The organism is Ornithinicoccus sp. (assembly GCF_057176825.1).
Window position 1 is genome coordinate 2,984,641 of sequence record NZ_CM169976.1, and the last position, 111,280, is coordinate 3,095,920.

General features: G+C 71.5%; 108 protein-coding genes, 6 tRNA genes and 3 pseudogenes (2 of these 117 running past the window's edge). 51 read left to right on the forward strand and 66 right to left on the reverse strand.

What is annotated here, in order from left to right; translation table 11 throughout:
• The 4 genes from AC1QRC_RS14845 to ileS all read right to left on the reverse strand — a co-directional run.
• Positions 1–535 carry the 5' portion of an undecaprenyl-diphosphate phosphatase gene (locus tag AC1QRC_RS14845; protein ID WP_484204048.1) on the reverse strand. 299 nt of this gene lie to the left of the window's left edge, so only the first 535 of its 834 coding nucleotides appear in the window; its start codon is at positions 533–535; the stop codon falls past the left edge of the window.
• Positions 536–952 (reverse strand): DUF4233 domain-containing protein, encoded by a 417-nt coding sequence (locus AC1QRC_RS14850; protein ID WP_484204049.1) that lies wholly within the window; start codon positions 950–952, stop codon positions 536–538.
• Between the two features lie 168 nt (positions 953–1,120).
• Positions 1,121–2,449 carry a bifunctional folylpolyglutamate synthase/dihydrofolate synthase gene (locus AC1QRC_RS14855; RefSeq protein ID WP_484206657.1) on the reverse strand — a complete coding sequence of 443 codons (1,329 nt, stop codon included), beginning with the start codon at positions 2,447–2,449 and terminating at the stop codon, positions 1,121–1,123.
• 35 nt (positions 2,450–2,484) lie between these two features.
• Positions 2,485–5,775, reverse strand: a complete 3,291-nt coding sequence (gene ileS / locus AC1QRC_RS14860; protein ID WP_484206658.1) for an isoleucine--tRNA ligase — start codon at positions 5,773–5,775, stop codon at positions 2,485–2,487.
• Positions 5,776–6,029: 254 nt separating this feature from the next.
• On the opposite strand from ileS, the gene AC1QRC_RS14865 reads away from it, so the two are divergent.
• Positions 6,030–7,388, forward strand: coding sequence for an FAD-binding oxidoreductase (locus AC1QRC_RS14865; protein WP_484204050.1), 1,359 nt, complete (start codon positions 6,030–6,032; stop codon positions 7,386–7,388).
• Positions 7,389–7,481: 93 nt separating this feature from the next.
• Here the strand turns inward: AC1QRC_RS14865 and AC1QRC_RS14870 are convergent, their stop codons facing one another.
• The gene (locus AC1QRC_RS14870; RefSeq protein ID WP_484204051.1) at positions 7,482–9,080 is read right to left on the reverse strand and encodes an alanine/glycine:cation symporter family protein; all 1,599 of its coding nucleotides are present in this window, start codon (positions 9,078–9,080) and stop codon (positions 7,482–7,484) included.
• Positions 9,081–9,247: 167 nt separating this feature from the next.
• Here AC1QRC_RS14870 and valS point away from each other — a divergent pair, with 167 nt between their 5' ends.
• The 6 genes from valS to AC1QRC_RS14900 are packed head-to-tail and all read left to right on the forward strand — an operon-like array spanning position 9,248 to position 16,095.
• Positions 9,248–11,956: a valine--tRNA ligase gene (gene valS / locus AC1QRC_RS14875; protein ID WP_484204052.1), complete on the forward strand. Its 2,709-nt coding sequence runs from the start codon at positions 9,248–9,250 to the stop codon at positions 11,954–11,956.
• Between the two features lie 10 nt (positions 11,957–11,966).
• Positions 11,967–12,644: a DUF4129 domain-containing protein gene (locus tag AC1QRC_RS14880; protein WP_484204053.1), complete on the forward strand. Its 678-nt coding sequence runs from the start codon at positions 11,967–11,969 to the stop codon at positions 12,642–12,644.
• On the forward strand, positions 12,644–13,192 hold the full coding sequence (locus AC1QRC_RS14885) for a hypothetical protein (RefSeq protein ID WP_484204054.1): 549 nt from the start codon (positions 12,644–12,646) through the stop codon (positions 13,190–13,192). Before AC1QRC_RS14880 ends, AC1QRC_RS14885 begins: the two co-directional genes overlap by 1 nt.
• Complete coding sequence (locus tag AC1QRC_RS14890) at positions 13,189–14,193, forward strand: AAA family ATPase (RefSeq protein ID WP_484204055.1); 1,005 nt, start codon at positions 13,189–13,191, stop codon at positions 14,191–14,193. The genes AC1QRC_RS14885 and AC1QRC_RS14890 overlap by 4 nt, the downstream gene beginning before the upstream one ends.
• Positions 14,190–15,500, forward strand: coding sequence for a DUF58 domain-containing protein (locus AC1QRC_RS14895; protein ID WP_484204056.1), 1,311 nt, complete (start codon positions 14,190–14,192; stop codon positions 15,498–15,500). Before AC1QRC_RS14890 ends, AC1QRC_RS14895 begins: the two co-directional genes overlap by 4 nt.
• Positions 15,493–16,095, forward strand: a complete 603-nt coding sequence (locus tag AC1QRC_RS14900) for a hypothetical protein (RefSeq protein ID WP_484204057.1) — start codon at positions 15,493–15,495, stop codon at positions 16,093–16,095. Before AC1QRC_RS14895 ends, AC1QRC_RS14900 begins: the two co-directional genes overlap by 8 nt.
• Positions 16,096–16,253: 158 nt before the next feature.
• On the opposite strand, the gene clpX is transcribed toward AC1QRC_RS14900, so the two are convergent.
• Positions 16,254–17,549, reverse strand: a complete 1,296-nt coding sequence (gene clpX, locus AC1QRC_RS14905; RefSeq protein WP_484204058.1) for an ATP-dependent Clp protease ATP-binding subunit ClpX — start codon at positions 17,547–17,549, stop codon at positions 16,254–16,256.
• 181 nt (positions 17,550–17,730) lie between these two features.
• Positions 17,731–18,147, reverse strand: coding sequence for a hypothetical protein (locus tag AC1QRC_RS14910; protein WP_484204059.1), 417 nt, complete (start codon positions 18,145–18,147; stop codon positions 17,731–17,733).
• Positions 18,148–18,231: 84 nt separating this feature from the next.
• On the opposite strand from AC1QRC_RS14910, the gene AC1QRC_RS14915 reads away from it, so the two are divergent.
• Positions 18,232–18,849 carry a TetR/AcrR family transcriptional regulator gene (locus tag AC1QRC_RS14915; protein ID WP_484204060.1) on the forward strand — a complete coding sequence of 206 codons (618 nt, stop codon included), beginning with the start codon at positions 18,232–18,234 and terminating at the stop codon, positions 18,847–18,849.
• Between the two features lie 68 nt (positions 18,850–18,917).
• Here AC1QRC_RS14915 and AC1QRC_RS14920 read toward each other — a convergent pair whose 3' ends face one another.
• The 4 genes from AC1QRC_RS14920 to AC1QRC_RS14935 form a co-directional block, all read right to left on the reverse strand.
• Positions 18,918–19,574, reverse strand: a complete 657-nt coding sequence (locus AC1QRC_RS14920; protein ID WP_484204061.1) for an ATP-dependent Clp protease proteolytic subunit — start codon at positions 19,572–19,574, stop codon at positions 18,918–18,920.
• 31 nt (positions 19,575–19,605) lie between these two features.
• Positions 19,606–20,217 carry an ATP-dependent Clp protease proteolytic subunit gene (locus AC1QRC_RS14925; protein ID WP_484204062.1) on the reverse strand — a complete coding sequence of 204 codons (612 nt, stop codon included), beginning with the start codon at positions 20,215–20,217 and terminating at the stop codon, positions 19,606–19,608.
• 178 nt (positions 20,218–20,395) lie between these two features.
• Positions 20,396–21,820 carry a trigger factor gene (gene tig / locus AC1QRC_RS14930; RefSeq protein ID WP_484204063.1) on the reverse strand — a complete coding sequence of 475 codons (1,425 nt, stop codon included), beginning with the start codon at positions 21,818–21,820 and terminating at the stop codon, positions 20,396–20,398.
• 134 nt (positions 21,821–21,954) lie between these two features.
• A tRNA-Pro gene (locus AC1QRC_RS14935) sits at positions 21,955–22,028 on the reverse strand.
• Between the two features lie 91 nt (positions 22,029–22,119).
• On the opposite strand from AC1QRC_RS14935, the gene AC1QRC_RS14940 reads away from it, so the two are divergent.
• Positions 22,120–22,193 (forward strand) — tRNA-Gly (locus AC1QRC_RS14940).
• 6 nt (positions 22,194–22,199) lie between these two features.
• On the opposite strand, the gene AC1QRC_RS14945 is transcribed toward AC1QRC_RS14940, so the two are convergent.
• A complete protein-coding gene (locus tag AC1QRC_RS14945) occupies positions 22,200–22,733 on the reverse strand; it encodes a peptidase (RefSeq protein WP_484204064.1) in 534 nt (177 codons plus the stop codon).
• A 523-nt stretch (positions 22,734–23,256) separates the two neighbouring features.
• On the opposite strand from AC1QRC_RS14945, the gene AC1QRC_RS14950 reads away from it, so the two are divergent.
• From AC1QRC_RS14950 to AC1QRC_RS14960, 3 genes are all read left to right on the forward strand, one after another.
• The gene (locus tag AC1QRC_RS14950) at positions 23,257–23,874 is read left to right on the forward strand and encodes an SIMPL domain-containing protein (protein WP_484204065.1); all 618 of its coding nucleotides are present in this window, start codon (positions 23,257–23,259) and stop codon (positions 23,872–23,874) included.
• Between the two features lie 125 nt (positions 23,875–23,999).
• The gene (locus AC1QRC_RS14955; RefSeq protein WP_484204066.1) at positions 24,000–24,245 is read left to right on the forward strand and encodes an antitoxin; all 246 of its coding nucleotides are present in this window, start codon (positions 24,000–24,002) and stop codon (positions 24,243–24,245) included.
• A 165-nt stretch (positions 24,246–24,410) separates the two neighbouring features.
• Positions 24,411–24,704 carry an antitoxin gene (locus AC1QRC_RS14960; RefSeq protein WP_484204067.1) on the forward strand — a complete coding sequence of 98 codons (294 nt, stop codon included), beginning with the start codon at positions 24,411–24,413 and terminating at the stop codon, positions 24,702–24,704.
• Positions 24,705–24,790: 86 nt separating this feature from the next.
• Here the strand turns inward: AC1QRC_RS14960 and AC1QRC_RS14965 are convergent, their stop codons facing one another.
• Together AC1QRC_RS14965 and AC1QRC_RS14970 are read right to left on the reverse strand one after the other, a co-directional pair.
• Positions 24,791–25,258 carry a ribose-5-phosphate isomerase gene (locus AC1QRC_RS14965; RefSeq protein WP_484204068.1) on the reverse strand — a complete coding sequence of 156 codons (468 nt, stop codon included), beginning with the start codon at positions 25,256–25,258 and terminating at the stop codon, positions 24,791–24,793.
• A gap of 9 nt (positions 25,259–25,267) precedes the next feature.
• The gene (locus tag AC1QRC_RS14970) at positions 25,268–25,912 is read right to left on the reverse strand and encodes a mycothiol-dependent nitroreductase Rv2466c family protein (protein WP_484204069.1); all 645 of its coding nucleotides are present in this window, start codon (positions 25,910–25,912) and stop codon (positions 25,268–25,270) included.
• A gap of 52 nt (positions 25,913–25,964) precedes the next feature.
• Here AC1QRC_RS14970 and pepN point away from each other — a divergent pair, with 52 nt between their 5' ends.
• Positions 25,965–28,535, forward strand: a complete 2,571-nt coding sequence (gene pepN / locus AC1QRC_RS14975; protein WP_484204070.1) for an aminopeptidase N — start codon at positions 25,965–25,967, stop codon at positions 28,533–28,535.
• Positions 28,536–28,597: 62 nt separating this feature from the next.
• On the opposite strand, the gene malQ is transcribed toward pepN, so the two are convergent.
• A complete protein-coding gene (gene malQ / locus AC1QRC_RS14980) occupies positions 28,598–30,760 on the reverse strand; it encodes a 4-alpha-glucanotransferase (protein WP_484204071.1) in 2,163 nt (720 codons plus the stop codon).
• 30 nt (positions 30,761–30,790) lie between these two features.
• On the opposite strand from malQ, the gene AC1QRC_RS14985 reads away from it, so the two are divergent.
• Positions 30,791–31,702, forward strand: a complete 912-nt coding sequence (locus tag AC1QRC_RS14985; RefSeq protein ID WP_484204072.1) for a mechanosensitive ion channel family protein — start codon at positions 30,791–30,793, stop codon at positions 31,700–31,702.
• On the opposite strand, the gene AC1QRC_RS14990 is transcribed toward AC1QRC_RS14985, so the two are convergent.
• Together AC1QRC_RS14990 and AC1QRC_RS14995 are read right to left on the reverse strand one after the other, a co-directional pair.
• Positions 31,669–32,910 carry an MFS transporter gene (locus tag AC1QRC_RS14990; protein ID WP_484204073.1) on the reverse strand — a complete coding sequence of 414 codons (1,242 nt, stop codon included), beginning with the start codon at positions 32,908–32,910 and terminating at the stop codon, positions 31,669–31,671. The two genes, AC1QRC_RS14985 and AC1QRC_RS14990, sit on opposite strands and share 34 nt — an antisense overlap.
• Positions 32,903–33,541 (reverse strand): ArsR/SmtB family transcription factor, encoded by a 639-nt coding sequence (locus tag AC1QRC_RS14995; RefSeq protein WP_484204074.1) that lies wholly within the window; start codon positions 33,539–33,541, stop codon positions 32,903–32,905. The genes AC1QRC_RS14990 and AC1QRC_RS14995 overlap by 8 nt, the downstream gene beginning before the upstream one ends.
• A gap of 90 nt (positions 33,542–33,631) precedes the next feature.
• Here AC1QRC_RS14995 and AC1QRC_RS15000 point away from each other — a divergent pair, with 90 nt between their 5' ends.
• Positions 33,632–34,033, forward strand: coding sequence for a globin (locus AC1QRC_RS15000; RefSeq protein ID WP_484204075.1), 402 nt, complete (start codon positions 33,632–33,634; stop codon positions 34,031–34,033).
• A 25-nt stretch (positions 34,034–34,058) separates the two neighbouring features.
• Here AC1QRC_RS15000 and AC1QRC_RS15005 read toward each other — a convergent pair whose 3' ends face one another.
• The gene (locus tag AC1QRC_RS15005) at positions 34,059–34,832 is read right to left on the reverse strand and encodes a TetR/AcrR family transcriptional regulator (RefSeq protein WP_484204076.1); all 774 of its coding nucleotides are present in this window, start codon (positions 34,830–34,832) and stop codon (positions 34,059–34,061) included.
• A 67-nt stretch (positions 34,833–34,899) separates the two neighbouring features.
• Here AC1QRC_RS15005 and AC1QRC_RS15010 point away from each other — a divergent pair, with 67 nt between their 5' ends.
• From AC1QRC_RS15010 to AC1QRC_RS15020, 3 genes are read left to right on the forward strand one after another with little or no spacing between them, the layout of a single operon-like run.
• A complete protein-coding gene (locus AC1QRC_RS15010) occupies positions 34,900–35,847 on the forward strand; it encodes an ATP-binding cassette domain-containing protein (RefSeq protein WP_484204077.1) in 948 nt (315 codons plus the stop codon).
• Positions 35,844–36,662 carry an ABC transporter permease gene (locus tag AC1QRC_RS15015; protein ID WP_484204078.1) on the forward strand — a complete coding sequence of 273 codons (819 nt, stop codon included), beginning with the start codon at positions 35,844–35,846 and terminating at the stop codon, positions 36,660–36,662. The genes AC1QRC_RS15010 and AC1QRC_RS15015 overlap by 4 nt, the downstream gene beginning before the upstream one ends.
• A 59-nt stretch (positions 36,663–36,721) precedes the next feature.
• Positions 36,722–38,482 (forward strand): glycoside hydrolase family 13 protein, encoded by a 1,761-nt coding sequence (locus AC1QRC_RS15020; protein WP_484204079.1) that lies wholly within the window; start codon positions 36,722–36,724, stop codon positions 38,480–38,482.
• A 39-nt stretch (positions 38,483–38,521) separates the two neighbouring features.
• Here AC1QRC_RS15020 and AC1QRC_RS15025 read toward each other — a convergent pair whose 3' ends face one another.
• From AC1QRC_RS15025 to AC1QRC_RS15040, 4 genes are all read right to left on the reverse strand, one after another.
• Entirely contained in the window at positions 38,522–39,832 is a 1,311-nt protein-coding gene (locus AC1QRC_RS15025) for a hemolysin family protein (RefSeq protein WP_484204080.1), read from the reverse strand.
• Positions 39,833–39,872: 40 nt separating this feature from the next.
• A complete protein-coding gene (locus AC1QRC_RS15030) occupies positions 39,873–41,207 on the reverse strand; it encodes an MFS transporter (protein WP_484204081.1) in 1,335 nt (444 codons plus the stop codon).
• A 99-nt stretch (positions 41,208–41,306) separates the two neighbouring features.
• A complete protein-coding gene (locus AC1QRC_RS15035) occupies positions 41,307–42,020 on the reverse strand; it encodes a DUF8185 domain-containing protein (RefSeq protein WP_484204082.1) in 714 nt (237 codons plus the stop codon).
• Positions 42,017–42,472 (reverse strand): acyl-CoA thioesterase, encoded by a 456-nt coding sequence (locus tag AC1QRC_RS15040; protein ID WP_484204083.1) that lies wholly within the window; start codon positions 42,470–42,472, stop codon positions 42,017–42,019. The genes AC1QRC_RS15035 and AC1QRC_RS15040 overlap by 4 nt, the downstream gene beginning before the upstream one ends.
• Positions 42,473–42,537: 65 nt before the next feature.
• Between AC1QRC_RS15040 and AC1QRC_RS15045 the strand changes: the two genes are divergently transcribed.
• Both AC1QRC_RS15045 and AC1QRC_RS15050 read left to right on the forward strand, forming a co-directional pair.
• Positions 42,538–43,473 (forward strand): acyl-CoA thioesterase, encoded by a 936-nt coding sequence (locus AC1QRC_RS15045; RefSeq protein WP_484204084.1) that lies wholly within the window; start codon positions 42,538–42,540, stop codon positions 43,471–43,473.
• Entirely contained in the window at positions 43,470–44,255 is a 786-nt protein-coding gene (locus tag AC1QRC_RS15050) for a class I SAM-dependent methyltransferase (RefSeq protein ID WP_484204085.1), read from the forward strand. Before AC1QRC_RS15045 ends, AC1QRC_RS15050 begins: the two co-directional genes overlap by 4 nt.
• 44 nt (positions 44,256–44,299) lie before the next feature.
• On the opposite strand, the gene AC1QRC_RS15055 is transcribed toward AC1QRC_RS15050, so the two are convergent.
• The 12 genes from AC1QRC_RS15055 to AC1QRC_RS15110 all read right to left on the reverse strand — a co-directional run bounded on the left by AC1QRC_RS15055 (position 44,300) and on the right by AC1QRC_RS15110 (position 57,185).
• A complete protein-coding gene (locus AC1QRC_RS15055; protein ID WP_484204086.1) occupies positions 44,300–45,016 on the reverse strand; it encodes a VOC family protein in 717 nt (238 codons plus the stop codon).
• Between the two features lie 10 nt (positions 45,017–45,026).
• A complete protein-coding gene (locus AC1QRC_RS15060) occupies positions 45,027–45,857 on the reverse strand; it encodes an LLM class flavin-dependent oxidoreductase (protein ID WP_484204087.1) in 831 nt (276 codons plus the stop codon).
• 39 nt (positions 45,858–45,896) lie between these two features.
• Positions 45,897–46,760 (reverse strand): pseudouridine synthase, encoded by an 864-nt coding sequence (locus AC1QRC_RS15065; RefSeq protein WP_484204088.1) that lies wholly within the window; start codon positions 46,758–46,760, stop codon positions 45,897–45,899.
• Between the two features lie 64 nt (positions 46,761–46,824).
• The gene (gene ettA / locus AC1QRC_RS15070; protein WP_484204089.1) at positions 46,825–48,507 is read right to left on the reverse strand and encodes an energy-dependent translational throttle protein EttA; all 1,683 of its coding nucleotides are present in this window, start codon (positions 48,505–48,507) and stop codon (positions 46,825–46,827) included.
• Between the two features lie 69 nt (positions 48,508–48,576).
• On the reverse strand, positions 48,577–49,140 hold the full coding sequence (locus tag AC1QRC_RS15075; RefSeq protein ID WP_484204090.1) for a single-stranded DNA-binding protein: 564 nt from the start codon (positions 49,138–49,140) through the stop codon (positions 48,577–48,579).
• A 148-nt stretch (positions 49,141–49,288) separates the two neighbouring features.
• Positions 49,289–50,938, reverse strand: coding sequence for a GTPase (locus tag AC1QRC_RS15080; RefSeq protein ID WP_484204091.1), 1,650 nt, complete (start codon positions 50,936–50,938; stop codon positions 49,289–49,291).
• A complete protein-coding gene (locus AC1QRC_RS15085; protein ID WP_484204092.1) occupies positions 50,935–52,641 on the reverse strand; it encodes a dynamin family protein in 1,707 nt (568 codons plus the stop codon). The genes AC1QRC_RS15080 and AC1QRC_RS15085 overlap by 4 nt, the downstream gene beginning before the upstream one ends.
• Positions 52,642–52,688: 47 nt before the next feature.
• Entirely contained in the window at positions 52,689–53,357 is a 669-nt protein-coding gene (locus AC1QRC_RS15090) for a nucleoside/nucleotide kinase family protein (protein ID WP_484204093.1), read from the reverse strand.
• Positions 53,354–54,280, reverse strand: coding sequence for a PfkB family carbohydrate kinase (locus tag AC1QRC_RS15095; RefSeq protein WP_484204094.1), 927 nt, complete (start codon positions 54,278–54,280; stop codon positions 53,354–53,356). Before AC1QRC_RS15095 ends, AC1QRC_RS15090 begins: the two co-directional genes overlap by 4 nt.
• The gene (locus AC1QRC_RS15100; RefSeq protein ID WP_484204095.1) at positions 54,277–55,092 is read right to left on the reverse strand and encodes an ATP-binding cassette domain-containing protein; all 816 of its coding nucleotides are present in this window, start codon (positions 55,090–55,092) and stop codon (positions 54,277–54,279) included. The genes AC1QRC_RS15095 and AC1QRC_RS15100 overlap by 4 nt, the downstream gene beginning before the upstream one ends.
• On the reverse strand, positions 55,089–56,111 hold the full coding sequence (locus AC1QRC_RS15105; protein WP_484204096.1) for an ABC transporter permease: 1,023 nt from the start codon (positions 56,109–56,111) through the stop codon (positions 55,089–55,091). The genes AC1QRC_RS15100 and AC1QRC_RS15105 overlap by 4 nt, the downstream gene beginning before the upstream one ends.
• A gap of 15 nt (positions 56,112–56,126) precedes the next feature.
• On the reverse strand, positions 56,127–57,185 hold the full coding sequence (locus AC1QRC_RS15110) for a substrate-binding domain-containing protein (RefSeq protein WP_484204097.1): 1,059 nt from the start codon (positions 57,183–57,185) through the stop codon (positions 56,127–56,129).
• Between the two features lie 35 nt (positions 57,186–57,220).
• Between AC1QRC_RS15110 and AC1QRC_RS15115 the strand changes: the two genes are divergently transcribed.
• Positions 57,221–58,342: a LacI family DNA-binding transcriptional regulator gene (locus tag AC1QRC_RS15115; RefSeq protein ID WP_484204098.1), complete on the forward strand. Its 1,122-nt coding sequence runs from the start codon at positions 57,221–57,223 to the stop codon at positions 58,340–58,342.
• Between the two features lie 164 nt (positions 58,343–58,506).
• On the opposite strand, the pseudogene AC1QRC_RS15120 reads toward AC1QRC_RS15115, so the two are convergent.
• From AC1QRC_RS15120 to AC1QRC_RS15130, 3 genes and pseudogenes are all read right to left on the reverse strand, one after another.
• Positions 58,507–59,583, reverse strand: a pseudogene (locus AC1QRC_RS15120) (M1 family metallopeptidase); the annotation flags it as partial.
• Positions 59,504–60,031, reverse strand: coding sequence for an orotate phosphoribosyltransferase (locus AC1QRC_RS15125; RefSeq protein WP_484204099.1), 528 nt, complete (start codon positions 60,029–60,031; stop codon positions 59,504–59,506). The pseudogene AC1QRC_RS15120 and the gene AC1QRC_RS15125, both read right to left, overlap by 80 nt.
• Positions 60,032–60,179: 148 nt before the next feature.
• Positions 60,180–61,304, reverse strand: a complete 1,125-nt coding sequence (locus tag AC1QRC_RS15130; protein ID WP_484204100.1) for a methyltransferase domain-containing protein — start codon at positions 61,302–61,304, stop codon at positions 60,180–60,182.
• Between the two features lie 36 nt (positions 61,305–61,340).
• Here AC1QRC_RS15130 and AC1QRC_RS15135 point away from each other — a divergent pair, with 36 nt between their 5' ends.
• Positions 61,341–64,313 (forward strand): ATP-binding protein, encoded by a 2,973-nt coding sequence (locus AC1QRC_RS15135; RefSeq protein WP_484204101.1) that lies wholly within the window; start codon positions 61,341–61,343, stop codon positions 64,311–64,313.
• A gap of 51 nt (positions 64,314–64,364) precedes the next feature.
• On the opposite strand, the gene AC1QRC_RS15140 is transcribed toward AC1QRC_RS15135, so the two are convergent.
• The 5 genes from AC1QRC_RS15140 to AC1QRC_RS15160 all read right to left on the reverse strand — a co-directional run bounded on the left by AC1QRC_RS15140 (position 64,365) and on the right by AC1QRC_RS15160 (position 67,971).
• On the reverse strand, positions 64,365–64,796 hold the full coding sequence (locus AC1QRC_RS15140) for a type II toxin-antitoxin system VapC family toxin (protein ID WP_484204102.1): 432 nt from the start codon (positions 64,794–64,796) through the stop codon (positions 64,365–64,367).
• Between the two features lie 2 nt (positions 64,797–64,798).
• The gene (locus AC1QRC_RS15145; protein WP_484204103.1) at positions 64,799–65,062 is read right to left on the reverse strand and encodes a type II toxin-antitoxin system Phd/YefM family antitoxin; all 264 of its coding nucleotides are present in this window, start codon (positions 65,060–65,062) and stop codon (positions 64,799–64,801) included.
• Between the two features lie 24 nt (positions 65,063–65,086).
• A complete protein-coding gene (locus AC1QRC_RS15150; RefSeq protein WP_484204104.1) occupies positions 65,087–66,127 on the reverse strand; it encodes a FecCD family ABC transporter permease in 1,041 nt (346 codons plus the stop codon).
• Positions 66,124–67,143: a heme/hemin ABC transporter substrate-binding protein gene (locus AC1QRC_RS15155; RefSeq protein ID WP_484204105.1), complete on the reverse strand. Its 1,020-nt coding sequence runs from the start codon at positions 67,141–67,143 to the stop codon at positions 66,124–66,126. Before AC1QRC_RS15155 ends, AC1QRC_RS15150 begins: the two co-directional genes overlap by 4 nt.
• A 123-nt stretch (positions 67,144–67,266) precedes the next feature.
• Positions 67,267–67,971, reverse strand: a complete 705-nt coding sequence (locus AC1QRC_RS15160; protein ID WP_484204106.1) for a biliverdin-producing heme oxygenase — start codon at positions 67,969–67,971, stop codon at positions 67,267–67,269.
• A gap of 261 nt (positions 67,972–68,232) precedes the next feature.
• On the opposite strand from AC1QRC_RS15160, the gene AC1QRC_RS15165 reads away from it, so the two are divergent.
• The 4 genes and pseudogenes from AC1QRC_RS15165 (at position 68,233) to AC1QRC_RS15180 (ending at position 71,981) form a co-directional block, all read left to right on the forward strand.
• Positions 68,233–69,276, forward strand: coding sequence for an ABC transporter substrate-binding protein (locus AC1QRC_RS15165; RefSeq protein WP_484204107.1), 1,044 nt, complete (start codon positions 68,233–68,235; stop codon positions 69,274–69,276).
• Positions 69,277–69,530: 254 nt separating this feature from the next.
• Positions 69,531–69,887 (forward strand): annotated as a pseudogene (locus tag AC1QRC_RS15170) (ABC transporter permease subunit); the annotation flags it as partial.
• Positions 69,888–69,990: 103 nt separating this feature from the next.
• Complete coding sequence (locus AC1QRC_RS15175; RefSeq protein ID WP_484204108.1) at positions 69,991–70,917, forward strand: ABC transporter permease; 927 nt, start codon at positions 69,991–69,993, stop codon at positions 70,915–70,917.
• Complete coding sequence (locus AC1QRC_RS15180) at positions 70,914–71,981, forward strand: ABC transporter ATP-binding protein (protein ID WP_484206659.1); 1,068 nt, start codon at positions 70,914–70,916, stop codon at positions 71,979–71,981. The genes AC1QRC_RS15175 and AC1QRC_RS15180 overlap by 4 nt, the downstream gene beginning before the upstream one ends.
• A gap of 66 nt (positions 71,982–72,047) precedes the next feature.
• Here AC1QRC_RS15180 and AC1QRC_RS15185 read toward each other — a convergent pair.
• A pseudogene (locus AC1QRC_RS15185) lies at positions 72,048–72,582 on the reverse strand (MmyB family transcriptional regulator); the annotation flags it as partial.
• A gap of 134 nt (positions 72,583–72,716) precedes the next feature.
• A tRNA-Arg gene (locus AC1QRC_RS15190) sits at positions 72,717–72,789 on the reverse strand.
• A gap of 63 nt (positions 72,790–72,852) precedes the next feature.
• On the opposite strand from AC1QRC_RS15190, the gene tyrA reads away from it, so the two are divergent.
• Positions 72,853–73,980: a bifunctional chorismate mutase/prephenate dehydrogenase gene (gene tyrA, locus AC1QRC_RS15195; protein WP_484204109.1), complete on the forward strand. Its 1,128-nt coding sequence runs from the start codon at positions 72,853–72,855 to the stop codon at positions 73,978–73,980.
• A 99-nt stretch (positions 73,981–74,079) separates the two neighbouring features.
• On the opposite strand, the gene AC1QRC_RS15200 is transcribed toward tyrA, so the two are convergent.
• Positions 74,080–75,300: a PrsW family intramembrane metalloprotease gene (locus AC1QRC_RS15200; RefSeq protein WP_484204110.1), complete on the reverse strand. Its 1,221-nt coding sequence runs from the start codon at positions 75,298–75,300 to the stop codon at positions 74,080–74,082.
• Positions 75,301–75,400: 100 nt separating this feature from the next.
• Here AC1QRC_RS15200 and orn point away from each other — a divergent pair, with 100 nt between their 5' ends.
• On the forward strand, positions 75,401–75,997 hold the full coding sequence (orn, locus tag AC1QRC_RS15205) for an oligoribonuclease (protein WP_484206660.1): 597 nt from the start codon (positions 75,401–75,403) through the stop codon (positions 75,995–75,997).
• 94 nt (positions 75,998–76,091) lie between these two features.
• Here the strand turns inward: orn and AC1QRC_RS15210 are convergent, their stop codons facing one another.
• Positions 76,092–76,691 carry a YceI family protein gene (locus AC1QRC_RS15210; RefSeq protein WP_484204111.1) on the reverse strand — a complete coding sequence of 200 codons (600 nt, stop codon included), beginning with the start codon at positions 76,689–76,691 and terminating at the stop codon, positions 76,092–76,094.
• 247 nt (positions 76,692–76,938) lie between these two features.
• Between AC1QRC_RS15210 and AC1QRC_RS15215 the strand changes: the two genes are divergently transcribed.
• Complete coding sequence (locus tag AC1QRC_RS15215; protein ID WP_484204112.1) at positions 76,939–77,799, forward strand: L,D-transpeptidase family protein; 861 nt, start codon at positions 76,939–76,941, stop codon at positions 77,797–77,799.
• Positions 77,800–78,632: 833 nt separating this feature from the next.
• Here the strand turns inward: AC1QRC_RS15215 and AC1QRC_RS15220 are convergent.
• The gene (locus AC1QRC_RS15220) at positions 78,633–79,220 is read right to left on the reverse strand and encodes a TetR/AcrR family transcriptional regulator (protein WP_484204113.1); all 588 of its coding nucleotides are present in this window, start codon (positions 79,218–79,220) and stop codon (positions 78,633–78,635) included.
• A 94-nt stretch (positions 79,221–79,314) separates the two neighbouring features.
• Between AC1QRC_RS15220 and AC1QRC_RS15225 the strand changes: the two genes are divergently transcribed.
• The 5 genes from AC1QRC_RS15225 (at position 79,315) to AC1QRC_RS15245 (ending at position 82,284) form a co-directional block, all read left to right on the forward strand.
• Positions 79,315–79,917, forward strand: coding sequence for an NAD(P)H-dependent oxidoreductase (locus AC1QRC_RS15225; RefSeq protein ID WP_484204114.1), 603 nt, complete (start codon positions 79,315–79,317; stop codon positions 79,915–79,917).
• 89 nt (positions 79,918–80,006) lie between these two features.
• Complete coding sequence (locus tag AC1QRC_RS15230) at positions 80,007–80,342, forward strand: ArsR/SmtB family transcription factor (RefSeq protein ID WP_484204115.1); 336 nt, start codon at positions 80,007–80,009, stop codon at positions 80,340–80,342.
• Entirely contained in the window at positions 80,335–80,808 is a 474-nt protein-coding gene (locus AC1QRC_RS15235) for an SRPBCC family protein (RefSeq protein WP_484204116.1), read from the forward strand. Before AC1QRC_RS15230 ends, AC1QRC_RS15235 begins: the two co-directional genes overlap by 8 nt.
• Positions 80,805–81,149, forward strand: a complete 345-nt coding sequence (locus AC1QRC_RS15240) for a TfoX/Sxy family protein (RefSeq protein ID WP_484204117.1) — start codon at positions 80,805–80,807, stop codon at positions 81,147–81,149. The genes AC1QRC_RS15235 and AC1QRC_RS15240 overlap by 4 nt, the downstream gene beginning before the upstream one ends.
• 61 nt (positions 81,150–81,210) lie before the next feature.
• Entirely contained in the window at positions 81,211–82,284 is a 1,074-nt protein-coding gene (locus AC1QRC_RS15245; protein ID WP_484204118.1) for a fatty acid desaturase family protein, read from the forward strand.
• Between the two features lie 48 nt (positions 82,285–82,332).
• Here AC1QRC_RS15245 and AC1QRC_RS15250 read toward each other — a convergent pair.
• The 4 genes from AC1QRC_RS15250 to AC1QRC_RS15265 form a co-directional block, all read right to left on the reverse strand.
• Positions 82,333–82,408: transfer RNA gene (locus AC1QRC_RS15250), tRNA-His, on the reverse strand.
• Between the two features lie 114 nt (positions 82,409–82,522).
• Positions 82,523–83,614: a YihY/virulence factor BrkB family protein gene (locus AC1QRC_RS15255; protein WP_484204119.1), complete on the reverse strand. Its 1,092-nt coding sequence runs from the start codon at positions 83,612–83,614 to the stop codon at positions 82,523–82,525.
• 173 nt (positions 83,615–83,787) lie between these two features.
• Complete coding sequence (locus AC1QRC_RS15260; protein WP_484204120.1) at positions 83,788–83,910, reverse strand: hypothetical protein; 123 nt, start codon at positions 83,908–83,910, stop codon at positions 83,788–83,790.
• Positions 83,911–84,220: 310 nt separating this feature from the next.
• Positions 84,221–84,293 (reverse strand) — tRNA-Lys (locus tag AC1QRC_RS15265).
• Positions 84,294–84,361: 68 nt separating this feature from the next.
• Between AC1QRC_RS15265 and tdh the strand changes: the two genes are divergently transcribed.
• Positions 84,362–85,417: an L-threonine 3-dehydrogenase gene (gene tdh, locus AC1QRC_RS15270; protein ID WP_484204121.1), complete on the forward strand. Its 1,056-nt coding sequence runs from the start codon at positions 84,362–84,364 to the stop codon at positions 85,415–85,417.
• A gap of 10 nt (positions 85,418–85,427) precedes the next feature.
• A complete protein-coding gene (locus AC1QRC_RS15275; RefSeq protein ID WP_484204122.1) occupies positions 85,428–86,618 on the forward strand; it encodes a glycine C-acetyltransferase in 1,191 nt (396 codons plus the stop codon).
• Here the strand turns inward: AC1QRC_RS15275 and AC1QRC_RS15280 are convergent.
• Complete coding sequence (locus AC1QRC_RS15280) at positions 86,615–87,811, reverse strand: M20 metallopeptidase family protein (RefSeq protein WP_484204123.1); 1,197 nt, start codon at positions 87,809–87,811, stop codon at positions 86,615–86,617. The two genes, AC1QRC_RS15275 and AC1QRC_RS15280, sit on opposite strands and share 4 nt — an antisense overlap.
• 103 nt (positions 87,812–87,914) lie before the next feature.
• Between AC1QRC_RS15280 and AC1QRC_RS15285 the strand changes: the two genes are divergently transcribed.
• From AC1QRC_RS15285 to AC1QRC_RS15295, 3 genes are all read left to right on the forward strand, one after another.
• The gene (locus AC1QRC_RS15285; protein WP_484204124.1) at positions 87,915–89,342 is read left to right on the forward strand and encodes an APC family permease; all 1,428 of its coding nucleotides are present in this window, start codon (positions 87,915–87,917) and stop codon (positions 89,340–89,342) included.
• A gap of 67 nt (positions 89,343–89,409) precedes the next feature.
• Entirely contained in the window at positions 89,410–90,954 is a 1,545-nt protein-coding gene (locus tag AC1QRC_RS15290) for an amidohydrolase (RefSeq protein ID WP_484204125.1), read from the forward strand.
• Between the two features lie 118 nt (positions 90,955–91,072).
• The gene (locus AC1QRC_RS15295; protein ID WP_484204126.1) at positions 91,073–91,705 is read left to right on the forward strand and encodes a DUF998 domain-containing protein; all 633 of its coding nucleotides are present in this window, start codon (positions 91,073–91,075) and stop codon (positions 91,703–91,705) included.
• Between the two features lie 39 nt (positions 91,706–91,744).
• Here AC1QRC_RS15295 and AC1QRC_RS15300 read toward each other — a convergent pair whose 3' ends face one another.
• Positions 91,745–92,323, reverse strand: a complete 579-nt coding sequence (locus AC1QRC_RS15300) for a hypothetical protein (protein WP_484204127.1) — start codon at positions 92,321–92,323, stop codon at positions 91,745–91,747.
• A 112-nt stretch (positions 92,324–92,435) separates the two neighbouring features.
• Here AC1QRC_RS15300 and AC1QRC_RS15305 point away from each other — a divergent pair, with 112 nt between their 5' ends.
• Entirely contained in the window at positions 92,436–92,660 is a 225-nt protein-coding gene (locus tag AC1QRC_RS15305) for a hypothetical protein (RefSeq protein ID WP_484204128.1), read from the forward strand.
• A 112-nt stretch (positions 92,661–92,772) separates the two neighbouring features.
• On the opposite strand, the gene corA is transcribed toward AC1QRC_RS15305, so the two are convergent.
• Genes corA through AC1QRC_RS15320 form a run of 3 tightly spaced genes read right to left on the reverse strand, consistent with a single transcriptional unit; the run spans position 92,773 to position 94,379 of the window.
• Positions 92,773–93,750 (reverse strand): magnesium/cobalt transporter CorA, encoded by a 978-nt coding sequence (gene corA, locus AC1QRC_RS15310; protein ID WP_484204129.1) that lies wholly within the window; start codon positions 93,748–93,750, stop codon positions 92,773–92,775.
• Positions 93,751–93,765: 15 nt separating this feature from the next.
• A complete protein-coding gene (locus AC1QRC_RS15315) occupies positions 93,766–94,062 on the reverse strand; it encodes a GroES family chaperonin (RefSeq protein WP_484206661.1) in 297 nt (98 codons plus the stop codon).
• Between the two features lie 38 nt (positions 94,063–94,100).
• The gene (locus AC1QRC_RS15320) at positions 94,101–94,379 is read right to left on the reverse strand and encodes a DUF3618 domain-containing protein (RefSeq protein ID WP_484204130.1); all 279 of its coding nucleotides are present in this window, start codon (positions 94,377–94,379) and stop codon (positions 94,101–94,103) included.
• 93 nt (positions 94,380–94,472) lie between these two features.
• On the opposite strand from AC1QRC_RS15320, the gene bcp reads away from it, so the two are divergent.
• The 9 genes from bcp to AC1QRC_RS15365 all read left to right on the forward strand — a co-directional run bounded on the left by bcp (position 94,473) and on the right by AC1QRC_RS15365 (position 101,644).
• Positions 94,473–94,943 (forward strand): thioredoxin-dependent thiol peroxidase, encoded by a 471-nt coding sequence (bcp, locus tag AC1QRC_RS15325; protein ID WP_484204131.1) that lies wholly within the window; start codon positions 94,473–94,475, stop codon positions 94,941–94,943.
• On the forward strand, positions 94,943–95,956 hold the full coding sequence (locus AC1QRC_RS15330; protein WP_484204132.1) for an aldo/keto reductase: 1,014 nt from the start codon (positions 94,943–94,945) through the stop codon (positions 95,954–95,956). Before bcp ends, AC1QRC_RS15330 begins: the two co-directional genes overlap by 1 nt.
• Positions 95,957–96,021: 65 nt before the next feature.
• A tRNA-Leu gene (locus AC1QRC_RS15335) sits at positions 96,022–96,106 on the forward strand.
• A 115-nt stretch (positions 96,107–96,221) separates the two neighbouring features.
• Positions 96,222–96,935: a hypothetical protein gene (locus tag AC1QRC_RS15340; protein WP_484204133.1), complete on the forward strand. Its 714-nt coding sequence runs from the start codon at positions 96,222–96,224 to the stop codon at positions 96,933–96,935.
• A 20-nt stretch (positions 96,936–96,955) separates the two neighbouring features.
• Positions 96,956–99,028 (forward strand): histidine kinase, encoded by a 2,073-nt coding sequence (locus AC1QRC_RS15345; protein ID WP_484204134.1) that lies wholly within the window; start codon positions 96,956–96,958, stop codon positions 99,026–99,028.
• Positions 99,025–99,672 carry a response regulator gene (locus AC1QRC_RS15350; protein WP_484204135.1) on the forward strand — a complete coding sequence of 216 codons (648 nt, stop codon included), beginning with the start codon at positions 99,025–99,027 and terminating at the stop codon, positions 99,670–99,672. The genes AC1QRC_RS15345 and AC1QRC_RS15350 overlap by 4 nt, the downstream gene beginning before the upstream one ends.
• A gap of 146 nt (positions 99,673–99,818) precedes the next feature.
• Entirely contained in the window at positions 99,819–100,523 is a 705-nt protein-coding gene (locus AC1QRC_RS15355; RefSeq protein WP_484204136.1) for a PepSY domain-containing protein, read from the forward strand.
• Between the two features lie 62 nt (positions 100,524–100,585).
• Positions 100,586–100,945, forward strand: a complete 360-nt coding sequence (locus tag AC1QRC_RS15360; RefSeq protein ID WP_484204137.1) for a VOC family protein — start codon at positions 100,586–100,588, stop codon at positions 100,943–100,945.
• 111 nt (positions 100,946–101,056) lie between these two features.
• Positions 101,057–101,644, forward strand: a complete 588-nt coding sequence (locus AC1QRC_RS15365; RefSeq protein ID WP_484204138.1) for a hypothetical protein — start codon at positions 101,057–101,059, stop codon at positions 101,642–101,644.
• 7 nt (positions 101,645–101,651) lie between these two features.
• Here AC1QRC_RS15365 and AC1QRC_RS15370 read toward each other — a convergent pair whose 3' ends face one another.
• The 3 genes from AC1QRC_RS15370 to AC1QRC_RS15380 form a co-directional block, all read right to left on the reverse strand.
• Entirely contained in the window at positions 101,652–102,080 is a 429-nt protein-coding gene (locus AC1QRC_RS15370; protein ID WP_484204139.1) for a hypothetical protein, read from the reverse strand.
• Between the two features lie 107 nt (positions 102,081–102,187).
• Positions 102,188–102,412: a hypothetical protein gene (locus tag AC1QRC_RS15375; RefSeq protein ID WP_484204140.1), complete on the reverse strand. Its 225-nt coding sequence runs from the start codon at positions 102,410–102,412 to the stop codon at positions 102,188–102,190.
• A 382-nt stretch (positions 102,413–102,794) separates the two neighbouring features.
• Positions 102,795–103,460 (reverse strand): hypothetical protein, encoded by a 666-nt coding sequence (locus tag AC1QRC_RS15380; protein ID WP_484204141.1) that lies wholly within the window; start codon positions 103,458–103,460, stop codon positions 102,795–102,797.
• 266 nt (positions 103,461–103,726) lie between these two features.
• On the opposite strand from AC1QRC_RS15380, the gene AC1QRC_RS15385 reads away from it, so the two are divergent.
• The gene (locus AC1QRC_RS15385) at positions 103,727–104,428 is read left to right on the forward strand and encodes a DUF305 domain-containing protein (RefSeq protein ID WP_484204142.1); all 702 of its coding nucleotides are present in this window, start codon (positions 103,727–103,729) and stop codon (positions 104,426–104,428) included.
• The gene (locus tag AC1QRC_RS15390; RefSeq protein ID WP_484206662.1) at positions 104,428–104,880 is read left to right on the forward strand and encodes a nucleoside deaminase; all 453 of its coding nucleotides are present in this window, start codon (positions 104,428–104,430) and stop codon (positions 104,878–104,880) included. The genes AC1QRC_RS15385 and AC1QRC_RS15390 overlap by 1 nt, the downstream gene beginning before the upstream one ends.
• 13 nt (positions 104,881–104,893) lie before the next feature.
• On the opposite strand, the gene AC1QRC_RS15395 is transcribed toward AC1QRC_RS15390, so the two are convergent.
• From AC1QRC_RS15395 to AC1QRC_RS15425, 7 genes are all read right to left on the reverse strand, one after another.
• Positions 104,894–105,847 carry a homoserine kinase gene (locus tag AC1QRC_RS15395; RefSeq protein WP_484204143.1) on the reverse strand — a complete coding sequence of 318 codons (954 nt, stop codon included), beginning with the start codon at positions 105,845–105,847 and terminating at the stop codon, positions 104,894–104,896.
• The gene (gene thrC / locus AC1QRC_RS15400) at positions 105,844–106,929 is read right to left on the reverse strand and encodes a threonine synthase (RefSeq protein WP_484204144.1); all 1,086 of its coding nucleotides are present in this window, start codon (positions 106,927–106,929) and stop codon (positions 105,844–105,846) included. The genes AC1QRC_RS15395 and thrC overlap by 4 nt, the downstream gene beginning before the upstream one ends.
• A 97-nt stretch (positions 106,930–107,026) precedes the next feature.
• Positions 107,027–108,532 carry a tripartite tricarboxylate transporter permease gene (locus AC1QRC_RS15405; RefSeq protein ID WP_484204145.1) on the reverse strand — a complete coding sequence of 502 codons (1,506 nt, stop codon included), beginning with the start codon at positions 108,530–108,532 and terminating at the stop codon, positions 107,027–107,029.
• Between the two features lie 12 nt (positions 108,533–108,544).
• Positions 108,545–109,147 (reverse strand): tripartite tricarboxylate transporter TctB family protein, encoded by a 603-nt coding sequence (locus tag AC1QRC_RS15410; protein WP_484204146.1) that lies wholly within the window; start codon positions 109,145–109,147, stop codon positions 108,545–108,547.
• Between the two features lie 52 nt (positions 109,148–109,199).
• Entirely contained in the window at positions 109,200–110,174 is a 975-nt protein-coding gene (locus AC1QRC_RS15415; protein ID WP_484204147.1) for a 4-hydroxythreonine-4-phosphate dehydrogenase PdxA, read from the reverse strand.
• A 44-nt stretch (positions 110,175–110,218) separates the two neighbouring features.
• Positions 110,219–111,214 carry a tripartite tricarboxylate transporter substrate binding protein gene (locus tag AC1QRC_RS15420; RefSeq protein ID WP_484204148.1) on the reverse strand — a complete coding sequence of 332 codons (996 nt, stop codon included), beginning with the start codon at positions 111,212–111,214 and terminating at the stop codon, positions 110,219–110,221.
• 46 nt (positions 111,215–111,260) lie between these two features.
• Positions 111,261–111,280: the end of a GntR family transcriptional regulator gene (locus AC1QRC_RS15425; RefSeq protein ID WP_484204149.1), read on the reverse strand. 691 nt of this gene lie beyond the right edge of the window; 20 of the gene's 711 nt are visible here — the last part of the coding sequence; the start codon falls outside the window, past its right edge; its stop codon occupies positions 111,261–111,263.

Below are 111,280 nucleotides of genomic sequence, written 5' to 3' on the forward strand. Positions count from 1 at the left end.
CGGCCGCGATGGTGCCGCCGCTGCGGGACACCCCGGGGATCAGGGCCAGGGACTGCGCGAGCCCGTAGAGGATGCCGTCCCGCCAGGTCAGGTCACGCAGCTCCTTCGGCTGCTTGACCCGCGCGGCGAACCGGTCGGCCGCGAAGATGACCAGGGCGAAGACCAGCAGCATCGTGGCGGTGAGCCACAGGCTGCGCAGGTCGGTCTCGATGTAGTCCTGGAAGGTGAAGCCGAGGAATCCGATCGGGATCGAGCCGATGATCACCAGCCAGCCCATGCGGGCGTCCGGGTCGTCCCGGGGCACCCGGCCGACCAGCGACAGCGCCCAGTGCCTGATGATCCGCACGATGTCGCGCCAGAAGAAGACCAGGACCGCGGCCTCCGTGCCGAGCTGGCTGATCGCGGTGAACGCCGCCCCGGGGTCCTCGTTGCCGAAGATCTGCCCGACGATGGAGATGTGCGCGCTGGAGCTGATCGGCAGGAACTCGGTCAGTCCCTGGACCAGACCCAGCACGATCCCCTGCAGGTAGTCCATTCAGTCCTCGCTCGCGGTGTCGTCGGGGTTCCCCTGCTGCGCCGCCCACTGCCGGGACAGCTCCTCCATCTTGGCCCCTTGCACCAGCGAGACCACCCACAGCGCGCCGAAGATGGCGGCCACGACCAGCATGGCCGGCAGCACGATCGCACTGGCCAGGGTCAGCAGCTGCACCAGCCAGCCCAGGGTGATCCCGAAGGGGCGCCGAAGCAGCCCCGCCGCAGCAAAGGTCAGCAGCGCCAGGACGCTGCCGCCCACCAGGTAGGTGCGGGCCGCGTCGGCGTCGCCCTCGGTCAGCGCCAGCCCCCGGGCCACGAGCGCCCCAAAACCCACCGCCATCGCCTGGCCGATCAGGGTCATTCCGGCGAGCCGCCGGGTGAAGATTCCCGGAACATCGGTCAGGGGGAGTGCACGCACAACGAGAGATTCTCTCATCCCTCCCGCCCGCGACCGGACGCGCGGTCTGGCGGTCCTACCCGGCACCGGACGGGCCGTCTGGCGGTTCGCCAACGGTGAGGGCTGCCGACGATCGCCAGACCACCCGTCTGGACCCCCCTCAGGTCGCCAGACCACCCGTCTGGTCGATCAGGAGGTGCTGGTGACGCCCAGCAGCATCCGGACCTCGGCCGCGGTGACGACCGAGCCCGTCGCCAGGACCGCGCCCGCCATGCCGCCCTCGTCCGCGAGGCCGGCGGCGGTGTCGAGGGCGTTCGGGAGGTCGGGGACGACCGTGACGCGGTCCTCGCCGAAGATCTCCACCGCCAGCTCGCCGAGGCGGTCGGGACGGATGGAGCGGGGCGAGGTGTTGCGGCTGACGACGAGGTGGTCGAGGGCAGGTTCGAGCAGCTGCAGCATGGCCTCGGCGTCCTTGTCCTCCAGGACCGCGACGAGCCCGACGAGCCGGTGGAAGGCGAACGAGTCGTCCAGCGCCGCCACCAGGGCCGCGACGCCCGCCGGGTTGTGAGCCGCGTCGACGACGACGGTCGGGCTGCGCCGCACGATCTCCAGCCGCCCGGGCGAGGTCATCGCCTCGAAGGCCGCGGCGACGATCTCGCGCTCGATCGGCTGCTCCCCACCGCCGACGAAGGCCTCGACCGCGGCCAGCGCCAGCGCCGAGTTGTGCGCCTGGTGGGCGCCGAACAACGGGAGGAACAGGTCGGGGTAGTCGCCGGCCAGACCGCGCAGCGACAGTTGTTGGCCACCGACGGCCACCGTCCGCTCCAGCACGCCGAACCCGACGCCCTCGGCGTGCACGGCAGCGCCCACCTCGTCGGCCCGGTCCAGCAGCACCTGCATCGCCTCGGGCTCCTGACTGCCCAGCACCGCCAGCGCCCCGGGCTTGATGATCCCGGCCTTCTCCGTGGCGATCGCCTCCAGGGAGTCGCCGAGGTAGCGGGTGTGGTCGACGGCGACGGGGGTCACGACCGCGACCTGGCCGTCGGCGACGTTGGTCGCGTCCCAACTGCCCCCGAGCCCGACCTCGAGCACGGCGACGTCCACCGGGGCGTCGCCGAACGCGGCGAACGCCACGCAGGCCAGCACCTCGAAGAACGTCATCCGCGGCCCCCCGGCGGCCACCGACGCCTCGTCGGCCATCTGGACGAACGGCAGCACGTCGTCGTAGGCGGCCAGGAACCGTTCCTCGCTCACCGGCTCCCCCGCGATCGCGATGCGCTCCCGCAGGTCGTGCAGGTGCGGGCTGGTGAACCGCCCGGTCGTGAGCCCGAGCTCGCGCAGCAGTCGCTCGATCATCCGCGACGTCGAGGTCTTGCCGTTCGTGCCGGTCAGGTGGATGACCCCGAAGCTGCGCTGCGGCTGCCCCATCAGGTCCATCACCTGGGCGACCCGGTCCAGCGTCGGCTCGATGGCACTCTCGGGGGCCCGCCCCAGGATCTCCTCGGTGACCTGCGCCATCCGGGCCGTCACGGCGGGGTCCGGGGTCGGCGCGTTCACCGGGCGGCCCGGGTGATCAGCAGCTCGACCGTGCGTCCGCCGTCCAGCTCGCCCACCCCGCGGTATGCCGTGTCCGTCCCGTCGGTCGGGGGCTGGGGCAGGGGGGTGCCGGCGCCGGCGGCGCCGAACTGGACGGCGAGGGTCTCGGCCATGACCAGGCTCTGGTGCTCGACCGCGGCCTGCCAGGCGTCGTCGTCGCCGACGACGGTCAGGCTGATCCGGTCGGTGACCTCCAGGCCTGCCTCACGACGGGCCTGCTGCACGGCGCGGATCAGGTCCCGGGCCAGCCCCTCGCGGGCCAGGTCCTCGGTGACCGCGGTGTCGAGCACGACGAAGCCTCCCGAGGGCAGCATGCCGGTGGCGCTCGACCCGCCGGCGGCGTCGCCGGACACGACGGTCTCCAGGGTGTATTCGCCCTCGACGAGCTCCAGGCCGCCGGAGGTGACGGTGCCGTCTTCGGCCACCGACCACTCCCCGGACTTGCTGCCCCTGATCGCCTGCTGCACGTCCCGCCCGAGGCGGGGACCGGCGGCGCGCGCGTTGACGGTGAGCTTCTGCTGCACCCCGAAGTTCGCGGCGCCGGCGTCGGAGGTGGCCAGCACCCGGACCTCGCGGACGTTGACCTCGTCCTTCACGATGTCGACGAACGGCGCGAGCCCGTCGGGGTCCTCGGTGACGACCGTCACCGACGACAGCGGCAACCGCACCCGCAGGCCACCGGACTTGCGCAGCGCCAGGGTGGCCGAGCACACCGCCCGCGCCGTGTCCATCCCGGCGACCAGGGCGTCGTCCTCGGGCAGGTCTGTGGCGTCCGGCCAGTCGGTCAGGTGCACCGACTCGCCGCCGGTGAGGCCGCGCCAGATGTCCTCGGTGACCAGCGGCAGCAGGGGCGCCAGCGCCCGGCAGGTCACCTCGAGGGTGGTGTAGAGCGTGTCGAAGGCGGCCCGCACGTCCTCGGACGCCTGGCCGTCGGTCGCCCAGAACCGCTCCCGCGAGCGCCGGATGTACCAGTTGGTCAGCACGTCGATGAAGGCGCGTGCCGAGTCGGCGGCGCCCGCGATGTCGTAGACCTCCAACTGGGCACCGCTGTCCTCGACGAACCGGCGCAGCTTGGCCAGCAGGTAGCGGTCCAGCGGGTTCGTCGACGCCGTCGACCACTGCCCCGCATAGCCGTCGCCGACGGCGTTGGCGTAGAGCCCGAAGAAGTACCAGGCGTTCCACAACGGGATGAGCACCTGCCGGACCCCGTCCCGGATGCCCTGCTCGGTGACGATGAGGTTGCCGCCGCGAAGGATCGGGCTGGACATCAGGAACCAGCGCATCGCGTCAGCCCCGTCGCGGTCGAAGACCTCCCGCACATCGGGGTAGTTCTTCAGCGACTTGCTCATCTTCTGCCCGTCGCTGCCCAGCACGATCCCGTGGCTCACGCACGCCGAGAAGGCCGGGCGGTCGAACAGGGCGGCCGCCAGGATGTGCATGGTGTAGAACCAGCCCCGGGTCTGCCCGATGTACTCCACGATGAAGTCGGCCGGGAAGTGGTGCTCGAACCAGTCGGCGTTCTCGAACGGGTAGTGCACCTGGGCGAAGGTCATCGACCCGGAGTCGAACCACACGTCGAGGACGTCCTCGACGCGGCGCATCGTGGCGTTGCCGGTCGGGTCGTCCGGGTTGGGCCGGGTGAGCCGGTCGATGAAAGGCCGGTGCAGGTCCACCTCGCCGTCGTCGTTGCGGGGCAGCCGGCCGAAGTCGCGCTCGATCTCCTCCAGCGAGCCGTAGACGTCGACCCGCGGGTAGGTCGGGTCGTCCGAGCGCCACACCGGGATCGGGCTGCCCCAGAACCGGTTGCGGGAGATGGACCAGTCGCGGGCGTTCTCCAGCCACTTGCCGAACTGGCCGTGCTTGACGTGCTCGGGCACCCAGGTGACATCCTCGTTGGTGCGCAGCATCGTGTCCTTGAACTTCGTCACCTCCACAAACCAGGAGGACACGGCCATGTAGATCAGCGGCTGCCGGCACCGCCAGCAGTGCGGGTAGGAGTGGTCATAGGTCTCGCGCCGCAGCAGCACCGTGCCCGCGGTGGTGGAGCCGTGCTCGCCCTCCCCCCGGGTCCGGTTGCGCAGGTGGTCCCCGATCAGGGCGTTGGCCTCGAAGACGTGCATGCCGCGGTAGTCCAGGACCGGCGCGGTGAAGCGCCCGTCCAGCCCGACGGGCACGACCGGGGCGATGCCCTCCCGGTCGGTGACCATCTTGTCCTCCTCACCGAAGGCGCCGGCGCTGTGCACCAGCCCGGTGCCGTCGGTGGTGGTGACGAAGTCGGCCTCGACGACCCGGTGCGCGCGGGGGTGCCCCTCGTAGTAGGAGAACGGTGGGGTGTAGGAGCGGCCCAGCAGGTCGGCCCCGGTGAGGTGCTCGACCACCACGGGGTCCTCCCCCAGCTCCCGGGCGTATGCCGACAGCCTGGCCTGCGCCACGACATACCGCTCCGTGGTGCCGGTGAAGTCGGACTCGACCACGACGTAGTCAATCTCGGGGTCGACCATGATGGCCAGGTTGGCCGGCAGGGTCCACGGGGTTGTGGTCCAGACCAGCGCCAACTCCCCCGTCTCCAGCCGCAGACCCACGGTGACCGAGGGGTCCTGTCGCATCTGGTAGACGTCCTCGTCCATCCGCAGCTCGTGGTTGGACAGCGGCGTCTGGTCGTTCCAGCAGTAGGGCAGCACCCGGAAGCCCTCGTAGACCAGCCCCTTGTCCCAGAGCTGCTTGAACGCCCAGATCACCGACTCCATGTATTCGGGGTTGAGCGTCTTGTAGTCGTTGTCGAAGTCGACCCACCGGGCCTGCCGGGTGACGTAGTCGCGCCACTCGTCGGTGTACTTCAGCACCGAGGCGCGGCACTTGGCGTTGAACTCCTCGATGCCCAGCTCGAGGATCTCGTCCTTGGTCTTGATGCCGAGCTGGGCCATCGCCTCGAGCTCGGCGGGCAGCCCGTGGGTGTCCCACCCGAAGCGGCGCTCGACCCGGCGGCCCTGCATGGTGCGGAAGCGCGGGACGACGTCCTTGACGTAGCCGGTGAGCAGGTGCCCGTAGTGCGGCAGCCCGTTGGCGAACGGCGGGCCGTCGTAGAAGACGTACTCGTTGGCGCCGTCCTCCCCCGCCTCGCGGCGCTCGACGCTCTTGGCGAAGGTGTCCTGCTCGTCCCAGTAGGCCAGGACGGCCTGCTCGAGGCTGGGGAAGTCCGGGGCGGGGGTCAGGCCCTGCCCGGCGGTGTCGACCTGGGGGTAGGTCATCTGCGGCGTTCTCCTGCTCGTCATCAACTCGTCCACTTCCGTGCCGAGGACGACGACGCGCGCCGCGGTACCACCTCGCTTGCCGCCCGCCGTTGCCGGCTGACGACCACTCTGGTCCAGGCTGTGTCGGGCCCGCCCGTCCGGTTCTAGTGAGGCCCGTATGCCGTGGGGCCCGTTCTTCCGGAAGCTCGCCGCTGATGACGGCTCAGACGCCTGCCGTCCATGGTACCCCCTCCGTGGTGTGTAGTAGGGCCATGAGCTCCCTGCCCGCAAGCATCCAGGACCGGCTGGTCACCGACGCCGACGTGAGGGGCACCTACGCCGTCGACTCGAGCCCCGGCGCCGGGGCACCCGAACGCTTCGAGGTGGTCCGCGCCAGGTCCCGGGAGGACGTCATCGAGGTGCTCCGGTATGCCGACGCGCACCGCGTGCCGGTGGTCCCCCAGGGCGGTCGCACCTCGACGACCGGCTCCTCCTGTGCCCTGGAGGACGGCATCGTGCTCAACGTCGAGGCGCTGGACTCCGTCGAGGTCGACGCCGACGAGCGGATCGCCGTGGTCGGACCCGGCGTGGTCAACGCCGAGCTGAAGAAGACGCTCGCCGGGCACGGATTGGCCTATCCCCCGGACCCGGCGAGCTCGGCCTCCTGCACCATCGGCGGCAACATCGCCACCAACGCCGGCGGATTGTGCTGCGTCAAGTACGGCGTGACGGCCGACTACGTCCGCGGACTGGAGGTGGTGCTGCCCGGCGGCGAGCTGGTGCGCACCGGGCGACGCACGGCCAAGGGGGTGGCCGGCTACGACCTCACCGGCCTGTTCGTCGGCTCCGAGGGCACCCTGGGCGTGGTCACCGAGGCGGTGCTGCGCCTGGTCCCGGCGCCGGACCCCGCGCTGACGGTGCTCGCCGTCTTCGACACCCTGGACGCCACGATGGCCGGGGTCACCGCGCTGCGGGCCGACCGGCACACCCCCAGCCTGGTCGAGCTGCTCGACGGCCCGAGCCTGGCCTCGATCCAGGCGGTCGGCGACTACGGCTTCCCGGTGGACGCCGGAGGCGTGCTGCTGGTGCAGTCCGACCGGCCCGGGCACGCCCACGAGGACGTGCAGCGGTATGCCGAGCTGTTGGGGGCCGCGGGGGCCGTGGACGTGGCCGTGGCGGACGATGCGACGGAGGCCGACCTGCTGCTGGAGGGGCGCCGTGCCCTGCACACGGCGATGGAGGCCCGCGGGAACCGGCTGATCGAGGACGTCTGTGTGCCCGTCAGGCACCTGGGTGAGTTGGTGACCCGGGTGCACGCCATCGCCGGCCGGCACGGGCTGGAGGCGCTCTGCTCGGGCCACGCCGGTGACGGCAACCTGCACCCCTGCGTCTTCTTCGATGCCGAGGACCCGCAGAGCGTGGCCGCTGCCGACGCGGCCTTCGACGACATCGTCAGGGCCGCGTGGGACCTGGGCGGCACCCTGACCGGTGAGCACGGTGTCGGCGCCCTCAAGGCCCGGTGGCTGACCGGTGAGCTCGGCGAGGCCGAGATGGGCCGGCAGCGCGCCGTGAAGGCGCTGTTCGACCCCAGCGGGATCATGAACCCGGGGCGGGTCTACCCGCCCGTCTGATCTCGCGCGGCTGATCTCGAACTGCCGCCCGGCACCCGCAACGGCCGGCCCGACGTGATGTCGGGCCGGCCGTCGCTGCGTGGAGGTGAGCGATCAGCGCTGACCCATGGCCTCCGCGGCGTCGTGTCCCTCGCCACCGGCGCTGCCGGGGCGGACCTCGTCCATCGTGGCCAGCTCGCCGCTGCCGTACTGGGCGAGCTTGCCGCTCTTGCGGTCCTCGAGGAAGTCCTGCATCTCCTTCTTGATGACCGGGAGCAGGAAGTACAGGCCCAGGATGTTGACGAACCCGCAGACGAACAGGAAGGCATCCGCAAACTCCAGAACCTGGCTGAAGGACAGCACGCAGCCGGCCACGGTCAGGCTCAGGAAGACGATCCGGTAGATCAGGGTGGAGGCCTTGCTGCGGCCGAAGAAGAACGCCCAGGCCTGGTTGCCGTAGTAGGACCAAGTGATCAGGGTCGAGATGGCGAAGAGGGCGACCGCCAGGGCCAGGATGTAGGGGAACCAGCCGATCACCGACTCCATCGCGTCGGACGTGACCGTCACCCCGCCGCCGTAGTCGTGGTTCTCGTCCGCGGCGAGAGCCTCACGGGTGTCGTTGTAGAAAGTGGTGTCCGCGATCACGATCGTCAGCGCCGTCATGGTGCAGACGATGACCGTGTCGATGAACGGCTCGAACAGGGCGACGAAGCCCTCGGACACCGGACGACGGGTCTTCACCGCCGAGTGTGCGATCGGGGCCGAGCCCAGACCAGCCTCGTTGGAGAAGAACGCCCGCTGCATCCCGATGATCAGCACCCCGATGAAGCCACCGGTGAGGCTGTCCGGGCTGAACGCGCCGGTGACGATATCCGCGATCGCTCCCGGGACGTGGGTGACGTTGCCGAGGATCACGACCAGGCAGGCCAGCACGTACATGATGCCCATGAACGGCACCAGACGGCTGGTGACCGCCCCAATGGACTGGATGCCGCCGATGATGACCAGGCCGATGATGACGGCGAGGACGAGGCCGAAGATCACGCCGGCGCCGGGGTTGGCCAGGAAGCTGTCCGCACCACCGGTGACGTTGACCGCCTGCGCGTAGGTCTGGTTCGCCTGGAACATGTTGCCGCCACCGACCCCGAAGAACAGGATGGCGATCGCGAACAGACCGGTCAGGCCGACCGAAAGGGGCTTGGGGAACCTCCGGAACGCCACCGGCAGGTACTTGAACGGGCCACCGGCCACGGTCCCGTCGTCGAAGACGTCCCGGTACTTCACGCCCAGCGTGCACTCGGCGAACTTGGTGGCCATACCGAACAGCCCGGCCAGGATCATCCAGAACGTGGCGCCGGCCCCACCCAGGGTGACGGCCGCACCCACGCCGGCGATGTTACCCAGGCCGACGGTCCCGGACACCGCCGAGGTGAGCGCCTGGAAATGGGGGATCTCACCGGGATCGTCCGGCCGGGAGAACCTGCCGCGGATGGTGTCGAAGGCTGTCGGGATACCCCGGACCTGGATGAACCCCATGTAGATCGTGATGACGATCGCACCGACCACCATCCAGATGACGATCCAGGGCATCGGGAACCACTCGGGCGACCAGAAGATGATCTCGTTGGCCCATTTGTTGATGGGCTCGAACAGACTGTTGACCGACTCGTCGATGCGTTGCAGGACGCCCGGCTGGTCGACCGCCTCAGTCATGGGCAGCTGTATCCCTCGGAAAACCATGGGCGTTAACCAACTCCTCTCCGGGCTGCCTGGCAACCCCTTCCCCCGTACTTGACCAAATCGTGACCTGACCACGGGGCCGAGACCGTCCCGGGACCGGGGCGGTCCGAGCTGGTCCCCGACTCTGGGAGAATGCCCCCATGACGACTACCCCCACCTCATCCCTGCGTCCGGCCCGCTTGCCGGACAAGCCGACCGTCGACGGCCTCGAGGAGAAGTGGGCACAGGTATGGCGCGAGCAGGACACCTACGCGTTCGACCGGGAGGCCGCCCTGCAGGCTCCGCGTGACCAGATCTTCGCGGTGGACACCCCGCCGCCCACGGCCAGCGGCAGTCTCCACCTGGGCCATGTCTTCGGCTACACGCAGGCCGACTGCCTGGCCCGCTACCACCGGATGACCGGCAAGCACGTCTTCTACCCGATCGGGTGGGACGACAACGGGTTGCCGACCGAGCGCCGGGTGCAGAACTACTACGGCGTGCGCGGTGACGCCTCGCTGCCCCACGACCCCGACTTCGCCCCGCCGCAGCGCGGTGGCGACGCCAAGTCTTCCAAGGCCGCCAACCAGGTCCCGATCGGCCGGGCCAACTTCATCGAACTGTGCGAGGAACTCACCGTCCTGGACGAGCAGACCTTCGAGGACACCTTCCGCCGGCTCGGGCTGAGCCTGGACTGGAACGTGCAGTACCGCACCATCGACGACCGGTCCAGGGCCGTGGCGCAGCAGGCGTTCCTGCGCAACCTGGCCCGCGGCGAGGCCTACCAGGCGGAGGCCCCGGGGCTGTGGGACATCACCTTCCAGACCGCGGTCGCCCAGGCCGAGCTGGAGGCCCGGGACTACCCCGGTCACTACCACCGGGTCGCCTTCCACCGTGACGGCGCCGAGCCCGTGCTGATTGAGACGACCCGTCCCGAGCTGGTGCCCTCGGTGGTCGCGCTCATCGCCCATCCGGACGACGAGCGGTATGCCGACCTGTTCGGCAGCACCGTCCGCTCGCCCCTGTTCGGGGTCGAGATCCCGGTGCTCGCCCACCCGTTGGCGGAGATGGACAAGGGTGCCGGCATCGCGATGTGCTGCACCTTCGGTGACCTCACCGACGTGATGTGGTGGCGCGAGCTCTCGCTGCCGATCCGTTCGGTCATTGGCCGCAACGGCCGGCTCCAGGCCGAGACCCCCGAGTGGCTGGCAGGCGGTCCCGGCGAGCAGCTGTATGCCGAGGAGTTGGCCGGCAAGACGACGTTCAGCGCCCGCGCGGCCGTCGTGGAGGCGCTGCGCGCCTCCGGCGACCTGGAGGGCGAGCCGAAGGCGACGCAGCGCAAGGCGAACTTCTATGAGAAGGGCGACAAGCCGCTGGAGATCGTCACCAGCCGCCAGTGGTACATCCGCAACGGCGGCAAGGAGGACGACGTGCGCGCCGCCCTGGTGGGCCGCGGTGACCAGATCGACTTCCACCCCGCGTTCATGCGGTCCCGCTACCGCAACTGGGTGGAGGGACTCAACGGGGACTGGCTGATCAGCCGCCAGCGGTTCTTCGGGGTCCAGTTCCCGGTCTGGTATGCCGTGGGACCGGACGGCGAGGTGGACCACGAGGCGATCCTCACCCCGGCCGAGTCCCGGCTGCCGGTCGACCCGGTCACCGACGTGCCCGAGGGCTACACCGAGGAGCAGCGGGACCAGCCGGGGGGCTTCACCGCCGACACCGACATCATGGACACCTGGGCCACGTCGTCGCTGTCCCCCCAGATCGCGGCCGGTTGGCCGGTCGCCGACCACCCGGACGGGCAGCTCGGCAACGACCGGGACCTGTTCGCCAAGGTCTTCCCGTTCGACATGCGCCCCCAGGGACACGACATCATCCGCACCTGGCTGTTCGCCACGGTGGTCCGGGCCCACTACGAGCACGACTCCGTGCCGTGGACCGACGCCTACCTCAACGGCTGGATCCTGGACCCGGACCGCAAGAAGATGTCCAAGTCCAAGGGCAACGCCACCACCCCGCTGGGCCTGCTGCAGGAGCACGGCACCGACGCGGTCCGCTACTGGGCGGCCGCGGCGCGTCCCGGCGTGGACACGGTCGACGACCCGGCGCAGATCAAGGTGGGCCGCCGCCTGGCGATCAAGGTGCTCAACGCCAGCAAGTTCGCGCTCGGGATGGGGCTGCGGGACGGCTCGCGCGACGACGCAGCGGGCGAGGCGACCCTGCCGGTGCCCGAGGAGCTGCAGACCCTGGTGACCCGGGTGACGGAGCCGTTGGACCGGGCGATGATCACCGCCCTGGCCGAGGTCGTCGCCGCCAGCACCACGGCATACGAGGCGTTCGACTATTCCAAGGCACTGGACGTCACCGAGGGCTTCTTCTGGACGTTCTGCGACGACTATCTGGAGCTGGTGAAGGACCGGGCCTACGGCACCGACCCGACGCTGGACGCTGCGGCGGTGCAGTCGGCCCGCGCGGCGTTGCAGGTCGCGCTCGACGTGCTGCTCCGGCTGCTGGCCCCGGTCCTGTCCTTCGCCACCGAGGAGGTCTGGTCCTGGTGGCACGACGGATCCGTGCACACGGCGGCCTGGCCGACGGTCGGCGAGCTCGCTGCGGCCTCCGACGGCGACGCCGGGCTGCTGCCGGTCGTGGGCCAGGCGCTGGCCGGGATCCGCAAGGCCAAGTCCGAGGCCAAGGTCAGCATGCGCACCGAGGTGTCGGCCGCCACCGTGTCCGGGCCGGAGGTCGACGTCGAGCGGGTGCGGGCTGCGCTCGGTGACCTCCGGGCCGCGGGCAAGGTGACCGGCGACCTCGCCTTCGCCACCGCCGAATCCCTTGAGGTCCGGGGAGTGGAGCTGGTCACCGCATAGGCTGAGCCGCATGCAGCGGGGCGGCAGGGACCGGGCGATCGCGGCGGGTGCCGTGGTCGGTTTCGGCCTGCTGGTGCTGCTGTGGGGCACGGGTGACGGACGACTCCTGGTCCGCCCTCCCCAGGGTGAGGCGACTCCGCGCCCGCCGGCCAACCCGCGGCCGATCGACGCGGAGCAGCAGACCATTCCGGACTTCGAGTTCTCGGGCGAGCCCGGTCCCGACCCGATCAACTGGGCCCAGGTGATGCTCGCCGCGTCCCTGCTCCTGGTCCTCTTCCTGGTCGTGCGGTGGCTGCTCAACCGGTCCTGGGAGACGGACGTCGACGACCTGGTCCTGGAGCCGGGCGAGGATCTCTCCCTGCTCCTGGAGGCCACGTCCGAGGCCGCCCGCACGCGGGTGCTCGCCGAGGGCGACCCGCGCAACGCGGTGGTGGCCTGCTGGGTGGAACTGGAGGACGCCGCCGAGCGCGGGGGGATGCAGCGCGACCCGGCCGAGACCTCGGCGGAGTTCACCCGGCGGGTGCTCTCGATGTGGTCGGTGGACGAGGCAACCCTGGATGCGCTGGCCGACCTCTACCGGGAGGCCCGCTTCTCCCAGCACGAGATCACCGAGACCCACCGGGAGCGTGCCGTGGAGGCCCTGGCCTCGGTCCACGACCAACTGCGCAGCGCGGACAGGGCCCGCTGATGGTGGTGCCGTACCGGCCGGGCCGGGGCTCGGGGGCGCGCGCTGGCCGCCACTGGCCGGCACGGGTCGCCGTGGCCATGACCGGTGTCGCCGCGTTGGGCGCCCTGGCCTGGTACGTCGGGTCGCTGGGCCACCACCCGGTGCTCAATGTGTTGGTCATCCTGCTGGTCGCTGCCGTGGCCTTCCCGCTGATCTGGGCGGTGTCCGACCACGGCCAGCACGCGACCGTCGCCTCCTGGTACGCCACGCGACAGGTGGAGGCCGTTCCCCCGTCCACGCTGGACTACCGGCTGCTGTGGCTACGGAGGGACCTGCGGGACACCGTCGAGCGCAGCGACCGCCCGGACGCGATCCGGCCCCTGTTGGTCGACCTGCTGCGGGAGCGGTTGAGCTCCAAGCACGGCCTCGACCTGGACGACCAGCCCAAGGCCGCCCGGGCGGTGCTCCACCCCGACCTGATCGACTACCTGGACCAACCCCCGGACTCCCACCGCCGCCAGGAGCGGCGGCGGCTGGAGGCCATCGTCAACCGAATCGAGGAATTGTGACCGAGCCGGACGCCCGCACCCTGGAGATCGGTGAGGTCTCCGCCCTGGCCGCTGCCGTGCTGGACCGCGTCGAGGAGGCCGTGGTCGGCAAGCGTGAGCCGCTGACCATGGTGCTGGCCGCGGTCCTCGCGGGTGGCCACGTGCTGTTGGAGGACCTGCCCGGCCTGGGCAAGACCCTGGCGGCGCGGTCCTTCGCCCAGACCCTGGGGCTGGACTTCACCCGGGCCCAGTTCACCCCCGACCTGCTGCCGGCCGACCTCACCGGCGCCTTCGTGTTCGACCAGCGCACCAGCACCTTCGAGTTCCGCCACGGGCCGCTGTTCACCGGGCTGCTGCTGGCCGACGAGATCAACCGCACCCCGCCCAAGACCCAGTCGGCCCTGCTGGAGGCCATGCAGGAGCACCAGGTCACCGTCGAGGGCCAGACCTTCCCGCTGCCGCAGCCGTTCCACGTGCTCGCCACGGCGAACCCGGTCGAGTATGAGGGCACCTATCCCCTGCCGGAGGCCCAACTGGACCGGTTCCTGATGCGCGTCTCCTTCGGCTACCCCACCGTGGAGGAGGAGTGGGACGTGCTGACCCGCAGGCTGCACCGGCGCAGCGAGGACCAGAAGCTGGCTGCGGTCACCGACGCCACCGGTCTGCTGGGCATGCAGCGGGCCATCGAGACCCTGCCCGTGGAGGAGGACATCAGCCGCTACTGCGTCGCCCTGGCGACCGCCACCCGCAGCCACCGCGCGGTCCAGGTCGGGGCCTCCCCCCGCGGGTCCCTGGCCCTGATGCTCACCGCACGGGCCTACGCGGTCATCCAGGGCCGCGACTACCTGGTCCCGGAGGACGTCAAGACCGTCGCCCACCCGGTCCTGGACCACCGCATCTCGATCAAGCCGGAGCTCTGGATGACCGAGACCAGCGGTCACCACGTCGTCCAGACCGTGCTCTCCGAGACCCCCGTCCCCGCCGCCAGGGAGCCCCAGGCGGCCACGCCCGATCCCCGATGAGCAGTCACCCGCGCGCCGACCGGTGGGCCGTCACCCACGCCCACGTCCGTGTGCTGTTCGTCACCGGCCTCGGGCTCGGCGCTGCCGTCATCGGGCAGCGCTCCGACCTGCTGATCCTGGTGGCGCCCCTGCTCGGGGTGCTGGTGTGGTCCGCCCTCACCCGGCCCTCCCGGACCCCGGGCCGGCGGGTGTTCCTGCTGCGTGACGCGGTCCGCGAGGGAGAGTCCAGCGGTCTCGGGGTCCAACTGACACCCGTGCCGGACCTGGACCTGGTGTCGACCTCGGTCGCGGAGTCCCCCTTCCTGCGGCAGCGGCCGGAGCACGGCGCCCGGATCCACCTGGTGAGCGACGCGGACCGGGACCGGGGCGTGGCCCACACCGTCACCGGGGTGGAGCCCCAGCGGTGGGGCCGGCGCAGGGTGGGGCCGACGCTGCTGGGCGGGCTCAGCCCGTGGGGTGCGTTCCGCTGGGGGCCCATCACCCTCGAGGACCGCTACCTGCGGGTGTTGCCCGCACCGGAGGTCTTCGACACCTCCGCCGGGGCCCCGCACCCCCGGGGCCTGGTCGGCCAACACCGCTCCCGCCGCCCGGGCGAGGGCAGCGAGTTCGCCACGATCCGACCGTTCCAGTGGGGTGACCGGTTGCGCCGGATCCACTGGTCCCGCTCGCTGCGCAGCGGGCAACTGCACGTCACCTCCACCTACGCCGACCAGGACGTGCACTGCGCGATCATCGTCGACGCCCACTACGACCTGGGCCGCTCCGGGGGGATCCACGGCGCCGCGAGCACCCTGGACCACTCGGTCCGCTCCGCCGCGGCCATCGCCGAGCACTTCCTGCACCACGGCGACCGGGTCAGCCTCCAGGTGCTCTCCTCCCGCACCCCGGTGCGGGTGCCGGCCGGCACCGGCCTGCGGCACTACCGGCGGATCCTCGGGATGCTGGCGGTGGTGCAGCCCGGCCCCCAGGACCCGGAGGCGCTGCGCGGCCAGCGCAACCGGATGGGTGAGGGCACGCTGGTGGTGATGATCTCGGCCCTGGTCTCCCCCGACGCGCTGACCCACGCTGCGGCACTGTCCCGCAGCGGTGTGGACGTGCTGGTCATCGACGCGCTGGTCGACGACGTCGAGCCGCCGGGCGAGGCGGAGGCGCTGGCCGAGCTGGCCTGGCGGATCCGGCTCCTGGAAAGGGAACGCGAGCTACGCCGCATCCAGCAGGCCGGGGTCCCGGTCGTGCCGTGGCGCGGCCCCGGCAGCCTGGACCAGGTGCTTCGCGCCCTCGGTGCGAGGGGGCGGCGCAGTGCGTGACCTCTTGACCGACCTGGTCACGGCCAGCCGCCAGCAGGCGCTGCTGCGCGCCAGCATCGTCGCCGCGACCCTGGTCTTCGCCATGGCCGTCCTGCTCAGCGGGGACACCAGCACCTGGGCCATCGTGATCCTGCCGGTCATGGGCATCCTGTGCGCGATCAACCCGCACACCGGCTTCCCGACGGCCACGCTGCTCTACCTGCTGGGGGTCTGGGCCTCCGGCGTGGAGAGCCTGTGGACCCCGTGGAGCTTGCCCGCCGCGCTGTGCCTGCTCGTGGTGCACACCTCCTGCGCCCTCGCGGCCGGCACCCCCGCCCAGGCCCCGCTCCCACCGGGGCTGCTGCAGCTCTACGGCGTCCGCGTCGGCCTGCTCGCCGCGGCCACCACGTTGGTCTGGGCCCTGGCCGCGGCCAAGGAGGCGTTCCAGGTCCCCGGCGGCGTCGTCGCGGCCCTCGCCGCCCTCGCCGTGCTGTGCGCAGGCCTGGTGCTGCACTACCGGTTGGTCACCCGCCAGGAGGAGATGCGCGACCCCGTCGCGGAGTTCACCGACCGCCGCGACCCCGGCCGCTACGGTTTCCCCCAAGGCCCCCACTAACACCGACCGGACGCACGACCTGGCGGTCGCAGACCCCCACCGGACGTGTGGTCTGGCGGTCCCCGAGGGGCACCGGACGCCTGGTCTGGCGCTCTCACGAGGCACCGGACGTCTGGTCTGGCGATCTCAGTGGGCGCCAGACCCGGGAACGCGGTGGGTCAGGCGGATTCCTTGCGGGCGGCGCGCTTGCGGGCCGGTCGCTCGGTGGTGGTGTCGCGGCGGACGATGGTGGGGTTGACGTTGTCGAGGACGACTTCGCGGGTGATGACGACGCGGGCGATGTCGTCCTCGGAGGGCACGTCGAACATGACCGGGCCCAGGACTTCTTCCAGGATCGCGCGCAGCCCGCGGGCGCCGGTGGCCCGCAACAATGCCTGGTCAGCGATCGCGGCGACGGCCTCGTCGGTGAACTCCAACTCCACGTTGTCGATCGCGAACATCCGCTGGTACTGCTTGACCAACGCGTTGCGCGGCTCGGTCAGGATCGCGACCAACGCGTCCTGGTCCAACGGTGCGACCGTGGTGATCACCGGCAACCGGCCGATGAACTCCGGGATCAACCCGAACTTCATCAGGTCCTCGGGCAACACCTCACCCAACCGTTGCGCATCATCCTTGGCCTGGTGCAACGTCGCACCAAACCCCAACCCCTGCTTCCCCGCCCGCGCCTCGATGATCTTCTCCAACCCCGCGAACGCCCCACCCACGATAAACAACACGTTCGAGGTATCGATCTGGATGAACTCCTGATGCGGATGCTTACGCCCACCCTGCGGCGGCACCGAGGCCGTCGTCCCCTCCAGAATCTTCAACAACGCCTGCTGCACCCCCTCACCCGAGACATCCCGGGTGATCGAAGGGTTCTCACTCTTACGACTGATCTTGTCGATCTCATCGATATAGATGATCCCGGTCTCGGCCTTCTTCACATCGAAATCGGCCGCCTGGATCAACTTCAACAAGATGTTCTCCACGTCCTCCCCGACATACCCCGCCTCCGTCAACGCCGTCGCGTCCGCGATCGCGAACGGCACATTCAACATCCGCGCCAACGTCTGCGCCAGATACGTCTTCCCACACCCCGTGGGACCAATCAACAAAATATTCGACTTCGCGATCTCGACCGCGTCCTCCCCCTTACCCGGCCCACCCCCGACCCCGGCCTGGATCCGCTTGTAATGGTTATACACCGCCACCGCCAACGCCCGCTTCGCCGGATCCTGCCCCACCACATACTCACCCAAGAACCCAAAAATCTCCCGCGGCTTGGGCAACTCCCCCAACCCCAACTCCGAAGACTCCGCCAACTCCTCCTCAATAATCTCCGTGCAGAGGTCGATGCACTCGTCGCAGATGTACACCCCGGGACCGGCGATCAGCTTCTTGACCTGCTTCTGGCTCTTCCCGCAGAAGGAGCACTTCAGCAGGTCGCTGCTCTCTCCCATGCGTGCCACGAGCGCAGTCCCTTCGGTCGACGGCAGCGTTGCGGGGGCAACGCCTCTGGCCCGACGCTACCTCCCCCCGCACGCCGACGACAGCCTTTTGGTCCGTGTCCGCGTGTGCGGACGGGCCGTTTCGGCTGACAGCGCAAACCCTGGCCTCCCCGGATCGCGACGGCACCTACCCGGTATGCCGTCACACCGTCAAGAGTCCGACCCCCGCGGCGAGCAGGCCCACCACCAGGCACCCGGCACCGGCCCAGATGAGGACGATGAGCCGGCTGGGCGCGGCGGGATCCTTGCCGATGACGGAGAGGAAGAAGCCCGCCGGCATCAGTATCGCCGCCAGCAGGACCAACCCGGACAGGCTGCCGACCATCCCGGACACCCCGGCCAGGTCGGTGTACAGGGTGACCACGAGGCCGAGGATGACCAGCACTCCGGCGTGCGCGTGCCCGGCGCGGAAGAACGAGCGCTGCAGGTCGTTGGTCGGCACCCCGCCGCGGCTGACCTTGAGCAGGAACGTGCCGCCGTAGGCGATGGCGACCACGGTGAGCAGCACGAGGCCACCGGTGGTCGTGGCGGCTGAGCTGAGAACGGCGTCGGTGGCCATGGGTCGAACCTTCCCTGGGCGATGAACTAACCATTGACAAGATACTCCTTCGGCGCGGGACTTGCCACTGGTAAATTGCGGCGCATGGCCTACCACCACGGCGACCTGCGCGAGGCGATCCTGATCGCCGCGGCCACCGCCATCGAGCAGCACGGCATCTCCTCCCTCAGCCTGCGCGGCCTGGCCCGGGACGTCGGCGTCACGCACACGGCGCCGCGGCACCACTTCGGCGACAAGCGAGGGGTCGTCACCGCCCTCGCGGCCCAGGGCTACCGCTGGCTGGGCGCCCGCATCCGCGCCGCAGAGCACACGGAGCGCGGCTCGCTGCTCGACTCGGGCGTCGCCTACACCGAGTTCTCCCGCACGCACCCGGCCCACTTCTCGGTGATGTTCCGCCCCGACATGGTCGACCCGCAGGACCCGGACCTGCGGGCGGCCCAGGACGAGTTGTATGCCGCACTGGCGGCCGCGGTCCGCACGTTCACCGGCGGCGCGGGGTCGGCCTCCGACGGGGAGCAGCCCGCCACGGAGCAGCCCACCACGGAGCAGACCTCGACGGAGCGGTCCGTCGCCCTGGCCGCGTGGAGCATCGCGCACGGCTTCGCCACGCTGGCCCGCAGCGGCAACTTCACCCTCGAGCCGGGACAGTCCGAGGCCGACCTCGCCCGGGACACCCTGGCCCACCTGGCCGGCGGCCGCTGAGCCGGCCCACGGCATACGAAAGCGCCCCGCACAACACGTGCGGGGCGCCCTCGGCGACAGGGTTGCGCTCAGTCCTCCAGGGAGGCCTTGCGGGAGGTGAGCACCTCGTCGACCAGGCCGTACTCCTTGGCCTCGGCGGCCGTCAGGATCTTGTCGCGCTCGATGTCCTTGCGGACCTCCTCGACCGACTTGCCCGAGTGCTTGGCCCAGGTCTCCTCCAGCCAGGTGCGCATCCGCAGCACCTCGTTGGCCTGGATCTCGATGTCGGAGGCCTGGCCGTAGTCACCGCCGGCGAGGGCCGGCTGGTGGATCAGCACGCGGGCGTTGGGCAGCGCGAACCGCTTGCCCGGCGCCCCCGCGGCCAGCAGCACGGCCGCGGCGGAGGCCGCCTGGCCGACCACGAAGGTCTGCACGTCGGGGCGCACGAACTGCATGGTGTCGTAGATCGCGGCCAGGGCGGTGAACGAGCCGCCCGGGCTGTTGATGTACATCACGATGTCGCGGTCCGGGTCCTGGGACTCCAGCACGATCAGCTGGGCGATGATGTCGTCCGCCGACGCGTCGTCGACCTGCACCCCGAGGAAGATGATCCGGTCCTCGAAGAGCTTGGTGTAGGGGTCCTGGCGCCGGGTGCCGTAGGAGGTGCGCTCCTCGAACTGGGGCAGGATGTAGCGGCTCGCGGGCGCCTGGGGGGCCTGGCCGCCCACATACGGGAACTGAGTCATAGCGTGCTCTCTCTCGTCTCGTGTCCGGCGCTCAGGCCTTGGCCCCGGCGGCTGCGGAGCTCTCGTAGACGTGGTCCACGAAGCCGTACTCCTTGGCCTCCTGCGCGGTGAACCAGCGGTCCCGGTCGGAGTCCTGCTCGATCTGCTCGACCGACTGGCCGGTGTGCTCGGCGATCAGCCGGGCCATCTCCCGCTTGGTGTGCAGCATCTGCTCGGCCTGGATCTTGATGTCGCTGGCCGTGCCGCCGATCCCGCCGGAAGGCTGGTGCATCATTACCTTGGCGTGCGGCGTCGCGTAGCGCTTGCCGGGGGCGCCGGCCGACAGCAGGAACTGCCCCATCGAGGCGGCCAGGCCCATGGCCACGGTCGCGACGTCGTTGGGCACCCACTGCATGGTGTCGTAGATGGCCATGCCGGCGCTCACGGAGCCGCCCGGGGAGTTGATGTAGAGCCAGATGTCCTTCTCCGGGTCCTCGGCCGCCAGGAGCAGCAGCTGCGCGCAGATCGCGTTCGCGTTGTCGTCGCGCACGTCCGATCCCAGGAAGATGATCCGTTCCTTCAGGAGGCGGTTGTAGATCTGGTCGTCGAGCCCGCCGAGCGGACGCTCCCCGGCTGCGACGACACTGCGCTCGCTGTTGCTCACTGTTGCTCCATCTCCTCGCTGGTGGCCCGGTCGTGGGACCGCGGCCTTCGTCAGTGACCCTAACGTCCGCGCCACGCGCTCCACTCCCGCAGGGGGCGCCTGTTCGCCGTGAGCGCACAGACCGCCCGCTAGCACGGGGCTGACGGGCGGTCGGTATGCCGTGTGTCGGGGGCCGCGGTCACCCCTTCGCGGGCTCCTCGGTCGCCTCGGCGGACTCCGCCTCGGGCGCGTCCTCGACGTCTGCGGGGACGTCCTCGGAGTCCTCGGGGGCAGCCTCGGCGGCGGCCTCGGGGGCCTCGCCGTCGACCTCCGCACCCTCGATCTCGTCCTCGTCCTCGTCGCCATCGATCAGGTCGAGGTCGACCGCGTTGCCGTCGGTGTCGGTGACCGTGGCCAGCTCCAGGACGGAGGCCAGCGCCTTGCGGCGGCCCACCTCGCTGACCATCGACTCGACCTGGCCCTGCTGCTCCAGCGCCTGGGCGAACTGCTGCGGGTTCATGCCGTACTGCTGGGCGGCGGTCATCAGGTACTCGACCAGCTCCTGCTGGGAGACCTCGACCTCCTCCTTGGCGACCAGCGCGTCGAGGAGGAACTGGGTCTTCATCGCCTTCTGGGTGCTCTCGGTGACCTCGGCGCGGTGCTCGTCGTCCTCAAGGCGGCTCTCGTCCTCGAGGTGCTTGTGCACCTCGGCCTCGACGAGGTTCTCCGGCAGCGGGATCTCGGTGAGCTCCAGCATCGCCTCCAGCACCTTGTCGCGGGCAGCCAGGCCCTGCTCGAAGCGGGCGCCCTGCTCGGCCTGCTTGCGGACGTCAGCCTCCAGCTCCTCCATGGTGTCGAACTCGGAGGCGAGCTGGGCGAACTCGTCGTCCAGCTCGGGCAGCTGACGCTCCTTGAGCGACTGCAGGGTGACGGTGACGTCGGCGTCCTCACCGGCGTGGTCGCCCCCGGCCAGCGCCGCGACGAACTCGACGGTGTCGCCGGCCCGGTGGCCGACCAGGGCCTCGTCCAGGCCGGGCAGCATGGTGCCGGAGCCGATCTCGTAGGAGACGCCGGTGACCGAGTCGACCTCTTCGTCGCCGACCTTGGCCGACAGGTCGATGGAGGTGAAGTCGCCCTGCTGGGCCTCGCGGTCCACCCCGACGAGGGTGCCGAACCGGGCGCGGAGGGCGTCCATCCGGGTGGTCACGTCCTCCTCGGAGACCGTCAGCGGGTCGACCTCGACGGAGATGGTGGAGTAGTCCGGCAGCTCGAACTGCGGCACGACGTCCAGCTCGGCCTCGAACTTGAAGTCCTTGCCGTCCTCGACGGGCAGCTCGGTCATGTTGACCTCGGGCTGGCCGAGCGGGCGCAGCTCGTTCTCCTGGACCGCCTGGGTGTAGTACTCCGGCAGGGCGTCGTTGAGCGCCTCCTGCACGACGGCGCCGCGGCCGAACCGCTGGTCGATGATGCGGGCGGGCACCTTGCCCCGGCGGAACCCGGGGATGTTCACCTGCTGGGCGATCGTCTTGTAGGCCGCATCCATCCGGGGCTGCAGCTCGGCGGAGGGGACCTCCACGGTCAGCTTCACCCGGGTGGGGCTCAGGGTCTCAACGGCACTCTTCACTTGCAGGCACTCCAGAATCGGGTCGGGTCGGCTGGACGTCACAGGCGCCCGCCGCACGGCTTGGGGGCCGGCATGACCGGCCCGCGGACCGGCATGGGTCCGGCAGGCGCCCACAGATCAGTTCATGGTAACGGTCGGGGTAGCCGGATTCGAACCGGCGGCCTTCCGCTCCCAAAGCGGACGCGCTACCAAGCTGCGCCATACCCCGTCCCGCGGGCCCGTCCCCGGGGGGATTGGGCAAGTGCTGCGGACGGGCAGTACAGTAATGCCTCGCTGTGGCCACCAGCGTCAACGGCCCCGCGGGTGTAGCTCAATGGTAGAGCCCCAGTCTTCCAAACTGGCTACGCGAGTTCGATTCTCGTCACCCGCTCCACGCCTCTCAGGCGACCAGCAGCATCGACAGGGCTGCCGTGTCCACGTCGCCCTTGGGGTCCACCCCCGACCTGCTCGCCAACCGCGTGACGGTGCCCTCGCGATCCGCCTCGGCCCAGGCGGCCCGGTGGTCCAGACCGAGGGCCGGGACACCCGGCAGCAGGATGCACCCCGACGCCGTCTCGTACTCCGGCACGGAGCTCAGGGTGCTGCCGGGCGGGTGCAGCACCGCCAGGCCCGGCGGGGTGTGCTCGGCGAACTGCCCCGGGGCCAGCGGGTGCTCCCCCAGCAGTTGACCCTCGGCCAGCACCAGCCCGATCGCCTCAGCAGGCCCGTCCTCGGGCACCTCCTCCACCACCCGGAACACCGTGCTGCCCTGCGGCAGCATCCCGGGGACGGCGGCCATCTGCACGGCGAGGACCAGGAAGCGGGCCCACTCGACCGGGTCCTCCGGCCAGCGGCGCAACAGCAGGAATCCCGAGAGGCAGCCGTGCGTGTGCAACGGTGCCACCTCGACCGGTGGGAGCCGACGGTGCGTCATGACGACCTCCTGCCCGTGCCCGGAGGGCACCCTGTCCTTGTCAGGATGCCACGCCGGGCTTCGGCGATGGATGACATTCACACAACAATTTTCGTAGCGGTTCTGTCGTCCCCACACGTCTTTTCGTAGCGGTTCTGCTGCGGATCCCACGGTCTTTCCCTGGCGCTAACGCTCCCCCGCGGAGCCCCTGTCCCCAAGGTGTGGGGGCCGGGTGGGACCCGCCATGGGATCGTCGATGGCGTGACGCTCAGCCAGGGAGCCAGTCGCCTGGTGCCGGGGGCCGTGGCGCACCTGCGACCGGGTGGCCCGCTCGTGGTCGAGCTGTGAGTGCGGCGGTTGCGGCCCGGCGGCAGGTGACATCCCCGCTACTCCCGGCGTCGACAGCGGGCGCGGTACGGCTACGGCGCAGATCCACTACGAAAAGATGGGAACGCGCGACAAACCCGCTACGAAAATTGGTTGACCCGCTGCCCACGATCATCGCCCCTCAGTTCGGCGGCGCGGGACGGCATACGATCCCGTCATGACGGACACCATCGAGGTCACCGGCACCGGCCAGGCGACCGGCAGCCCCGACCTGGTCGTGCTGGACCTGCGCCTCCAGGCCGAGCGCGACACGGTCGCGGCGTCGCTGGCCGCGGTCGCCGAGGCGACCGCGGCGGTCCTGGAGCGTACGGCGGCCCACCGCTCCGGCACAGTCCCCCCACCTCGCACCCAGGGTCTGAACCTGCACACCCGCATGGACCGGGAGGGCCGGGAGGTGATCGGCTACACCGCGTCCCAGCAGCTGCGACTGACCCTGCCGGGCACCGACCTGGCCGGGGAGGTGATCACCGCGCTGTCCGAGGCAGCGGGCAACGCCCTGGGTATCGACAACCTCTCCCTCACGGTGGCGGACTCCAGCGCCCTCGTGGCACGCGCCCGGGAGTCGGCCTTCGCCGACGCGCTGGCGCGCGCCCAGCAGTATGCCGCACTCGCACAACGGGATCTGGGAACCGTCCGCGAGGTGCGCGATGTCCCGGACGCCGGCGGACCGGCCCCCAGGATGGCCCGGATGGCCCTCGACGGGGCCGCCATGCCGGTCCAGGGCGGTGAGCACACCGTGACGGCCACGGTGACGATCCGGTGGGAAATGGTCTGATCGGGGGCAAAAACCTGCCCTGACCGGCACGGTTCGACACCTCGCCCGTTGTGTGCAAGGTTGGAGATGTCAGGCCGACGTCACCGTCGGCGCGAACACACGAAGGGATACCTTTCATGGGGTTCATGGACAAGATCACCGGCGCAGCTGACGACCACAAGGACAAGGTCGGCGACGCCGTGGAGCAGCACAGCGACAAGATCGACCAGGGTGTCGAGCAGGGTTCCGACTTCGTCGACGACAAGACGGGCGGGAAGTACTCCGACCAGATCGACCAGGGCGGGGACAAGCTCCGTGAGGGCCTCGACGGCCTCGGGGGCGACGGCCAGGGCGGCGACGCCGGCCAGGGCGGGGCACCCCAGCAGGGCTGAGCCACACATCGCGACGGGCCCCGGTCACCACGACCGGGGCCCGTCGCCGTGTCCGGCCGGGGCTGCTCGACACGGGCGCCGGCTTCTCGACAAGTTACCGCTCGGTGTGCAAGGTTTGAGCGGTCAGGGCGGCGACGGACGTCGCCCGCGAACGCGGAGGAAACCATGGGGTTCATCGACAAGATCACCGGTGCCGCCGGGCAGCACAAGGACAAGCTCAGCGACGCGGTCGACCAGCACGCCGACAAGATCGACCAGGGGATCGAGAAGGCCAAGGACTTCATCGACGACAAGACCGGAGGCAAGTACTCCGACAAGCTCGACCAGGGCGGGGACAAGCTCCGGGAGGGCCTGGACAGCCTGGACGGCAAGTCCGACGACTTCGGCGCCGACGCGAAGCCCCAGACGGACGCCGCCAAGCCCCCGGCCGACACCACGAAGCCCGACACCCAGGGCTGAGCCGACACCACACCACGACAGCCCCCGGACCGTGTGGTCCGGGGGCTGTCTCGTGCGTGCGGTCGCGTGGGGTCAGGACACGCGGGTCAGGGCTGGGGCGGCAACGTCCCGTCGGCCTCGTAGGCGGCCATCATCGCGATCCGCCGCTGGTGCCGGTCGGCGCCGGAGAACTCGGTGGTCAGGAAGGTGGTGACCATCTCCCGCGCCTCCTCCACGCTGTTCATCCGCGCCCCGATGGACAACACCTGGGCGTCGTTGTGCTCCCGGGACAGCCGGGCCAGCTCGGCGTTGTGGGCCAGGGCGGCGCGCACCCCGGTGACCTTGTTGGCCGCGATCTGCTCACCGTTGCCGGAGCCGCCCAGCACGATCCCCCGTGAGCCGGGGTCGGCCGCGACGGCCTCCGCGGCCCGCAGGACGAAGACCGGGTAGTCGTCCAGCTCGTCGTAGTCGGTCGGTCCGTGGTCGACCACCTCGTGGCCCTGCGCCGAGAGCCAGGCCACCAGGTCCCGTTGCAGGTCGAAGGCCGCGTGGTCTCCGCCGATGTGAACGCGCATGCGGGCTCCTCAGCTGAAATCGGGGCTGGCGTCGCGGGTGCGCTTGAGCTCGTAGAAGCCCGGGGTGCCGGCGACCAGGACGCAGCCGTCCCAGAGCTTGCCCGCAGCCTCACCCTTGGGCGCCGGGGTGATCACCGGGCCGAAGAAGGAGACCCCGTTGACCGACACGACGGGCGTGCCCACGTCATCACCGACCAGGTCGATCGCCCGCTGGTGGCTGGCCCGCAGCTGCTCGTCGACCTCGTCGCTGTCGGCGTAGCGCGCCAGGTCGGCCGGCAGACCGGCCTCCTCAAGGGCCTCGGCCAGGATCGTCGGCAGGTCCTCGGTGCCGCGTCCCTCGTTGTGGATCCGGGTGCCGATGGCGTCGTAGAGGGCCTTGCGGGTGGTGTTCCCGCCGTCCTCGCCCGGGTGCTGCTCGGCGGCGGCGATGATCACCCGCACGGGGGCCCACGCCCGGACCATCAGGGCCGCGTAGTCCTCCGGCAGGTCCCGTCCCTCGTTGAGCACCGCGAGGCTCATCACCGACCAGGTGATGTCGAGGTCGCGCACCTGCGCGGCCTCCATCAGCCAGCGGGAGGTCATCCAGGCCCAGGGACAGGTCGGGTCGAACCACATCTCCGCGGTGGTCCCTGTCTGCGTCACGTCGGTCGTCATGACACCATCGTGGCATCCACCCGTCAGATCGTGTACGCCAGGAGGCGCCCACATGCCCGGAACGAACCTGACCCGCGACGAGGCTCGTCAGCGTTCGGAGCTCATCTCCGTCGAGTCGTATGCCGTGTCCCTGGACCTGACCTGTGGCCCGGAGACGTTCCGCAGCACGACGACGGTGCAGTTCTCGGCCACCGAGCAGGGGGTGGGTGCCGAGACGTTCATCGACCTGGTGGCCCCGTCCGTGGAGTCGATCGAGTTCAACGGGGAAGCGCTAGACCCGGCCGAGGTGTTCGCCGACTCCCGCCTCCGGCTGCCGGGGCTGCAGGAGCAGAACACCCTCACCGTGGACGCCACCTGCCGCTACATGAACACCGGTGAGGGACTGCACCGGTTCGTCGACCCGGCCGACGGGGAGGTCTACCTCTACACCCAGTTCGAGGTGCCGGACTCCCGTCGGGTGTTCGCGGTCTTCGAGCAGCCCGACCTGAAGGCGACGTTCCAGTTCACGGTGACCGCACCGGCCCACTGGCAGTTGATCTCCAACCAGCCCACGCCGGAGCCCACGGCAGCACCGGACGCGGCCAACGTCGACCAGGGGGCCGTCGCCCGCTGGGACTTCGAGGCCACACCCCGCATCTCGTCATACATCACCGCGCTGGTCGCCGGGCCCTACGACGTGGTCCGTGACTCGGTGCAGACGCGGGCCGGGGAGGTCCCGCTGGGCGTGTTCTGCCGCAAGTCGCTGCGACAGTACCTGGACGCGGACAACATCCTAGACTGCACCAAGCGGGGCTTCGCCTTCTTCGAGGAGGAGTTCGACCAGCCCTACCCGTTCGCCAAGTACGACCAGGTGTTCACGCCGGAGTACAACATGGGCGCGATGGAGAACGCCGGGTGCGTGACCATCGTGGAGAGCTACGTGTTCCGGGGCAAGGTCACCGAGGCGATCATCGAGCGGCGGGCGCTGACCATCCTGCACGAGTTGGCGCACATGTGGTTCGGCGACCTGGTGACCATGCAGTGGTGGGACGACCTGTGGCTGAACGAGTCGTTCGCCGAGTGGGCCTCGACCACCTGCCAGGCGGAGGCGACCCAGTGGCAGGAGGCGTGGACCACGTTCGCGACCTCGGAGAAGGCGTGGGCCTACCGGCAGGACCAGCTGTCCTCGACGCACCCGATCGCGGCCGACATGGTGGACCTGGCCGCCGTCGAGGTCAACTTCGACGGCATCACCTATGCCAAGGGCGCCTCGGTGCTCAAGCAGTTGGTGGCCTACGTCGGGAGGGAGCCGTTCCGGGACGGGCTGCGGGCCTACTTCGCCCGGCACGCCTGGGGCAACACCACCCTGGCCGACCTGCTCACCGAGCTGGAGGCCACCTCGGGCCGGGACCTGCACTCCTGGTCGCGACTGTGGCTGGAGACCGCCGGGGTCAACACGTTGCGGCCCGTGCTGGACGTCGAGGACGGGGAGATCCGGGCGGCGGCGATCGAGCAGAGCGCGCCGGCCGAGCACGCCGTGCTGCGCCCGCACCGGCTGGCCCTGGGGTGCTACGTGCTGCAGGGTGACAGCCTGGTCCGGACCAGCCGGATCGAGCTGGACATCGAGGGTCCCCGCACCGAGGTGCCGCAGCTGGTGGGCACCCGGATGCCGGACCTGCTGCTGGTCAACGACGACGACCTCGCCTACGCCAAGGTCCGCCTCGACGAGCAGTCGCTGGCCACCGCCCTGTCGCGGCCGCGGGCGCTGACCGAGTCGCTGCCCCGCGCGCTCGTGCTGGGCGCCGCGTGGGACATGACCCGCGACGGGGAACTGCCCGCCTCGGCCTATGTCCGCCTGATCGCCGGGGTGCTCCCGGTCGAGACCGACTCCAACCTGCTCAAGGTCGCGCTGCAGCAGGTCAGCACCGCCGCGCTGAGCTACACCTCCCCCGCGAACCGGGCCCACGTCGTGGCAGAGCTGACGGCCGCCCTCCGCGCCGCCGCCGAGGGGGCCGCCGGTGGGAGCGACGCCCAGTTGCAGCTGGTCACCGCGTGGGCCTCCTTCGCCTCCTCACCCGGGGACGTCGCCGCCGTGCGCGACCTGCTCGAGGGACGGCGCAGCCTCGACGGCCTGTCCGTCGACCAGGACATGCGCTGGACGCTGCTCACCTCGCTGGCCACCGCCGGTGCCGCCGACGAGGCGGAGATCGCCGCCGAGCAGGAGCGGGACTTCACCGCCACCGGCCGGGAGAACGCCGCCCGCGCCCGCGCCGCACGTCCCACCCCGGCGGCCAAGGCACAGGCCTGGGAGGAAGCGGTCGTCTCCGACGGCCTGCCCAACTCGGTCCTCGGGTCGACCGCCCTGGGCTTCGGCCGGGCCCACGACCCGGAGTTGTTGCGCCCCTACGTGCAGCGCTTCCACGACGAGATCGCCTCGGTCTGGGACACCCGCACCCACGCCATCGCCGAGTCGCTGGCCCGCGGCTTCTACCCCGCGGCCCTGGCCGACCCGGAGCTGCTCAGCGCGACCCAGTCCTGGCTGGACACCCACCCCGACGCCCCCTCCGGCCTGCGCCGCACGATCGCCGAGAACCGCGACGGCATCGCCCGCGCCGTCGCCGCCCAGGCTGCCGACGACGCCTGACGGGCGCCCGAAGCGGACCGGACCTGCCAGCCGTACGCCGTGTGCCGGCTCCGCGGCGACGGTCAGCTGCGGCGGCGGGAGACCGTGCCGGCCACGCGACGCGCCGACCGGCGGGTGACCAGCTCGTCGAGGAACTCCAGCTCGCCGTCGGGCCCGGCCAGGGGCACCCGCCAGTTGGGGTACTCCTCGTCGGTGCCGGGCTGGTTGATGGTGCGCCGGTCCTGGGCCAGGTCCGACACGGACACCCCGACCAGCAGCGCCGGGGTCCAGGTGAGGAACCGGTGCAGCGCCTCGATCTGCTCGGGCACCCCGGCCCCCTCCCGCAGCAGACCCCGGTCGCGCAGCAGCGCCAGGACCTCCTCGCGGGCGGCCTCGTCCTCGGCGGTCTCGACCGCCACGTCCCGGGTCAGCAGCCCCAGCGACTCCCGCACCCGGATGTGTTCCCCGGTCAGGTAGCCGGCCGTCGGGGGCAGGTCGTGCGTGGTGACGGTGGCCAGGCACAGTTCCCGATAGCGCTCGGGAGCCAGCGGACCGTCCTCGTCCCGCTCGAACCACAGGATCGAGGTGCCCAGCACCCCACGGTCCCGCAGGTAGTCCCGCACCCACGGCTCGACGGTGCCCAGGTCCTCGCCGATCACGACGGCGCCGACCCGGTGCGCCTCCAGCATCAGGATGCCGACCAGGGCGTCATGGTCGAACCGCACGTACGTCCCCTCGTGGGCCGCCAAGCCCTCCGGGATCCACCAGAGGCGGAACAGCCCGATGATGTGGTCCACCCGCAGCCCGCCGGCGTCCCGCAGCGCGGCCCGCACCATGTCGCGATACGGCGCGTAGCCCAGCTCGGCCAACCGGTCCGGACGCCACGGCGGTTGGCTCCAGTCCTGCCCGCGTTGGTTGTACTGATCCGGCGGCGCGCCCACGGTGACACCGCGGGCCAGGGCGTCACCGAGCGCCCAGGTGTCGGCACCGTCGGGGTGCACCCCCACGGCCAAGTCGTGCACCACGCCCAGCAGCATGCCGGTCTCCCGCAGGTCGCGCTGGACCGCGCCGAGCTGCTCGGCCAGCACCCACTGCAGCCAGCACTGGAACTCCACCTCGCCGGACAGCTCCTCCCGCGCGGCGGTCACCGCCTCGGAGCGGGGGTCCTGCAGCTCGGTCGGCCAGTCCCGCCAGACGGTCCCGTGCACCGTGACCAGGGCGGCCCAGGTCGCGAAGTCCACCAGGCCCTGCCCCTCCCGCTCACAGAAGGACCGGAAGGCGCGTTCCCGCCGGAGCGAGCGCCGCTGCCGGAAGACCAGACGCAGCGCCGCTTCCTTCAGCGCCCACACGGCGTCGCGCTCCAGGGAGTCGACCTCCAGGTAACGGCGCGCGTCGTCGCCGTGCCACTCGACCAGCTGTCGCTCCGCGGCGGACAGGTAGCCCACCTCGGGGACGTCCTCGACCCGGATGTAGAGCGGGTTGACGAAGCGGCGGGTGGTCGGCAGGTAGGGCGAGGGCTCCATGGGGGCCACCGGCTCGGCGGCGTGCAGCGGGTTCACCAGCACGAAGTCGGCGCCCTGCCCCGCGGCCCACGCCCCGGCGTCGGCGAGGTCGCCCAGGTCGCCGGTCCCCCACGAACGGCGCGACCGCATCGCGTACAGCTGCGTCATCAGACCCCACCGCTGCGCCTCCTCACCGGGCTCGGCGGCCGGGGGCCGCAGCCGGGCCGGCGTCAGCACGAGCGGCATCCGGTGCGTGCCGAAGGTCCCGTCGACGACCACCTCGTGCCACCCCAGGGGCACCTCGGCGGGGATCCGGAGCATGGCCTCCCCCACCGTCGTCCCGGCGACCTGGCGCGGCGGCACCAGGTGCTCGGCCAGCCCCAGGTCGAAGGTCTCCCCCGTCTCCAGGCGCAACCGCGCGGCATACCGTCCACCCTCCGGCACGTGCACCGGCACCCGATGGTCCCGCCCGGCCACGAGCACCATCACCGGCGGCAGCACCCTGGCCCATTCCTGCTCCCCCAGCGCAGCCAGCGAGGCCCGCACCTCCTCGTCGTCACCGGCCGGCACCCCCAGCGCGGCCAGCACGGTGCGGATCGTGTGCTCGCCCACCACGGTGTGGTTGCCCTGCCAGTCCCAGAACTCGGTGGCCACGCCGTGGGCATGGGCCAGCTCGGTCAGCTCGGCAGCGAGGTTCTCGGGCACGCGGGTCGCCTTCCGGGACAGGTGGGTGGTGCGGGGCACAGTCTGTCACCGACCGCGCACGCTGCGACAATGACCCGTATGCCGTTCCGCACCTGGGAAGAATTCGGCGCCTGGCTGCTGGGCCCGCCGCTGCGCATCGTCCTCATCCTGCTCATCGCCGTCGTCATCCGGTGGCTGATCTTCCGGGCGATCCGCACCGTCGAGCAGAACGCCCTGGAGCGGGTCGACGAGCACCGGGTCAGCAGGGTCGACCAGGTGTGGGCGGGGGTCACCGGCACCGACCTGGAGCGCCGGCGGCAACGCACCCTGACCCTGGGGTCGTTGCTGCGCAGCATCACCACGTTCATCATCTTCGGGATCGCACTGCTGACGATCCTGGCCGAGCTCGGGGTGCCGCTCGGCCCGATGCTGGCGTCCGCGGGCGTCGGCGGGGTCGCCCTGGGGTTCGGCGCCCAGTCGCTGGTCAAGGACTTCCTCTCGGGCATCTTCATGATCGTGGAGGACCAGTACGGCGTGGGCGACGTGATCGACACCGGCGAGGCGGTCGGCACCGTCGAGGAGGTCGGCCTGCGGGTCACCCGGCTGCGGGACGCCCAGGGCGTGGTGTGGTTCATCCGCAACGGCGAGGTGATCCGGGTCGGCAACCAGAGCCAGGGCTGGGCCGTGCTCGGCGTCGACGTCCCCGTCGCGGCGACCACCGACCCGGCCGTGGCCCTGCCGGTGCTGCGCCGGGTCAGTGAGGAGATGTATGCCGAGGAGGAGTGGGCGGAGCAGCTCATGGAACCGCCGTCGGTCGCCGGCGTGGAGTCCGTGGCGGCGGGGACCATGACGTTGCGGGTCTTCGTGAAGACCCGGCCCGGCCAGCAGTGGGCGACCTCCCGGGCGCTGCGGGAACGGGCCGTGGCGGCGCTGAAGGCGGAGGGGGTCCGGGAGCCGGGCTACGGCCTCTACGGACCGCCCGGCCCGCCCCCCACCTCCTGACCGCGGCGCGGCATCAGGAGCAGTGCGGCCAGCACCCCGAGGGCCGTGGCGAGCACCAGCAGCCGGTAGTCCAGCAGCGCCAGGACCGCGGCGCCCCCGAGGGTGAAGAGGGTCTGCGGCAGGTTCATCGCCAGGTTGGTCGCGGCGGCGGTGCGCCCTTGCAGCCGGGCCGGGGTCTGCCGCTGGCGCAGCGTCACGAAGGCCACGACGGCCCAGGTCACCGAGGCCCCCACGAGCGCCAGCCCAACCACGACGGCCGGCAGGCTGGTCCCGACCATGGGCGCCATCCCCACCGCGAGCCCGAGCATGCCCAGGCCCACGACCCGGGTCTCGCCCCACCGACCGATCGCCCAGGCCGCCGTGAGACCGGCCAGGACCGCACCGATCCCCTGGATGCTCACCAGCGGCCCCAGGGCCGAGGCCGGCAGTCCCAGCCCCTGCTCGATCACCGGGAAGGCGGCGACGTTGACCAGGCCGGTGGCGCCGAATCCGACGGCGATCACCAGGGTCAGCCGCCCCAGCGGCCAGCTGCCCGCCAGGTGGCGGAAGCCGGCCGTGAGCTCCTGCCAGTAGCTGCCGCGGTCCACCGCGGTCTCCACCGGCGACTCGACGACCCGCACCGCGAGGAGCAGCGCGGCCGCCACGGCGAAGCAGCCGGCCGTCAGCCCGACGACCGCCCAGGGGCCGACGGCGGCGTAGAGCGCCGCGCCCAGGAGCGGGGAGACCAGGCGCAGCGACTGGTCGATCGAGGACAGCAGCCCGTTGCCGGAGGCCAGGTGCTCGTCGGGCAGCAGGTCGCGCAGCAGCCCCGACTGGGCCGAGGCGGTCAGGTACCCGACCGTCGCGTAGGCCAGCACCACGGCATACACCAGCCACACCCAGGAGGCGGAGTCGACGAGGAAGAGCAGACAGACCAGGGCGGCGATGCCGACGTTGGCGGTGGCCATCAGCCGCCGCCGCGACACCCGGTCGACCAGCTGACCCAGGAACGGGGCGAGCAGCGAGGGCACGCCGAGCATCGCGAAGACCAGGGCGGCCTGGCTGTCGGAGCCGGTGAGCTCCTTGACCCAGACGGCGGCCATCAGGAACAGCGCGCTGTCGGCGAGGTTGGTGAACACCCAGGCGCCGGTGAGCATCCGGAAGCCCGGGTGCTGCCAGGCCAGCGGCATCCGGCGGCGGGCCGGCGGCGGGGCCACGGTCTCACTCATCGCCGTCTCCTCCGGTCTCATCGCCGTCGCCCACCGGCGCGGTGTCGCCCAGCGGGTCGGGGTTGACGACGCCGAAGACCCGCCCCTGCCGGGCGCCGGCCGGGCGCTGCGAGGGGTCCGCGGAGCGGCCGCCGAAGCGGGCGACCAGGTCGCGCAGGTCCTGACTGAACTGCGCCATCTCCTCCGCGGTGGCCCAGAACGAGGACGAGGTCACCGTCGAGGCCTGCACCCACGCGTCCTCCTCGCGCTCCAGCCCCGCCAGGTAACGCCGGATCCGCTCCCCCTCGCGCAGCACCTGCAGCGCCGCGACCTGCCCCACGGCGGTGTAGGACCCGGGTTGGTCCGGGGCCGGCCGCAGGTCGTAGCCCGCGCCGTAGACCAGCCGCCAGGGCTTCTCCCGGCCTCGCCGCTCGGCACGCTCGATGAAGCCGTACTTCTCCAGCATCCGCAGGTGGAAGGAACAGCTGGCGACCGACTCCCCGAGGTGTGCGGCGCACTCGGTCGCGGTGGCGGTGTCCGCGTCCCCGAGGTAGTCCAACAGGTCCAGGCGCACGGGGTGCGCGAGCGCGCGGATCCGCTCGGCGTCGCTGATCCGCAGGTCGTCCGGGCCCGGTGGGGGTTGCTGTGTCATGGCTCGAGAGTAGATCCTAAAGACTTCTTGCGCAAGTGTTCTTTAGTATGCCGTGCGCGTGCCCGTCGGGTCCTTTGAGACACTGGCCCGGTGACTGAGCAGAGCGTTCCCGAGGAGCCGACGTACTACGAGCGGGTCGGTGGCCACGAGACCTTCGTCAAGCTGGTCCGCGAGTTCTACAAGGGGGTGGCCGACGACCCACCGCTGCGCGCGCTCTACCCCGAGGAGGACCTGGGCCCGGCCGAGGACCGGCTGCGGATGTTCCTGGAGCAGTACTGGGGCGGGCCGAAGACCTACTCCGAGACGCGCGGGCACCCGCGCCTGCGGATGCGCCACTTCCCGTTCAAGGTCACCCCGACCCAGCGGGACCGCTGGTTGCACCACATGAGCGCCGCCATCGACACCCTCGACCTGGCGCCGATGGACGAGGAGTTGATGCGCGGCTACATGGCCCACGCCGCGCACTTCATGGTCAACGCCGAGGACGACTGACCGCGCCCGGGCCGGGGACCGCGCCCTAGTCGGCGTCCGGCGGGGTGGACTCCTGACGGGCCGCCACCCGGGCGGCCAGCCCGTCCAGCAGCAGGTCCAGCCCGAACTCGTACTCGAGGTCGACCCCGGCCTCCTCCTCCAGGACCGGGCCCCCGACGTAGGAGCCGGAGAGGAACAGGTCGGCCGCGTAGGGCAGCTTCTCCCTGGTGATGACCTCCCCCAGCTCGGCCATCGCCTCGGGGCCGAACTCCAGGTCCTCCTGACCGGCCAGGTCCCGCTCCAGCAGCGCGAACGAGGCGACGTAGGAGCTGACCACCAGGATCATCCCGATCCGCTCCTCGTCGGCGAGCGGCAGCTCCCGGACCGCCTCCAGGCCACGGTCCACGATCTCCATCGAGGCCGGCATCAGCACGGACGTCGGGCCGCGCGTGACATCGAGCACCCACGGGTGGTCGCGGTACATCTGCCGCAGCGAGCCGACCCATTCCCGCAGGCTCGTCCGCCAGTCCTCCCCCGCCGGCGGACGCGGCGGCAGCAGCCACTCGGCCCCAATCATCAGGAGCAGCAGCTCCTCCTTGTTGGCCACGTAGCGGTACAGCGACATCGTGGTGAAGCCGAGCGACTCGGCCAGACGCGCCATGGTGAGCGCCGCCAGACCCTGCTCGTCGGCGATCTCCACCGCCCGCTGCACGATCCTCTCGTGGGTCAGTCCCCGGCTGGGCCCCCGCTGCGGGGCCGCCTGCAGACCCCACCCGATCGCGACCGCGCGCGGCACCCCGGTGTCCGTTGTGTCAGCCATGGGCCCACTCTAGGGCGCGGGAACTAAAACTGTGTACCTCATCTACTGTGTATGTCATACTCTGTCTATGCGACACACAGAAGCCCCCGTGATCGAGATCGACTCGGTCTCCAAGCGGTACGGGTCGACCCCCGTGCTCACCGACCTCACCCTCACCCTGGGGCCCGGCATCCACGCGCTGCTGGGTCCCAACGGCGCCGGCAAGACCACCCTCGTCAACATCCTCACCACGCTCGTGCCCCAGGACTCCGGGACGGTCCGGATCCTGGGCCGTGACATCACCCGCGACGCGGCCCAGGTGCGCCGGCGGATCAGCGTCACCGGCCAGTTCGCCGCCGTCGACGAGGTGCTCACCGGCGCCGAGAACCTGGTGATGATGGGGCGACTGCTCGGCCTGCCCCGGCGGGCGGCCCGCGGACGGGCACGGACCCTGCTGGAGCGGTTCGACCTCACGGGGGCCGCCGACCGCAGGGTCGCCACCTATTCCGGCGGCATGCGGCGCCGTCTCGACCTCGCGGTGAGCCTCCTCTGGCCGCCGGAGGTGCTCTTCCTGGATGAGCCGACGACGGGTTTGGACACGCGCAGCCGGCTGGCCCTGTGGGACCAGATCCGGGAGCTGGCGGCCGAGGGGACGACGGTGTTCCTCACCACCCAGTACCTCGAGGAGGCCGACCAGCTGGCCCAGGAGATCGCCGTGCTGGACGGGGGCCGCATCGTGGCGCAGGGCAGCGCGGCCCACCTCAAGGGTCTGGTCGGCGGCCGGGTGGTCCGGGTCGTGGGCCCGGACGGCGCAGTGGACCGCGAGGTCCCGACGGACGGCACGGCGGCGGACCTGGCCCGGATCGGCGCGGAGGTGGCCGCCACCGGTCCCGAACTGCGGGTGGAGCTGCACCAGCCCACGCTGGACGACGCCTTCCTCAGGTTGACCGGGCACCGGGCGGACGGTTCCGCGGAACCGTCCGCCACGGGCACCGACCCTGCGGGAGCACTGACCGGGGCGGGGGCGGGCCGATGAGCACGACGACGCCCACCCTGCCCCGCGGCCTGACACCCCCGGGCGGACCAGCCCCCGGCTCGGGGGCGGTGACGGCCTCCCGGATCTTCATCGGCCGGGCCACCCGGCACAGCCTGCGCGACGTCGAGGCGCTGCTCATGGCGGTCATCCTGCCGGTGATGATGATGCTGATGTTCACCTACGTCTTCGGCGGCGCGATCGCCCCGACCGGGGACTACCTGGACTACGTCGTGCCGGGCATCGTGCTCACCTGCGCCGGGTTCGGTGCGTCGGCCACCGCGGTCGGCGTCAGCCACGACATGACCACCGGCACCATCAACCGGCTGCGGACCATGCCGCTGCCCAGCGCGACCGTGCTGGTCGGTCACACCGTCGCGAGCCTGGCCCGCAACCTGCTCGCCACCGCGGTGGTGCTGCTGGTCGCCGTCGCCATCGGCTTCCGGCCCGACGCCGGGGCGGTCCAGTGGCTCGCCGCGGTCGCGCTGCTGGCGTGCTACATCCTGGCCATCACCGCCGTGTTCGCGATGCTCGGGCTGGTGGCCCACTCCCCCGAGGCCGCCAACGGGTACGGCTTCATCCTGTTGTTCCTGCCCTACGTCTCCAGTGCCTTCGTGCCGGTCGAGACGATGCCGGGCTGGTTGCAGAGTTTCGCCGGGCACCAGCCGATCACCCCCGTCGTGGAGGCGACCCGCGCCCTCCTGGCAGGGGCTTCCCCGGGCGGCGACGCCCTCCTTGCGCTGGCCTGGTGCGCCGGGATCATCGCGCTCGCCGTCGCCCTCACGGCATACCTGTTTCCGCGTCGGGTGGCCCGCTGACCGGGCGGGCGCGGCGGCCGATTTCGGGTCGGCGCCGCGCTCGCCCACAATGGTCCACCGTGACCCTCTCGCCCTCCCCCGACAGCACCGTCCACGCCCCCGAGTCGCACCAGGCGCCCTGGTGGCGCCACGCGGTGATCTACCAGATCTATCCCCGGTCCTGGGCCGACTCCGACGGCGACGGGGTGGGCGACCTGCCGGGCATCACCGCCCGGCTGCCCTACCTGCGCGACCTCGGGGTCGACGCGGTCTGGCTCTCCCCGTTCTACGTCTCGCCGATGGCCGACGCCGGCTACGACGTCGCCGACTACCAGGACGTCGACCCGCTGTTCGGCACGCTGGGCGACGCCGATGCGCTCATCACCACCGCGCACGGGCTCGGCATCCGGGTGATCGTGGACCTGGTGCCCAACCACACCTCCGACGAGCACGAGTGGTTCCGGACCGCGCTGGCCGCGGAGCCGGGGAGCCCCGAGCGGGGCCGCTACCTCTTCCGGGACGGTCGCGGCGCCGACGGAGACCTGCCGCCGAACAACTGGCAGTCCGTCTTCGGCGGCCCGGCGTGGACCCGGGTGACAGAGCCGGACGGGACCCCCGGCCAGTGGTATCTGCACCTGTTCGACCCCAAGCAGCCGGACCTGGACTGGGGCAACCGGGAGGTGCACGACATGTTCCTGGACGTCCTCCGGTTCTGGCTGGACCGGGGCGTCGACGGCTTCCGGGTCGACGTCGCCCACGGGCTGGTCAAGGCCGAGGGGCTGCCGGACTGGACCGAGCGGACGGGCATGCTCGGCAGCACCGAGGCCTCGCTCGCCGAGGGTGGCGACGTGCCGGCCGCCGAGGCCACCGATCCGGCCGCCAGGGCCCCGATGTGGGACCAGGACGGCGTGCACGAGATCTACCGCGAGTGGCGCACGCTGCTCGACAGCTACAACCCCGAGGGATCGCCGCAGCGCGACCGGATCCTGTGTGCCGAGGCCTGGGTAGAGCCGGTCGAGCGGGCCGTCGCCTACACCCGACCCGACGAGATGCACCAGGCGTTCAACTTCGGCTTCCTGGAGAGCCCCTGGACCGCACCCGCGGTGCGCGCCGTCATCACCGACTCGCTGCAGGCCGCCGACCTGGTCGGGGCTCCGAGCACGTGGGTGCTGTCCAACCATGACGTCGTCCGGCACGCCAGCCGGCTCGGGATGCCGGTCGGCGAGCGCCGCCCCAACGGGATCGGTGCGGACGACCCGCAGCCCAACGCGGTGCTCGGGCTGCGGCGGGCCCGGGCCGCCACCGCGCTGATGCTGGGGCTGCCGGGCTCCGCCTACCTCTACCAGGGTGAGGAGCTCGGCCTGCCGGACCACACCGCGCTGCCCGACCACGTGCGCCAGGACCCCACGTGGGAGCGCTCCGGCCACACCGAGCGGGGCCGTGACGGCTGCCGGGTGCCGGTGCCCTGGGAAGGCGGCCACACGGCATACGGCTTTGGCGACTCCTGGGACACCTGGCTGCCGCAGCCGGAGATCTACGGTGCGCTCGCGGCGGACCGGCAGGCAGGCGTCTCCGGGTCCACGCTGGAGCTGTACCGCCGGATGCTCGGGCTGCGCCGCGAGTTCGACCTCGGGGTCGGCGGGCTGACCTGGCTGCCCGGCTACGGGGAGGACGTGGTGGCGTTCCGCAACGCCGACCAGGACGGCCGCGCGGTCACGGTGCTGGCCAACCTCGGCGCCGAGCCGGTGCCGCTGCCGGAGGGTGCGGAGGTGCTGGTGAGCAGCGCCCCACTGACCGGCGACGCGGTCCCGACCGACGTCACCGTCTGGTTGCGCTGCTGACCCGACGCGCCCTGCTGCCGCGGCGGCAGGGCGATGCGCTCAGTCGGCGTCGTCCTCCTCGTCCGGCAGCGCGGTGATCCGCAACCGGTCGATCCGCATCCCCTGGACCGCCAGCACCTCCAGTTGCAGCCCGGCGACCGTGACCGCGTCGCCGACCTCGGCCAGCCGGCCGAGCTGCTCGAGCACCAGGCCGCCGGCGGTGTCGTAGTTCTCGTTGTGCAGGTCGGCCCCGGTGAGCTCCTCGAGCTCCTCGATGTTGAGGGAGGCGTCCACCACCAGGCTCTGGCCGTGCCGGAGCGTGGCGTCCTCGGGGTCGGTGCCGGCGTCGTACTCGTCATAGATCTCACCGACCACCTCCTCGACGAGATCCTCCATGGTGACGATGCCGTCGGTGCCGCCGTGCTCGTCGACCACGAGCACGATCTGTTGCTTCTCCGCCCGCATCCGGGCCAGCGCGGGCAGCACGTGGATGCTGCCGGGCAGCGGCAGGATCTGCCGGGTCACGTCGCGCACCCGGGTGCCGTCCCGCTCCTCGAAGGGCACCGCCATCAGGTCGCGGATGTGCAGGAAGCCCAGCACGTCGTCGACGTTGCGGCCGGTCACCGGGAAGCGGGAGTGGCTGGAGTCGATGACCTGGTCGTAGGCCTCCGTCACCGACAGGTCCCCCTCCAGGAACTCCACGTCCGGGCGCGGCCGCATCACCCGGTTCAGCGCCCGGTCGCTGGCCCGGAAAACGTCGGTCAGGATCCGGCGGTGGTAGGGGCGCAGCCCCTGGTGACCCTCGATCAGGTCGCGCACCTCCTCCGGCGTCATCTCCTCCTCCCGCGCCGCGGGGTCGCCGCCGAGCAGCCGCACCACGAAGTTGGTGGACACCGACAGCAACCAGATGACCGGGCGCACCGCCCGCGAGAACAGGTTCAGCGGCGGGCCCAGCACCTTGGTGAACGCGATGTTGCGCTGCATCGCCAGCCGCTTGGGCACCAGCTCCCCGAGCACCAGGGACAGGTAGGCGATGAGCAACGTCATGACCACCAGGGCCAGGGTGTCGGCGATCCCGTCGGGGACGCCCCAGGACCGCAGGATCGGCACCAGGTCGGGGGCGATGGTCGACCCGCCGTATGCCGAGGAGAAGAATCCCGCGACCGTCACCCCGATCTGCACGGCCGAGAGGAACTGGTTCGGGTTGCGGACCAGCTTGCCGATCCGCTCGCCCCGCTCCCCACCGGCCTCGATCTTGCGCACCTGACCCTCGCGCAGGGTCACGATCGCCATCTCGGTCCCCGCGAAGATCCCGCCGATCAGCACGAAGAGCAGGACCAGGAGGAGGTTGACCACTGTGTCGGTGTCCACGAGGGGACGCTACCTGGTCCGGCCAGCGAGCCGGTGGGGGTCAGGCCGGGTCGGGCCGCTCGGTCTCCTCGTCGGCCGCCCCCTCGTCGGCTGGCTCAGTCGAGTCGGCCAGGGCATCCATCGGTCGGGGCAGGTCGCGCATCCCCGCGAGCGGGGAGAACAGCACCGGGAGGACCGACACGCCGCAGAGGCCGACGCCGATCCAGATCGCCGGCAGGATCCCCAGCCACTCCCCGAGGACGCCGCCGACGAACGCACCGACCGGGATCGGGCCCCAGACCAGGAATCGTATCGAGGCGTTCATCCGGCCCAGCAGGGGCTTGGGGCACAGTCGCTGCCGGAAGCTGACCTGGGTGATGTTGTAGACGACCACCGCCCAGGACGCGAGGAACCCGCCGGCGATCAGGACCGGCACCGGCGGCAACACGCTCGCGAGCGGGGTGCTCAGCGCCGCGAGGGCGAACAGGATCGCCGACACCGGGATGGCCCGGCCCTCCCCCACCAGCTGGGCGAACCGGGTGGTCGACACGGCGGCCAGCAGCCCACCCACGGCCGCCGCGGAGAACACCAGACCCAGGGTGGTCTCGCTGAGGGCGAGGGTGCGCAGCACGTAGAGCACGAACAGGGCGTCGACAGCCGCGTTGGCGAAGTTGGAGATGCCGGTGCACATGGTGATCCGGACCAGCAGCTGGTGGTGCCGCACGAAGTCCAGGCCCTCGGCGATCTCGCGCACCAGCGGTCGCCGGGAGGCCCGGTCGCGGCGGGGCTCCTCGTGCCGCACCCGGCTCACGAAGAGCGAGGACAGCCCCATACACACGGCGGTCACCGCCACGGTGACCGGCGAGCCCACCCAGCGGATCAGGCCGGCTGCCAGCGCCGGGCCGACCACGCTCGCGGTCTGCTGGCTGGCCTGCAGCTTGGCGTTGCCCTCAGAGATCTGGTCGCTGTCGACAATCTCGGGCAGGTAGGACTGGTTGGCGACGTCGAAGAACACCGTGATGCACCCGGTCGCGAACGCCACGACATACATCTGCCCCAGGGTGAGCACGTCCAGGAACCAGGCGGCCGTCAAGGTGAGCAGCAGCACCGCGCGCGTCAGGTCGCCCCAGATGATGATCCGCTTCTTGCGCCAGCGGTCCACCCACGCGCCGGCCGGCAACCCGATGAGCAGGAATGCCAGCATCTGCACCGTCCCCAGCAGGCCCATCTCGAAGGCGCTGGCCTCCAGCAGCTGCACCGCCATGACCGGGATGGCCAGGCCGACGAGCTGCATGCCGAAGACGGAGACCGTGTCACCCAGCCAGATCTGTCGGAAGTCGTGGTGCCTCCAGAGGCTGGGCCTGCGTGGTGCGCCGGACGTCGGGGAGGGCTCCACGCCGACCATCGTGGGCCACGGCCTGCGGCCGAGCAAGCGGTTTCCCGGGCGACACCTGTGCGGCGCCACACCATGGTCGGGTCAGCGTGGTGAGCCGGGTCAGCGGGTCAGGACGTGGCCATGGCGAGTGCTGACCCGGGCCCAGGGGCCGCTGCGCCACACGGTGGCGACCTCGCGGGGGCGTCCGAACCCGAGGGCGTAGGCGGCCAGGCCGACCCCGGCGGGCAGGTCCGGGCGGGTGGGGAGCGCGGCCGACCAGACCCGTTCGCGCAGCCGGGCGACGGCGTGACCGCCGGCGGCGTCGGGCGTCCCCTCCGCGATGTCGCGGATGCCGTCCTCGGCCACCGACAGCAGGGTGTCGACCGCGACCTGCCCGTCCTGGGTCCAACCGCTGCGCGGCGGGGTGAGCGCGGTCCAGGGCTCGTGCAGCGTGGTGGGCGGCACGGCGAGCCGGGTCCCCACGTCACCGGTGGCGGTGCGGCGGGCCAGGCGGTCGGTGACGCCGCCCAGCGGCACGGTGACGTCCAGGTCCTGCTCCGTCTCGCCCGCGAGCGGCATCACCCGCAGGCCCAGCACCACGCCCTGACCCAGCACGCCGCGGCCCTGCAGGATGCACACCCAGGCCGCCAGCACCGCGCCGCTGGCCTGCAACCGGACCGCCCCATCGGACTGCAGCGTCCGGGCCCGACCGACGTAGGTGCCCAGGTCGTGCAGGCTCTCCACGTCGGCGAAGTCCAGCACCCGGCCGGCAGCCACGTCAGCGGGACCGTCACCGGCCGGCGGGCCCCCGCCCACCGGCGGCTGCCCGCTCACCGGCGACGCTCCCGCTTGTGGCTGCGCAACGGCAACGGCTCCCCCAGGATCCCCTGCAGCGCGGTCCGCTCGTGCTCACCCAGCCGGCGCGGGCGCTGCGCGGCCAGGTCGTAGGTGACCAACGTGGACTCCGCGTGCGCGTAGGTGACGTCGGAGTCCTGCTGGCGCACGACATACGCGATGTCGAAGGAGGCGGCCTTCAACTCGCAGCACCACATCTCGATGGCGCAGGGCTGGTAGCTGAACGGCATCTGGGCCAGGTAGTCGATCTCCGTGCGCGCGACCAGCACGCCCTCCTCCAACAACGAGCGGTCCTGGCCGAACCACTCCTGGAAGGCATAGACCCGCGCCTCCTCCAGGTAGCGCAGGTACTGCACGTTGTTCACGTGCCCGTAGGCGTCCATGTCGGACCACCGGATGGGCACCTCGATGACGGTGGTGCGAACTGGCATGAGGACCATCCTGTCAGGGTCTCCCGGGGCCTGCCCGGCGGGCGGGGTGCACTACAGTCCTGCGGGTGAGCGCATCGTTGGAGGACCCGGTCGACGACCTGCTGGAGACGCTGGACCTGACCTATGAGGGCGCCACGACGGTCCGGGTCTCCTCGACCGCGGGGGTGGTCGAGGACCTGCGGGACTCCGAGGGCGAGGTGTTTGTCGGGCGCAGCCAGCCGATGCCCACGGGCCGGGTGTTCGGCGGTCAGGTGCTGGCCCAGTGCGTCGTCGCGGCGGGACGCACCGTCGCCGAGGTCGACGAGGACGGGCCGCGGCCGATCCACTCCCTGCACGGCTACTTCCTGCGCCCCGGGGACGCCAACAAGCCGATCCGCTTCCTGGTGGACCGGATGCGTGATGGCGGGTCGTTCTCGGCGCGCCGGGTTCACGCGGTGCAGGAGGGGCGGATCCTGTTGTCGATGATCGCCTCCTTCCAGGAGGTGGCCGACGGGCTGGAGCACCAGGTGCCGGCCCCGGACGTCCCGGGACCTGACGGCCTGCCCTCCGACGCCGAGCTGCTCTCCGGCATCGACCACCCGGCAGCCCAGCACGCCGCCCGGCGGGCGGTCGAGCTGCGGCACGTGGACACCCCGCTCTACCTGGGCCCGGACCCGGACCCCCGCGTCGGCCAGTCCGTGTGGCTGCGGGTGCCTCGTTCCATGCCCGACGACCCGCTGCTGCACAGTGCGGTCCTGGCCTACGCCTCCGACTACAGCCTGCTCGAGCCGGTGCTGCGCCGGCACGGCATCACCTGGGGCGACCCGCGGCTGCGGATCGCCAGCCTGGACCACGCCATGTGGTTCCACCGGCCCGGGCGCGCCGACGACTGGATCCTCTACACCCAGGAGACGCCGTCCGCCGAGGGCGGGCGCGGCATGGGGCAGGGGCACATGTTCGCCCAGGACGGCACACTGCTGGCGACCGTCGGCCAGGAGGGCATGGTCCGCCTCAAGCAGTGAGCACCCCGGAGGAATTGCTGGCCGCCTGGCGGGCCGAGGAGCGGGACCAACCCGAGGGATGGGACTTCGCCGGGCTCGCCGGCCGGCTCACCGAGCCGCCACTGCCCTGGGACTTCACCGCGCAGTGCCGGGAGCACCTGCGGGAAGCGACCGCGGTGCTCGACATGGGCACCGGCGGCGGGGAGCACCTGCTGCGCCTGCGCGACGCACTCCCGGCCGACACCACGGCGACCGAGGGCTGGGGACCCAACGTCCCGGTGGCGCGGGAGGCCCTGGCCCCCCTCGACATACCGGTCGTGGGGTTCGGGCAGCCCGACGACGACCCGCGGCCCGCCCCGATGCCCTTCCCGGACGGTCGGTTCGACCTGGTGCTGAACCGGCACGAGTCCTACCACCCGGACGAGGTGGCCCGGGTGCTGCGCCCCGGCGGACAGTTCCTGACCCAGCAGGTCGGCGGCGAGGAGTTCGGCGAGGTGCGGGACGCGCTGGCGCACCCGGCCCGCCTGCCGCACGTCCGGTTCGACGTGTTCCGGGATGCTCTCGCCGACGCCGGGCTGGAGGTGGTCGACGGTGCCGAGTCGGTCGACCACTACCGGTTCGCCGACGTCGCGGCCCTGGTCGCCTACCTGCAGCTCGTCCCGTGGGACGCCCCGGACGACTTCACCGTGGACCGGTATGCCGACGCGCTGCTCGGGCTGCACGCGGCGGGGCCGCAGCGTGGTGAGCCCCTCCTGGTCACCCGCACCCGGTTCTGGCTGCTGGCCCGCAGGCCGGCCACCTGACCGGGGCATGCGGGCCCGGCCCGGCCTCGATCAGGGCCGCGTGGTCACGCGTCGCCGAGCACGCAGAACTCGTTGCCGGAGGTGTCGTGCATGACGACCCACGGCTGGCCCTGCGCCCAGTCCTCACTCGACCGCCGGGCGCCCAGGGACAGCGCGATCTCCACGAGCTCGGCCTGGCCGGGGCCGCCCGCCTCGGGTCGCACGTCCAGGTGGGTGCGGTTCTGCCGCACCCTGGGCTCCGGCTCGGGGCACAACTCCAGCAGGGGCCCGGTCAGGCTGGGGTGCCGGAGGGTGACCGGGGCCAGCCCCTCGGCCTGCACCCACCCGGTGAGCGCGGCGTAGAGCCGGGCATCCCGCTCCGGGTCGGCGCTGTCCAGCGGCAGCGCCGCGATCGGCCCGGTGTCGCGGTAGGCCGCCCGCTCCTCCATGACGCAGAAGGCGTTGCCGTCGGGGTCGGCCAGGACCACCCAGGGCACGTCGCCCTGGCCGATGTCGACCCGGCTCGCCCCGAGGCCGATCAGCCGGTCCACGACCTCGAGCTGCGCCGGGCCGCCCAGCAGGTCCAGGTGCAGCCGCCACCCCGGCGGCGGGGGCTCGGCCACCCGCTCGATGCACACGTCGAGGAAGAACTCCCCCAGCTCCATCCGCCCCTCGTAGAGCTCATCCGTCGAGGAGCCCGTGTCCAGCCCGAGCGCCCCCGCCCAGAACTCGCCGGTCCGCTCCGGGTCGCGTGCCTGCATGACGATGTTCTCGAGGCGCATGACAGCCAGCCTAGGTGCGGGCGGCCCGCGCGAGCGTCTGAATAAACGCCGTCACCCGGTCCCCCGAGGCGGGCGGCCCGTCCACGCCCCCGGCGAGGACGGCCACCCGGTGCACCCCGGCGCTGGCCAGCGCGCCGATCTGCTCGGCGAGAGCCCCGGCGGAGACGTCGTCGGGGGTGGGCAGGAAGGCCACCACCTCGGGGCGGCCGTCCCGGCCCGCCTCCACCCGGGCAGCCGTCACCGCACCGATGGCCTCGGTCACCCGGGCCGGGTCGACGACGCCGCGCGGCGCCGCGTCGTCCAGGATCACGCCGTCACCCAGGGCCCCCGCCACGGCCAGGGTCCTCGGACCGCGACCTCCGACCAGCAGGGGCGGCACCACCACGGGCGGGAAGCGCAGCCGCACGGCGTCGAGCACGACATACCGCCCCCGCGTGGTGACCTCCTCACCGCGCAGCAACTCCCGGACGGCGCCGAGCTGCTCGCGGAGCAGGGTGACAGGTGAGGCGACCCGCCCACCGATCTGCGCCATCCAGTCCTGCACCCCGTGCCCCATGCCGGGCAGGAAGCGGCCCGGGAACATAGCCGCGAGCGTGGCGATCTCCATCGCCGTGAGCGAGGGCACCCGCAACGGTGTGGGGAGCAGTCCGATGCCCACCCGCAGCCTGTCGGTGGCGGCCAGGATCGCGGCGGCGGGGGCGATGCCGCTGGCGGCGAAACAGTCCTCCCAGAGCCAGATCTCCTCCAGGCCTGCGGCCTCGGCGGCACGGGCCGCATCGAGCATCAGGTCCGGTGGTTGCTCGGCGGGCTGGATCAGGGCGACGACGGGCTCGCGTGACATGCGCACAGCCCACCACCCGCCACCGACAGAGCCCCGGCCCTAGCCGGGACCAGGCAGGGTGCGGCCGGAGACGAAGCGCAGGTCCTCGCCCGTCACGGGGTCGGTCAGCGCCAGCTCGGCCGCCAACAGCCGCAAGGGCTCGCTGAAGTCGTCCGGCGCCACCTCACGGATCACCGGATAGAGCGGGTCGCCGATGATCGGCGCGCCCAGGCCGGCCAGGTGCACCCGGAGCTGGTGGGTCCGGCCAGTCTCGGGGCGCAACCGCACCCGGGCCCGGCCCGCCGCGCGCTCCCGCACCTCCAGGTGCGTCACCGCGTTCGGCTCGCCGGGCACCTCGATCGCCTGCAGCTGTCCGCGCGTCTTCTCGATGCGCGAGCGCACCACCGCGGGCAGGTCCGCGTCCGCCGGCAGGGCGATCTCGGCGAGATAGACCTTGTGCACCGCCCTGCTGGCGAACAGCTCCTGGTAGGCCCGCCGCAGTCCCTGCTCCTTGGTCAGCAACAGCACTCCCGACGTCAGCCGGTCGAGCCGGTGGGCCGGCTGCACCTGCTCCCACCCCCGACGCTGCCGCAGCCGGACCAGCACGCACTCCCGAATGTGCCGCCCGCGCGGCATCGTCGCCAGGAACGGCGGCTTGTCCACGACGAGGAGCCGGGCGTCCTCGTGCAGGACGGTGAGCTCGCCGGGCACCGGGGTTTCCTCCGGGAGGTCGCGGTGCAGGTAGACCCACTGCCCCGGTCGGTATGCCGTGTGCCGGGTGACCACGGTGCCGTCACCCAGGAGCACCTCGCCGGAGTCGAGCCGCCGGCCCACCTCCGGGGCTCCACCGGTCCTGTCGAGGAGGAACTCGGCGACGGTGGGCCACTCCCCCGCCACCGGCATGCTGAATCGGGCGGGCGGCACCCCGTCGCGAGGGGGCAGCGGCGAGGTCACTGACCGCCCCTGCTGCGTCCCACGCGGACCCAGGTCAGTCGCGGGTCAGCCTGCGGTAGGTCACGCGGTGCGGACGGGCCGCCTCGGCGCCGAGCCGCTCGATCTTGTTCTCCTCGTAGGCGCCGAAGTTGCCCTCGAACCAGTACCAGTTCGCCGGGTCCTCCTCGGTGCCCTCGTAGGCCAGGATGTGGGTCGCGACGCGGTCCAGGAACCACCGGTCGTGGCTGATCACGACGGCGCAGCCGGGGAAGTCGAGCAGCGCGTTCTCCAGGGAGCCCAGGGTCTCCACGTCGAGGTCGTTCGTCGGCTCGTCCAGCAGGAGCAGATTGCCACCCTGCTTGAGGGTCAGCGCCAGGTTGAGGCGGTTGCGCTCCCCACCGGAGAGCACCCCGGCCTTCTTCTGCTGGTCCGGCCCCTTGAACCCGAACTGGCTGACGTAGGCGCGCGAGGGGATCTCGACCTTGCCGACCTGGATGAAGTCCAGCCCGTCGGACACGACCTCCCAGAGCGACTTGTTCGGGTCGATCCCACCGCGGGCCTGGTCGACGTAGGAGATGTTGACGGTGTCGCCGACCTTGACGGTGCCTCCGTCCGGCTCCTCCAGCCCGACGATCGTCTTGAACAGGGTGGTCTTGCCGACGCCGTTGGGGCCGATGACCCCGACGATGCCGTTGCGCGGCAGGGTGAAGGACAGGTCCTCGATCAGCACCCGCTCGCCGAATCCCTTGCGCAGGGAGTCGACCTCGATGACCTGGGCGCCCAGCCGCGGACCGGGCGGGATCTGGATCTCCTCGAAGTCGAGCTTGCGCTGCTTGTCCGCTTCGGCGGCCATCTCCTCGTAGCGGGCCAAACGCGCCTTGTTCTTGGTCTGCTTGGCCTTGGCGTTGGAGCGCACCCACTCCAGTTCCTTCTCCAGGCGCTTGGCCAGCTTGGCGTCCTTCTTGCCCTGCACGGCCAACCGCTCGCGCTTCTTCTCCAGGTAGGTGGAGTAGTTGCCCTCGTAGGGGTAGAGGCGCCCGCGGTCGACCTCGGCGATCCACTGGGCCACGTTGTCCAGGAAGTACCGGTCGTGGGTGACGGCCAGGACGGCACCGGGGTAGTTGGCCAGGTGCTGCTCCAGCCACTGCACCGACTCGGCGTCCAGGTGGTTGGTGGGCTCGTCGAGCAGCAGCAGGTCCGGCTTGCTGAGGAGCAGCTTGCACAGCGCGACGCGGCGGCGCTCACCACCGGAGAGGACCGTGACATCGGCGTCGGGCGGCGGGCAGCGCAACGCATCCATCGCCTGCTCGAGCTGGGAGTCCAGGTCCCACGCGTCGGCGTGGTCGATCTCTTCCTGCAGCTGGCCCATCTCGGCCATCAACGCATCGAAGTCGGCATCCGGGTCGGCCATCTCCTCGGAGATGGCGTTGTAGCGGTCCAGCTTGGCCTTGATCTCACCGACCCCCTCCTCGACGTTGCCCAGGACGGTCTTCTCCTCGTTCAGCGGCGGCTCCTGCAGCAGGATGCCCACCGTGTAGCCCTCGCTCAGCCAGGCCTCGCCGTTGGACGGCTGGTCCATGCCGGCCATGATCTTCAGGATCGTGGACTTGCCGGCACCGTTGGGCCCGACCACGCCGATCTTGGCGCCTGGGTAGAAGGACATCGTGACGTCGTCGAGGATGAGCTTGTCACCGACCGCCTTGCGGGCACGCGTCATGGTGTAGATGTATTCGGCCATGGCCGTCAGGGTAGTCGGCCAGCCCGGTCGCCTCCGAATCGTCGCCCCCGGCCGACCGGGGTGCGGGGCTCAGCTCGCGGCTGGCTCGACATACTCCTCGTCGTCGGCCGGGTAGCCACCCTCGGGCGGGGCGTACTCCGCCTGCTCCGGGTACTCCTCCTGCCCCGGGCCGTGCTGGGACATCTCGGCCTCCTCCGGCGCGCCGTCCATCCCCTGCATCGCGCTGCGCACCGAGGGGTCGTCACTCGGGTCGATGCCGGGCACCGTGGGGCGCTTGACCCGCTCGAAGGTGCCCTGGCCGCAGTTGAAGTCCCACCCCACGGCCTGGGCGGTGATCTCGGTGTCGATGCCGGACTTCTCCCCCTTCGTCCACTCCCGGAGGCTGAGCCGGCCGTGGACCACCACGGGGTCGCCCTTGTGCATCGACTCCATGACGTTGAGCCCCAGGTTGCCGAAGGCGATGACCTTCAGGAAGTCGGTCCCGGTCTGCACCCACTGCCCGCTGTCCCGGTTGTAGGAGCCCCGGTTGTGGGCCAGTCGGAACGTCGTGAACGGCCGGCCGGACTGGTGGCCGAAGTGTTGCTCCGGCTCGGCCGTCAGGTTGCCCGCGACCGTCAGTTGCATGTCTCTCATGGGTCCACCCCTCGCGTTGGTGTGCGTCCCACCAGGTCGGTGGGTCCCGCCCACCGTGGCCGACCGGGCCTCCGGAGGGAACCGGCGCGCCCGCGCCTGTGGATGACCGACCCCATCGCCCCGCGCTGTGGACGACGCCCGGGAAGAGTCAGGACAGGAGGGCGTCCAGGTGGTCGCGGGTGCGCCCGTGCCGTTCCAGCACCGCCCCGACGGGGGCGCGCACGTGCTCCGTGGCGACCCCGCGGACCGCCTCGGTCAGGCGCCGGTCGACCAGGGCCCGTCGACGCCGCGAGCCGGTCCGGGCGAGCACCCTGGCCAGCACCGCCAGCAGCACGCCGAGCACCAGGCCGCCAGCCAGGAGCAGCAGCGGGATCGGGACGGCACCCCACATGGGCGCCTCCATCGGCACCTGCAGCCAGCCCAGCAGGGCCAGCAGGGCGAGCCACAGCAGGCCGGCGACCGCACAGGCCGCGAGCACCAGCTGGAGCACGCCGAGCACGGACCACCAGGCGGGGTTGCGCGCCCGCAGCGGGGTGGCCATCACCGCCTGGTCCAGGGCGTCGGCGAGGTTGCTGTCCGCCGGGGTGGCGGCGTCGGCGACGGCGGTGGCCCAGCGCGGGGGCAGTCCGGCACCGGCGGCCTCCCCCACCCGCCGGGTGGCCAGCTGCACCCCGGAGCGTGCCGCGGGGCTCGGCGGCGGCAGCGAGGAACGGCCCAGCACGGTCCGCACCTCCGAGGGACTGATCCCGGCGGAGCCGGCCCGGTCGTCGCCCAGGCGCAGCCGGCGCAACGGGTCGGGGCGCAGCGCGCCCAGCCACCGGGTGAACGGCCAGCCGGCGCGGCTCCGGGCCTGCCGCACGTAGTCGCGCCGCACCGCCTCGAGCACCACGGGCACCCCGGCGGCCTTCTTCAGGGCCTCCACCAGTTCGGCGTCGTCCCGGTCCCCCAGCGTCGGCTCGGAGTCGGCGACGCCGGCGCGCAACTCCCGGGCGGTGCCGCGCAGGTCCCCCACCAAACGCTGCTCGGCGGCGTTGCGGGCGGCGACCACCTCACCGACCGACGAGCGCAGCTCGGTGAGACCCGACTGCAGCCGCGCCGAGGTGCCGATCACCTCGAACTCCCCGGCGCCGTCGGCCGCCACGAGCCTCGCCAGGTCCGCCTTGATCTGGGCGACCGCCTCCTCCGAGGGCAACCGGTCCACCTGGTTGAGCACGACGAGCATCACCGACTCGTGGTCCTGCAGCGGCCGGAGGTACTCCTCGTGCAGCCGGGCGTCGGCATACTTCTGCGGGTCGGTCACCCAGACGAACACGTCGGCCCGCCCCAGCACCCGGTCCGCCTCCACCCGGTGGGAGACCTCGCGGGAGTCGAAGTCGGGCAGGTCGATCAGCACCAGGCCGTCGAGCGGGTCTCCGTCGCCGGTGGTCACCTGGTGGCGCCGCGGTATGCCGAGCCACTCCAGCAGGGCGTCGGCCGGCTCGCTGCCCCACACCGCGGCCGTGGCCGTGGCCGTCGTCGGCCGGCGGGCCCCGATCGTGGAGACGTCGTCGCCGGCGAGCGCGTTGAACAGGCTGGACTTGCCCGACCCGGTGGCACCGGCCAGGGCCACCACGGTGCGCCCGCCCTTGAGTGCCCACCGCTGCCGGACCTTCTCGGACAGGTCTCGCGCGTCGGCGACCGGGGCCGGGTCCAACTCGGCTCCCCCGGCCGTGAGCGCCTCCTCCAGTTGCTCGGCCCGCCAGGTCAGGGTCCGCTTCCCCGACTCCGCCCCGGCGCTGCGCCGCTGGGCCCGCTTCACCGGGCCTCCTGCACGGCGCGGGCCGCCTGCTCCAGGCGGGGACCGGCCTCCCGGTCGACCGCCACCTGCTCCAGGACGTGGTCGAAGCGGCTGCGCTCGTCGTCATAGAGCTGTTGCACCCGGGTCAACAGCCCCTTGCGCGCCTTCGCCGCCAGCTCCCGCACGGCCTGGTCACCGAACACGGCCTCGAGCAGTCGCTGGGCCAGCACGGCCGAGCCACCGGCGATGCCGACCTCGAGCCCGGTGAGACCGGCGGTGGAGGCGAAGACGATGAGCATCAGCAGCACCGCCAACCCGTTCACGCCGAAGGCCAGGTAGCGCGCCGTGGCCCGCTTCTGACCGGCCTCGGCCCGGACCAGCTCGAGCAGCTCGCCCTGCCAGGCCCGGATCAGCTGCTCGACCCGACCGGCCAGGTCGGGGGATCCGGAGGCGAGCTCGGGGTTGGCCAGCACCAGCGGCTCACCGCCGGGCGCGGTCCGCCAGGTGCGGGCCGCGGTGCTCGCGGCGACCTCGCCGTGCGAGGTGACCAGTGCGGCGGCCCCGGTCTGCAGTGCTTCCCCGAGCTGCTCGGTGCTCGCCGGGCGGCCGCGGATGAAGCCGGTGATCCGGTCCCGCAGCCGGCCGATGCCGACCTCGACCTGACGCAGGAACTCCCCGGTGCCGACCAGCTCCTGCCAGCGCGCCAGCACCTCCCCGCGCAGCAGGGTGCCGTCCTGCATGCCCTCCTCAACCCCCCGGAGGGCGTCCTGGTATGCCGTGGCGGCGGCCCGGTGCAGGGTGTCCCGGGCGGCGACCTGGGTGCCGGCCGCGACCCCGAGCTCGGTGGCCCGGCCGGTGAGGGAGTCCAGGGCACCGGAGAGGGTGCGGCGGATCACGGTGGCCCGCGCCCGGGCGTCGCCGGCGAGCGCGTGCAGCCAGCTGCGCAGCCGCTCGGTCTCCCGGGCGGGCAGCATCCCGTCCGCATCCAGACCCGTCTCCGGGACGGTGAAGATCGGGGACTGCTCGAGGCCCTGCTCCCGCAGCATCTGCGCCAGGTGGGTGCGGATCTCCTCCATCGCCTCCGGGGGGACCCGGTCCAGCACGATCGCCACCGAGGTGCCCCGCTCCGAGGCCTGCCGCAGCAGGTCCCAGGGGACGGCATCGGCATACCGGGCCGCCGTGGTGACGAAGAGCCACAGGTCGGCGGCGGACAACAGCTGCCGGGCCAGGTCACGGTTGGCCTGCACGACCGAGTCGATGTCGGGGGCGTCCAGCAGCGCCAGCCCGGCGGGCAGGGTCGCCGAGGGCACGAGCCGCACCGAGGTGGGGTCGTCGGTGTCGGTCGGCGCACCCGTCAGCCGGGACAGCCCGGGCAGCACCCGGTCCCCGGTGAACCAGGACTCGTCCGCCGGGTGGTGCACCAGCACCGACGCCCGGGTCGTCGGCCGCAGCACGCCGGTGCGCGACACCGGCTCGCCCACGACCGAGTTGACCAGGGTCGACTTGCCGGCACCGGTGGACCCGCCCACCACGCACAGCACCGGGGCGTCGAGCGCCCGTAGCCGGGGCAGCACATAGTCGTCGAGCTGTTGCACCAGTCCCTGCCGGGCGGTGCGCGCTGGGGCCACGTCGGGCAGGTCCAGCGGCAGGGCCACGTCGGCCGCGGCCGCCCGCAACTGCTCGACCGCCCCGAGCAGGGCCTCGCCGGTTTCCGTCTGGGTCACGGCCCCAAGACTGCCTCCCCCGGGGCCTTGCCACCAACCCGACGCGCTCAGGGGGTCGACGATCCCCGGGGTGCGCCGGCGTGGCGCACCACCAGGTCGGCGCGGTCCCGGGTGGCCCCGATCAGCGCCGCGTTGCGTTCGTCACTGCCCAGCGTCCGCTCCCGCGCCTCCTGCACCGTCCGGCCGTAGCGGACGTGCCGCGCCTGCAGCCGCGCGTGGCGCACCGGCTCCGGCAGGTCGAGGTACCAGCACTCGTCCACCAGGTCCCGCACCTGACCCCAGGGCCCCTGGTCGAGCAGCAGGTAGTTGCCCTCCACCACCACGAGGGCGGTCTCCCGGGGGATGTCGACCGCCCCGGCGATCGGCTCGTCCAGGGTGCGGTCGAACCGTGGCGCGTAGACCACGGGCTCCTCCTGGGAACGAATCCGTCGCAGCAGCGCGACGAAACCGGCGGGGTCGAAGGTGTCCGGGGCGCCCTTCCGGTCGTGCCGGCCGAGGCGGTGCAGCTGTGCGTCGGCGAGGTGAAAGCCGTCCATGGCGACCAGCCGCGCGGCCGGCCCCACCGCGGAGACCAGGGCCTCGGCGAGCGTCGACTTGCCGGAGCCGGGCGGGCCGGTGATCCCCAGGAGGGCCCGGTGTCCGGAGGTCGTCAGGGCGAGGGCACGTGCCAGCAGGGCCGGGTCCGGGAGGATCGGCTCCGGCACCTGCGTCGTCACGCTCCGCCCCCTGGTGCCGACCGTCGTGGGGATGCCTGCTGCGTGAATTCCCGGAGGGCGTCGTCCGCCAACCAGGACCGCGGGCCGGTCTGCGACACCCGGAGGGCCGCCACCCCCGCCGCGAGCTCCAGCGCCGGGACGGGCTCGGCGCCGGCGGCGACCGCATAGGCGTAGGCGCCGTGGAAGACGTCGCCGGCCCCGAGCGTGTCACGAGCCCGGACGGCAGGGACGTCGACGGCACCCTCCCCGTCCCGCGTCCACCACCGGACGGGGCCGGGGCCCGCCGTGACGGCCACCAGGTCGGGCCCCAGGTGGAGCAGGTAGCGGCCCGGCTCGGGGTGGTGCCCCGGGTCCGGCACCCGAAGGTCGGCCGAGCAGATCACCATCGTGGCCAGCGAGGACAGCTCCTCGGTGACCGGTTTCCAACTCCCCGCGTCCAGCACGACCGGGATCGTATGCCGTCGCGCGGCTCGAGCGGCAGCCACCGCCAGGGATGGGTGGTGCCCGTCGAGCAGCAGCACGTCCGCGGTGATCACCCGATCCTCCAGGTCGGACGGGACGGGGACCCGGAGACCCTCGGCGTTGCGCGACACCACCGACCGTTCCCCGGTGTCGTCCAACACGGTCACGGACGACACGGGGAGCGCCGACTCGACGTCGGGTGCCACGTCGTGGACCGTCACGCCATGCTGCTCCAGGTCGTGCCGGACCGCGCCAGCCAGGGGGCCGCTCCCCAGGGCCGTCACCAGGACCGCCTCCCCGCCCAGCCCGGCGAAGGTGACCGCGGCCCCCGTCGCCGGACCCCCCGCCGCCAGGTCGGCCCGCCGCGCCACGACCTTCTCGTCCGGCCCGGGGAACCGCGCGACACGGTGGATCACGTCCAGGGTGGCGAGGCCGACGAAGACGCCCCGCGGTGGGCTCACTCCCGGGTCCCCTCGGTGTGCGGGTTGGCCACGATGGCCCTGCCCTCGGCGTCCATCGCTCCGGTCATGATCGCCACGACCTCGGACATGGTCCGGTCCTCGGGGCGGACCACGGCGACGCGTCGCCCGAGCCGGTGCACGTGGATCCGGTCGGCAATCTCGAAGACCTGGGGCATGTTGTGACTGATCAGGACCACCGGCAGGCCCCGGTCCCTGATCCGGCGGATCAGGTCGAGCACCATCCCGCTCTCGCGCACCCCGAGTGCCGCGGTCGGCTCGTCCATGATCACCAGGCGGGTGCCGAAGGCTGCGGCCCGGGCCACCGCGACGCTCTGCCGCTGCCCGCCCGACAGACTCTCCACCGGTTGGCGGACGTCGGGGACCCGGACCCCCAGGGAGTCCAGCTGGCGCCGCGCCTCGGCCCGCATCCCGGCAGCGTCCACCATCCGGAACACCGACCCGAGGACGCCGGGCCGGCGCAGCTCGCGGCCGAGGAACAGGTTGGAGGCGATGTCCAGCGCCGGCGCCACGGCCAGGTCCTGGTAGACCGTCTCGATGCCGTGGGCCCGGGCCTCGATGGGTGAGCGGAACCGGATCGGCTGCCCCTCCAGCAGCACCTCGCCCGCGTCCGGGACGACCGCGCCCGAGAGCGCCTTGATCAGGGTGGACTTGCCCGCCCCGTTGTCCCCGATCACGGCCAGCACCTCACCCGGCAGCAGCTCGAAGTCGGCGTCGGACATGGCGGTGACGTGGCCGTAGCGCTTGGTCAGGCCCCGTGCCTGGAGCACCGGGACCGGCCCGGCGGCGCTCATCGGGCTGCCCTCCGCCGCGAGATCTGATCCAGCGAGACGGCGACGATGACCAGGATGCCGGTGGCCACGTCCTGGTAGAGGTTGTCGATCCCAGCCTGGGTCAGTCCCGACCGGAGCACCCCCACGATCAGCACCCCGATCAGGGTGCCCAGCACGCTGCCCCGCCCGCCGAACAGGCTAGTGCCCCCGATCACCACGGCGGTGATGCTGTCCAGGTTGGCCATCTGGTAGGCGTTCGGGTCGGCGTTGGGGATGCGCCCGAGTGCCTGCCACGCGGCCAGGCCGTACAACGCGCCGGCGACGACGTAGACCGACAGGACGACCTGGCGCACCTTGATCCCGGTGAGGCGTGCCGCCTCGGGCGCGTTGCCCACGGCATACACGTGTCGTCCCCACGCGGTCCTGGTGAGGGCGAACCACAGCAGCACATAGACGAGCAGCAGCAGCATGGTGCCCCAGGTGAGCCGCACCCCGCCGAGCGTGGCCCCCTGCCCCCAGATACGGAGCAGGTCGTCGGTCACCGAGTAGCTGCGCGACTCCGAGTACAGCCGCGCCACGGCATACACGACCGTCAGCATCCCCAGGGTGACGATGAACGGCGGCAGGTTCAGCCGGGTGACCAGGAGCCCGCTGATCGTGGCGAGCAGCAGCGTGATCACGAATCCCAGGGCGAGGGCCACCAGGGGATCACCACCCTCGAAGACGTGCTTGGCCATCACGATGGTGCCCAGGACGGCGATGGCGCCGTTGGACAGGTCGATCCCGGCGGTGAGGATGATCAGGGTCTGCCCGAGGGCCAGGGTCCCGACGACGATCGCCTGTTGCAGGATCAACGAGGCGTTGCTGACCGTCGCGAAGGTGTCGGTCGTGAGCGTGAAGAAGATGATCGCCACGACCAGGGCGGCGAGCGGGCCGAGGGTCGGCGTGCGCAGGGCCCGGCCCAGGCCCTCACGTCGCCGCGTCGACGGGTCGACGGGATGCTCCGGCGCGGGGTCGGCCGAGGACGTGGTCTGCGTCATGGTGCGGCAGGAGCCTCAGCCCCAGCAGTTCTCCAGACCCCAGGCGGTGTCCTCCGACTCCAGCCCCTCCACGGGGTTGTCGGTGATCAGCACGGCACCGGTGTCCACGAATCCGGAGGGCGCCTCGCCACCCTCGGCGGCCTGGACGACGGCCTCGATCCCCTGCTCGACCATGGAGCCGGGGAACTGCATGACCGTGGCGGCGTACTTGCCGTCGGCGACGTCCTGCACACCCTCGCACCCGCCGTCGATCGACCCGATCGTGATCTGGTCGGTCAGCCCCTGCGCCTCGATCGCCGCGTAGGCGCCGCGGGCGGCCGGCTCGTTGATGGTGTAGACGGCATTGGCACCGCTGTTGCGCTGCAGGAGGTTCTCCATCGCGGTCTGCGCGTTGTTCTGGTCGCCCTGGGTGTTCTCCATGCCGAGGATCTCGGGGTCGCCCTCGGCCAGCCCGAACCCCTCGAGGAACCCGTTGTGCCGGAACTCATCGACGGTGCCACCGGCGGTCCCGTCGAGCATGATCAACTGCGGCTCGGCGTCGCCGAGGGCCTCGCGCACGTAGGCGCCCTGCAGCCGCCCTGCCTCAAGGTTGTCGGTGGCGAACGTCGCGTCCACCGCGTCCTCCGGCTCGGTCGCGGTGTCCAGCGCGATGACGATGATGCCCTGCGACCGGGCCTGCTCGATGGCACCCAGCACCCCGGTGGAGTTGTTGGGCGTGATCAGGATCCCGTCGACGCCCTGGGCGATGAGGTTCTCGATCGCCTGGACCTGCCCCTCGTTGTCGCCGTCGAACTCGCCCGCGAGTGCCGTGAGGGAGATGCCGCGCTCCTCCGCGTCGGCCGCGGCCGCCTCACGCATCTTCACGAAGAACGGGTTGGTCTCCGTCTTGGTGACCAACCCGATGCTGATGTCGGATCCGCCGTCGGCGGTTCCCCCGCCGTCGCTGTCACCCTCGCCGCCGTTTCCGTTGCCCTCGTCCCCGTTGCCGCACGCCGCGAGAAGCAACCCGATTGCTCCCACGGCCACGCTGCGCCGCCACCAGTTGCCTGAGGTCCCGACCCGTCCACGCGCCATCTCCCGCTCCTTTGCTTGTGATCTGCGTCACTGAGATGTCTCCCAGCACTCAACCAGACCACGCGAGGTTGCGCAAGCGTTTGCGTGCAAGCGTTTGCGGGCCATGGCATGCTGACCGCGTGACCACCTTGCTGGACGTGGCGAGGCGGGCCGGTGTGTCGACCACGACGGTCTCCCACGTCGTCAACCGGACGCGCCCTGTCGCCGAGTCCACCCGGCGCACGGTGCTGAGCGCCATCGACGAGTTGGGCTATGTCCCCAACCAGCAGGCCAGGGCGTTGGTCCGGGCCAGGACCCAGCAGCTGGGAGTAGCCATCTCGGTGCTGCGCAACACCTACTTCGGGGAGCTCGTGCACGCCATCGAGAAGGCGGCCAGCGCCGCCGGGCACGTTCTGCTCCTCGGGGACACCCACGAGGATCCCCAGACCGAGGCCGACCTGGTCGCGACCCTACGGTCCCGGCGGGTCGAAGGACTCCTCATCGCCCCGTCGGCAGGGGCCGGGCCGTTGCTGGACCGACTGGCCGAGAGCCGGCTGCCGACGGTCCTGGTCGACCGCTCCCCCGACCCGCGCTTCGACAGCGTCAGCACCGAGAACAGCAGGCCCCTCGCGGACCTGGTCGGCCACCTGGCACAGGAGGGCCACCGCCGGATCGCCATGGTCTCCGGGCTCGCCGGACTGACGACCACCGACGAGCGGCTGGCCGGCTACCGCGCCGGACTGGCTCAGCACGGCATACCCCTCGATCCTGCCCTCGTGGCGGACGGCGGCTCGGACAGCGCCACCACCTCGACCGCGGTCGCCGCCCTCCTGCGGATCCCGGACCCGCCCACCGCGATCGTGGCGGCCAACAACGTCATGCTGCTCGCCAGCCTCCGCGCGCTCCAGGACGCCGGCCGCTCCATCCCGGACGACGTCGCGCTGGTGGGCTTCGACGACTTCGAGTGGGCCGATGTCTTCTCCCCCCGCCTCACCACCGTGGCCCAGGACTGTGCCCAGATCGGGACCCGGGCCGTCGAGCTGCTGTTGGACCGCGTGGCCGGCAGCACCGCCCCGCCGCAGCAGGTGCAGGTGCAGGTGCCGGCCACCATCCGGCACCGCGACTCCTGTGGCTGTGGCCGCCCGGGCACTGCCCTGGGGTCAGCTCCCCTCGGTTGAGGCTGGGCCCGCGGGCGCAGTCGCAGGCGCAGTCGCGGGCCCACCCCCGGAGCGGCGCGCCCGGCGCACAGCGGGCCGGGGTCGGCCACGACGAGGTCCCAGAACGGGTGGTCGGCGGGCAGAGCCATCAGGTCGTCAAAACTCTCCTGTGCCGTGCTGCCTCCCTGGTGCTCGCGCCACATCCAGGAGGAATAGGTCGCCCAGCCCTCGTTGAGCCAGATGTCGGCCCACGCACCGGGACTGACGTGGTTGCCCATCCACTGGTGAGCCAACTCGTGGGCGACGGTGCTCTCGCGGGCGTTGCGGCTGAAGAACGAGCGGGTCTGGGCCTCCAGGGCATAGCCGACCGAGTCGTCGTCGACGATCGCGCCATAGGAGTTGAACGGATAGGGGCCGAACTTGTCCTCAAAGAAGACGAGCATGTCGCTGGTCAGGGCCAGGTCCGCTGAGTTGGCCGGCGGGAGGGCCGGGTCGACGGCGTCGATGATCGGCGTGCCGTTGGCTGCGGTGTAGGTGTTGAGCTCAAAGTCACCGACGGTCGCCGTCGCGAGATAGGCCGCCATCGGGTCCGGCGCGTCCCACGTCCAGGTCGTCCAGCCATCGAGCGTCTCCGAGCCGACGAGCAGCCCGTTGGCGACGGCCACCGACCCCTCGGGCACGGTGATCGCGAAGTCATAGCTCGCCTTGTCGGTCGGGTGGTCGCTGACCGGGAACCAGGTCGCCGAGCCGTCCGGCTCGCTGACGACCATCGCGCCGTCTCGGGTGGTCACCCAGCCATAGAGCGCGCCCTCGATGTCGGTCGGGCGGGTCGTGGTGCCGCCGTAGGTGACCTCGACCGTGGCCACGTCCCCGGTCTTGAGCTTGGGTCGCGGGCTGATCTGCAGCTCGTTGTCGACCTGGTCAAAGCGCATCGACTTGCCGTTGACGACGACCTTGGTGGCGGTCAGCCCCCGGAGGTCCAGGTTGAACCGGTCGAGGTCCTGCGTCGCCCGCAACTCGATGGTGGCGACCCCGTTGAGCGCTCCCTCAAGGGGAGCAGGCTCCGCGTCGGGCAGCTGATAGGTCAGGTCGAGGTCATAGTGCAGGACGTCGATGCCGCCGTTGCCGGCCAGGGGGAAATAGGGATCGCCCGCGCCGTCCGCGCCCTCCTGATAGCGCGGTTCACCGGGTCGCTCCGGTGCGGCCCCGGCCAGCGCCGGGGTGAGCGTCAGCGCGGCTGCTGCGGCGCTGGCGAGGGCGATGCGAGCGGTCGATGGCGCAGACGACGGTGTGGACGGTCGCACCCAGGTCACGCAGGGCAAGCGCGGCGGCGCGGACGGCCCCACCGGTCGTGACGATGTCCTCGATCAGCGTGACGGTCCGGCCGGCGAACTCCCCGCCCTCGGCCAGTTGACACGTGCCGTAGGTCTTGGCCTCCTTGCGCACAAAGATTGCCGGCAGGCCGGTGAGGGAGCTGACCATCGTGGCGATCGGGACCCCGCCGAGCTCGAGGCCGCCGAGCACCTGCGTGTCGGCCGGCAGCAACGGCACGAGCTGCTCGGCGACCCGGCGGAGCAGCGCCGGGTCGCCCTCGAAGCGATACTTGTCGAAGTATTCGGTCGCCACCGCCCCGCTGCGCAGCGTGAACTCGCCGTGCAGCCGGCAGGTGGCGTCGATGTCGGCAGCGAGCTCCTGCAGGTCAGTGGGCATGGATCCATCCTGCAACAGACGTCTGTATGCCGTCCCGCATGTGACGCGTCGTCCCGCGACACACCCGACCTCCACCGGCTCAGACGCACCCGGGTACGGCTGAGCCGGTCGCGGCCGGCGTGGCGGCGGGATGGACTGTCGAACCCGACTATGGACGGGCCTCGATGACCATGTTGAAGTCGTCCTCGGTGGCCCGGCGCACGCTCGAATAGCCAGCAGCCGTCAGCACCTCGCGCAGCGCGGCCTCGCCGGCCAGGGCGCCGAGCGCCAGACCGACCGGCTGGGACAGCGAGTTTGCGGTGCAGAAGAAGGTCGACGCCGCAAAGCCGATAGCCGCCATCGGGGTGGTCGCCAGCGTGCCGGCCAGGTTTTCGCCGGCCCGAGGCTCCACCAGCACCAGGGTTCCGTCGGCGGCCAGGGCCTGGCGGGCGTGCGCCGCGGCACCGACCGGATCGCCCAGGTCATGGAAGGCGTCGAAGAAGGTGATCAGATCGACGTCCTGGTCGCCATAGCCGTGGCAGTGGTCCACCTCGAACCGCACCCGGTCGGCCACACCCGCCTCCGTGGCGCGCCGGTTGGCGGTCTCGACCGAGGGTGGGTGCGCGTCATAACCCACGAACTGGCTGTGCGGATAGGCCTCCGCCAGCAGCAGCAGCGGGGCTCCGTGGCCGGTGCCGACATCGATCACCCGCGCCCCGGCGGCCAACTTTTCGTGAACGCCGTCCAGGGCCGCGATCCACTGGGAGACCAGGTTGTTGCGATAGCCGACGCGGAAGAACCGTTCGGTCCCCTCAAAGATGGCGGGGTCCTGGTCGCCCCACGGGATGCCCGCCCCGGTGCGAAAGGCTTCGGCCAACTGATCGGTCCGGCGGTGCATGGCACTGATCTGCGGGGCGGCGCCGATCATCGAGGCCGGTGAGTCGTCGGTGGCCAGCACCATGGCGTGCTCCGGCGGCAGCGTGAAGGTCCCCTCCGCCGGGTCATAGGTCACAAACCCAACGGCCGCCTGCTGAGCCAGCCACTCGCGCACATAACGCTCGGCCGTCCTGCTCTCGGTGGCGAGTTGCGCGGGGGTGAGGGGCCCGCCTGCTGCCAGCGCGGCATACAGACCGGTCTTGTCGCCGACCACCATCATCGCGGCCGTCGCGCCGCCGGCCAGCATGGCGCCGACGTGCTGGGCGAAGGCCCCGACCTTGTCCAGGTCAAGTGTTGCGGTTGTCATGATCTCTCCTCTGTGAGTGGATGACGCCAGCGTGCGCCGGACGGGATTCACGGGAGTTTCACGCGGGAGTCGGGCACACTGGGGGCGATGCCTGACCTGCGATTCGGCGTGCTCGGCGCGCTCGAGGTCCACGTCGACGGCAGCCAGCGGGAGATCCCACCGGGCCGTCAACGGGCGGTGCTGACCTGCCTAATCGTGCATGCAGGGCACCCCGTCTCGGCTGACGCGCTGATCGAGGCGGCGTGGGGCGAGGATCAGCCGCAGGATCCGCCCAAGGCGCTGCGCACCGTCCTCTCCCGGCTCCGGTCGGTGCTCGGGCGTGACGCGATCGGCCTCGGACCGGCCGGTTATCAGCTCAGCGGCGCGAGCCTTGACTCGGCGGCGTTCGAGGACCTGATCGAATCGGCGAGATCGGTCGCGCCGGGCCGTGCCGGGGACCTGCTCGGCCGCGCCCTGGCGCTGTGGCGCGGGACGGCATACGGGGAGTATGCCGACGCGCCCTTTGCGCGGCCGTCCAGTGAGCACCTGGGTCGCCTGCGACTGGAGGCGATCGAGTCGCGTGCGTTCGCGCTCGTCCAGCGGGGGGAGCCGGAGTCGGCCATCCCGCCCCTGGAGGAGTTGCTGGCGGGGCAGCCGTTCCGGGAGCGGGCGGTGGAGGCGCTGGCGACGGCGCTCTATCACGCCGGCCGGCAGACCGAGGCGCTGGAGAGGCTGCGGGCCTATCGGGCGCTGCTGGGCTCCGAGCTGGGGCTGGATCCGTCGCCGGACCTGGCAGACCTGGAGGGGCGCATCCTCGGGCACGCCCTGACTCCGGTGCGAAGGGACGGCTTGCCGGTGCCGGAGTGGCTCGACACCTCGACCGCCTTCGTCGGGCGGGAGGATGAGCTCGCCGACCTGCAGGCCGCGGCCGAGCGCAACCGGGTCACCGTGGTCACTGGCCCCGGAGGCGTCGGCAAGTCCCGGCTCACGGCCGAGGCGCTCGCCGGCCTGCAGGAGCGACTCGGGCTGCCGGTCGCGGTCGTCGAGCTCGCGGGCATCGGGCCGGGGCGCGTTGCCCTGACGCTGGCGGGGGCACTCGGGCTGCGGCCAGCGGGGGCGTCTGGGCCGTCGGTGTCGGGGGCATCGGTGTCTGAGGCGTCGGGGGCGTCGGGGGCGTCGGGGACCGAAGCCGGGGCAGGAGCCGGGCCGGCGGTCGACTCCGTGATCGAGGATCTCGTGGAATACCTCAGCGCGGTGCCCCACCTGCTGGTGCTCGACAACTGCGAGCACCTCCTCGACGAGGTGACCCCACTGGTCTCCTCGATCACCCGCAGGTGCTCGAACGTCCGGGTGCTGGCCACGAGCCGGCGGAGACTCGGCCTGCCGGAGGAGCAGGTGCTGCCCCTGGGACCGCTCGGAGTGCCCGATCCGGGCCAGTCAGTTGGTGGTCAGGGGTCGAGCGCCTCCGTCCGGCTGTTTGGCGACCGGGTCCGGCGGCTGCGACCCACCTTTGCGGTGACCGCGGACAACACAGCGAGTGTCGCCGAGTTGTGCCGGCGCTGCGAGGGGCTGCCGCTCGCCCTCGAGCTCGCGGCGTCGCGCACCGCAGCGTCGGGCGTCGACGAGGTGCTCGCCCGGTTTCCCACCGACGTCGTGGGGGTGTCCGGGAAGTTGGGGGCAGTGGTGGACTGGTCCTATGGGCTGCTCAAGCCTGACGAACAGGCCCTGCTCGACGGCCTGTCGGTCTTCACCGGTGCGTTCACGGGTGAGGCGGTGGTGGGGCTGATGTCTCAGGTCTCGTCGTGGCACGGTGACCCGGCTCCGGCGCTCGCCGAATTGGTCGAGTCCTCCCTGGTCGTCCACCGGGACACCGGCAGCGGTCCGCGCTATCGATTGCTGGAGATGGTGCGGGCATTCGCGGCGCGCCGCCTGATCGAGTCGGGGCGTGCGGACGAGATCGGGGCCGCTCACGGCGCCTGGGTGCGCGACGTGGTGGCGGGCATCCGAGCGGACTGGTCGCGGCTCGACGGGGCGGTGGTGGCTGCCCGGCTGAGCGACTGCAGCAGTGAGGCGGTCACGGCCCTGACGCGGGCACTGGATGGCGGGCAGCTGCCCCTGGCCTCGGAGATCTCCCACTCGATCGGCCGTTGCCTTCACTGGACGCCCGGTCTGGACCTGCGGGACCTGATGATCGAGGTGGGGGAGCGCTGCGCCGAGCAGCCCGGGCCGGGCGTGGCTGCCGGAGTCGCCACGGCCGCCTTCGCCACGGCCGAACGGGGTGATCATGTGCGTGCACGCACGCTCGGTGTCTCGGCGTTGGAGATGTCGCAGGACCCCGACTCAACTGCCACCGCTCAGATGGCTCTCGCCGTGGCCGCGATGTATGCCGGGGATCTCGCCGACTCAGCCCGCTGGTTCCGGAGTCTGGCGGCCGATCCCGCGCTGGTCGGTGAAGCGAACACCTCGCTGGCGTTGATCGCCTGCTACTCCCAGGACCTTGTGCGGGCCAGGGAGCACGCCGAGATCGCCCTCGCGGCCGGCCCCTCCGGCAGCGACGCCTCGCACTCCTTCGCCCGCTATGGAGCCGGCGAGGTCGAGACGCTGGCGGACCCCTCCCGCGGCGCACAGTTGCTCAGAGAGGCGGCGGCGGAGGCGGATCGCGTGGCTGCCGAGCAGGTCGGCCGGGTGTCCAGGATCGCGCTGTTCGCCCTGCTGGTGCGTGGTGAGGAGCACGCCGAGGCGGTTTCCCTGGGGCATCACCTGTGCGGTGAGCTGCGCCGACTCGGGGCGTGGACGCAGATGTGGACCCTGCTGCGGATGCTGGCCGAGCTCCTGGCTGACGCCGGACGCTCGTCCGACGCGGCCTTTTTCCTTGGGGCGGCGCAGGGGGCGGCGGGGGCACCGCCGCCGGTTGGGCAGGACGTGGAGCGCTATGCGCAGTTGGAGGCGCAACTGTCCGCCCACCTGGGAGCCCATGTCGTGGAGCAGATCACTGCCCTGGCCAGGGCGACCCCGCGAGCCCAGGTGCTCAGCCGCGCCGAGCGAGTGCTGTCAGCCCTGGACGAGCCAGCGTCGGCATGAGGGAGCCCGGGTCCGCCTGAGCCAGCGACGAGGTTTGTGGCGAGGCGGGGCTCAGTCGGCCATGTGTGCAGGCGCGACCCGGAGGCCAGCGCTCACTGCACCGGCATGAAGTCGCCTGTCCCACACCGCGAGCACCGTCGCATCTCCCACGGCGAGCGCGCTGGCCAGGTGGATCGCGTCGGCTCCCCGCAGGGCGTGCCTGGCGGCGAGGGTGCCCGCGTAGACACCGACCTGCTCCGTCAACTCGACCACCCTGATGGAGTCCCAGAACTGCTCCCACAGCGTTGTCGCCTGCGCCTGCTCATCAGGCGCCAGGCGCTCAGACCGGCCGGCGGCGGCCAGTGCCGCGTGCACCTCCGGATAGGCCAGGCGGCTTGAGACGGCCGCGTCGCAGCCATCCCAGAGGCTCGCCGTCAGGTCACTGCCATCCTCGTCGACCAGCAGCTTGACCAGCGCGCTGCTGTCGAAATAGACGATGGCCATGCCTAGCGGCGCTGCTCACTGACAAGCTCAGACACGGATGCTGACGCCTGCACCCGCCTCGCCCGGCGGGCCGAAGGCCGCGCCTCATGCTTCGGCCGACTCAGCACGCCCTGCCGGGTGAGCTCGTCCAGCAGTGGTGCGCTGTCGACCGCCACAAGTCGGGCAACCGGCGTGCCTCGGTCGGTCACGACGACCTCCTCGCCCGAGCGGGCGCGCTCGATCCATTGGGCCAGCTCTGCCCGCAGCGCACTCACGGCGACGTCCATGACTCTAACTGTACATCTTTAGAGCTATTGGATGTACAGATGCCGCATCTCCTCGCGGTGGGCGTGGCCGGCAAGGATCGAGCTGGCCGAACTATCCCGCGTGCATTCTGGACGCCGATTTGTGATGCTGTCCTCCATGTCCACCGAGCACGCCAACGCCCCTCGGCGTGCCCTGGTGAGCACCGCGACCAGGACGATCACCTGGATCCGGAACCGCTCGACGTTGACGCCCAGGTGTCGAGCGGGACGCTCACCCAGGGCCAACAGGTCTAGCCTGCGGGTGTAGCGCAGCGCGACGAGTACCCCCAGGACGATGAGGGGGCCGGCGACGTAGACGCGCTGCCAGCGGGTGCCGTTCAGGCTGCCCAGCTGCCAGAAGACGATCTCCTCCCGGGCCGAGGTGTCGCCCAGGAAGGTGAGGAAGGCGATGACCGCACCGGCGACGGCGTTGACCGCGATCCCGGTGAGGACGAGCGTGACCACCTCGGTGCGGCCGCCCTGCCGTGCGGTCGCGTAGGCCAGCCCGGTGGTGGCGAGGCCGCCGAGGAAGGCCGCGGCCACCAGGGTCCAGTCCCCCAGGACGGAGATCCCGAAGACGATCACGGTGCAGGCGGCGGCCGCGGCACCGGCGGAGACACCGACGATGCCCGGCTCGGCGAGCGGGTTGCCGAACACCCCCTGCATGAGCACGCCACCGACCGCCAGCGCCGCCCCCACGACGAGCGCCAGTGCGATCCGGGGGAACCGGATCACCCACAGCGCCGAGTCGGCGTGCGGGTGGGCCGGCGACGGCCCCAGGTCCAGCCCGATGCGGTCCCCGACGGACCCCAGCACCTCGGCCGGGCTGACCCCCATCTGGCCCATCCCCGCCGACAGCAGCACGAGGGCGACGAGCGCCGCGGTGAGGCCGGTGACGACCGTGGCGACCAGGCCGGGGCGCCTCCACCGGCCCCCACGCTGCTGGTCAGGGTGGTCCGGGCCGGGTGCGCCGACGACGGACTGGTCGGGGACAGGAAGCAACTCCCGCAGGGGAGGCGGGCTGAGCACGACGGGGCTGGCGCTCACTCCAGGTCCCCTGCCGACTCCGGGGCGTAGATGGCCACGGCGAGGGCCTCCAGCACGGCGGCGGTCTGCGGGCCGAAGCTGAGGATCTCGGTGTCGTCCATGTCGACGATGCGCCGGTTCTCCCCCGCGGGGGTGAGGGCCAGGGCGGGCACCGCCTCGAGCAGTCCGTCCACCCCTCCGGTCGACTCCAGTCCCTTGGTCATCATCAGGACCAGGTCCGGCGCGGCCTCGACGAGCCCCTCGTCGGTCATCGGCTTCATGCCCTTCCAGCCGATCTCGGTCGCGACATCGTGACCGCCGAGCGCCTCGATGAGGGAGTCGGTGCCCGATCCGGTGCCGAACATGTAGTAGATGCCGGACTGTCCGCGGACATAGAGGAAGACGATCCGCAGGGCGTCCTCCCCCTCGGGCGCGATGCCGGCGATCTGGGAGACCATCTCCTCGATCCCGGCCGACGTCCGCTCCGCGAGCTCCGCGCCCTGCTCGGGCACCCCCAGCGACTCGGCGACGAGCATGATGATGTCGTCGACGTTGTCCATCGAGCGGTGGGAGTCCACGACCACGACCGGGATGCCGGCCTCCCGCATCTGCAGGATCACGTCCCACGGGCCCAGGCTGCTGTCGGTGATGATCACCGACGGAGCCAATTCCAGGATGGCCTCGCCGTTCAGCTCGTGACCGTTCTGGGTGACAAGCGGCCGGTCCAGGATCTCCGGGTAGGCCGACGAGGTGTCCCTCCCGACGATGTTGTCGCCCAGCCCGAGCTCGAAGACCACCCGGGAGGTGGTGCCGTAGAGGTCGATCGCCAGGATCCGGCTGGTGTCGTGGATCGTCACCTCGGTCCCCTGCGCGTCGGTGACCGTCACCGGCAGCGCCTGCGCCGGGTGGTCCTCGACCGGGTTGATCCCGGTCCGCGCCAGGCGGGCCGTCGACGGCCCCTGGTAGTCGCGGGGGTCCTCCAGGACCGTCGCCTCGTCCAACCGGGCGCCGGGATCGACGGTCCGCGTCCTCGCCACCGAGGGCCGTGCCGCATGCGCTCAGCAGGCAGAGCACCAGGACGACGAGTACGCCGACCGGCCCGTGACCCGCCCCACTGCTCCGACGCCCCCGGTGCCGGGACCCGCGGACCGCGCGCGTCGTCATACGGCCACCCCGGCGTCAGCGGGGAACCGGCGTGCCAGGGCGGAGAACACGGCCCCGTTGAGGCGGAACGCGGCGTGGGTCTCGGCGACGATCCGCGCCCTGTCCGTCTCGGTCCAGGGCGCCTCGTCCAGCGCGCGGCGGTAGTCGTCCTTGAACGGCTTCGGCTTGGGGATCTGCGGGAAGTGGTAGAAGAGCAGGCCGGGCTCGCCGGGGGTCAGCGGGTAGGTGCGGGCCAGGATCCGGCCCAGGGCCAGGCCGCCGGAGAGGTCCCCCAGGTAGCGGGTGTAGTGGTGGGCCACGAACCCTCCGGCCCACGTGGCGGCGTCCTCGATGCGGGCCGCGTAGACCCGGGCGGCGTCGCTGGGGGTGATGACCGTGCGGAAGTCCAGCCCCACCAGCGCGGCCAGATCGGCCTCCAGTGCCGGCAGTCGCTCCAGCGCGGGGTCGATGAACCGGGCCGCGACGGGGTCCGTGGCCAGCCGTGCGGCAACCGACTCCAGCGCGGTGTAGATCACCCAGTGCTCGGCGGCGAGTGCGCCGTAGCCCTCGATCCCGACGCGTCCGTCGAGCAGGCGCTGCATGAAATCGGAGGTCTCAGTCTCCTCGTGCACCGCCCTGGTCTGCCCCCGCAGCACGGTCGAGAACGGGGTCTCGTCGGGGGACGGCGTCCCCCCGGACAGCACGGAATTGATCGCAGGCACGGCTGAGAGCTCCTTGGAGCGGAGTGTGGGAGCCAGATCCGCGGACCCGGCAGAATCGGAACCAAGGTAACACTTACTAAGGCCAGGCTAACCTAAATCTGTGAGATATACATCACATTCACGTTGCGATATTTCCGGCGCGAACGAGGCTTCACCGGGCGTCCACCGGGCGTTCTCCGCGCGGTGGTCTGCGTGACCTTGACTCTTCCCGCCCCGTACAGTTCCCCCCGCGACAGGTTCCGCGGAAACGAAGGAGACCCCATGCAGGCGACCCGGCGCCCCGGCGTGCTCGTGACCACCCTCACCTCGGCGGCGTTGCTGCTGGCGGCGTGCAGCGAGCCGGCCGCGGACGAGGAGGGCGGCTCCGACGAGGGCCAGACCGGCGGCGGCAGCGGCAGCATCACGGTCTACACCTCCGAGCCGCAGGAGAAGATCGACGAGATCGTCGCCGCGTTCGAGGACGCGCACCCGGACGTGTCGGTCCAGGTGTTCCGGGCAGGCACGGGCGACCTGAACGCCCGGATCGCCAGCGAGTTGGAGACCGGGGACGTGGGCGCCGACGTGCTGCTCGCCGCGGACGCCCCGACCTTCGAGGGCTACAAGGACCAGGACCTACTGCTGGAGCACACCCCCGCCGACGCCGAGGCCCTGCTGGAGCAGGTCGTCGACCCCGAGGGGTACTACGTCGGGACCCGCCTGATCCCGACCGTCATTGCCTACAACACCGGGGCGGTGCAGGATCCGCCGACGTCCTGGCAGGAGCTGACCGACGACACCTACGCCGGCCAGCTGGTGATGCCCAACCCGGACGTGTCGGGGGCGGCCGCCTACAACGCCGCGGTGTGGCTGCTCACCGACGCGCTCGGGGAGGACTGGATCCGGGCCCTCGGCGAGAACGACGTCCTCGTGGCCGAGTCGAACGGCCCCGCCTCCCAGGCCGTGGCCGACGGGTCGCGCCCGGTCGGCGTGGTCGTGGACTACCTCGTCCGGGACCTCGCCGCCCAGGGGTCGCCGGTCGAGGTGTCCTACCCCAGCGAGGGCGTGCCCTACGTCGCGCAGCCGGCCGCGGTCTTCGCCTCCAGCGACAACCCCGAGGGCGCGACGGCATTCGTGGACTTCCTGGTCTCCAGCGAGGGGCAGACGATCGCCGTGGAGCAGAACTACCTTCCGGTGCGCTCGGACGTCGGGACCCCCGACGGTGCCCCGTCACTGGAGGAGCTGGCCCTGCTGGAGGTCCCCCTGGAGGAGGTCACCGCCGAGCAGTCCCGCGCGGTGGACCTCTTCAAGGAGGCGGTCCTGCCGTAGTGACCCCCCTGCTGCGGCTCTCGATCTGGGTGGCCCTCGCCGGGGTGGTGCTCACCCCGTTGGCGCTGGTGGTCTCCCTCGCCTTCGGCGCCAACCACCTGCCCATGCTGGTGGAGGCCGGTCTCCTGGAGGCCGCCCTCAACTCCGTGGTGTCCGCGCTGTGCTCGGCGCTGCTCGCGGTGGCCGGCGCCGCCCTGCTGGCCGTGCTCGTGGACCGGTCCGACCTGGCCGGCCGGGGCGGGGTGCGACTGCTGATGCTGACCCCGTTGCTGGTGCCGCCCTTCGTCGGCGCCATCGCCTGGACCGGGCTGCTCACCCGGGGCGGATTGGTGCACTCGGTCACCGGGTGGGCGCCGTGGCAGATGTATGGCGGCAGCGGGGTGGTCTTCCTCCTCACCGTGCACTCGCTGCCGGTCGCGTACCTGGTGGTGTCCGCGGCCCTGGCCCGGGTGCCGGCTGACCTGGAACTCGCCGCCCGGGTGTCCGGCGCCACCCCCCGCCGGGTGTTCGGCGACGTGACCCTGCCGCTGATCCGCCCGGCCCTGCTCGCCGCGTTCACCCTGGTCTTCGTGGGCAACCTGGGCGACTTCGGCATCCCGATCCTGGTCGGCTCGCCCGCCGGCTACGACACCCTGGCCACGATGATCTACCGCTTCCTGCAGTCCGGCACGGTGGAGGCGCCGCTGCAGGTGACTGCCCAGATCGGGGTGGTGCTTGCTGATCCTGGGCATTGCCGGGGTCATCGTCGACCGGATCGTGGCGCGGCGCTCGGTGGAGCTGGACGCGGCCGGGCAGGTGGGCACGGTGCTCCCCCTGGGGCGGCTGCGGGCTCCGGTCTCGGGGGCGGCCTGGCTGGTCGCGACGCTGCTGACGGTCGGCCCGCTGCTGGCCCTGGCCACCCGCGCCCTGCTGCCGGCTCCCGGCGTCCCGCTCACCTGGGAGACGATCACGCTCGACAACCTGCGACGGGCGCTCACCGCACCGAGTACGGTCTCCGGCGTGACGAACTCGGTGGTGCTGGCCGGAGGGGCGGCCCTGCTGTGCGCCGTCCTCGGCCTGGCCATCGGCGTCCTCACCACGCGCGCCGCCTCCCGCACCTCCGGCCCCATGCTCTTCACCGTGCTGCTCCCCCAGGCCGTGCCGGGCCTGATCATTGCGGTCGGCTGGCTGATCCTCGGTCGCTACACCGGGCTCTACAACACCGGGTGGGTCATCCTGGGCGCCTACGTCACCGCGTTCACCGCCCTCGTCGTGCAGTCGGTCCGCGGCCCGCTCGCCGGGATGGCCAGCTCCTGGGAGGAGGCGGCCCGGCTCTCCGGCGCGGGCCCGCTGCGCTCCCTCTGGGACACCAGCGTGCGGCTGGCGCTGCCCGCGACCGTCAGCGGGGCCGCACTGGTGGCGGTGACGGCCGTGCGCGAGCTGACCCTGTCGGTGCTGCTCGTCTCGCCCGGCACCCAGACGTTGGGCGTGGTGATCTTCAGCTACCAGCAGGCCGGCGACTACAACGCCTCCTCCGCCCTGTCCCTGGTCTTCATGCTGGTCGGGGTGGCGGCCGTGGCCATGGTTGTGCCGGGCAGCGGCGGGCGGCGCCGGCGCTGGCTGCGAGGCAGCTCCTCGATGGCCCAGGGGGTGCGAGCATGAGCCGGATCGAGATCGCGGGGCTCTCCGCCGCCTACGGCAGGGTGCCGGTGCTGCACGACATCGACCTGGAGGTGCCGGACGGGACGGTGCTGACCCTGCTCGGCCCATCCGGATCGGGCAAGACCAGCCTGCTGCGTACGGTCGCCGGGTTCCTGGACCCCGTGGCCGGGAGCGTGCGTGCCGGTGACCGGCTGCTCGTCGAGGCGGGCCAGCGCCCGGTGCCGCCGGAGCGGCGCAACCTGGCCATGGTGTTCCAGCACCACGCAGTGTGGCCGCACCTGACCGTCGAGCAGAACGTCGCCTACCCCCTGCGTCGCCGCCGGGTCAGCCGCGCCGAGCGGGAGGAGCGCATCGAGCACGCGCTGGACGCGGTCGGACTCACCGAGTTCGCCGACCGCCGTCCCGACACCCTGTCCGGTGGGCAGCGGCAACGGGTCGCCCTGGCCCGGGCGATCGTCGCCCGCCCCGAGGCACTGCTGCTCGACGAGGCGCTGTCCGCCCTCGACGAGCCGCTGCGCGCCGCCCTGCGCCTGACCCTGCGCCAACTGGTCGACACCGAGGGACTCACCGTGATCCAGGTGACCCACGACCGGGACGAGGCTCTCGCTCTGGCCGACAGCATCGCCGTGCTCGACCACGGCCGGGTGGCACAGGTCGGCTCGCCTGCCGAGTTGGTCGACGCCCCGGCCTCGGCGTCGGTGGCCCGCTTCCTGCACGACGCGACCGTCGTGGACGGCACGGTCGACGACGCGGGTGTGTTCCACGGGCCGGACGGCCACCCCACCGTCGACCCCGATCGGCTCGCCCGACCGGCCGGGCAGGTCCGCGGGCCGGCCACCCTGGCGCTGCTCCCCCAGGGCCTCCAGGTCTGCGCACCGGACGCCGGCGATGGGCCGCCGGCCGAGGTCGAGGCGGTGCTCTACGGGCGGTCCGGCAGCACGGTCGTCTGCCGTTGGCTGGGTCGCCAAGTCCGTGCCCTCACCGCCGGCGAGCCCGACGACACCCTGCACACGGGCCAGCGGGTGGGGCTGCGGGTCGGGCACGCGGCGGTCTATCCGGCCTGAGGCACGGGCGCCGGCACGGCGTGGTGCGCCACACTCAGCGCAGCGCCTGGTCCCTGATGACGGAGACTCCAGGAGACCGACCTCGGGCTGGACGAAGTGCTTCACCTCCTCCGGTCGGACCCCGATCTCGTGCTGGGTCCAACAATCCGCGGAACTCCTCGCTCTGTGCGAGCAGGAGGTCGGCCAGTTGCGCGGCGCGCGATGACGGACCTCGCACGGTGGTCACCTCGCGCAGGCCCGAGACGAACATCCGGCTCAGGAACGGGTGGTCCTCCGGGGCATACCGCGCCCGCGTCGCGGGGTCGGTGAACCAGCGGTAGCCGATGCTGCGGGCCGGCCCCCGGTATGCCGTGAGGTCACCTGTGAGGGCGACGCCGAGCGGGGTCTGTCGCAGCGTCTCCCCGAGCTCGGTCACGATCTTGGCGGGGGTGTCGTGCAGCCGGTCGAAGATGCGCAGCAGACCAGGGCTGATGAAGTCGGAGCCCGCGCCGCGCGCCGGCGGGTTGTGCCCGGCGAGATGGAACAGGTGGTCCCGCTCGTCCAGGGAGAGGTGGAGTCCCTGCGCGATGGGGGCGAGCATTTGCTCAAAGGGGCGGAGGCCGAGCGCGTCTGGACGGTCTCCGAGGCACTCACCCAGGTGGCGTTGCCGCGCCGGTGACCGGTGGTCCCCACGACTCTCCCCACCTGCCGCCGCACGGTCCGCCCGAGCCAGCTCACGGCATACGGGCCGGCGCGCGCCCCCGGCAGGACTCGAACCTGCAACCTACGGATTAGAAGGCCGTTGCTCTATCCATTGAGCTACGGGGGCCGTGACCGGGGCGGTGGACCCACCGCGGTCGGGCGCCATTCTAGGCGTGGCTACGATTCCGGGATGGACGCACCCGATGCCCCGCTGACGTCACTGCGCGCCCAGATTGACGAGGTCGACAGCGACATCCTCGACGCCCTGACCCGCCGGCTTGAGCTGGTCAGCCAGGTGGGCGAGGTCAAGGGCCGGTACGGGCTGCCGATCTATGCGCCGGACCGGGAGCGGGCCATGATCGCGCGGCGTCGCGAGGAAGCCGCGGCCCGCGGGCTGTCGCCCGACCTGATCGAGGACATCCTGCGCCGGTGCATGCGGGAGTCCTACACGCACGAGAAGAACATGGGCTTCACCCGGCGCGCCCCGGACCTGGGGCCGGTCGTCGTGGTCGGTGGCCGGGGTGCCATGGGTGCGCTGTTCGGGCGGATGCTCACGCTCTCCGGCTACCAGGTCGAGGTGCTGGACAAGGAGGACTGGGACCGCTCCGAGGAGCTCCTGGCGGGTGCCGGGATGGTGCTGGTCAGCGTCCCGATCCACGACACGCTCGACGTCATCGCGGCGCTGCCCCCGTTGCCCGAGGGGTGTCTGCTGGTCGACCTCACCTCCACCAAGGCCAAGCCGCTCGCCGCGATGCTCGCCGCCCACCCGGGGCCGGTCCTGGGGTTGCACCCGATGTTCGGGCCCGGCGTCGACAGCTTCGCCAAGCAGGTCGTCGCCTATGCCCCCGGCCGCGACCCGGAGGCCAGCGAGTGGTTGTTGGACCAGATGCGACTGTGGGGCGCCAGGGTCCATGAGGTCGAGGCGCACGACCACGACCACGCGATGGGCCTGATCCAGGCACTGCGCCACTTCTCCACCTTCGCCTACGGGCTGCACCTGGCCCACGAGGATCGGCCGCTGGACGAGTTGCTCGCGCTGTCCTCCCCCATCTACCGGCTCGAGCTCATCATGGTGGGCCGTCTCTTCGCCCAGGACCCCGAGCTGTACGCCGACATCATCATGGCCTCGTCCGACAACCTCGAGATCATCGAGCGCTACCACCAGCGGTTCGGGCAGGCCCTCGCCCTGATCGAGCAGCAGGATCGCGCGGGATTCATCGAGGTGTTCCGCGAGATCGGCGAGTGGTTCGGGCCGTATGCCGAGCGGTTCCTCTCCGAGAGCACCTCGCTGCTGGCGCACGCCGACGCCACCCGCTGAGGGGTGGCACCGCCAGACCACACGTCTGGTGCCCTCAGAAACCGCCAGACCACACGTCCTGTGGGGGTGTGGGACCGCCAGACCACACGTCCGGTGCCCTCAGAAACCGCCAGACCACCCGCCCGGTCGAGTGGGGGGCGGGGCCGCGGCGGGCGAAGGGGGATGCGTGGGGGCGAACGCGGCTCGCCCCTGCTGCACCATCGCGAGCAGCTCCTGCTCCCGGGGCAGCCACACCGCGGGTGAGTCACCGCGCTCCAGGTGCCGGCGGGCGACGGCGAGCTCGGTCGCGTCGTCCTGGAAGGCCTCCATCGCCCGTTGCGCGCGGCGGCCGCCGACGCCGCGGGCCCACCTGCGGGCCTGGCGGCGTTCCCGCGGCGAGGTCAGCATCGAGACCTCGCCCGGGGTGAACCACCCGTTGATGCCGTAGTGCGTCAACTGCTCGCGAAGCAGCCTGGTCTCCCGGCGGCGCGCCCAGACCAGGATCGTGACAAAGCCCAAGAACAACGGGACCTGCACCAACACGTACACCGTGAGGAACCCGCGCAGGTCGGAACTCACGGCGGCGTAGTTCCACAGCGCGTGCAGGAACACCGCGGCACCGAATCCCCCCAACGGGATCAAGGCCGCGGCCAGCGTGCGCCGGTAGGCGATGATCCCCAGTGCCAGGCCGAAGCACACCGTGAACATGGGGTGGATGAACGGGCTGACCAGGCAGCGCACGACGAATACGCCCACCAGCCCCTCGGCGCCGTGATCCTGGTAGTTGGTGCCCAGGTAGAGGATGTTCTCGACGAAGGCGAACCCCGCCCCGACCATGCCCGCGTAGACGATCCCGTCGACGATCCCGTTGAACTCACGACGGGCGAGCAGGAAGATCAGCAGCACGCCGAGGCACTTGAGGAACTCCTCCACGAGGGGTGCGACAAAGACCGGCCCGGCGATCTGGGTGTCCACCTGGAGCCCGCCGAAGAAGGCCACCCCGAGCTCGTTGAGGACCAGGGCGCCCAGCGTGGAGACCAGGGCTCCCCACAGGAAGGCGAACCACATCAGCCTGGCCGGCTCGGCCTCCATCCGGTCCACCCAGAGGAACACGGGGACGACGATGCCGATCGCGATGGAGGCCGTCAGCGCGCCCAGCAGCGCACCCTCGGCACCGGTGTTCTCGCTGATCACCGACACCAACACGAGTGCGCACAGCAGGAACAGCGTGACGGCCACCCCGGTCAGCAGGGCCCGCCGCACCCCGGGCATCCGGCTCGCGTTCTGCGGGGCCGGGGCCTGCGGGTGGTACACCGGCTGCTGCCATGCGGGAACGGACATGTGCGGCAATGTACCCGGCCGGCGAACTAGGGTGTGAGGCGTGACCGAAGCCGCCTCTGCCCGTGCCCTGACCGACCGGATCGTCTGGATCGACTGCGAGATGACGGGGCTGGACCCGACCCAGGACGCCCTGATCGAAGTCGCCACGCTCGTGACGGACTTCGAGCTGAACCTGCTCGGCGAGGGCGTCGACCTGGTGATCCGGCCGCCCGAGGAGGCCCTGGCACAGATGGGCGACTTCGTCCGCCAGATGCACATCGATAGCGGACTGCTCGACGTGCTCGCGGACGGGACGACGCTGCAGGACGCCCAGGAGCACGTGCTCGCCTACGTGCGCGAGTGGGTCCCGGAGGCCCGCAAGGCACCCCTGGGTGGCAACACCATCGCCACCGACCGCGCCTTCCTGGCCCGGGACATGCCCGAGCTGGAGTCGCACCTGCACTACCGGATGATCGACGTCTCCTCCATCAAGGAGCTGTCCCGCCGGTGGTTCCCCCGCGCCTACTTCGCCGCGCCGGAGAAGACCGGCGGGCACCGGGCGCTGGGCGACATCCAGGACAGCATCAACGAGTTGCGCTACTACCGCAGCGCCGTCTTCAAGGACCTCCCCGGCCCGGACAGCGCCTCGTTGAAGGAGCTGGCCCGCCAGATCACGGCACCCCCCGCCGACCCGGACGCCGGCACCACCGCCGGCTGACGACATACGGAGAGACGGCAATGGCCCCCGCCACCCTGTGGGGTGACCGGGGCCGTTGCCTGGGCCCTCGCACGGGCCCGCTGCGGGAGTGGGGTCAGCCGCGGATCGCGGAGATGTCGAACTCCAGGGTGACCTTCTCGGAGACGAGCACGCCACCGGTCTCCAGTGCGGCGTTCCAGTCCAGGCCCCAGTCCTTGCGGTTGACGACCAGGGAGCCCTCGAAGCCGGCGCGCAGGTTGCCGAACGGGTCGGTGGCCGAGCCGGTCGGCTCGAACGGGATGCTGACCGACTTGGTGACGTCCTTGATGGTCAGGTCGCCGGTGATGACGTACTCGCCGTCCTCGCCCAGGGCGACGTCGGTGGAGACGAAGGTGATGGTCGGGTAGGTGTCCACCTCGAAGAAGTCGCTGTTGCGCAGGTGCTCATCACGCTGGGCCTGCCCGGAGAAGACGCTGCCGGTCTGGATGGTGACCTTGGCCCAGGACTTGCTCACGTCGGTGGTGTCGATGTGCGCGGTGCCCTCGAACTCCTGGAAGTGGCCGCGGACCTTGGTGACCATGGCGTGGCGGGCGGTGAAGCCGAGGCGGGTGTGGGTGACGTCCAGGGTGTAGTCACCGGCCAGGTCGGCGACGGCGTTGCTGGTCGGCTCGTCGATGACGGCGGTGGCGGTCTTGTTCTTGGAGAAGAGGCCCATGGTGGGTTCCTTTCGGTCGTGGTCTGTGGTGGTGCGTGGTCTCGGGTTGTGCGCCGGTTGTGGCGCTCACTGGGTCAAACATAGTTGAACTATCAATCATTCCCAAGGGTTTGTGGCGCTTGTCACACTGAGGGAAGGTTGCGGCCGGGTCTCATTCGGGTGTGTCGCGGCCTCCCGGAGCAACATTCCGGGATCCTTATGGCGTCTCGTGTGTGACAGCACAACCGGGTCAGGAGGGTGGACGGGCATGGTGCTCAGGAAGGACTCCGCGGTCGCGAACGCGCTGCGCGAGGTCACGCTGCGACGTCGGGACCTGCTGCGCGGCGGGCTCGGACTCGCCGTGGGCGCGACCGTCGGCGGTGTCGTGGTCGACCCCGAGCGGTATGCCGCACCACCGCCTCCCCCGCCGGAGCCGGAAGAGCCTCCGGAGCCTGAGGAGCCGGAAGCTCCCCCAGAGACCGAGCCGGAGCCCGAGGAGCCGCCGGAGGAAGAGCCGGAGCCCGAGCCCGAGCTGACCTCGTTCCGCCGCGGCGACTCCGGCGATGCCGTGCTGGCGCTCCAGGAGAAGCTCGGCGCCGTGGGGTACTGGTGCGGCACGCCCGACGGCGGCTTCGGCCATCTCACCGAGCAGGCCGTCTTCGCCGCCCAGAAAGCCAACGGCCTGACCCGCGACGGGATCGCCGGGCCGCAGACGCTGGCGGCCGTCGAGTCCGGCTACCTGCCCAGCCCCGTCTCCAGCGGCGACCTCTTCGAGGTCAACCTCGCCAGCCAGCTCATCCTCGTCGTGCGTGGTGGCGCCACGACCATGGTGTTCAACACCTCGACCGGCAACGGCGAGCCCTACACCTTCGAGGGTCGCGACTACATCGCCGTCACGCCGACCGGCGACTTCGCCGTCTGGTACACCGACGGCAGCGGGTGGCGCGACGGGGAGCTCGGCGAGCTCTACCGGCCGATGTTCTACTCCGGCAACTACGCGGTGCACGGCTCGGACTCCATCCCGCCCTACCCCGCCTCGCACGGGTGCTGCCGGGTCTCGGTCGCCGCGATGGACATGGTCTGGTCCACCGGGCTATTGGCCATGGGCGGCCGCGTCCGCGTCGTCTGACCTGCGATGTCCTCGTATCGAGGACAGATCCGCACGGTGCGCCCCACGCGAGCGGCACCGCGAGGCCGCTCAATCTCGCGTGGAGCATCAAGGGGCCTATGACCCCCTTCATTTACCACGCGAGATCAGGCCCCACCGACGACAGCACTTCCCCGCCCACCGCACCAGCGTCCACCCCAGCGGCGTCCACCGCACCGGCGTCCACCGCCCAGGAGGCCCGGCCGGGCTCGCCCGAACTGGCACCCTGACCTGCGATGTCCTCGTATCGAGGACAGATCCGCACGGTGCGCCCCACGCGAGCGGCACCGCGAGGCCGCTCAATCTCGCGTGGAGCATCAAGGGGCCTATGACCCCCTTCATTTACCACGCGAGATCAGGCCCCACCGACGACAGCACTTCCCCGCCCACCGCACCAGCGTCCACCCCACCAGCGTCCACCGCACCAGCGTCCACCCCACCAGCGTCCACCGCACCGGCGTCCACCGCACCGGCGTCCACCGCCCAGGAGGCCAGGCCGGGCTCGCCCGAACTGGCACCCTGACCTGCGATGTCCTCGATACGAGGACACCCGGCCGGGCGAGGCACCCGCGAAGGACGGCGCGCACAGGGCACGGCGCGTGCAGAGCCGGCACCGCAAGCCAGCTCAATCTCGCGTGGAGGATAAACGGGCCTATGACCCCCTTCATTTACCACGCGAGATCAGGTCCGCCGACGACAGCGCCTCCCACACACCGCACGGGCACCCACCGCATACGCCCGGCCGAGCTCGCCCGGACTGGCGCCCTGACCTGCGATGTCCTCGATACGAGGACACATCGTCGACTGCTCCCGCCTCAGTCGGCGAGTTGCAGCCCCAGCAGCGAGTCCAGTCCCGGTCGGGCGACGGCGGCATCGAGGTGCCCGGCCGCGGCGAGGACGGCCAGCCCGTGCACCGCACCCCACAGAGCCGCGGACGTCGCCGCGACCGTGTCCTCGGCGACCCCCGCCGGCATGGCCTCGCGCACCGTCGTGGCGAGGAACTCGTCGTTGGCCTGGATCAGGGGCGCCGTCACCGGGCTGGGGTCCCGCGGGTCACACACCTCGGGGTCGAAGATGATCTGGAACACGGCCGGGTACCCCGTCGCGAAGTCGACGTAGGCGATCGCGACATCGAGCAGGCGGTCGCGGGGTGTGCTGGCCGCATCGCGGGCGGCGACCATCGCGTCCAGCAGGTCGCCCAGACCTCTTGCGGCTACCGCCTTGAGCAGTCCCTGCCGGTCTCCGAAGTGGTGGTACGGCGCGTTGTGGCTTACCCCCGCCCGGCGCGCCACCGCCCGCAGGCTCACCGAAGCTGATCCCTCCTCGGTGAGGAGGTCGACCGCTGCCTGCTCGAGGGCGGCCGCGAGATCCCCGTGGTGATAGGGAACTTTCGATCTTGACACGGTCAACATCCTAACCTAAGTTGACAGCGTCAACTTTGTTGACACTGTCTAGATTTCGCTCGATCCACGCGACCCCCACCCATCGGAGCCACCCATGTCCGCCATCCTCGTCATCGACGGCCACCCCAACCCTGACAGCCTGTGCGCCTCGATCGCGCGCACTTACACCGAGAACGCCACCGACGCCAGCCTGCTCGCCGTCCGCGAGCTCGAGTTCGACGTGCACATGCGCCACGGTTACACCCGACGGATGCCCATCGAGCCCGGTCTCGCGCACGCACGGCTGGCGATCCGCGAGGCGCGCCACCTCGTGGTCGTCACCCCGGTGTGGTGGCGCGCGACCCCGGCCATGCTCAAGGGCTTCCTCGACCGGGCACTCCTGCCCCAGGAGGACTACCGCTACACCGAGCGCGGGCTCCCCGTCGGCCTTCTGAAGGGTCGGAGCGCCCGGGTGATCATGACCTCAGACACGCCACTGTTCCTGCAGCCGGTACTGCCGGACACCCGGCTCCGGTCACTCACTCGCGGAACGCTGGCCTTCTGCGGCTACTCCCCCGTCCGGACCACGCGGTTCGCGCCGGTCAAGGGCTCGACCCCGCAGCGTCGCACCGAGTGGCTCGCCTCGGTCGCGCAGGTCGCCCGGACGGAGTCGGCCCGGGTGGCATCGTCCGAACTACTCGGAGCGTCGGCCGCCTGACCCCGCGACCCAACACCCCCCCCACCAACAACTGTGAGTACAAACGACTACTTGTGCTAACGTCGGTATGTCGACGTGGAGGTAGTCCCATGAGTGCCGATCCCGCACCGGATCTCGACCGATCACTCCGCGCCCTGGCAGACGGCAATCGACGGGCCATCCTGGCCGTCGTCCGCTCCCGCCCTCGCTCGGTGGGTGAGATCGCCGCTCAGCTCGGGCTCTCGCAGCAGACCACGTCGCACCACCTCGGGGTGCTGCGTGCTGCCGGACTCGCCAGCAGTACCCGGGAGGGCACCCGGCACCTGTTCTCCGTGCGCCCCGACGGCCTGGCAGCAGTCCGCTCCTACCTGGATGAGTTCTGGCCCACCAAGCTGGGCGCACTCAAGGCCGCTGTCGAGGCCAAGGAGGGGGCTGGCGATGGCTGAGTTCGCCACCTCGATCGACATCGACGCCGCACCGGAGGTCGTCTTCGACTACCTGGTGACCGACGACGGCATGACGGCGTGGATGGGCCAGCACGCGGACCTGGAGGCGCGGCCGGGTGGCCGCTTCGCGGTGGACATCGCCGGGCACGCGATCCGGGGCCAGTTCGTCGAGGTGGACCGACCCCGTCGCGTGGTCTTCTCCTGGGGCGTGGCCGGCAGCCCGGACCTCCCCCCGGGCACCTCCACCGTGGCGTTCACGCTGACTCCCACGGAGGCCGGCACCAGGGTCGAACTGCTCCACTTGGACCTGCCCGATGACGGCCTGCCCGGCCACGCCGACGGGTGGGCGCACTTCCTGCCCCGGCTAGACATCGCGGCACGCGTCGGCGACGCCGGGCCGGACGACTGGGTGCCGCTCCCCGACCGGACCACCGCCCACCCGCAACCTCCAGGGAGGACCCGATGAGCGCACCCCAGAACGAGCTGGCCGACCGCATACGTGTTGTCCTGGCAGACGAGCAGGAGATCCGCGAGGTCTCCATGTTCGGCGGATTGTCCTTCATGGTCCGCGACCGGATGGTAGTGGCCGCCCAGCGGGACGGCGGCCTCCTCGTGCGGATCGACCCCGCACGACACGGGGAGCTGACGGCACGCCCCGGCGCACGGCAGGCCGAGATGGGCAAGGGCCGTTCCATGGGGCCGGGCTGGATCACCGTGGACGGCGAGGCACTCGACACCAACGAGTCGCTCGCCTCGTGGATGGACGTCGCGATGCAGTTCCACCAGGCGTCCGTGCTACCGACGTAGGGGGTGCGGTTGGCCCTGCAGGGTGAGGACCGCAACGGCCCGGGGTTCCTAGCGTCGCAGCATGACCACGACGACCGGACCGACTCCCCCAGCGCCCCGCCACCACCCGGCCGCCCAGGACTTCCTCGAGCTCTCCCGCCGCGTCAAGGAGGCGGGCCTGATGGACCGCCGCCTCGGCTGGTATGTCGGACGGGCCGCGCTGCTGGCCGCGGGCCTGGCGCTGGCCACGACCCTGCTGCTCACCCTGGGCCGGACCGCCTGGCAACTCGGGGTCGCACTGCTCTTCGCCGTCCTGTTCACCCAGGCGGGCTTCCTCGGGCACGATGCCGCGCACCAGCAGGTCTTTGCCTCCAAGCGGCACAACGACCGGCTCGCCCAGGTGGTGAGCAACCTCGTGGTCGGGCTGAGCCACGGCTGGTGGGTGCGCAAGCACGGGAAGCACCACGCCCACCCCAACACGCTCGGCCGCGACGAGGACGTCGGGACGGGGGCGCTCGTCTTCGACCCTGCCGACGTCCCCCACCGCACCGGGATCCTCGGCTGGATCACCCGGCGTCAGGGGTGGCTGTTCTTCCCGATGCTGACCCTGGAGGGGATCAACCTGCACGTCAACGCGGTGCGCACCATCCTCCGGGGCCAGGACCTGAGACACCGCAGGCTCGAGGCAGCCCTCATCACCGTCCGGCTTCTCGGCTTCCCCGCAGTGGTCCTCACGGTGCTCGGGCCGGGCCTGGGGCTGGCCTTCCTGGCGGTCCAGCTGGCCGCCTTCGGCCTCTACCTGGGCGCCAGCTTTGCCCCCAACCACAAGGGTATGCCGTTGCTCGAGGCAGGCTCGACGCTCGACTTCCTGCGGCGACAGGTGCTGACCTCGCGCAACATCCGCGGCGGACGGGTGGTGACCTGGGCGATGGGCGGCCTGAACCACCAGGTCGAACACCACCTGTTCCCGCGGATGCCGAGCGTGAACCTGCACCGAGCCAGACCGATCGTCCGCGAGCTCTGCGCCGAGCGCGGCATCCCCTACACCGAGACCGGGCTGGTGACGTCCTACCGCATCGTCGTGCGCTACCTCAATCGCGTCGGGCTCGGGCACGCGGATCCGTTCGAGTGCCCGCTGGTCGCGCAGTACCGCTGACGGGGTGGGAAAAGAGAACTGGCCCCGGTGCGAACACCGGGGCCAGCGTGGGGTGAGTGACGGGACTTGAACCCGCGACATCCGCGACCACAACGCGGCGCTCTACCTGCTGAGCTACACCCACCATGCCGACCGGACGGACGACATACCCGATCCGGACAACGCGGACCATCGTACCCGCTGCGGGGGCATGCTCCGAACCGGACCGGCCGCGGCAGCCGACGACCGGTGGGGTCGGTCAGTCGGTGCGCTTGCGGCGCCCGGCCGACAGCCGGATCCGTCGGTTCTCGGCCAGCTGCTTGGACTGCTTCTCGGCCTTCTTCTCCGCGCCACTGGCGTCACGCAGCGGCAACTGGATCTCGTCCTCGGCCGGCACCCCGGACTGCAGCTGGCCCTCGCGCACCAGCTCGGAGTCGAAGACGGCCCCGAACAGCAGCGCGACGTTGGTCAGCCAGAGCCACAGCAGCATGATGATCACACCGGCCAGGGCGCCGTAGGTGGCGTTGTAGTTGCCGAAGTTGCCGACGTAGAAGCCGAACCCGGCGGTCGCCACGCCCCACACCACGATGGCCAGGACCGCCCCTCCGCTGAGCCAGCGGAACTTCGGGGGCCGCACGTTCGGGGTGCCCCAGTAGAGCAGCGCCACGATGAGCACGACGATGAGGAACATGACCGGCCACTTGGCCCAGTTCCAGACCTGGACGGCCGTGTCGCCCAGCCCGATGACCGAGCCGACGGACCGGGCCAGGTCGCCGGTGAAGACCAGCGACAGCGCCACCAGCACCACCAGCAGCAGCACGACCAGGGTGATCAGCAGCATCCAGGGGCGCAACTTCCAGAACGGCCGCCCCTCCTTGACGCCGTAGATCGTGTTCATCGCCCGGGAGAAGGCGTTGACGTAGTTGGAGGCCGCCCACAGGGCACCGGCGAGACCGATGAACAGGGCCAGGCCTGCGCCGGTCGTGCCCTGCATCTGGGTGATGTAGTCGCTGATCGGCTCAAGCTGCTCCTCGTTGGCCCCCATCTCCAGGAGCACGTCGAGCAGGGCGTCGGTGGTCCTCTGCCCCTGCCCGAGGACACCCAACAGCGAGATCAGCGCCAGCAGCGCCGGGAACATCGACATCACGCTGTAGTAGGTCAGCGCGGCGGCGAGGTCGGTCGCACCGGCGGCGGAGAACTTGCCGATGGTGCGCTTGAAGATCGACCCCCAACTGCGCTTGGGCAGGTCCGTCGGCCCGTCAGGGGTGTCGTCGGTGCGCAACCGAGCCTCGGCGGGGTCCGCCTTGTCGGGGATGTCGGTCGAGTCGGTGCTGCCTTCGGTGGTGCTCACCCTGCTGAGCCTCCTGAATTCGGGACGTGGCCGGGGCCAGTGTGTCAAACACCCCGGGGCCGCGCGATCCGGCGGGCGAGCGGCGCCGACACCGAGCACGTCCCACGACCGCAGAACGCCCCCACCGACAGCACGGTGGGGGCGTTCTGTGAAAGAGCGTGACCGGGGGGCGATTACTTGCCCTCCCAGAAGACGACGTCGGGCTTGTAGCCGGCGGCGTGGGCGGGGGCGGTGCTGACGGCCAGGCCGGCCAGCGCCAGGGTGGCAGCCAGGGCAGCGGTGAGGATGCGACGCATGTGGATTCACCTCCTTTCCAGAGGCATTCGCGGAGTGACCGTCATGGGCCGGCCCATCCTGGTGTTGAGACGTAGCAGAGATTACTGACCAGTTCTTTACGTTATGTAGAGAAACCTGCAGCCTCACCCAGCGATGATGTGGCACAGACTGATTCGCATCTCCACAACAAATGATGAGGCATCCACGGGATGTCTGTCTAGTTGGAAATCTCCATACTGTCGGCCGTTGTGTTGTGGGTTCTCACGGACGGCTTCCGGAAACACAGAAGCCCCCCAACCGGCCGGACCGGTTGAGGGGCTCCTGAGGGAGTGCGCCCACAGGGACTCGAACCCCGAACCCGCTGATTAAGAGTCAGCTGCTCTGCCAATTGAGCTATAGGCGCGCGACGCAGAACTTTAGCACCGGGAGGCCGCGCTGATGAAATCGGAGGCGGTGCGTCAGGATGGGCCCATGCGCGCACTGGTCAAGACCACCGCAGCCCCGGGACTGGAGCTGATCGACGTCCCCGAGCCGACCCCCGGACCCGGCGAGGTGAAGGTGCGGGTGCTCCGTGCCGGGCTGTGCGGCACCGACCTCCACATCGAGGCCTGGGACGACTGGTCCGCCTCCATGCTCAAGCCTCCCCTGGTAATCGGGCACGAGTTCTACGGTGAGATCGTCGAGCTCGGCGAGGGCGTCCCGCAGGGGGACGGCAAGTACGACCTGGCCGTCGGGATGCGGGTCTCCGCCGAGGGGCACGTCATCTGCGGGGTGTGCCGCAACTGCCGCGCCGGCCGCCAGCACATGTGCGTGCAGACCTCCAACCTCGGGGTCAACCGCGACGGTGCGTTCGCCGACTACGTGACCATTCCGCATACGAACGTCTGGGCCCAGCCCGAGGACATCGACCCCGAGCTGGGTGCCGTGTTCGACCCCCTCGGCAACGCGGTGCACACCGCGCTGAGCTTCCCGATGTCCGGGGACGACGTGCTGATCACCGGTGCGGGGCCGATCGGGGTGATGGCGACAGCGATCGCCCGGCACATCGGCGCCCGCTATGTGGTGGTGACCGACGTGTCCGACGAGCGGCTCGAGCTGGCCCTCGCCGCCGGTGCGGACCGGGTGGTCAACGTGGCGCGCGAGCGGGTGCGGCCCGTGCAGGACGACCTCGGGATGGCCGAGGGCTTCGACGTCGGGCTGGAGATGTCCGGCTTCCCGACCGCGCTGGCGGAGATGATCGACAACGCCACCCACGGCGCCAAGATCGCGATGCTCGGGCTGCCCAAGGAGCCGTTCGCGGTCGACTGGGGCCACGTCATCACGCACATGCTGACCATCAAGGGCATCTACGGCCGGGAGATGTACGACACCTGGTACCGGATGACCTTCATGCTGCAGACCTCCGAGGTGCTGCGCGAGCGGATCCGGTCGGTGATCACCCACCGGTTCCCGGCGGAGCAGTGGGAGGATGCGTTCGCGACCGCGCGGGCGGGGCAGTGCGGCAAAGTGATCATGGACTGGAGCTGAGGAGACACACATGTATGCCGTGAAGCAGGCTCTCGCGGATGAGCTGCGGGAGATCCGGGAGGCCGGGCTCTACAAGGTGGAGCGCGAGCTCACCTCGCCGCAGTCCGCCCACGTCACGACCGGGTCGGGCACCGCGCTGAACTTCTGCGCCAACAACTACCTGGGCCTGGCCGACCACCCCGACGTGCTGGAGGCCGCCCGCGGGGCGCTGGACGAGTGGGGCTTCGGGATGGCCTCGGTGCGGTTCATCTGCGGCACCCAGTCCCAGCACCGCGACCTGGAGAAGGCGATCGCGGACTTCAGCGGCACCGAGGACGCGATCCTCTTCCCGTCCTGCTTCGACGCCAACGGCGGCGTGTTCGAGGTGCTCTTCGGCGCCGAGGACGCGATCATCTCCGACGAGCTGAACCACGCCTCGATCATCGATGGGGTCCGGCTGAGCAAGGCCCGGCGCTTCCGGTTCCGCAACCGGGACATGGACGACCTGCGGGCCCAGCTCGAGGCGGCCAGGGACGGCGGCGCCCGGCGCACCGTGGTGGTGACCGACGGGGTCTTCTCGATGGACGGCTACTACGCGCCGCTGGAGGAGATCTGCGACCTCGCCGAGGAGTTCGACGCCCTCGTGATGGTCGATGACTCCCACGCCGTCGGCTTCGTCGGTGAGAAGGGCCGCGGCACGCACGAGCACTGCGGCGTGCTGGACCGTGTCGACATTGTGACCGGCACCCTCGGCAAGGCCCTCGGTGGTGGCAGCGGCGGCTATGTCGCCGCCCACGCCGAGATCGTCGAGCTGCTCAAGCAGCGCGCCCGGCCCTACCTGTTCTCCAACGCGGTCGCCCCGGCGATCGTCGCCGGCTCGCTGAAGGCCCTGGAGATCGCCCGCGACTCCGACGAGCCGCGCCAGGTGCTGCAGCGCAACACCGAGCTGTTCCGCTCCCTGATGACTGAGGCCGGCTTCGAGCTGCTCCCCGGCTCGCACCCGATCACGCCGGTGATGTTCCCCGGCGAGGACGGCGCCCGGAAGGCCGCCGAGATCGCCGACGCCATGCTGGCCCACGGCGTCTACGTCATCGCCTTCTCCTACCCGGTCGTGCCCAAGGGCAAGGCCCGGATCAGGGTGCAGCTGTCGGCCGCGCACTCCGAGGAGGACGTGCGGGCCTGCGTGGACGCCTTCGTCGCCGCTCGCGACCAGGTCGGTTAGCCAGCGCCCCCACCGGGCGCGAGGCGCCGCAGGGCCAGACGCGCCAGGGCAGCTGCCTGGTCGCCGAGGAAGGCGTCGTCGAAGAGCACCTCCGGGGAGTGGTTCATCGCGGCCGTGGCGGGATCGACCCCGGGCGGGCTGGTGTGGAGGAAGAAGAACGCACCCGGCACCTCCTCCAGGACGAAGGAGAAGTCCTCCGACCCCATCAGCGGGTCGGCCGCCTGGACCACCCGCTCCGCACCGAACTCCGCGCGCAACTCCTCCCCCACCCAGACAGCCTCGTCCGGGTCGCTGACTGTCACCGGGTACGCCACCCGGAACTCCACCTCCGCCGTGCAGCCGTGGGCGGCCGCGATGCCCTCGGCGAGCTCCCGCGTCGCCTCCCGCAGGGCGTCGACACTCGCGTGGGAGAGGGTGCGCACCGTGGCGCCCAGCGAGGCCGTCTCCGGTATGACGTTCACCGCCTCGCCCGCCGACAGTTGCGTGATGGTCAGCACGACCGGGTCGAAGACACTGAACCGCCGGGTCACCATCGTCTGCAGGTCGCCGGCGATGGAGATGAGGGCAGCCACGGGGTCGACCGCAGTGTGCGGCATCGACCCGTGGCCACCCCGGCCGGTGACGGTGATGTGCAGCACGTTGGATCCCGCGAGCGACGGGCCGGGCCGATACTCAAAGACCCCCGGCGGGCCGGGCAGGACGTGGACCGCGTAGGCCGCGACCGGCTTCTCACCGGAGGCCTCGAGAAGGCCCTCCTCGAGCATCACCTTCGCCCCCGCATACCCCTCCTCGCCGGGTTGGAACATGAAGACGACCGACCCCGCGAGCTCCTCCCGTTGGGCGCTCAGCAGCCGGGCGGCGCCGACCAGGCCCGCGGTGTGGAGGTCGTGGCCGCAGGCGTGCATGGTGCCGGTCGTCGCCGCGAAGTCGAGCCCCGTCGTCTCGGTCACCGGGAGGCCGTCCATGTCGCCTCGCAGCAGGACCGTCGGGCCGGGTCGGCCGCCGCGCAGCACCGCGACGACCGACGTCGTGGCGGTGCCCGTGGTGATCTCCAGCGGCAGCCCCTCAAGCGACTCCAGCACGATCGCCTGCGTCTGCGGCAGGTCCAGCCCCACCTCGGGGCACTGGTGGAGGCGGCGGCGCAGCGCCACCAGGTCGGGAAGCAGGTCGCGGGCCTGCGCGGAGAGCGTCATGCACCCGATGCTAGGACCCGCCACGATTCCCGGCCTGGGGGTGGCCTCGTTGCTATCGTCGACAGGTCGCCCACCCGCGCGACACGCTGAGGCAGGAGTCACCATGGCCGAGCACGGCACGCAGGACGTCTCGTTCGTCCGGACGCTGAGCAACGTGGACACCATCGCCATCGGGTTCGGAGCCATGATCGGCTTCGGCTGGGTGGTCCTCACCGGCGGGTGGCTGGAGTCGGCCGGCACCCTGGGGGCCTCGCTGGCCTTCGTGGTCGGCGGCTTCATCATGGTGCTCGTCGGCCTGACCTACTCCGAGCTGGTGTCCGCGATGCCGGTCGCCGGCGGCGAGCACAACTACGTGATGCGCGGCATGGGTGCCCGCTGGGCGTTCGTGTGCTCGTGGGCGATCACGGGGGGCTACATCACGATCGTGGCGTTTGAGGCGGTCGCGCTCCCCCGCACCGCGCTCTACCTCTTCCCCGACCTCAACCAGGTCCGGTTGTGGAGCGTCGCGGGCTCCGACGTCTACCTCACCTGGGCGCTCGTCGGCGTCGTCGCCGCGGTGGTGCTGACCTGGCTGAACATCCGCGGCATCAAGCCCGCCAGCGTGGCCCAGACCTTCACCGTGCTGTTCCTCCTCGCCGTCGGGGCGCTGCTGCTGCTCGGGTCGTTCGTCGGGGGCTCCGTGAGCAACATGGAGCCGCTGTTCGAGGGTGGGGTCAGCGGCTTCATCGCGGTGCTGGTGGTGGTCCCGTTCCTGTTCGTCGGATTCGACGTCATCCCGCAGTCCGCCGAGGAGGTGAACATCCCGTTCCGCAAGATCGGCCAGCTCGTCATCATCTCGGTGGCGATGGCGGCTCTCTGGTACATCCTGGTCGTCGTCACCGCCGACAGCGCCATGGACCGCTCCGACCTCGCCGCGGCCGACCTGGCCACGGCCGACGCGATGACCGCCCTGTGGGGCCACGACTTCTTCGGCACCGTCCTGGTCGCCGGCGGCATCGCCGGGATCCTCACCTCGTGGAACGCCTTCCTCATCGGGGCGTCCCGGCTGATGTACGCCATGGGCCAGTCCGGCATGCTCCCGCGGGCCTTCGGCCGATTGCACCCGCGCTACCGCACCCCCACCAACGCCCTGCTGTTCATCGGTGCGCTGTCGGTCCTGGCGCCCTGGTTCGGGGAGTCGATGCTGGTCTGGCTGGTGGACTCCGGCGCCCCCAGCATCGTGATCGCCTACTTCCTGGTCGCCGTCACCTTCCTCGTCCTGCGCCGCCGTGAGCCTGCCATGGAGCGCCCCTTCACGGTCGGCGGCCGGTCCGGGCTGGGACCTGTCGTAGGCGTCTGCGCGGCGGTGCTGACCCTCGGCCTGCTCTCGCTCTATATGCCTGGGATGCCCGCGGCCCTCACCACCCAGCCGTGGATCCTGTTCGGCCTGTGGTGGGTGCTCGGCCTCGTCTTCTGGTTGCGCGTCCCCCGCGGCATCGGACCGGGCGCCGACGCCGAGGAGCGTCTGCTGGAGGCACTGGCCCGGCGTTGAGCGACGCTCCGGCGTGTCCCGCCAGGGTGCGCGGCACGCGCGGCGGGACGAGTGAGACCGTGTCCCCATGAGCGCTGCCCCGATCCTGCTGCGCAACGCGCGGCTCGTGCCCGTCGGCCCGCAGACGACCTCGCCCCAGGGCGACGGCGGGCCCACCGACGTGCTCCTCGCCGGGGGCCGGGTCGCCGCGGTCGGGGGTGCCGCAACCGCCGACGGTATGCCGTCAGCCGCCGACGTCCTGGACCTGGCCGGCCGGTGGGTGGTCCCGGGGCTGTGGGACCAGCACGTGCACCTGTCGTCCTGGGCCCAGGCGCGGCAGCGCATCGACGTCAGCGGCAGCGTGCGACCGCAGGACGTGGTCGCCCGGATCGCCGCCCACGTCGACGCCCTGCCCGGGGACGAACGACCCTTTGCGGTCACCGGCTGGGGCTACCGGTCTGCCGGCTGGGACGAGCTGCCGTCGGTGGCCGAGCTGGACGCCGTGAGCCGCGGGCTTCCCGTCGTCATCTACTCCGGCGACGGCCACAGCGGGTGGCTGAACTCGGCCGCCCAGCAGTTGCTCGGGCTGGAGCGGACCGAGACCGCGCTGGACGAGGACGCGTGGTTTGCGGCGTTCACCCGGTTCACGGCGCTGCCGGAGGTCGCGGCCGAGGCGGAGCAGGGACTGGGCGTCGCCGTGCGCGACGCCGCCAGCCGCGGCATCGTGGGGCTGGTCGACCTGGAGTTCGACTCCTCCTTCGGGTTCTGGCCCGCCCGGGTGGCGCGCGGGGTCGACGAGCTCCAGGTGCGCACCGCCGTCTACCCCGACCGGCTCGAGGACCTGATCGCCCTGGGACGCCAGACCGGGGACTCCTTCGATGCCACCGGGGACCTGGTGCGCATGGGCCCGTTGAAGGTGATCACCGACGGCTCGCTGGGCACCCGCACCGCACACTGCTGCGACCCGTACCCGGCCACGCTGCAGGGCGACTCCCCCCACGGCAAGCAGAACGTGCCCGGCCCCGAGCTGGAGGACTTGCTCCGCACGGCCACCGGGCACCTCCTGGACGTCGCCGTCCACGCCATCGGCGACGCCGCGATCGAGATCGCCCTGGACGCCTTCCAGGCCACCGGCGCCCGGGGCTCGATCGAGCACGCCCAGCTCACCACTCCGGCGCAGATCACCCGGATGGCGGCACTCGGCATACGGGCCAGCGTGCAGCCCGCGCACCTGCTCGACGACCGCGACCTCATCGCCCGGTGCTGGCCCGGGCGGGAGGAACGGTGCTTCGCGTTCCGCTCGATGCTCGACGCGGGCATCCGGCTGGTGCTCGGCTCGGACGCCCCGGTCGCGCCGCTGGACCCGTGGCTCGCGATGGCTGCCGCGGTGCACCGGTCGGCCGACGAACGCGAGCCGTGGGTGCCCGAGCAGGCGATTAGCGTCGCCGAGGCGTTGGCGGCCAGCACCGACGGGGTGGGCACCGTGTCGGCGGGGCAGCGGGCCGACCTGGCGGTGCTGGACCACGACCCGCTCGAGGTGGCCGACGACACTGCCGAGGCGGGGCGTCGGCTGCGGGCGATGACGGTGGCCCTGACCGTGAACGGGGGGCGGGTCACCCACACGGCGCTCTGATGCCCGCCCCGCGTGGGCGCATCGGGCTGGCGCGTCGGGCGGGCGCGTCGGGTGGCGCGTCGGGCACGTCGGGCTGGCGGGTCTGGTCCGCGGGGCACGTCACTGGCTACCGTGGGTCATGACCACGGACCCGGAGCCCCGCCGCAGTGCCCTCGTCGGCCCGGCCGCCGTGGTCGCCATCGCCGCCTCGGTCACGGACCTAGCGATCCTTGCCGCCTTCCACCTCCTGCAGCCGGACGTCGACCCACTCACCTCCCCCACCAGCTCCTACGTCCACGGGACCGCCGGGTTCGCCTCCCACGTCGGGACACTCGCCGCGGGCGTGGGGGCGCTGGCCCTGGCCGTGGCGCTCGGCCCGTTCCGGAGCAGCCGGCGTGATCTCGCCGGGCTCGGGCTGCTCGTGATCTTCGGGCTGGCCAAGGTGGCGCAGGCCTTCTTCCCGATCGACCCGGAGGGAGTGACGACCGGCGCCGGCACGGCCCACAACCTGCTGGGCAACCTGGCGTTCTTCACACTGCCGGTCGCCGCGGTGCTCCTCGGGCGTCTGGTCTCCCGGGTCTCCCGGCGCAGCGCCGCGGGACCGCTGGGGTGGATCCTCGTCGTCACGACCGTCGGGGTGTTGCTGGGCGATGCCGCCGGCGTCTTCGGGCTCGCCCAGCGGGTCTATCTGGTCACGGCCGCGGTGTGGGTCGCCGCGGTGGCGCTGGTGGTGGCCGTCAGGGTTGCTCCCGCCGCGAGGGGTCGCGGCTGAGGTCGCGCCGATGCCCGCGGGCGTCGGGCGTCCGCGGTGTCATCCGCGACGACGACGGGCGCCGCGCTCCCACCAACCGGTCGGAGCCTCCTCGCGCAGCCGCGCTGCGGTGTTCTCGACATTCCCCAGATTGCAGAACTTCCACAACTCCTTGGCTGCGCGCCTGTACTGGAACACGACCTCGTCGACCTCGAAGGCATCCAGCTCACCGGCGCGGTGCCGGTCGATGGCCTCACCGACGTGGGCGACGAGGACGTCCAGTTGCGCCTCGTGGTAGGCGGCGACCTCCTGCCGAGCTGCTCGCCGTGCGGCCTTGTCCGACATGACGGCGAATGTATCGCGACACCGGGTCATCGGCACGCGTAGAATGGAGAAGCACCCTCGGCCCGCGCCGAGGGTTTTTTCATGCACGCACCTGTTCTCGGCCAGCTCTTCCACCGACCCGCCACGAGCGTCCGCGGCGGCACGATCCTCCCGCTGAACCTTCTGGCGCAGCAGTACCCCGACCTCTACGCCCAACACCGGTCCCGACACCCGGTCGACCCGGCGCTGTCGGAGCAGCCGGTCGAGCCCCTCGGCTGCCGCTGGGGTGACGTCGTCTTCTTCTCCCCGGTGCATCCGGCGCCGCTGTTCGCCGCACTCCGCCGCTCGGGCCGGACGGTGCCCGATAGCCCGCCCCTGGGTGCTACCCGCGGCCCGGCTCGACCCACGCCGCACCGTGATCCGCCTGATGCGCGCCGGCCCCGAGGGACACGCGCCGCATCCGGCAGGCCCGGACGACTACCTGCCCTTCACCACCGCCTCCCTCCGCGCGGTGGACCGGGTGACCGTCGACGCCGTCCAGAGGCTGGAGGCCCTGGGACCAGACGATCCGTGGCTCCCGTGGGTGGACGTCCCTCACGTGCTCCACCGCGGCAGTGTGCCCGTCCGCTGGTTCAGCGAACGTCCCCGGTGAGACCGCCAGACGACGCGTCCGGTGCCCCGAAAAGCCGCCAGACGACACGTCCGGTGCCCCAGGAGACCGCCAGACGAGGCGTCCGGTCGAGAGGGGGGCAGGGGCCGGGGGGTTAGAGCCAGCCGGAGCGGCGGAAGGCGCGGTAGAGCAGCACGCACACCAGCACCATGAAGCCGATGACGAGGGGGTAGCCGAAGGTCCAGTGCAACTCGGGCATGACATCGAAGTTCATGCCGTAGATGCCGGCCACCATGGTGGGAACGGCGGCCATCGCCACCCAGGCGGAGATCTTGCGCATGTCGGCGTTCTGCTGGACCGAGACCTGGGCCAGGTGGGCGTTGAGGACGTCGGTGAGCAGCCGGTCGTAGGAGTCGATGTGGTCGGTGACGCGGATCAGGTGGTCTGCGACGTCACGGAAGCGCAACTTGAGCTCCGGGGAGTCCAGCGGGCCGGTCTCCTCGTGCAGCCAGGTGACGGGGCGCACCAGCGGCTGGGCGGCCCGGCGGAACTCCAACACCTCCCGCTTGAGCCGGTAGATGGTGGCAGAGTCGGTGTTGCCCGCCCCGGCGAACACCGCCTCCTCGATCTCGTCCAGGTCGCGCTGCACCTCCTCGTCGACCGCGAGGTAGGTGTCGACGACGGTGTCCAGGATGGCGTGGAAGACGCCCCACGCGCCGAACTCGGCCATCGGGGCCGGGTCGGCCTCGAGCCGGCGGCGGACCCCGACCAGCTCGGCGGCCTCCCCGCGCCGCACCGTCACCACGAACCGATGACCGACGAAGATCATCAGCTCGCCGGTCTCGATGTCGGAGGTCTCGTCGAGGTAGCGGATGGTGCGCAACGCCGCAAACATCGTGTCGCCGTAGCGTTCCATCTTGACCCGCTGCGCCCCGTTCACCGCGTCCTCCACGGCGAGGGGGTGCAGCTCCAGCGCCTCACGGACCTGACCGAACTCCTCGTCGGTGGGGTCCTTCAGGCCGATCCAGATGAAGTCCTGCCCCGCCTCGCCCCGCACCCGGGCGAGCTCGGCGGACAGGTCGGTGCACGGCAGCCGCCGGCCCTCGGCATACACCGCCTGGTCGACGATCACGGCGTGGTCACCGGCTCACAGGTAGAGGCCGGTCCGGCCGTCCTGCACACGTTCGGCAGCCACGGCGTGCAGGTCCTTCTCCCGGAGCAGGATGTACTCCTTGGTGCCCAGCTCGACCTGGGCCGGGTCCTGCGGGTCGAACAGCACCCGGTCCCCCACCTCGACCTGTCGCACGTTCTGGCCGGTGGCCACCACCCGCGCCCACTCCAGGCGCCGGCCCACGCTCGCCGTCGCGGGGATGACGATGCCGCCCCCGGAGCGACGCTCGCCCTGCTGCCCCTCGAGCGAGACGAGCACCCGGTCGTGCAGCATCCGGATGGGCAGCTTGCCGGGATCGCCCACGGCGCCGGTCAGTTCTTGTAGAAGGCGCGGCGTGCCGCCCCCAGCACGATCGCCAGGCCGGCGACGCTGCCCAGCACTAGGGCGATGCGGTCGTATCTGGGCTCGCCCCCGGGGGTGAACACTGCGTCGTTCGCCTTGGCCTTCAGCGCGACCACCTGGCGGCGCTTGAGCTCGGCCGGGCTCACCCGGAACACGAGCTCGTCGACGGTGCGGGCGAGCCGGTCGCGGTTCGCGGCCAGCTCGGCCTCGATCTCCTTCATGGAGCGAGTCGACTTCTTGTCGGCCATGTGGCTCCCTTTCCAACGGTCGGTGACACAGGTCCTTACGCTGCCTGAGACGATAACGCAGAACACCCGCCGATCACCCAACGGAGGACACCCATGACCCGTCTCGAACAAGGCACCCCGGCCCCGACCTGGACGCTGCCGGATGCCGACGGCAACAAGGTCTCGCTCACCGACTTCGCGGGACGCAAGCTCATCATCTTCTGCTACCCCGCGGCGATGACCCCCGGGTGCACCACGGAGGCCTGCGACTTCCGGGACAACCTGGGCGTGCTGCAGGACGCCGGGTATGCCGTGGTGGGCCTCTCCCCCGACTCGCCGGACAAACTGGCGGCGTTCCGCGACAAGGAGTCGCTGACCTACCCGCTGCTCTCGGACGAGGACAAGTCGGTGCTGACCTCCTACGGCGCGTACGGCGAGAAGAAGCTCTACGGCAAGACCGTCACCGGTGTCATCCGGTCGACCTTCGTGGTCGACGAGCAGGGCGCCATCGAGCTGGCGCGCTACAACGTCAAGGCCACCGGGCACGTCGCCTCGCTGGCCAAGGCGCTCGGGGTCGCCGCCTGATGCGTCAGGCCACCCTCGGGGACGGCCTGCAGGTCAGCGCGATCGGCTTCGGCGGGATGGCGCTGAGCCACGTCTACGGCGGGATCGCGCCGGAGGAGGCGCTGGCGACCCTCCACGAGGCCGTCGACTCCGGCCTGACCTTCCTCGACACCGCCGACGTCTACGGGGAGGCCCCGCAGGGGGCGTCCGGCCCGGCCGGCACCAATGAGGAGCTGATCGGTCGCCTGTTGCGGGACCGGCGCGAGGAGGTCCAGCTGGCGACCAAGTTCGGCATCGTGAACTCCGCCGAGCGGCAGACCCGGGGCGACGCGGAGTACGTCCGCTCCGCCTGCGAGGCGAGCCTGCGCCGGCTCAAGGTCGACACCATCGACCTGTACTACATGCATCGGCGCGAGCTGACCCGCCCGATCGAGGAGACCGTCGCGGCGATGGCCGAGCTGGTCGCCGACGGGAAGGTCCGCCACCTGGGTCTGTCGGAGGTCACCGCCGAGGAGCTGCGCGCCGCCCAGGCGGTGCACCCGATCGCGGCCGTGCAGAGCGAGTGGAGCCTGTGGTCGCGGGACGTGGAGCGGTATGTCGTGCCCGCGGCGGTGGAGCTCGAGGTCGGCTTCGTGCCGTACTCACCGCTGGGCCGGGGCTTCCTGACCGGCACCCTCACCGAGGACGACGTCAAGGGGTCCATGCGGGAGGGCCAGGAGCGGTTCTCCGCCGAGAACTTCCAGGCGAACCAGCAGGTGGTCGACGTCGCCAAGGGGGTCGCCGAGGAGGTCCAGGCCACCGCCGCACAGGTGGCCCTGGCCTGGTTGCTGGCCAAGGGTCAGCAGTTCGGGTTGGGCGTCGCGCCGATCCCCGGGACCCGCAGCAGCGAGCGCGTCCGGGAGAACGCCGCCGCGGCCGACCTCAGCCTCTCCTCCGACCAGCTCGCCCGGCTGGACACGGCGGCGGACCTGGTCGTCGGAGGGCGCAACATCGCACGCGGCCAGCCGCAGTGGGTCTCCTCCGGCCGGGAGTGACCTCCCGCCGCCTCCCGCCCTGCGCGCGGTAGGCCCGGCCCCGGGGACATACCATCGTCTCCGACGCGCTCGTGGTGGAACTGGCAGACACGCAGGATTTAGGTTCCTGTGCCTTCGGGTGTGCGGGTTCAAGTCCCGCCGAGCGCACCAACGCGGGGGGGACGGCGCCGGGACATGGTGTGCCCACCTGTCCCTCCCCCGCGGGACAAACTGCCCGCCACAGTCGAGTCATCGCACCACACCACCCCACGAGGAGAACCCCGCGATGACCACTGTCACCACCACCCACACCGTCCGATCGGACGTCCCTTCCACCCCATCCAGCCAGCCGACGGGTCCCTCCCGTCGCTGGAGCGTCGCCGGGATCGGCGCGGGCCTGGCCGGCGTCGCGACCATGGTCACCAGTGCCATGATCAGCGCCGTCTACGACCGCGACCTCATCGGAGACCCGGAGGGCGTCGTCGCCCAGCTGAGCACCCAGGCCCCCTGGATGTTCGCCTTCCACACCGTCGCCCTGGTCGGCGCCGTGTTGATGGTCGTGTTCGCGGCCGGACTGCACCGGCGCCTCGCGAGCGCCCTGCCGGCGGGCAGCACGCTGCCCCTGGTGGCCTTCGCCGGCCTGCTGGGCACCGCCGTCGTCTCGGTGCTCGGCACCGGGCTGGACACCGAGTTCATGATGTCGCTGGCCTCCCGTGACGGGCTGGTCCTGCCGGAGAGCGCCGTGCTGTTCAACCACTGGGTCGGCACCATCCCCTGGGTCTGGGTGCTGGCGGGCCTGTCCGGCCTCAGCATGCACGTCGCCGCCCGTGCCGGCGCCGTGCCCCGGTGGATGGGTCGCGCCGGCCTGGTGCTCGGGGGCCTGACACTGCTGATCGGCATCTCACCGCTGCAGTACATGGCGATCCTGACGGGCTCGCTGTGGCTGCTCACCACCGCCATCGGCTTCACCGTCGGCGACAAGAGCCACCGCGCGGGCTGAGAGAGTGGAAGAGTAGCCACGTGCTCACCGACCTCCCCGCGGGGCCGGCCAAGGCCCAGCGGGCCGCGGCCGGCCCCGTGCTGGTCGTCATGGGAGTCCTGGGCGTCGCCACGGCGGCGATCCTGGCGGTCACGGTCGGGATCGACCTGGCCACCGACGCCTCCGGCCCGGGTGCCCGTCTGGCCCCGGGCTGGGGCTGGCCCTACGCCCTGCTCGGCCCGCTGCTCGTCACGCTGGCGACCACGATCCTGGTGCGTGACCCTCGCCAGGGCTTCGGCTGGGCGCTGGCCTGGCTCGGCTGCTTCTGGGCGCTCGACGGGTTGGCGCAGTCCTGGGTGCGCCACGGCATACGTCCTGACGACGCCCTCCCGCTGGTCAACCTCGCGCTCTGGATCCTCAACCGGGTGGGCGCGTTCTTGCCGCTGACGGTCGCGCTCCTGCTCATGCTCTTCCCCACGGGTCGGTTCCTGCCGGGCCCGTGGCGCGCGGTCTGCCGGGCGGCGACCCTGGCGATGCTGCTCGCCGGGGTCGTGGTCCTCCTCGCCCCCGCGCGGAACCTGCCGCAGGTGAGTCTGCCGCCCGGTGTCGACGTCGATCTCGGTGCCGTGCTGCCCCCATCCGTGGCGGACCTGGCCCAGCCGGCCACCGTGCTCGCCTCGGTCGCCGGGCTGCTGGTTGCGATGACGACGGTCGTCGTGCGCTACCGCCGCTCCGCAGGGCTGGAGCGCAAGCGGATGCGGTGGCTGCTCTGGTCGGTGCTGGCGATGGCGATCCTCCTGGCGGTCACCTACCTCGTCCAGGTGCGCACCCTGCAGGACCTGGCCGTGTTCCTCGTCATGGCGCTGCCGGCGGCCGCGCTCACCATCGGCATCGTCGACCCCGGCCTCGTCTCGATCGAGGACCTGCTCGGCCGGACCCTGCTGCTGGCCGGGCTCGGTGCCATCGTGCTGGCGGTCGACCTCGCGGGCCTGTGGCTGCTGACGACCGTGCTCGGCGAGCGCCTCGACCAGCGCCAGGTCGTGGTCGCGGTCCTGTTGCTCAGCGCGCTGGTCTACGCGCCGCTGCGGCACCGGCTGGCGACCTGGGTGCGGCGCCTCGTGCTCGGGACCGACCGGTACGACGCGGTGTCGGGACTGGCAGCCACGCTGGAGTCCACGCGGGAGGGTGGCGACCAGTTGGCGGCGGTGGCGCGCGCGGTCGCGCAGGCGTTCCGGGTGTCGTTCGTCAGCGTCGAGGTCAACCGGGCCGCGGGCGAGCGGCTCGTCGCCTCCTGGGGGCGCCGGCCGGCAGAGACCAGGGCGCTGCCGATCTCCTACCGCGGCGAGCCGGTGGGCCGCCTCGTGCTCCCCGCGCGCGGTCTGCGCAGCCGGCTGTCGCGGCGGGACGAGGAGCTGCTCGGCGACCTCGTCCGGCAGGCCGCCACGGCCGCCCGCAGCAGCCGACTCGCCCAGGAGCTGCAGACCAGCAGGGAACGCCTGGTCCTGGCCCGGGAGGAGGAGCGGCGGCGGATCCGTCGCGACCTGCACGACGGCCTCGGCCCTGCCCTCGGTGGCGTCGTGCTCCAGCTGGAGTCCGCCCGGCTGATGCTGGACCGCGACCCCGAGCAGGCGAAGGACCAGCTCCGCACCACCGCCACCCACGTGCAGGACGTGGTGGCCGACGTGCGCCGGCTCGTGCACGAGCTGCGGCCCCCCGCGCTCGATGACCGGGGCCTGGTCGGTGCCCTGCGGCAACAGGCCGATCAGGTCTCCTCCTCCCCGGGCGGGCCGCGGACCACCGTCTCCGCCACCCACCTGGGCGAGCTGCCCGCGGCCGTGGAGGTGGCGGCATACCGGATCGTGGGCGAAGCCCTCACCAACGTGACCCGGCACGCGCGAGCGACCCGGTGCGAGGTGGACCTGGCCGTGGACGGTGGGAACCTCGTGCTCAGCGTGCGCGACGACGGCGTGGGCGTGCCGCCCGACGCCGAGACCGGTGTCGGGCTGCTGTCGCTGCACGAACGCGCCGCCGAGCTCAGTGGCCACGCCGAGATCTCCTGCCCACCCGACGGCGGCACCCTGGTGCGGGCCGTCCTGCCCCTGGAGGACCGATGACGCGGGTTGTCGTGGTCGATGACCACCGGATCGTGCGGGAGGGACTGGTCGCGTTGCTGGGTGCGCTCGAAGGGATCGAGGTGGCTGGCGCCGCTGCCGATGGCCAGGAAGCGGTGACGCTGGTGGCGCAGACCCTGCCCGACGTGGTCATCATGGACATCCAGATGCCGCGGCTGGACGGGATCGAGGCCACCCGCTTCGTCACCGGGCGCCACCCCGGTGTCCGGGTGGTGATGCTGACCATGACCGAGGACGACGACACCATCCTGGCCGCGGTGCGGGCCGGCGCCAGCGGCTACCTGCTCAAGGGCGCCGGCGCTGCCGAGGTGGAGCACGCGGTGCGCGCGGCGGCCACGGGCGGGATGGTCTTCGGCGCCTCGCTCGCCGCCCGGGTGGCCCAGCTCTTCACCCAACTGGGCGGGTCGACGAAACCGGAGCAGGTCCCGTTCCCGGAGTTGACGGACCGGGAGCGCACGGTGCTGGACCGGCTCGCGGCAGGGCGCACCAACGACGCGATCGCGGCGGAGCTGTATGTCTCTGGCAAGACGGTGCGCAACACCGTCTCCTCGATCTACGCCAAGCTCCACACCGGCGGCCGGGCGGAGGCGATTGCGCGGGCCCGCGACGCCGGCCTCGGCCGATAGCCGGCCGCACACCGCACGCTGGGGAGGTCGGGCGGCGGGCCGGATCCCGCACGCGCGATGAGACCACGTTGAAAGGTCCATGAGACTTCATTCAGAAAGGCCCTTTCGGTTTGGCAGGCGGCGTTTGTGCTGGTCACACTGGATGCATGAGGACTTCACGCATCACCACCGCCGCCCTGACCGGATTGCTCGCCCTGTCCCTCGCCGCCTGCGGCAGCAGCAGCGATGACACCGACACCTCCCCCGGGGTGAGCGCCCCCGCCGGCCCCACCCAGGAGGATGAGGAGACCAGCGCCGAGGACGACGCCACCGACGACGCAGGCGCGACCGACGACGGCGCCGACGACACCACGAGCGACGACGCGGCCGGCACGGACGACGCAGGCGCGACCGACGACGAAGCCGCTGGCACCGGCGGCGCCGAGGGTGGGGGCTCGGCCGACGAGCAGCTGGCGCTGCTGGAGGCCCTGATCGCCCTCGCCGAGGACGAGGCCGGCGGCACGGCATACGAGATCGACGACGTGGACGACGACGGGTCCTGGGAGATCGACGTCGCGGTCGACAACCGCAGCGTCGAGGTCACCGTGAGCCGCGAGGGCCAGGTGATCGACACCGAGGACGACGACCTGGACGACGACGACCGCAACGCGCTGGACGCCGCGCAGATCACCATGCTTGACGCCGCCACCACCGCCCTGGCCGAGGTCGATGGGGTCCTGGACGACATCGAGCTCGACGAGGAGGACGGCACCTTCGCCTGGGAGGTGACGATCGACACCGACGACGAGGACGACGTCGAGGTCTACGTCGACGTCGTCTCCGGCGAGGTCATCAAGGTCGACCGCGACTGAGACTGACCGACCTGGCACCGCCCCGCTGGTATCTTGACGTCAAGACACCACGAGGAGGCACCATGCGCCTGCACCACGTCCAGGTCTCGATCCCGGCCGGCGGGGAGGACGCCGCGCGGGCCTTCTATGGCACGGTCCTCGGCCTGACGGAGGTCCCGAAGCCGGAGCGGCTCGCGGCCCGCGGCGGCGTCTGGTTCCGCCAGGAGGGACTGGAGCTGCACCTCGGCGTCGAGGAGCCCTTCTCCGCTGCCGGCAAAGCGCACCCGGCCTTCGCGGTCGCGGACCTGGACGCGCTGGCCTCGGCCGTGGCGGCGGCCGGGCACCCGGTCACCTGGGACGACAACATCCCCGGGGTGCGTCGCTTCCACACCCGCGACGGGCACGGCAACCGGGTGGAGCTGCAGCAAGAAGACATGGCCTGACCTGCGATGTCCCCGAAACGAGGACAATCTCCCGCCGACCTCCCCGCCGCCGGCTACCCGTGGGCCGGACCGGTCCGCAGCGGGGTGATCGGGCCCCGTGGGCTGGAGCCGGTGCCGCTGCCCCCGGACCTGGACCAGGCGGGGCGGACCCCGGTCGTCGCCGTCGGCTCCAACGCCTCACCCGAGGTCCTGGGACGCAAGCTCGCAGACCACCTGGCACGCGGCATACCGATCGCCCCGGCCGTGGTCGAGGAGCTCGTCGTCGGGCACTCGGCCCACGTGAGCGCCCGCGGCTACATCGCGGCGGCCCCGGCCCGGTGCGCCCGGACGAGCACCCCGGTCGCCGTGTGCTGGTTCGACGGCGCGCAGCTGGCCGCGCTGGACGCGACCGAGCCCAACTACCGGCGGATCCCTCTGCCCGACGGTATGCCGTGCCGCCTGCCCGAGGGCGAGGTTCCGGGGAGCCCGAGGGCACCAGTGGCGGGGGCGCAGCTGTACGACTCGGTGCACGGCGTGCTCGGCGCCGACGGGGAGGTGCTGCCGCTGCTGGACCAGGCCGGGGTGCTGGCCTGGCTTGCCGAGCGGCTGCCCGCGCCAGGCCTGCCGACCGACCACGCCGCGCTCGCCGATCCCGACGTCCGGGATCGGGTCCGTGCCGCCGTGGCCCAGCACGGGCTGAGCCTGCCATCCGGCCTATGAGCGCCGCTCACAGGAAGGTGGCGCGCAACTCCTCGATCGCCTGGGTGACCCCAGGGTCAGCGTCGCCCGCCTTGCGCAGCGCGTTGTCCAACTGGGCGATGACGGCCCTGTTGTTCGCCGGGCCGCCGGCCAGGCGCTCGGCCTGGTCCAGGTGCTGGCGGACCTGCATCAACGGACGACCCTCGAGGGTCCCGGCCCGCTCGGCCTGGTCGACGAACGACCCGGCCACGGCGAAGCTGGGCTCCCACTGGTAGCTGCGCATCGCCATCGCGTTGTGCTCGGTGAGCACGACCTCCTTGGCGGCGGCGATCTCGTTCTCGCTGAGCTGGTCGGTCGGGGTCAGCTCGAACACGTCGACGCCGCGGGCGATCTCCGAGCCGTAGACCTTGCCGTTGTACCAGTAGGCCGACCAGTAGCCACCGAGCACCGTGGTCACGGGGTCGATCGGCCCGCTGGTCGAAGAAGGCGATCTCGGTCGGGTCCGCCGGGTCGGTCATGTCGAACACCGACACGCCGCCCTGGTACCAGGCCTGCACGACGATGTCACGACCGGGCACCGGGAGCAGGTTGCCCTGGTGGGCGACGCAGTTCTCGGCGTTGGTCTGCGGGGCGGGCATCTTGAAGTAGCTCCTGGAACACCAGCTGCGGTGTCGGGCCGCTGCGGTCGATGGTGAAGACCGCGTTGGCGCCCCAGGCCAGGCGGTGGTGCGGGGCGCAGCGCGCGCCGGTGCCGCCGCCCCACTCGTCGGTGAACATCACCGTGCTCACCGTCGTTGTTGAAGTTCGCCGAGTGCCAGTAGGCGAAGTTCTCGTCGGCGACCGCGTCGAGCCGGACCGGGTCCGCGGGGTCGGAGATGTCGATGAGTATGCCGTTGCCCTGGCAGGCGCCGGCCGCGAGACCGATCTCGGGGTAGGCGGTGATGTCGTGGCAGGTGTTGGTGTTCGGGCTGCGGCGAGTAGTTGGTGCCCGCCGGGGCGCACTCGTTGGTGTCGGCGCACGGGTGCGTGGGCCGGGTCGGGCCGTTCTGCAGGCCGTTGACCGCACCGGTCTCCTCGTCCTGCGAACAGGCGTGCCTCGTTGACCACCTCGGCCGCGGCCGGGTTGTCCAGCGGCACCTTGATGACCTCGATCATCCACTGCGAGGGGTTCTCACCCTCGGGGTCGGTCTGCCCGCAGCGGCCGTCGACGAAGCCCTCGGGGGTGTGCACCGCCTCGTCGGGGTGTCGCTGGCTGGAGGTGCCGCTGTTGTAGATGTAGACCGTCGACGGGGTCGTTGGCGTCCTCCACCAGCCGGTGGGTGTGCGAGCCGCGGCAGGTCTGGATGGCCGCGACCTGGACCGGGTTGTCCATGTCGGAGATGTCCCAGATCCGCACGCCGCGGAACCGGTCCGGGTTGGGCACGTTCGCGGGCCCGGCACCCTCGGTGCCGCAGTCGAGCCGGCCGCTGGTCTCCTCCACCGAGTGGAAGAGCAGGTTGCCGTAGATGTTGGTGTCGCCCTGACCGCCCGGGCACAGCACGGAGGTGCGCAGCGACGGGCTCGTCGGGTCGCTGATGTCGAAGAGCTGGAAGCCGCGCCAGTTGCCCTGGACGTAGTGGTCACCGGTGAACGTCGCGTCGGAGTTGGCGAAGGCGAACGAGCCGAGGTTGCCCGGGTCGAAGAAGGGGGTGTCCGACTTCTTGTGGTGCGCCACCCACTCCATGCCGGACGCCGCGGTCTCGGCGTCCTCGTACCCGGCCTCGAGCCCGGCCCTGGGGTCCTCGGGATCCGGGTACTGGCCCTGGGCGGTGGCCAGGGCGGGGAGCAACCCCAGCACCAGGCCGACGGCTGCCGTGACCGCCAGGGAACGCCGGGTCCGGCGCCTCCCGCCTCGGGAACGTGAACGAGCGAGATGCACCATCGGGGCCTCCTGATCGAGGGCCGCCGGTGACTCCGCCGACCCCGCCGAATACGACCGTCCGCGGGCGCCCGGATGAAATCCTCACCGCCCGTGGCATTCTCTTGCACACTAGAATCGTCGGCAGAGGCGGACAAGGTGATCCGCGCATTCTTGAAGATGCCGTTACCGAAAGGGATGAATCGGTGAACCGCACGGCCCCGCTCGGACCGTTGCTGGTCCTCTCCCTCGCCCTCGCCGGGTGCTCCGGCGGGGCGGAGACGTCGCCGGACCCCACCGCCTCGACCTCGACCCGGCTGATCCAGGGCGCCGCCCCCGGCGAGGCGAACCAGACGCTGACCGCGATGCCCGAGATGACCGCCATCGAGGCCACGGACGCCGACGTGGAGTTCGTGCAGATGATGATGGTGCACCACGCCCAGGCGCTGGAGATGACCGCGCTGGTCCCGGACCGGACCTCCCGGGACGACGTGCCACTGTTTGCCGAGCGGATCGAGGTGACCCAGGCCGACGAGATCGCGCAGATGGAGCGGTGGTTGGCGGTCCATGCCGAGGACGCGGATGACGACAACGGGGCCGGCCACGGCGGGCACGGGGACCACGGCTCCGGGCACGAGGAGCACGCGATGCCGGGGTTGCTGACCGACGAGGAGATGGCGCAACTGGAGGCCGCCGACGGCGCCGAGTTCGACCGGTTGTTCCTGGAGTTCATGCACTACCACCACGACGGGGCGCTGCAGATGGTGGAGCAGCTGCACGACGACGGCGGCGGCCAGGAGCCCGAGCTGTGGCAGCTGGTCTCCCACATCGACTCCGACCAGCGCATCGAGATGGACCGGATCGAGTCGATGCTCGCCGACCTCGGCGCCTCGCCCACCGGGGACTGATCGCGGTGTCACGCTGGACCGAGGAGGGCTTCGCCGCCGCCCGGGCCCAGGCCGAGGCGTCGCTGGCCGAGGGCGGCGTGCCGATCGGTGCGGCGCTCGAGATCGCGGGCCGACTGGTCGGGACCGGGCACAACGAGCGGGTGCAGCACGGCGACCCCATCGCCCACGGCGAGATCGCCTGCCTGCGCAACGCCGGGCGGCAGGCCTCATACCGCGACGCGGTCCTCTACACGACGCTGGCGCCGTGCGCGATGTGCTCGGGGGCGATCATCCAGTTCGGGATCCCACTGGTCGTCGTGGGCGAGGACCGCACCTTCCCCGGCGAGTTCGACCTGCTGCGCGGGCGCGGCGTCGAGGTGGTGCTGCTGGACGACCCGCAGTGCGTGGCGCTGATGGAGCGGTTCCAGCGCGAGTTCCCGGCCGTGTGGGCCGAGGACATCGGGCAGGGGTAGCTGCCGCCCCGGCTCAGATCACCCGCACCCCGTCGGCAGCCACACCGGGGCTGAGCAGCCGCCACTCCTTGCCCCACGACTTCACCTCGGCGCGGACCGTGTCGGCCACGGCGCGGCGGGTCAGCACCAGCACGGTGGGCCCGGCGCCGGAGATGACCGCCGCGTGGCCCTGGGCCCGCAGCAGGTCGACCGCGGCCATCGAGGTCGGGTACGCCTCCCGGCGGTACTCCTGGTGCAGCCAGTCCACCGTCGCGTCCAGCAGCAGGGTGGGGTCGCTGGTCAGGGCGTGCACGAGCAGCGCCGACCGGCTGGCCTGCCGGACCGCGTCGCCGTGCGGCACCTGCGGGGGCAGCACGGCGCGGGCGGTGCGGGTGGCCAGCTTGCCCCCGACCGGGACGATGACCAGCGGGGCGATGTCCTCGTGCACCTGCAGCCGGGCGGTCCGCACCGTCTGCGGGGTCGGCATCCACGACACCGTCAGCCCGCCGTAGACGCTGGCCGAGGAGTTGTCGGGGTGTCCCTCCAGCAGCCCGGCGTGGATGTTGATGAGGTTCAGGTCCTCCGGGGTGAGCTCGCCCTGGCGGGCCAGCGCGAAGCCCAGCGCCAGGCCCCCCACCCCGGCCGCGGCGGACGAGCCGAGCCCGGCCGACATCGGGATCTGGCAGCCGTAGGTCAGGTGCAGGCCCAGACCGTGCCCGCCGAGCTCCTCCAGCCAGCCGTGGCCACTGGCCTCCAGCGCGATCCGCAGCGCCCGGGCCAGCAACGAGTTCTCGTCGCGGGGCAGGCGCTGGGCACCCTCGCCCTGCAGGTCGACCTCCAGCCCCGGGGTCTCGGTGACGCGCACGGCATACGTGTCGCGCAGGTCCAGGCCCAACCCGACCGAGTCGAAGCCGGGGCCCAGGTTGGCGGTGCTCGCCGGGACGGTGACGGTGACCGCGTCCCCGGCGGCGAACGGGGCGCCGCTCACTCCGTCAGGCCCAGCGCCCGGGCGGCGGTGACCGCGTCGATGGGCACCCGCGTGGGCTCGACGTCGGAGCCGTCGGCGTTCTTCAGCGCCCACTGCGGGTCCTTCAGTCCGTGCCCGGTGACGGTGCACACGATGGTGGCCCCGTCGGGCACCTGCCCGGCATCCGAGGCCTTGAGTAGCCCGGCGACCGAGGCGGCGGAGGCCGGCTCGACGAAGACACCCTCCCGGGAGGAGAGCAGCCGGTGCGCGGCGAGGATCTCCTCGTCGGTGACGCTGTCGATCACGCCTCCGGACTCATCGCGGGCGGCCTCCGCGAACTCCCAGCTCGCCGGGTTGCCGATCCGGATCGCGGTGGCGACGGTCTCCGGCTCGTCCACCGGGTGGCCCAGCACTATGGGGGCCGCGCCGGCGGCCTGGAACCCCCACATCCGCGGCCGCCGCGTCGCCGGCCCGGGCTGCTCGGCGTCGGTCGTGTACTGGCCGTAGCCGCGCCAGTAGGCGGTGATGTTGCCCGCGTTGCCGACCGGCAGGCAGTGGATGTCCGGGGCGTCGCCGAGCGCGTCGACGACCTCGAAGGCCGCGGTCTTCTGCCCCTCGATCCGGGCGGGGTTCACCGAGTTCACCAGCTCGACCGGGTAGGCCTCGGACAGCTTGCGCGCCAGCGTCAGGCAGTCGTCGAAGTTGCCGTCGACCTGCAGCAGGGTCGCCCCGTGTGCGATCGCCTGCGAGAGCTTGCCCATCGCGATCTTGCCGTCCGGGACCAGCACGCCACACGTCATACCGGCCTTGGTGGCATAGGCGGCCGCCGACGCGCTCGTGTTGCCGGTCGACGCGCAGATCACCGCCTTGGCCCCCGCCGCCGCGGCCGCGGAGATCGCCGTGGTCATCCCCCGGTCCTTGAACGATCCCGTCGGGTTGAGCCCCTCGTACTTCAGGTGCACCTGGGCCCCGACCAGCTCCGAGAGGTGCTCGGCCGGGATTAGCGGCGTGCCGCCCTCGCGGAGCGTGACGACCTGCTCCCGGGTGTTCGCCGGGAGGCGGTCGGCGTACTCGGCGATCACGCCGCGCCACTGGTGAGCCATGGGAGGGACCTTTCCGTATGCCGTGGAGCCGGGCGGGTGCAGCCGTGGCCGCCCGCCCGTGAGACTACAAGGCGCCGGTGGGGCTCCTGCGGTCGGTTCAGGCGTCGACCTTGGCCTTGCCCTTGCCCTTGCGGAAGCGCCGGATCAGCGAGCTGATCAGCGGGGCGGACAGCGCCAGGATGGCGGCGACCATGAGCACTCCGGACAGCGGCCGCTCGAACACGATCAGCATGTTGCCCGCACCCATCGCCGAGGTCTGCACGAGGGCCCGCTCCAGCAACGGCCCCAGCACCAGGCCGAGGACGAGCGGCGCGGCCGGGAAGTTGAACTGCTTCATGAAGAAGCCCAGCAGTCCGGCCACGAACACGACCCAGATCGTGAACGTGTTGTTGCCCAGCGCGAACGCGCCGACCACGCTGATGAACAGCACCATCGGGTAGAGGTAGCTGTAGGGGATCCGCAGGATCTGGGCGAAGACCGGCGCCAGCGGCAGGTTCAGCGCCAACAGGATCAGGTTGCCGATGAAGAAGGACACCAGCAGGCCCCAGACCAGGTCGGGCTGCTGCTCGAACAGCAACGGGCCGGGCTGCAGCCCGAACATCACGAAGGCACCCAGCAGGATGGCCGTCGTGCCGCTGCCGGGGATACCCAGCGCCAGGGTCGGGATGAAGCTCGCGTTCGCCGCGGCGTTGTTGCTCGCCTCGGGCCCCGCGACACCTTCCGGTGCTCCGCTGCCGATCTCGTCCTTGTACTTGCTGACCTGCTTCTCCACGCCGTAGGACATGAACGTGGCCAGGGTCGCACCCGCTCCGGGGAGCACGCCGACGACGAAGCCCAGACCGGTGCCGCGCAGCGCGGGCGCCGTCGACCGTCGCAACTCGGTCTTGGTCACCAGGAGGTCCCGGAACCCGGCGCGGATCGGGGACTCGCCACCGCGGCGGATCTGGTGCAGCACCTCGCCGACGGCGAAGATGCCGATCATCACGGCGACGAACTCCAGGCCACCGAGCAGGTTGATGCTGCCGAAGGTGAACCGGGCGGTCGAGAAGCCGGCCGCCACACCCACCATCGAGATCAACAGTCCGACGGCGGCCATCATGATGCCGCGCAACACGTTCTCCCCGGCGAAGGAGACGATGGTCGCCAGGCCGAGCAGGATGATCGCCAGGTTCTCCGGCGGTCCGAAGTTCAGCGCCCAGTCGGCGATCGGCTGGGCGAGCGCGATCAGCCCGATGAGGGAGAGGATGGCGGCCACGAACGAGGAGATTGCCGAGATCGCCAGGGCCGCCCCGGCTCTGCCCTTGCGGGCCATCTGATAGCCGTCGAGGGTCAGCACCACACTCGATGAGTCACCGGGTGTGGAGATCAGGATGGAGCTGGTGGAGGCACCGTACTGGCTGCCGTAGTAGATACCCGCGAGCATGATGAGCGCGGCGATCGGGTCGAGGGTCAGCGTCACCGGGAGCAGGATGGCCACACCGGTGGCCGAGCCCAGCCCGGGCAGCACCCCGATGACCGTGCCGAGGACCACGCCGAGCAGGCAGAACAGCAGGTTCTCGGGCGTGATCGCCGTCTCGAAGCCGAGTTGCAGATTGTCCAGCATCGTCGCGCCCCCTTAGATGATTCCGAGCATGCCCGTGGGCAGCGGCACCCGCAGCCCCTGGACGAAGATGAGGTAGAGGAACGCCAGCGCCCCGGCCGTGGCCAGCAGCGAGGGCAACCAGGACTTGCGCTCCACGTAGACCAGCAGCGTGAAGGTCATCGCCGCCAGGGACAGCAGCAGGCCCAGCACCGGGATGAGCAGCAGCGCGATCAGCATGATCGCGAAGATCTTCACGATGGCGGTGCGCTGCTGGCTGCGGGTGCGCCCGAAGGTGTCCAACTCCTCTCCCTCGGGTGCGTCCTCGGGGGCGTGGGCCTCGGCGATCGCGTGCTTGGCCTCGTCCTCGACGTGCTCCACCGCCTCCATGAACGATCCCTCGATCGGGGAGGAGGTGGCGAAGAACATCCGGCCGAGTTCCAGGACCGTCGCGACGACGATGAAGGCTCCCGTCAGCACGGGCAGGAACCCGGGCCCGACCTGGCCGTTGTCCTGGGTGAAGCCGTAGTTGAGCCCCATCACGGTCGCCACGGCACCGACGACACCAAGGATCAGGGTGCCGATGACGTCGGAGGTGGCCGGGCGTGGCCGGGCGTGGGTCTGGTCTGTCTGTGACATGTCGATTCACCTCATGGATGACAGCGGATGTGCAGGGTGGGCAGGGCCGTGCTCAGGCACGAGCCGACTCACGTCGGGTGAGGTTCTGGGTCGCCAGGCTCACCGCGATGTCGAAGGCGTGCTGGGTCGGGCCGAGGTTGGCCACGCCCTTGCCGACGATCTCGTGCGCGGTGCCGTGGGCGGGGGTCGCCACCGGGACGGGCAGCCCGCCCATCACGGTGACCCCGCGGTCGAATCCCATCATCTTCATCGCGATCTGGCCCTGGTCGTGATACATCGTGACAACGCCGTCGAACTCGCCGTCCCGCGCCCGGATGAAGATCGTGTCGCACGGGAACGGACCCCGCACGTCGATCCCCTCGGTCTGGGTCAGCGCCACGGCCGGGCTGATGTGCTCGATCTCCTCGCGGCCGAACCTGCCGTGCTCGCCGTTGTGCGGATTCAGCGCACACACCCCGAGCCGGGGGTTGGCGATGCCGGAGCCCACGACGACCCGGTGCAGCAGCCGGATCATCTCGGCGACGCTGTGCGCCGTGATGCCGGCGGCCACGTCCTTCAGCCCGATGTGCGAGGTGACCCGCGCGGTGGTGAGACCGGGGATGAAGTTGAGCTCGGACGTCACGCCCTCGAAGCCGATCCGCTTGGCTGCCCAGCGGAGTTCGTCCTCCTCGTGCATGCCCGCCAGGTGGAGGGCCGACTTGTTGAGCGGGGTGAACATCACGCCGTCGACCCGGCCCTCGGCATACAGGTCCAGCGCGTCACCGAGGTCCCCGAGCGCGCGCTGGCCGCCGGCGAGGCTGACCTCCCCGCGCGGGACCGTCCCGGCGTGTCGGCTGCCGATGGCAGCCACCGCCCCGTCGCCCGGCTCCGGGGCGACGGGGACCTCGACGCCGGCCTCGGCGACGACCGCAGCGAGCTCGGCAGGGTCGGCCAGCACACTGATGTCGGCGGCGTCCCTGTTGGCCGGGTCGGCCAGCAGTCGGGCGACGAGCTCCGGGCCGATCCCCGAGGGGTCCCCGAAGGTCATCGCCAGCCGGGGGCGGGTGGTGACGCTGCACGTCCGCCGTCATCTCACTGCTCCGAGAGGATGGGCTCGAGACGCTCGTGGTCCTCCGCGAGGACGGCGGTGAAGTCGTCGCCGTAGGCCGCGTTCGGCTGGAGCATGTTGTCCTCGATGTAGGTGTCGTAGGCCTCGCTCTCGGCGAACTCCTGGCCGACCCCGATCCAGTAGTCCCGCTCCTCGTCGGTGATGCCACCGGGAGCCAGCACGCCGCGGAACTGGGCGACCGCGATGCCGGGGATGCCCTGCTCCTCGGCGGTCTCCAGGTCCGCCAGGAGGTCGTACTCGTAGCGCTCCTCGGCGGCGGCGCAGAGCGGACGCACGTCACCGGACTCGATCTGGCCGGCCACCTCACCCGGGTTGGTCGAGATCGCCTCGACCTGGCCGCCCAGGAGGGCGGTGAGCAGCTCGGCACCGGACTCGAAGGGCACCCGGTCGAAGGTCGCGCCGGTCTCGTCCTCCATCAGGGTGAAGACCAGGTTGTCCAGACCCGTCGCACCGGAGATGGCGACGACGGTGCGCTCCGACTGGGCCTTCTCGACCAGATCCGTGCAGGTCTGCAGCTCGGAGTCGTCGTCGACCACGATGAGGGTGTAGTCCTGCCCCAGCATCATGATCGGCGTGAAGTCCTCGTAGCTGAACTCGACGTCCTGGGTGATCGGCAGCGCGATGAGCGCGGTCTCGGTGGCCAGCAGCACCTGGGGGTTGCCGTTCTCCCCGAGGAAGTTGGAGTAGCCGACGGCACCCGAGCCACCCTCGATGTTGGAGACCGAGATGGTCGCCCCGGAGGCCTCCTCGAAGCCGGCCGCGGTGGCGCGACCGGCGAGGTCACTGCCACCCCCGGCGGCGAAGGGCACGATCATCTGGACGGTGCCGCGGGGCTCGAAGCCGCCACCGTCACCATCGCCACCACCGGCGTTCTCGTTGCCGCAGGCGGTGAGCACCAGCGCCGAGCCGGCGAGTGCGGCGAGGGTGGCCCGGCTCGTGGACTTGGGGTGGAACTGCATTGCTATCTCCTTTGATAGTCGGTGGAGTGGTGTGTCCTGGCGAGACCTACTCGCCCGTGACGTCCT

Bases quoted from the DNA above. Each gene is read 5' to 3' on its own strand.
- AC1QRC_RS15110 (WP_484204097.1), bottom strand. From the start codon at position 57,185: ATGGCGCGTGGACGGGTCGGGACCTCAGGCAACTGGTGGCGGCGCAGC.
- AC1QRC_RS15245 (WP_484204118.1), top strand. From the start codon at position 81,211: ATGACCACGACGACCGGACCGACTCCCCCAGCGCCCCGCCACCACCCG.
- AC1QRC_RS15260 (WP_484204120.1), bottom strand. From the start codon at position 83,910: ATGCGTCGCATCCTCACCGCTGCCCTGGCTGCCACCCTGGCGCTGGCC.
- AC1QRC_RS15125 (WP_484204099.1), bottom strand. From the start codon at position 60,031: ATGCCCACTGACCTGCAGGAGCTCGCTGCCGACATCGACGCCACCTGC.
- pepN (WP_484204070.1), top strand. From the start codon at position 25,965: ATGCCCGGAACGAACCTGACCCGCGACGAGGCTCGTCAGCGTTCGGAG.
- AC1QRC_RS14910 (WP_484204059.1), bottom strand. From the start codon at position 18,147: ATGGCCACCGACGCCGTTCTCAGCTCAGCCGCCACGACCACCGGTGGC.
- AC1QRC_RS14855 (WP_484206657.1), bottom strand. From the start codon at position 2,449: ATGGCGCAGGTCACCGAGGAGATCCTGGGGCGGGCCCCCGAGAGTGCC.
- AC1QRC_RS15230 (WP_484204115.1), top strand. From the start codon at position 80,007: ATGAGTGCCGATCCCGCACCGGATCTCGACCGATCACTCCGCGCCCTG.
- AC1QRC_RS15330 (WP_484204132.1), top strand. From the start codon at position 94,943: ATGCGTCAGGCCACCCTCGGGGACGGCCTGCAGGTCAGCGCGATCGGC.
- bcp (WP_484204131.1), top strand. From the start codon at position 94,473: ATGACCCGTCTCGAACAAGGCACCCCGGCCCCGACCTGGACGCTGCCG.
- valS (WP_484204052.1), top strand. From the start codon at position 9,248: ATGACGACTACCCCCACCTCATCCCTGCGTCCGGCCCGCTTGCCGGAC.
- AC1QRC_RS15320 (WP_484204130.1), bottom strand. From the start codon at position 94,379: ATGGCCGACAAGAAGTCGACTCGCTCCATGAAGGAGATCGAGGCCGAG.
- AC1QRC_RS15285 (WP_484204124.1), top strand. From the start codon at position 87,915: ATGGCCGAGCACGGCACGCAGGACGTCTCGTTCGTCCGGACGCTGAGC.
- ettA (WP_484204089.1), bottom strand. From the start codon at position 48,507: ATGGCCGAATACATCTACACCATGACGCGTGCCCGCAAGGCGGTCGGT.
- AC1QRC_RS14885 (WP_484204054.1), top strand. From the start codon at position 12,644: ATGGTGGTGCCGTACCGGCCGGGCCGGGGCTCGGGGGCGCGCGCTGGC.
- AC1QRC_RS15360 (WP_484204137.1), top strand. From the start codon at position 100,586: ATGCGCCTGCACCACGTCCAGGTCTCGATCCCGGCCGGCGGGGAGGAC.
- tdh (WP_484204121.1), top strand. From the start codon at position 84,362: ATGCGCGCACTGGTCAAGACCACCGCAGCCCCGGGACTGGAGCTGATC.
- AC1QRC_RS15200 (WP_484204110.1), bottom strand. From the start codon at position 75,300: ATGTCCGTTCCCGCATGGCAGCAGCCGGTGTACCACCCGCAGGCCCCG.
- AC1QRC_RS15115 (WP_484204098.1), top strand. From the start codon at position 57,221: ATGTCTCCCAGCACTCAACCAGACCACGCGAGGTTGCGCAAGCGTTTG.
- AC1QRC_RS14870 (WP_484204051.1), bottom strand. From the start codon at position 9,080: ATGACTGAGGCGGTCGACCAGCCGGGCGTCCTGCAACGCATCGACGAG.
- AC1QRC_RS15165 (WP_484204107.1), top strand. From the start codon at position 68,233: ATGCAGGCGACCCGGCGCCCCGGCGTGCTCGTGACCACCCTCACCTCG.
- AC1QRC_RS15010 (WP_484204077.1), top strand. From the start codon at position 34,900: ATGCGACACACAGAAGCCCCCGTGATCGAGATCGACTCGGTCTCCAAG.
- AC1QRC_RS15005 (WP_484204076.1), bottom strand. From the start codon at position 34,832: ATGGCTGACACAACGGACACCGGGGTGCCGCGCGCGGTCGCGATCGGG.
- AC1QRC_RS15295 (WP_484204126.1), top strand. From the start codon at position 91,073: ATGACCACGGACCCGGAGCCCCGCCGCAGTGCCCTCGTCGGCCCGGCC.
- AC1QRC_RS15350 (WP_484204135.1), top strand. From the start codon at position 99,025: ATGACGCGGGTTGTCGTGGTCGATGACCACCGGATCGTGCGGGAGGGA.
- AC1QRC_RS14985 (WP_484204072.1), top strand. From the start codon at position 30,791: ATGACCCGTATGCCGTTCCGCACCTGGGAAGAATTCGGCGCCTGGCTG.
- AC1QRC_RS15420 (WP_484204148.1), bottom strand. From the start codon at position 111,214: ATGCAGTTCCACCCCAAGTCCACGAGCCGGGCCACCCTCGCCGCACTC.
- AC1QRC_RS14990 (WP_484204073.1), bottom strand. From the start codon at position 32,910: ATGAGTGAGACCGTGGCCCCGCCGCCGGCCCGCCGCCGGATGCCGCTG.
- AC1QRC_RS14880 (WP_484204053.1), top strand. From the start codon at position 11,967: ATGCAGCGGGGCGGCAGGGACCGGGCGATCGCGGCGGGTGCCGTGGTC.
- AC1QRC_RS15015 (WP_484204078.1), top strand. From the start codon at position 35,844: ATGAGCACGACGACGCCCACCCTGCCCCGCGGCCTGACACCCCCGGGC.
- AC1QRC_RS15105 (WP_484204096.1), bottom strand. From the start codon at position 56,111: ATGACGCAGACCACGTCCTCGGCCGACCCCGCGCCGGAGCATCCCGTC.
- AC1QRC_RS15300 (WP_484204127.1), bottom strand. From the start codon at position 92,323: ATGCACCGGGGAGAAGAAGACGACGTCACCCCAGCGGCAGCCGAGGGG.
- orn (WP_484206660.1), top strand. From the start codon at position 75,401: ATGACGGGGCTGGACCCGACCCAGGACGCCCTGATCGAAGTCGCCACG.
- tyrA (WP_484204109.1), top strand. From the start codon at position 72,853: ATGGACGCACCCGATGCCCCGCTGACGTCACTGCGCGCCCAGATTGAC.
- AC1QRC_RS15215 (WP_484204112.1), top strand. From the start codon at position 76,939: ATGGTGCTCAGGAAGGACTCCGCGGTCGCGAACGCGCTGCGCGAGGTC.
- ileS (WP_484206658.1), bottom strand. From the start codon at position 5,775: ATGACCTACCCCCAGGTCGACACCGCCGGGCAGGGCCTGACCCCCGCC.
- AC1QRC_RS14970 (WP_484204069.1), bottom strand. From the start codon at position 25,912: ATGACGACCGACGTGACGCAGACAGGGACCACCGCGGAGATGTGGTTC.
- AC1QRC_RS15040 (WP_484204083.1), bottom strand. From the start codon at position 42,472: ATGCCAGTTCGCACCACCGTCATCGAGGTGCCCATCCGGTGGTCCGAC.
- AC1QRC_RS15280 (WP_484204123.1), bottom strand. From the start codon at position 87,811: ATGACGCTCTCCGCGCAGGCCCGCGACCTGCTTCCCGACCTGGTGGCG.
- AC1QRC_RS15225 (WP_484204114.1), top strand. From the start codon at position 79,315: ATGTCCGCCATCCTCGTCATCGACGGCCACCCCAACCCTGACAGCCTG.
- thrC (WP_484204144.1), bottom strand. From the start codon at position 106,929: ATGGCTCACCAGTGGCGCGGCGTGATCGCCGAGTACGCCGACCGCCTC.
- AC1QRC_RS15355 (WP_484204136.1), top strand. From the start codon at position 99,819: ATGAGGACTTCACGCATCACCACCGCCGCCCTGACCGGATTGCTCGCC.
- AC1QRC_RS14865 (WP_484204050.1), top strand. From the start codon at position 6,030: ATGAGCTCCCTGCCCGCAAGCATCCAGGACCGGCTGGTCACCGACGCC.
- AC1QRC_RS14960 (WP_484204067.1), top strand. From the start codon at position 24,411: ATGGGGTTCATCGACAAGATCACCGGTGCCGCCGGGCAGCACAAGGAC.
- AC1QRC_RS15235 (WP_484204116.1), top strand. From the start codon at position 80,335: ATGGCTGAGTTCGCCACCTCGATCGACATCGACGCCGCACCGGAGGTC.
- AC1QRC_RS15240 (WP_484204117.1), top strand. From the start codon at position 80,805: ATGAGCGCACCCCAGAACGAGCTGGCCGACCGCATACGTGTTGTCCTG.
- AC1QRC_RS15410 (WP_484204146.1), bottom strand. From the start codon at position 109,147: ATGTCACAGACAGACCAGACCCACGCCCGGCCACGCCCGGCCACCTCC.
- AC1QRC_RS15315 (WP_484206661.1), bottom strand. From the start codon at position 94,062: ATGCTGCACGACCGGGTGCTCGTCTCGCTCGAGGGGCAGCAGGGCGAG.
- AC1QRC_RS15275 (WP_484204122.1), top strand. From the start codon at position 85,428: ATGTATGCCGTGAAGCAGGCTCTCGCGGATGAGCTGCGGGAGATCCGG.
- AC1QRC_RS14950 (WP_484204065.1), top strand. From the start codon at position 23,257: ATGACGGACACCATCGAGGTCACCGGCACCGGCCAGGCGACCGGCAGC.
- AC1QRC_RS15100 (WP_484204095.1), bottom strand. From the start codon at position 55,092: ATGAGCGCCGCCGGGCCGGTCCCGGTGCTCCAGGCACGGGGCCTGACC.
- AC1QRC_RS15415 (WP_484204147.1), bottom strand. From the start codon at position 110,174: ATGACCTTCGGGGACCCCTCGGGGATCGGCCCGGAGCTCGTCGCCCGA.
- AC1QRC_RS14965 (WP_484204068.1), bottom strand. From the start codon at position 25,258: ATGCGCGTTCACATCGGCGGAGACCACGCGGCCTTCGACCTGCAACGG.
- AC1QRC_RS15075 (WP_484204090.1), bottom strand. From the start codon at position 49,140: ATGAGAGACATGCAACTGACGGTCGCGGGCAACCTGACGGCCGAGCCG.
- AC1QRC_RS14895 (WP_484204056.1), top strand. From the start codon at position 14,190: ATGAGCAGTCACCCGCGCGCCGACCGGTGGGCCGTCACCCACGCCCAC.
- AC1QRC_RS14955 (WP_484204066.1), top strand. From the start codon at position 24,000: ATGGACAAGATCACCGGCGCAGCTGACGACCACAAGGACAAGGTCGGC.
- AC1QRC_RS15145 (WP_484204103.1), bottom strand. From the start codon at position 65,062: ATGGACGTCGCCGTGAGTGCGCTGCGGGCAGAGCTGGCCCAATGGATC.
- AC1QRC_RS14915 (WP_484204060.1), top strand. From the start codon at position 18,232: ATGGCCTACCACCACGGCGACCTGCGCGAGGCGATCCTGATCGCCGCG.
- AC1QRC_RS14945 (WP_484204064.1), bottom strand. From the start codon at position 22,733: ATGACGCACCGTCGGCTCCCACCGGTCGAGGTGGCACCGTTGCACACG.
- AC1QRC_RS15055 (WP_484204086.1), bottom strand. From the start codon at position 45,016: ATGCGCCTCGAGAACATCGTCATGCAGGCACGCGACCCGGAGCGGACC.
- AC1QRC_RS15290 (WP_484204125.1), top strand. From the start codon at position 89,410: ATGAGCGCTGCCCCGATCCTGCTGCGCAACGCGCGGCTCGTGCCCGTC.
- AC1QRC_RS15135 (WP_484204101.1), top strand. From the start codon at position 61,341: ATGCCTGACCTGCGATTCGGCGTGCTCGGCGCGCTCGAGGTCCACGTC.
- AC1QRC_RS15305 (WP_484204128.1), top strand. From the start codon at position 92,436: ATGCGCGCCGGCCCCGAGGGACACGCGCCGCATCCGGCAGGCCCGGAC.
- AC1QRC_RS15210 (WP_484204111.1), bottom strand. From the start codon at position 76,691: ATGGGCCTCTTCTCCAAGAACAAGACCGCCACCGCCGTCATCGACGAG.
- AC1QRC_RS15060 (WP_484204087.1), bottom strand. From the start codon at position 45,857: ATGTCACGCGAGCCCGTCGTCGCCCTGATCCAGCCCGCCGAGCAACCA.
- AC1QRC_RS14995 (WP_484204074.1), bottom strand. From the start codon at position 33,541: ATGACACAGCAACCCCCACCGGGCCCGGACGACCTGCGGATCAGCGAC.
- AC1QRC_RS15180 (WP_484206659.1), top strand. From the start codon at position 70,914: ATGAGCCGGATCGAGATCGCGGGGCTCTCCGCCGCCTACGGCAGGGTG.
- AC1QRC_RS14920 (WP_484204061.1), bottom strand. From the start codon at position 19,574: ATGACTCAGTTCCCGTATGTGGGCGGCCAGGCCCCCCAGGCGCCCGCG.
- AC1QRC_RS15140 (WP_484204102.1), bottom strand. From the start codon at position 64,796: ATGGCCATCGTCTATTTCGACAGCAGCGCGCTGGTCAAGCTGCTGGTC.
- AC1QRC_RS15340 (WP_484204133.1), top strand. From the start codon at position 96,222: ATGACCACTGTCACCACCACCCACACCGTCCGATCGGACGTCCCTTCC.
- AC1QRC_RS15405 (WP_484204145.1), bottom strand. From the start codon at position 108,532: ATGCTGGACAATCTGCAACTCGGCTTCGAGACGGCGATCACGCCCGAG.